This is a genomic window from Amycolatopsis coloradensis, from assembly GCF_037997115.1.
Lineage (GTDB): Bacteria > Actinomycetota > Actinomycetes > Mycobacteriales > Pseudonocardiaceae > Amycolatopsis > Amycolatopsis coloradensis_A.
Map to the genome: position 1 here is coordinate 6,079,218 of NZ_CP150484.1, position 115,343 is coordinate 6,194,560.

General features: G+C 66.3%; 111 protein-coding genes and 1 pseudogene (2 of these 112 cut by a window edge). 62 read left to right on the top strand and 50 right to left on the bottom strand.

Annotation, left to right across the window (positions count from 1 at the left end):
• The 5 genes from LCL61_RS28450 to LCL61_RS28470 all read left to right on the top strand — a co-directional run.
• Nucleotides 1-615: the 3' portion of a universal stress protein gene (locus LCL61_RS28450; RefSeq protein ID WP_340682580.1), read on the top strand. 243 nt of this gene lie to the left of the window's left edge; the window shows 615 of its 858 coding nt (coding positions 244-858); the start codon falls outside the window, past its left edge; the stop codon is at nt 613-615.
• Nucleotides 612-3,356, top strand: coding sequence for a cation-transporting P-type ATPase (locus LCL61_RS28455; protein WP_340682581.1), 2,745 nt, complete (start codon nt 612-614; stop codon nt 3,354-3,356). The genes LCL61_RS28450 and LCL61_RS28455 overlap by 4 nt, the downstream gene beginning before the upstream one ends.
• The gene (locus tag LCL61_RS28460) at nt 3,353-3,589 is read left to right on the top strand and encodes a universal stress protein (RefSeq protein ID WP_340682582.1); all 237 of its coding nucleotides are present in this window, start codon (nt 3,353-3,355) and stop codon (nt 3,587-3,589) included. The genes LCL61_RS28455 and LCL61_RS28460 overlap by 4 nt, the downstream gene beginning before the upstream one ends.
• Nucleotides 3,590-3,591: 2 nt before the next feature.
• Nucleotides 3,592-5,268 (top strand): cation:proton antiporter family protein, encoded by a 1,677-nt coding sequence (locus tag LCL61_RS28465; protein WP_340682583.1) that lies wholly within the window; start codon nt 3,592-3,594, stop codon nt 5,266-5,268.
• A gap of 231 nt (nt 5,269-5,499) precedes the next feature.
• Complete coding sequence (locus LCL61_RS28470; RefSeq protein WP_340682584.1) at nt 5,500-5,763, top strand: universal stress protein; 264 nt, start codon at nt 5,500-5,502, stop codon at nt 5,761-5,763.
• A gap of 63 nt (nt 5,764-5,826) precedes the next feature.
• On the opposite strand, the gene LCL61_RS28475 is transcribed toward LCL61_RS28470, so the two are convergent.
• The 6 genes from LCL61_RS28475 to LCL61_RS28500 all read right to left on the bottom strand — a co-directional run bounded on the left by LCL61_RS28475 (nt 5,827) and on the right by LCL61_RS28500 (nt 11,326).
• The gene (locus LCL61_RS28475) at nt 5,827-6,486 is read right to left on the bottom strand and encodes a response regulator transcription factor (protein ID WP_340682585.1); all 660 of its coding nucleotides are present in this window, start codon (nt 6,484-6,486) and stop codon (nt 5,827-5,829) included.
• Nucleotides 6,483-7,688 (bottom strand): sensor histidine kinase, encoded by a 1,206-nt coding sequence (locus LCL61_RS28480; RefSeq protein ID WP_340682586.1) that lies wholly within the window; start codon nt 7,686-7,688, stop codon nt 6,483-6,485. Before LCL61_RS28480 ends, LCL61_RS28475 begins: the two co-directional genes overlap by 4 nt.
• Nucleotides 7,685-8,140 (bottom strand): hypothetical protein, encoded by a 456-nt coding sequence (locus LCL61_RS28485; RefSeq protein ID WP_340682587.1) that lies wholly within the window; start codon nt 8,138-8,140, stop codon nt 7,685-7,687. The genes LCL61_RS28480 and LCL61_RS28485 overlap by 4 nt, the downstream gene beginning before the upstream one ends.
• On the bottom strand, nt 8,137-8,649 hold the full coding sequence (locus tag LCL61_RS28490; protein ID WP_340682588.1) for an anthrone oxygenase family protein: 513 nt from the start codon (nt 8,647-8,649) through the stop codon (nt 8,137-8,139). The genes LCL61_RS28485 and LCL61_RS28490 overlap by 4 nt, the downstream gene beginning before the upstream one ends.
• Before the next feature lie 125 nt (nt 8,650-8,774).
• Nucleotides 8,775-10,421 (bottom strand): polyketide antibiotic transporter, encoded by a 1,647-nt coding sequence (locus tag LCL61_RS28495; RefSeq protein WP_340682589.1) that lies wholly within the window; start codon nt 10,419-10,421, stop codon nt 8,775-8,777.
• Nucleotides 10,418-11,326, bottom strand: a complete 909-nt coding sequence (locus LCL61_RS28500) for an ABC transporter ATP-binding protein (protein ID WP_340682590.1) — start codon at nt 11,324-11,326, stop codon at nt 10,418-10,420. Before LCL61_RS28500 ends, LCL61_RS28495 begins: the two co-directional genes overlap by 4 nt.
• Before the next feature lie 257 nt (nt 11,327-11,583).
• Here LCL61_RS28500 and LCL61_RS28505 point away from each other — a divergent pair, with 257 nt between their 5' ends.
• Entirely contained in the window at nt 11,584-12,795 is a 1,212-nt protein-coding gene (locus LCL61_RS28505) for a cation:proton antiporter (RefSeq protein WP_340682591.1), read from the top strand.
• Entirely contained in the window at nt 12,795-13,037 is a 243-nt protein-coding gene (locus LCL61_RS28510) for a hypothetical protein (protein ID WP_340682592.1), read from the top strand. Before LCL61_RS28505 ends, LCL61_RS28510 begins: the two co-directional genes overlap by 1 nt.
• An 8-nt stretch (nt 13,038-13,045) precedes the next feature.
• Here LCL61_RS28510 and LCL61_RS28515 read toward each other — a convergent pair whose 3' ends face one another.
• The 4 genes from LCL61_RS28515 to LCL61_RS28530 all read right to left on the bottom strand — a co-directional run bounded on the left by LCL61_RS28515 (nt 13,046) and on the right by LCL61_RS28530 (nt 16,995).
• Nucleotides 13,046-13,900: an SAM-dependent methyltransferase gene (locus tag LCL61_RS28515; protein ID WP_340682593.1), complete on the bottom strand. Its 855-nt coding sequence runs from the start codon at nt 13,898-13,900 to the stop codon at nt 13,046-13,048.
• A 21-nt stretch (nt 13,901-13,921) separates the two neighbouring features.
• Nucleotides 13,922-14,584, bottom strand: a complete 663-nt coding sequence (locus LCL61_RS28520; protein ID WP_340682594.1) for a TrkA family potassium uptake protein — start codon at nt 14,582-14,584, stop codon at nt 13,922-13,924.
• Nucleotides 14,574-15,893, bottom strand: a complete 1,320-nt coding sequence (locus LCL61_RS28525; protein WP_340682595.1) for a TrkH family potassium uptake protein — start codon at nt 15,891-15,893, stop codon at nt 14,574-14,576. Before LCL61_RS28525 ends, LCL61_RS28520 begins: the two co-directional genes overlap by 11 nt.
• 79 nt (nt 15,894-15,972) lie before the next feature.
• Nucleotides 15,973-16,995, bottom strand: coding sequence for an ion channel (locus tag LCL61_RS28530; protein WP_340682596.1), 1,023 nt, complete (start codon nt 16,993-16,995; stop codon nt 15,973-15,975).
• Nucleotides 16,996-17,279: 284 nt separating this feature from the next.
• Between LCL61_RS28530 and LCL61_RS28535 the strand changes: the two genes are divergently transcribed.
• The 4 genes from LCL61_RS28535 to LCL61_RS28550 all read left to right on the top strand — a co-directional run bounded on the left by LCL61_RS28535 (nt 17,280) and on the right by LCL61_RS28550 (nt 23,043).
• Nucleotides 17,280-17,882 carry an NAD(P)-binding protein gene (locus LCL61_RS28535; protein ID WP_340682597.1) on the top strand — a complete coding sequence of 201 codons (603 nt, stop codon included), beginning with the start codon at nt 17,280-17,282 and terminating at the stop codon, nt 17,880-17,882.
• Nucleotides 17,883-17,894: 12 nt separating this feature from the next.
• Nucleotides 17,895-19,916, top strand: coding sequence for an APC family permease (locus LCL61_RS28540; protein ID WP_340682598.1), 2,022 nt, complete (start codon nt 17,895-17,897; stop codon nt 19,914-19,916).
• 165 nt (nt 19,917-20,081) lie between these two features.
• A complete protein-coding gene (locus tag LCL61_RS28545) occupies nt 20,082-20,576 on the top strand; it encodes a helix-turn-helix domain-containing protein (protein ID WP_340682599.1) in 495 nt (164 codons plus the stop codon).
• 25 nt (nt 20,577-20,601) lie between these two features.
• The gene (locus LCL61_RS28550; RefSeq protein WP_340682600.1) at nt 20,602-23,043 is read left to right on the top strand and encodes a PEP/pyruvate-binding domain-containing protein; all 2,442 of its coding nucleotides are present in this window, start codon (nt 20,602-20,604) and stop codon (nt 23,041-23,043) included.
• Between the two features lie 6 nt (nt 23,044-23,049).
• Here LCL61_RS28550 and LCL61_RS28555 read toward each other — a convergent pair whose 3' ends face one another.
• The 5 genes from LCL61_RS28555 to LCL61_RS28575 all read right to left on the bottom strand — a co-directional run bounded on the left by LCL61_RS28555 (nt 23,050) and on the right by LCL61_RS28575 (nt 28,095).
• Nucleotides 23,050-23,535 (bottom strand): DUF6653 family protein, encoded by a 486-nt coding sequence (locus LCL61_RS28555; RefSeq protein ID WP_340682601.1) that lies wholly within the window; start codon nt 23,533-23,535, stop codon nt 23,050-23,052.
• Nucleotides 23,536-23,545: 10 nt separating this feature from the next.
• On the bottom strand, nt 23,546-24,814 hold the full coding sequence (locus LCL61_RS28560; RefSeq protein ID WP_340682602.1) for a glycosyltransferase: 1,269 nt from the start codon (nt 24,812-24,814) through the stop codon (nt 23,546-23,548).
• Nucleotides 24,811-25,422 carry a TetR/AcrR family transcriptional regulator gene (locus tag LCL61_RS28565; RefSeq protein WP_340682603.1) on the bottom strand — a complete coding sequence of 204 codons (612 nt, stop codon included), beginning with the start codon at nt 25,420-25,422 and terminating at the stop codon, nt 24,811-24,813. Before LCL61_RS28565 ends, LCL61_RS28560 begins: the two co-directional genes overlap by 4 nt.
• A 64-nt stretch (nt 25,423-25,486) precedes the next feature.
• Nucleotides 25,487-27,523 (bottom strand): acyltransferase family protein, encoded by a 2,037-nt coding sequence (locus tag LCL61_RS28570; RefSeq protein ID WP_340682604.1) that lies wholly within the window; start codon nt 27,521-27,523, stop codon nt 25,487-25,489.
• Between the two features lie 125 nt (nt 27,524-27,648).
• On the bottom strand, nt 27,649-28,095 hold the full coding sequence (locus LCL61_RS28575) for a CBS domain-containing protein (RefSeq protein WP_340688698.1): 447 nt from the start codon (nt 28,093-28,095) through the stop codon (nt 27,649-27,651).
• Nucleotides 28,096-28,359: 264 nt separating this feature from the next.
• Here LCL61_RS28575 and LCL61_RS28580 point away from each other — a divergent pair, with 264 nt between their 5' ends.
• Together LCL61_RS28580 and LCL61_RS28585 are read left to right on the top strand one after the other, a co-directional pair.
• On the top strand, nt 28,360-29,805 hold the full coding sequence (locus LCL61_RS28580; RefSeq protein WP_340682605.1) for a SulP family inorganic anion transporter: 1,446 nt from the start codon (nt 28,360-28,362) through the stop codon (nt 29,803-29,805).
• Nucleotides 29,802-30,293 carry a carbonic anhydrase gene (locus LCL61_RS28585; protein ID WP_340682606.1) on the top strand — a complete coding sequence of 164 codons (492 nt, stop codon included), beginning with the start codon at nt 29,802-29,804 and terminating at the stop codon, nt 30,291-30,293. The genes LCL61_RS28580 and LCL61_RS28585 overlap by 4 nt, the downstream gene beginning before the upstream one ends.
• Here the strand turns inward: LCL61_RS28585 and LCL61_RS28590 are convergent, their stop codons facing one another.
• Nucleotides 30,294-30,740, bottom strand: coding sequence for a CBS domain-containing protein (locus LCL61_RS28590; protein ID WP_340682607.1), 447 nt, complete (start codon nt 30,738-30,740; stop codon nt 30,294-30,296).
• A 468-nt stretch (nt 30,741-31,208) separates the two neighbouring features.
• Between LCL61_RS28590 and LCL61_RS28595 the strand changes: the two genes are divergently transcribed.
• Nucleotides 31,209-32,501 (top strand): ArsB/NhaD family transporter, encoded by a 1,293-nt coding sequence (locus LCL61_RS28595; protein ID WP_340682608.1) that lies wholly within the window; start codon nt 31,209-31,211, stop codon nt 32,499-32,501.
• A 258-nt stretch (nt 32,502-32,759) separates the two neighbouring features.
• Nucleotides 32,760-33,365 (top strand): hypothetical protein, encoded by a 606-nt coding sequence (locus tag LCL61_RS28600; RefSeq protein WP_340682609.1) that lies wholly within the window; start codon nt 32,760-32,762, stop codon nt 33,363-33,365.
• A gap of 580 nt (nt 33,366-33,945) precedes the next feature.
• Here the strand turns inward: LCL61_RS28600 and LCL61_RS42700 are convergent.
• On the bottom strand, nt 33,946-34,350 hold the full coding sequence (locus LCL61_RS42700) for a DUF6183 family protein (protein ID WP_425341941.1): 405 nt from the start codon (nt 34,348-34,350) through the stop codon (nt 33,946-33,948).
• A 312-nt stretch (nt 34,351-34,662) separates the two neighbouring features.
• Between LCL61_RS42700 and LCL61_RS28605 the strand changes: the two genes are divergently transcribed.
• The gene (locus LCL61_RS28605; RefSeq protein WP_340682610.1) at nt 34,663-35,796 is read left to right on the top strand and encodes a hypothetical protein; all 1,134 of its coding nucleotides are present in this window, start codon (nt 34,663-34,665) and stop codon (nt 35,794-35,796) included.
• Nucleotides 35,797-36,012: 216 nt separating this feature from the next.
• Here the strand turns inward: LCL61_RS28605 and LCL61_RS28610 are convergent, their stop codons facing one another.
• The 3 genes from LCL61_RS28610 to LCL61_RS28620 form a co-directional block, all read right to left on the bottom strand.
• Nucleotides 36,013-36,306 (bottom strand): hypothetical protein, encoded by a 294-nt coding sequence (locus LCL61_RS28610; protein WP_340682611.1) that lies wholly within the window; start codon nt 36,304-36,306, stop codon nt 36,013-36,015.
• Nucleotides 36,307-36,481: 175 nt separating this feature from the next.
• Nucleotides 36,482-36,811, bottom strand: coding sequence for a hypothetical protein (locus LCL61_RS28615; RefSeq protein ID WP_340682612.1), 330 nt, complete (start codon nt 36,809-36,811; stop codon nt 36,482-36,484).
• A gap of 684 nt (nt 36,812-37,495) precedes the next feature.
• A complete protein-coding gene (locus tag LCL61_RS28620; RefSeq protein ID WP_340682613.1) occupies nt 37,496-37,948 on the bottom strand; it encodes a MarR family winged helix-turn-helix transcriptional regulator in 453 nt (150 codons plus the stop codon).
• Nucleotides 37,949-38,029: 81 nt separating this feature from the next.
• On the opposite strand from LCL61_RS28620, the gene LCL61_RS28625 reads away from it, so the two are divergent.
• The 4 genes from LCL61_RS28625 to LCL61_RS28640 all read left to right on the top strand — a co-directional run bounded on the left by LCL61_RS28625 (nt 38,030) and on the right by LCL61_RS28640 (nt 40,513).
• Nucleotides 38,030-38,965 carry a quinone oxidoreductase family protein gene (locus LCL61_RS28625; RefSeq protein ID WP_340682614.1) on the top strand — a complete coding sequence of 312 codons (936 nt, stop codon included), beginning with the start codon at nt 38,030-38,032 and terminating at the stop codon, nt 38,963-38,965.
• A gap of 84 nt (nt 38,966-39,049) precedes the next feature.
• Complete coding sequence (locus LCL61_RS28630; protein ID WP_340682615.1) at nt 39,050-39,313, top strand: hypothetical protein; 264 nt, start codon at nt 39,050-39,052, stop codon at nt 39,311-39,313.
• Nucleotides 39,314-39,467: 154 nt separating this feature from the next.
• Nucleotides 39,468-39,707, top strand: coding sequence for a hypothetical protein (locus LCL61_RS28635; protein ID WP_340682616.1), 240 nt, complete (start codon nt 39,468-39,470; stop codon nt 39,705-39,707).
• Between the two features lie 410 nt (nt 39,708-40,117).
• Nucleotides 40,118-40,513 (top strand): hypothetical protein, encoded by a 396-nt coding sequence (locus LCL61_RS28640; RefSeq protein ID WP_340682617.1) that lies wholly within the window; start codon nt 40,118-40,120, stop codon nt 40,511-40,513.
• Nucleotides 40,514-40,588: 75 nt separating this feature from the next.
• Here the strand turns inward: LCL61_RS28640 and LCL61_RS28645 are convergent, their stop codons facing one another.
• On the bottom strand, nt 40,589-41,254 hold the full coding sequence (locus LCL61_RS28645; protein WP_340688699.1) for a hypothetical protein: 666 nt from the start codon (nt 41,252-41,254) through the stop codon (nt 40,589-40,591).
• A 230-nt stretch (nt 41,255-41,484) separates the two neighbouring features.
• Here LCL61_RS28645 and LCL61_RS28650 point away from each other — a divergent pair, with 230 nt between their 5' ends.
• The 4 genes from LCL61_RS28650 to LCL61_RS28665 all read left to right on the top strand — a co-directional run bounded on the left by LCL61_RS28650 (nt 41,485) and on the right by LCL61_RS28665 (nt 46,243).
• Nucleotides 41,485-41,868 (top strand): hypothetical protein, encoded by a 384-nt coding sequence (locus LCL61_RS28650; protein ID WP_340682618.1) that lies wholly within the window; start codon nt 41,485-41,487, stop codon nt 41,866-41,868.
• Nucleotides 41,869-42,520: 652 nt separating this feature from the next.
• Complete coding sequence (locus LCL61_RS28655) at nt 42,521-43,873, top strand: IS110 family transposase (RefSeq protein ID WP_340682619.1); 1,353 nt, start codon at nt 42,521-42,523, stop codon at nt 43,871-43,873.
• Nucleotides 43,874-44,538: 665 nt separating this feature from the next.
• A complete protein-coding gene (locus LCL61_RS28660; protein ID WP_340682620.1) occupies nt 44,539-45,432 on the top strand; it encodes an aminoglycoside phosphotransferase family protein in 894 nt (297 codons plus the stop codon).
• Between the two features lie 283 nt (nt 45,433-45,715).
• Complete coding sequence (locus LCL61_RS28665) at nt 45,716-46,243, top strand: hypothetical protein (protein WP_340682621.1); 528 nt, start codon at nt 45,716-45,718, stop codon at nt 46,241-46,243.
• Between the two features lie 159 nt (nt 46,244-46,402).
• Here LCL61_RS28665 and LCL61_RS28670 read toward each other — a convergent pair whose 3' ends face one another.
• Nucleotides 46,403-48,346, bottom strand: coding sequence for a HEAT repeat domain-containing protein (locus LCL61_RS28670; protein ID WP_340682622.1), 1,944 nt, complete (start codon nt 48,344-48,346; stop codon nt 46,403-46,405).
• Between the two features lie 568 nt (nt 48,347-48,914).
• Here LCL61_RS28670 and LCL61_RS28675 point away from each other — a divergent pair.
• Entirely contained in the window at nt 48,915-49,901 is a 987-nt protein-coding gene (locus LCL61_RS28675; RefSeq protein WP_340682623.1) for a hypothetical protein, read from the top strand.
• 150 nt (nt 49,902-50,051) lie between these two features.
• The gene (locus LCL61_RS28680; RefSeq protein ID WP_340682619.1) at nt 50,052-51,404 is read left to right on the top strand and encodes an IS110 family transposase; all 1,353 of its coding nucleotides are present in this window, start codon (nt 50,052-50,054) and stop codon (nt 51,402-51,404) included.
• Nucleotides 51,405-51,758: 354 nt separating this feature from the next.
• Here the strand turns inward: LCL61_RS28680 and LCL61_RS28685 are convergent, their stop codons facing one another.
• On the bottom strand, nt 51,759-53,009 hold the full coding sequence (locus tag LCL61_RS28685; RefSeq protein WP_340682624.1) for an exonuclease domain-containing protein: 1,251 nt from the start codon (nt 53,007-53,009) through the stop codon (nt 51,759-51,761).
• Nucleotides 53,006-53,707, bottom strand: coding sequence for a DUF6218 family protein (locus LCL61_RS28690; protein ID WP_340682625.1), 702 nt, complete (start codon nt 53,705-53,707; stop codon nt 53,006-53,008). Before LCL61_RS28690 ends, LCL61_RS28685 begins: the two co-directional genes overlap by 4 nt.
• 185 nt (nt 53,708-53,892) lie before the next feature.
• Here LCL61_RS28690 and LCL61_RS28695 point away from each other — a divergent pair, with 185 nt between their 5' ends.
• The 6 genes from LCL61_RS28695 (at nt 53,893) to LCL61_RS28720 (ending at nt 58,593) form a co-directional block, all read left to right on the top strand.
• A complete protein-coding gene (locus LCL61_RS28695; protein WP_340682626.1) occupies nt 53,893-54,117 on the top strand; it encodes a hypothetical protein in 225 nt (74 codons plus the stop codon).
• Between the two features lie 202 nt (nt 54,118-54,319).
• The gene (locus LCL61_RS28700) at nt 54,320-55,468 is read left to right on the top strand and encodes a DUF3644 domain-containing protein (protein WP_340682627.1); all 1,149 of its coding nucleotides are present in this window, start codon (nt 54,320-54,322) and stop codon (nt 55,466-55,468) included.
• Nucleotides 55,469-55,615: 147 nt separating this feature from the next.
• Nucleotides 55,616-55,903, top strand: coding sequence for a hypothetical protein (locus LCL61_RS28705; RefSeq protein ID WP_340682628.1), 288 nt, complete (start codon nt 55,616-55,618; stop codon nt 55,901-55,903).
• Between the two features lie 417 nt (nt 55,904-56,320).
• A complete protein-coding gene (locus tag LCL61_RS28710; protein WP_340682629.1) occupies nt 56,321-57,700 on the top strand; it encodes a hypothetical protein in 1,380 nt (459 codons plus the stop codon).
• Entirely contained in the window at nt 57,666-58,184 is a 519-nt protein-coding gene (locus LCL61_RS28715) for a hypothetical protein (RefSeq protein WP_340682630.1), read from the top strand. The genes LCL61_RS28710 and LCL61_RS28715 overlap by 35 nt, the downstream gene beginning before the upstream one ends.
• A complete protein-coding gene (locus LCL61_RS28720; protein WP_340682631.1) occupies nt 58,162-58,593 on the top strand; it encodes a DUF6527 family protein in 432 nt (143 codons plus the stop codon). The genes LCL61_RS28715 and LCL61_RS28720 overlap by 23 nt, the downstream gene beginning before the upstream one ends.
• Nucleotides 58,594-59,087: 494 nt before the next feature.
• Here LCL61_RS28720 and LCL61_RS28725 read toward each other — a convergent pair whose 3' ends face one another.
• The 3 genes from LCL61_RS28725 to LCL61_RS28735 form a co-directional block, all read right to left on the bottom strand.
• Nucleotides 59,088-60,047 carry a recombinase family protein gene (locus tag LCL61_RS28725; protein WP_340682632.1) on the bottom strand — a complete coding sequence of 320 codons (960 nt, stop codon included), beginning with the start codon at nt 60,045-60,047 and terminating at the stop codon, nt 59,088-59,090.
• Nucleotides 60,048-60,272: 225 nt separating this feature from the next.
• Nucleotides 60,273-60,536 carry a hypothetical protein gene (locus tag LCL61_RS28730; RefSeq protein WP_340682633.1) on the bottom strand — a complete coding sequence of 88 codons (264 nt, stop codon included), beginning with the start codon at nt 60,534-60,536 and terminating at the stop codon, nt 60,273-60,275.
• A gap of 232 nt (nt 60,537-60,768) precedes the next feature.
• Nucleotides 60,769-61,173 carry a plasmid pRiA4b ORF-3 family protein gene (locus LCL61_RS28735; protein WP_340682634.1) on the bottom strand — a complete coding sequence of 135 codons (405 nt, stop codon included), beginning with the start codon at nt 61,171-61,173 and terminating at the stop codon, nt 60,769-60,771.
• Between the two features lie 253 nt (nt 61,174-61,426).
• Between LCL61_RS28735 and LCL61_RS28740 the strand changes: the two genes are divergently transcribed.
• The gene (locus tag LCL61_RS28740) at nt 61,427-62,266 is read left to right on the top strand and encodes a nucleotidyltransferase domain-containing protein (protein WP_340682635.1); all 840 of its coding nucleotides are present in this window, start codon (nt 61,427-61,429) and stop codon (nt 62,264-62,266) included.
• 30 nt (nt 62,267-62,296) lie between these two features.
• On the opposite strand, the gene LCL61_RS28745 is transcribed toward LCL61_RS28740, so the two are convergent.
• Complete coding sequence (locus tag LCL61_RS28745) at nt 62,297-63,319, bottom strand: helix-turn-helix domain-containing protein (RefSeq protein ID WP_340682636.1); 1,023 nt, start codon at nt 63,317-63,319, stop codon at nt 62,297-62,299.
• Between the two features lie 907 nt (nt 63,320-64,226).
• Here LCL61_RS28745 and LCL61_RS28750 point away from each other — a divergent pair.
• The 15 genes from LCL61_RS28750 (at nt 64,227) to LCL61_RS28820 (ending at nt 78,698) form a co-directional block, all read left to right on the top strand.
• Nucleotides 64,227-65,066, top strand: a complete 840-nt coding sequence (locus LCL61_RS28750) for a 2-keto-4-pentenoate hydratase (RefSeq protein ID WP_340682637.1) — start codon at nt 64,227-64,229, stop codon at nt 65,064-65,066.
• Nucleotides 65,067-65,141: 75 nt separating this feature from the next.
• On the top strand, nt 65,142-66,041 hold the full coding sequence (locus LCL61_RS28755; RefSeq protein WP_340682638.1) for a hypothetical protein: 900 nt from the start codon (nt 65,142-65,144) through the stop codon (nt 66,039-66,041).
• Nucleotides 66,042-66,118: 77 nt separating this feature from the next.
• Nucleotides 66,119-67,132, top strand: a complete 1,014-nt coding sequence (gene dmpG, locus LCL61_RS28760) for a 4-hydroxy-2-oxovalerate aldolase (RefSeq protein ID WP_340682639.1) — start codon at nt 66,119-66,121, stop codon at nt 67,130-67,132.
• 32 nt (nt 67,133-67,164) lie between these two features.
• The gene (locus LCL61_RS28765; protein WP_340682640.1) at nt 67,165-68,025 is read left to right on the top strand and encodes a CoA ester lyase; all 861 of its coding nucleotides are present in this window, start codon (nt 67,165-67,167) and stop codon (nt 68,023-68,025) included.
• Nucleotides 68,022-68,567, top strand: a complete 546-nt coding sequence (locus LCL61_RS28770; protein WP_340682641.1) for a MaoC family dehydratase — start codon at nt 68,022-68,024, stop codon at nt 68,565-68,567. Before LCL61_RS28765 ends, LCL61_RS28770 begins: the two co-directional genes overlap by 4 nt.
• 16 nt (nt 68,568-68,583) lie before the next feature.
• Nucleotides 68,584-69,759: a GNAT family N-acetyltransferase gene (locus LCL61_RS28775; RefSeq protein ID WP_340682642.1), complete on the top strand. Its 1,176-nt coding sequence runs from the start codon at nt 68,584-68,586 to the stop codon at nt 69,757-69,759.
• Nucleotides 69,760-69,807: 48 nt separating this feature from the next.
• Nucleotides 69,808-70,812, top strand: coding sequence for an ABC transporter ATP-binding protein (locus tag LCL61_RS28780; protein ID WP_340682643.1), 1,005 nt, complete (start codon nt 69,808-69,810; stop codon nt 70,810-70,812).
• Complete coding sequence (locus LCL61_RS28785; protein WP_340682644.1) at nt 70,748-71,413, top strand: ABC transporter permease; 666 nt, start codon at nt 70,748-70,750, stop codon at nt 71,411-71,413. Before LCL61_RS28780 ends, LCL61_RS28785 begins: the two co-directional genes overlap by 65 nt.
• A 67-nt stretch (nt 71,414-71,480) precedes the next feature.
• Complete coding sequence (locus LCL61_RS28790; RefSeq protein ID WP_340682645.1) at nt 71,481-73,004, top strand: Gfo/Idh/MocA family oxidoreductase; 1,524 nt, start codon at nt 71,481-71,483, stop codon at nt 73,002-73,004.
• Entirely contained in the window at nt 73,001-74,011 is a 1,011-nt protein-coding gene (locus LCL61_RS28795; RefSeq protein WP_340682646.1) for a phosphotransferase family protein, read from the top strand. The genes LCL61_RS28790 and LCL61_RS28795 overlap by 4 nt, the downstream gene beginning before the upstream one ends.
• The gene (locus tag LCL61_RS28800; protein ID WP_340682647.1) at nt 74,012-75,307 is read left to right on the top strand and encodes a hypothetical protein; all 1,296 of its coding nucleotides are present in this window, start codon (nt 74,012-74,014) and stop codon (nt 75,305-75,307) included.
• Between the two features lie 43 nt (nt 75,308-75,350).
• Nucleotides 75,351-76,019 (top strand): PIG-L family deacetylase, encoded by a 669-nt coding sequence (locus LCL61_RS28805; RefSeq protein WP_340682648.1) that lies wholly within the window; start codon nt 75,351-75,353, stop codon nt 76,017-76,019.
• Nucleotides 76,013-77,005, top strand: coding sequence for an Ldh family oxidoreductase (locus LCL61_RS28810; protein WP_340682649.1), 993 nt, complete (start codon nt 76,013-76,015; stop codon nt 77,003-77,005). The genes LCL61_RS28805 and LCL61_RS28810 overlap by 7 nt, the downstream gene beginning before the upstream one ends.
• A 14-nt stretch (nt 77,006-77,019) precedes the next feature.
• Nucleotides 77,020-78,189, top strand: coding sequence for an LLM class flavin-dependent oxidoreductase (locus tag LCL61_RS28815; protein ID WP_340682650.1), 1,170 nt, complete (start codon nt 77,020-77,022; stop codon nt 78,187-78,189).
• A complete protein-coding gene (locus LCL61_RS28820; protein WP_340682651.1) occupies nt 78,186-78,698 on the top strand; it encodes a flavin reductase family protein in 513 nt (170 codons plus the stop codon). Before LCL61_RS28815 ends, LCL61_RS28820 begins: the two co-directional genes overlap by 4 nt.
• A 36-nt stretch (nt 78,699-78,734) precedes the next feature.
• Here the strand turns inward: LCL61_RS28820 and LCL61_RS28825 are convergent, their stop codons facing one another.
• Nucleotides 78,735-79,316: a tetratricopeptide repeat protein gene (locus tag LCL61_RS28825; RefSeq protein WP_340682652.1), complete on the bottom strand. Its 582-nt coding sequence runs from the start codon at nt 79,314-79,316 to the stop codon at nt 78,735-78,737.
• A 144-nt stretch (nt 79,317-79,460) separates the two neighbouring features.
• On the opposite strand from LCL61_RS28825, the pseudogene LCL61_RS28830 reads away from it, so the two are divergent.
• The 3 genes and pseudogenes from LCL61_RS28830 to LCL61_RS28840 form a co-directional block, all read left to right on the top strand.
• Nucleotides 79,461-79,897 (top strand): annotated as a pseudogene (locus tag LCL61_RS28830) (transposase); the annotation flags it as partial.
• A gap of 231 nt (nt 79,898-80,128) precedes the next feature.
• On the top strand, nt 80,129-80,263 hold the full coding sequence (locus LCL61_RS28835; RefSeq protein WP_340682653.1) for a hypothetical protein: 135 nt from the start codon (nt 80,129-80,131) through the stop codon (nt 80,261-80,263).
• Nucleotides 80,264-80,328: 65 nt separating this feature from the next.
• Nucleotides 80,329-81,891, top strand: coding sequence for a tetratricopeptide repeat protein (locus LCL61_RS28840; protein ID WP_340682654.1), 1,563 nt, complete (start codon nt 80,329-80,331; stop codon nt 81,889-81,891).
• A 115-nt stretch (nt 81,892-82,006) separates the two neighbouring features.
• Here the strand turns inward: LCL61_RS28840 and LCL61_RS28845 are convergent, their stop codons facing one another.
• From LCL61_RS28845 to LCL61_RS28855, 3 genes are read right to left on the bottom strand one after another with little or no spacing between them, the layout of a single operon-like run.
• Nucleotides 82,007-82,597 (bottom strand): hypothetical protein, encoded by a 591-nt coding sequence (locus tag LCL61_RS28845; RefSeq protein ID WP_340682655.1) that lies wholly within the window; start codon nt 82,595-82,597, stop codon nt 82,007-82,009.
• Complete coding sequence (locus LCL61_RS28850; protein ID WP_340682656.1) at nt 82,594-82,989, bottom strand: hypothetical protein; 396 nt, start codon at nt 82,987-82,989, stop codon at nt 82,594-82,596. The genes LCL61_RS28845 and LCL61_RS28850 overlap by 4 nt, the downstream gene beginning before the upstream one ends.
• On the bottom strand, nt 82,982-84,286 hold the full coding sequence (locus tag LCL61_RS28855) for a pre-toxin TG domain-containing protein (RefSeq protein ID WP_340682657.1): 1,305 nt from the start codon (nt 84,284-84,286) through the stop codon (nt 82,982-82,984). The genes LCL61_RS28850 and LCL61_RS28855 overlap by 8 nt, the downstream gene beginning before the upstream one ends.
• A gap of 329 nt (nt 84,287-84,615) precedes the next feature.
• On the opposite strand from LCL61_RS28855, the gene LCL61_RS28860 reads away from it, so the two are divergent.
• The gene (locus LCL61_RS28860; protein WP_340682658.1) at nt 84,616-84,819 is read left to right on the top strand and encodes a hypothetical protein; all 204 of its coding nucleotides are present in this window, start codon (nt 84,616-84,618) and stop codon (nt 84,817-84,819) included.
• Nucleotides 84,820-85,176: 357 nt separating this feature from the next.
• Here the strand turns inward: LCL61_RS28860 and LCL61_RS28865 are convergent, their stop codons facing one another.
• Entirely contained in the window at nt 85,177-85,593 is a 417-nt protein-coding gene (locus LCL61_RS28865) for a hypothetical protein (RefSeq protein WP_340682659.1), read from the bottom strand.
• A 48-nt stretch (nt 85,594-85,641) separates the two neighbouring features.
• Between LCL61_RS28865 and LCL61_RS28870 the strand changes: the two genes are divergently transcribed.
• Nucleotides 85,642-85,953 carry a hypothetical protein gene (locus tag LCL61_RS28870; protein WP_340682660.1) on the top strand — a complete coding sequence of 104 codons (312 nt, stop codon included), beginning with the start codon at nt 85,642-85,644 and terminating at the stop codon, nt 85,951-85,953.
• Between the two features lie 118 nt (nt 85,954-86,071).
• Here the strand turns inward: LCL61_RS28870 and LCL61_RS28875 are convergent, their stop codons facing one another.
• Nucleotides 86,072-86,830 (bottom strand): TetR/AcrR family transcriptional regulator, encoded by a 759-nt coding sequence (locus tag LCL61_RS28875; RefSeq protein WP_340682661.1) that lies wholly within the window; start codon nt 86,828-86,830, stop codon nt 86,072-86,074.
• 604 nt (nt 86,831-87,434) lie between these two features.
• On the opposite strand from LCL61_RS28875, the gene LCL61_RS28880 reads away from it, so the two are divergent.
• Complete coding sequence (locus tag LCL61_RS28880) at nt 87,435-89,306, top strand: AfsR/SARP family transcriptional regulator (protein WP_340682662.1); 1,872 nt, start codon at nt 87,435-87,437, stop codon at nt 89,304-89,306.
• Nucleotides 89,307-89,325: 19 nt separating this feature from the next.
• On the opposite strand, the gene LCL61_RS28885 is transcribed toward LCL61_RS28880, so the two are convergent.
• Nucleotides 89,326-91,176, bottom strand: coding sequence for an AfsR/SARP family transcriptional regulator (locus LCL61_RS28885; RefSeq protein ID WP_340688700.1), 1,851 nt, complete (start codon nt 91,174-91,176; stop codon nt 89,326-89,328).
• Nucleotides 91,177-91,663: 487 nt separating this feature from the next.
• Between LCL61_RS28885 and LCL61_RS28890 the strand changes: the two genes are divergently transcribed.
• Nucleotides 91,664-92,947, top strand: a complete 1,284-nt coding sequence (locus LCL61_RS28890) for a hypothetical protein (RefSeq protein WP_340688701.1) — start codon at nt 91,664-91,666, stop codon at nt 92,945-92,947.
• A 19-nt stretch (nt 92,948-92,966) separates the two neighbouring features.
• Here LCL61_RS28890 and LCL61_RS28895 read toward each other — a convergent pair whose 3' ends face one another.
• Genes LCL61_RS28895 through LCL61_RS28905 form a run of 3 tightly spaced genes read right to left on the bottom strand, consistent with a single transcriptional unit; the run spans nt 92,967 to nt 95,741 of the window.
• A complete protein-coding gene (locus LCL61_RS28895) occupies nt 92,967-93,824 on the bottom strand; it encodes an LLM class flavin-dependent oxidoreductase (RefSeq protein ID WP_340682663.1) in 858 nt (285 codons plus the stop codon).
• Between the two features lie 4 nt (nt 93,825-93,828).
• Entirely contained in the window at nt 93,829-94,845 is a 1,017-nt protein-coding gene (locus LCL61_RS28900) for a methyltransferase (protein WP_340682664.1), read from the bottom strand.
• Entirely contained in the window at nt 94,842-95,741 is a 900-nt protein-coding gene (locus LCL61_RS28905; protein ID WP_340682665.1) for an NAD(P)-dependent oxidoreductase, read from the bottom strand. The genes LCL61_RS28900 and LCL61_RS28905 overlap by 4 nt, the downstream gene beginning before the upstream one ends.
• Nucleotides 95,742-96,012: 271 nt before the next feature.
• On the opposite strand from LCL61_RS28905, the gene LCL61_RS28910 reads away from it, so the two are divergent.
• Both LCL61_RS28910 and LCL61_RS28915 read left to right on the top strand, forming a co-directional pair.
• A complete protein-coding gene (locus LCL61_RS28910) occupies nt 96,013-97,209 on the top strand; it encodes a cytochrome P450 (protein WP_340682666.1) in 1,197 nt (398 codons plus the stop codon).
• 98 nt (nt 97,210-97,307) lie between these two features.
• A complete protein-coding gene (locus tag LCL61_RS28915; RefSeq protein WP_340682667.1) occupies nt 97,308-98,039 on the top strand; it encodes an SDR family NAD(P)-dependent oxidoreductase in 732 nt (243 codons plus the stop codon).
• A 45-nt stretch (nt 98,040-98,084) separates the two neighbouring features.
• Here the strand turns inward: LCL61_RS28915 and LCL61_RS28920 are convergent, their stop codons facing one another.
• The 5 genes from LCL61_RS28920 to LCL61_RS28940 all read right to left on the bottom strand — a co-directional run bounded on the left by LCL61_RS28920 (nt 98,085) and on the right by LCL61_RS28940 (nt 103,705).
• Nucleotides 98,085-99,221, bottom strand: coding sequence for a nucleotide disphospho-sugar-binding domain-containing protein (locus LCL61_RS28920; RefSeq protein WP_340682668.1), 1,137 nt, complete (start codon nt 99,219-99,221; stop codon nt 98,085-98,087).
• Between the two features lie 4 nt (nt 99,222-99,225).
• Nucleotides 99,226-100,290 carry a methyltransferase gene (locus LCL61_RS28925; RefSeq protein ID WP_340682669.1) on the bottom strand — a complete coding sequence of 355 codons (1,065 nt, stop codon included), beginning with the start codon at nt 100,288-100,290 and terminating at the stop codon, nt 99,226-99,228.
• A 5-nt stretch (nt 100,291-100,295) separates the two neighbouring features.
• Nucleotides 100,296-101,783 carry an MFS transporter gene (locus LCL61_RS28930; RefSeq protein ID WP_340682670.1) on the bottom strand — a complete coding sequence of 496 codons (1,488 nt, stop codon included), beginning with the start codon at nt 101,781-101,783 and terminating at the stop codon, nt 100,296-100,298.
• A 90-nt stretch (nt 101,784-101,873) separates the two neighbouring features.
• Complete coding sequence (locus tag LCL61_RS28935) at nt 101,874-102,524, bottom strand: response regulator transcription factor (RefSeq protein WP_340682671.1); 651 nt, start codon at nt 102,522-102,524, stop codon at nt 101,874-101,876.
• Nucleotides 102,521-103,705 (bottom strand): sensor histidine kinase, encoded by a 1,185-nt coding sequence (locus LCL61_RS28940; RefSeq protein WP_340682672.1) that lies wholly within the window; start codon nt 103,703-103,705, stop codon nt 102,521-102,523. The genes LCL61_RS28935 and LCL61_RS28940 overlap by 4 nt, the downstream gene beginning before the upstream one ends.
• Before the next feature lie 175 nt (nt 103,706-103,880).
• Between LCL61_RS28940 and LCL61_RS28945 the strand changes: the two genes are divergently transcribed.
• From LCL61_RS28945 to LCL61_RS28965, 5 genes are all read left to right on the top strand, one after another.
• Nucleotides 103,881-105,113 carry a glycosyltransferase 87 family protein gene (locus tag LCL61_RS28945; RefSeq protein ID WP_340682673.1) on the top strand — a complete coding sequence of 411 codons (1,233 nt, stop codon included), beginning with the start codon at nt 103,881-103,883 and terminating at the stop codon, nt 105,111-105,113.
• Nucleotides 105,114-105,264: 151 nt separating this feature from the next.
• The gene (locus tag LCL61_RS28950) at nt 105,265-106,257 is read left to right on the top strand and encodes a hypothetical protein (protein WP_340682674.1); all 993 of its coding nucleotides are present in this window, start codon (nt 105,265-105,267) and stop codon (nt 106,255-106,257) included.
• Nucleotides 106,257-107,045 carry an ABC transporter ATP-binding protein gene (locus tag LCL61_RS28955; RefSeq protein ID WP_340682675.1) on the top strand — a complete coding sequence of 263 codons (789 nt, stop codon included), beginning with the start codon at nt 106,257-106,259 and terminating at the stop codon, nt 107,043-107,045. Before LCL61_RS28950 ends, LCL61_RS28955 begins: the two co-directional genes overlap by 1 nt.
• Nucleotides 107,046-107,047: 2 nt before the next feature.
• Nucleotides 107,048-109,573 (top strand): FtsX-like permease family protein, encoded by a 2,526-nt coding sequence (locus LCL61_RS28960; protein WP_340682676.1) that lies wholly within the window; start codon nt 107,048-107,050, stop codon nt 109,571-109,573.
• 151 nt (nt 109,574-109,724) lie between these two features.
• Nucleotides 109,725-109,949 (top strand): 4Fe-4S dicluster domain-containing protein, encoded by a 225-nt coding sequence (locus LCL61_RS28965; protein WP_425341942.1) that lies wholly within the window; start codon nt 109,725-109,727, stop codon nt 109,947-109,949.
• 25 nt (nt 109,950-109,974) lie between these two features.
• On the opposite strand, the gene LCL61_RS28970 is transcribed toward LCL61_RS28965, so the two are convergent.
• The 7 genes from LCL61_RS28970 to LCL61_RS29000 form a co-directional block, all read right to left on the bottom strand.
• Nucleotides 109,975-110,298, bottom strand: coding sequence for a hypothetical protein (locus tag LCL61_RS28970; protein ID WP_340682678.1), 324 nt, complete (start codon nt 110,296-110,298; stop codon nt 109,975-109,977).
• A 243-nt stretch (nt 110,299-110,541) separates the two neighbouring features.
• Nucleotides 110,542-111,744 carry a cytochrome P450 gene (locus LCL61_RS28975; protein ID WP_340682679.1) on the bottom strand — a complete coding sequence of 401 codons (1,203 nt, stop codon included), beginning with the start codon at nt 111,742-111,744 and terminating at the stop codon, nt 110,542-110,544.
• A 23-nt stretch (nt 111,745-111,767) separates the two neighbouring features.
• Nucleotides 111,768-112,793 carry an LLM class flavin-dependent oxidoreductase gene (locus tag LCL61_RS28980; protein ID WP_340682680.1) on the bottom strand — a complete coding sequence of 342 codons (1,026 nt, stop codon included), beginning with the start codon at nt 112,791-112,793 and terminating at the stop codon, nt 111,768-111,770.
• A gap of 28 nt (nt 112,794-112,821) precedes the next feature.
• On the bottom strand, nt 112,822-113,286 hold the full coding sequence (locus tag LCL61_RS28985; RefSeq protein WP_340682681.1) for a DUF1772 domain-containing protein: 465 nt from the start codon (nt 113,284-113,286) through the stop codon (nt 112,822-112,824).
• On the bottom strand, nt 113,286-113,663 hold the full coding sequence (locus LCL61_RS28990; RefSeq protein WP_340682682.1) for a SchA/CurD-like domain-containing protein: 378 nt from the start codon (nt 113,661-113,663) through the stop codon (nt 113,286-113,288). Before LCL61_RS28990 ends, LCL61_RS28985 begins: the two co-directional genes overlap by 1 nt.
• A 21-nt stretch (nt 113,664-113,684) precedes the next feature.
• Nucleotides 113,685-115,094 (bottom strand): acetyl-CoA carboxylase biotin carboxylase subunit, encoded by a 1,410-nt coding sequence (locus tag LCL61_RS28995; RefSeq protein ID WP_340682683.1) that lies wholly within the window; start codon nt 115,092-115,094, stop codon nt 113,685-113,687.
• Nucleotides 115,091-115,343 carry the end of an acetyl-CoA carboxylase biotin carboxyl carrier protein gene (locus LCL61_RS29000; protein ID WP_340682684.1) on the bottom strand. Its footprint extends 272 nt past the window's final position, so 253 of the gene's 525 nt are visible here — the last part of the coding sequence; the start codon falls outside the window, past its right edge — the gene reads right to left on this strand; the stop codon is at nt 115,091-115,093. Before LCL61_RS29000 ends, LCL61_RS28995 begins: the two co-directional genes overlap by 4 nt.

The following is a 115,343-nucleotide window of genomic DNA, read 5'->3' on the forward strand; positions in this document are numbered from 1 at the left end:
GTCGCCGCAGGGGTCGACGCCGACTTGCTGGTGGTCGGATCGCACGGCCGTGGTCGTCTGGCGGCGCTGATGCTGGGTTCGGTCAGTCGGGCCTGTCTCGCGCACGCGCCCTGTCCGGTCGTCGTGGTGGGACCTCACACCGAGCACGCCACCGCGCGGGGACGGGTGATCGTGGGTGTGGACGGTTCCGCGCCCTCCCGCCAGGCCTTGCTCGCCGCGGCCGGGGAGGCCACGCTGCGCGGCGCGACTCTCGACATCGTCCACGTCGTGCACTGGGATCGTGTCGGCACCGAACTGCTGACCCCGACGGTCGAGGAACTCCTCGAGTGGGGCCGGAAGCTCGTCTCCGCCGAGCTCGCCGCGACCAGGGTGGAAGGCAAGACCGTGGTCGTCCACGGTGACGTCTCCGAACTGCTGGTGCGGTACAGCGCGGACGCCGACCTGCTCGTGCTGGGCTCCCGCGGACGCAACCCGGCCGTCGGCCTGCTGCTGGGGTCGACCAGCGAGCACTGCGCACGAGCCGCGCGGTGCCCCGTCATGGTCACCCATGCCACCGGGGAACACCAGGCCGACGGGCAGGCTCAGGCTGTCGGGCACGACGAGCTGATGTCATGACCCCGGCGGTGTCCCCCTCGCTGGCCTCGTCGGCACCCGTGCACCACGGCTTGGCGGCGCATGAGGTGGTGCTGCTGCTGGAGACCGATCCGCACCGCGGCCTGACCGGTCAGGACGCCGCCGAACGGCGGGCACGGTTCGGACCGAACGCCCTGCCCGCCCCCAAGGGTGCGGGTTTGGTGCTGCGGATTCTGCGCCAGTTCCATCACCCGTTGGTCTACGTGCTGCTCGCCGCCGGGGCGATCACCGCGGTACTGGGTGAGTACGTCGACTGCGCGGTGATCTTCGGCGTGGTGGCGATCAACGCGGTCGTCGGGTTCATCCAGGAGTCCAAGGCCGAAGCCGCGCTCGAAGGCCTGCGGTCGCTGGTGCGCACGCACGCCAAGGTGGTGCGGGACGGCCATGAACGGACGGTGCCGTCCGACGACCTGGTGCCCGGCGATCTCGTCCTGTTCGACGCGGGCGACAAGGTCCCCGCCGACGTGCGGCTGACCCGGGTGGCGGAGTTGCGGGTGAACGAGTCCGCGCTGACCGGTGAGTCGGTTCCGGTGGCCAAGGACGAGGTGGTGCTGCCGGAGGAGATCCCGGTGGCCGACCGGCGCAACATGGCCTACTCGGGCACCCTGGTCACCACCGGCAGCGGTGCGGGGGTCGTGGTCGCGACCGGCGCCGAGACCGAGTTGGGTGAGATCCACCGGCTGGTCGGCGCCGCGGAAACCCTGGCGACACCGCTGACGCGGAAGCTCGCCGGGTTCAGCAAGATCCTCACCGTGGGCATTCTCGCCCTGGCCGCGGTCACCTTCGGCGTGGGGCTGCTGCGGGGGCAGGACGCGGTGGAGACATTCACCGCCGCGATCGCCCTCGCGGTCGGCGCCATCCCGGAAGGACTGCCGGCGGCGGTCACCATCACCCTGGCCATCGGGGTGGCCCGGATGGCCAGGCGGCGTGCGGTGATCCGCCGGTTGCCGGCGGTGGAGACGCTGGGCAGTACCACGGTGATCTGCTCGGACAAGACCGGCACCCTCACCGAGAACCAGATGACCGTACGCACCGTGTGGACCCCCGACGGTCGGTTCGAGGTCACCGGAGCGGGCTACGCCCCCGACGGGACACTCCACGACAGCCACGGCACGCCGCCGATACTCGACGCCCGCGCGGCGCTGCGCTGGTCACTGCTGGCCGGTGCCGCCTGCAACGACGCCGCCCTCACCGAACGAGATGGGCGATGGGACATCGTCGGCGACCCCACTGAAGGCGCGATGCTGGTCGTCGCCGCCAAAGCGGGCCTGGACGCCCATCGTGTCAAGGACCTGCTTCCCCGCCTGGCGACGATCCCGTTCAGCTCCGAACGCCAGTACATGGCCACCCTCCACCACGACCGCACAGCGGGCCAGGTAGTGCTGGTCAAGGGAGCCGTGGAACGGGTACTCGACCTGTGCGGCGCCCAGATGGACGCCGAAGGCACGGTCCGGCCTGTGGACCGTGCCGCCGCGCTCGACGCTGCCGGCGACCTGGCAGGCCGGGGACTGAGGGTCCTGGCGACGGCGATGCGCCCGGCCACCGGCCAGGACGAGTCCGATCCGAAGGGGTTCGGCGAGGAGACGCTCTCCGGTGGCATGGTGCTGACCGGGCTCCAGGCCATGATCGATCCGCCCCGCGCCGCCGCGACCGCCGCGGTGTCCGCCTGTCACACCGCGGGTATCGCGGTGAAGATGATCACCGGTGACCACGCCGCCACCGCCACCGCGATCGCCGGTCAGGTCGGCCTATTCGGCCACGACAGCCAGGCCCGCGACCGGGGCACCGTGCTGACCGGCACCGACCTGGCCGCGCTGCCCGCCGAGGAGTTCCCCGAGGCGGTGGACCACGCGACCGTGTTCGCCCGGGTCTCGCCAGAGCAGAAGTTGCGGCTGGTCGAGGCACTGCAGGCCCGCGGTCACGTGGTGGCCATGACCGGTGACGGCGTCAACGACGCTCCCGCGCTGCGGCAGGCCGGGATCGGTGTCGCCATGGGAGAAAGCGGAACCGAGGTGGCCAAGGACGCCGCCGACATGATCCTCACCGACGACGACTTCGCCACCATCGAAGCCGCGGTCGAGGAGGGCCGCGGCGTGTTCGACAACCTCACCAAGTTCATCACCTGGACACTGCCGACGAACATCGGCGAGGGCTTGGTCATCCTCGCCGCGATCGTGTTCGGCGCCGCACTGCCGATCCTGCCCACCCAGATCCTGTGGATCAACATGACCACCGCCGTCGCGCTCGGCCTGATGCTCGCCTTCGAGCCCAAGGAAACAGGCATCATGAACCGCCCGCCTCGCGACCCGGAGCAGCCCCTGCTGACCCGTGCGCTGATGGTGCGGATCCTGCTGGTGTCCACGCTGCTGGTCTCCGGTTCGTGGTGGCTGTTCGAATGGGAACTCGCCAACGGCGCCGGCCTGGCCGAAGCCCGCACCGCCGCGCTGAACCTGTTCGTCGTGGTCGAAGCGTTCTATCTCTTCAGCTGCCGCTCGCTCACCCACTCCGCGTGGCGGATCGGGATGTTCTCCAATCGGTGGCTCATTGTCGGTGTCACGGTCCAGGCGCTCGGGCAACTCGCCATCACCTACCTGCCGGCCATGAACACGATCTTCGGCACGGCCCCGCTCGGCGGGGAAGTGTGGCTGCGGATCCTGGCCATCGCCGTGGCGGCAGGCCTGGTGGTCGCGGTCGACAAGCGGCTGCGGCGAGGACGCGAATGAGGATCACGGAGGACTGCTCGCCGCGTGCCCTGCCCGACAGCGAATGGCTGCTCACCTACCTCGACGACGACGGGGCTGCGGAGCTGAGCCGCGACCACGGCGCTGACCCGATCGGCGTGGGCACCGGAGGCCGCTCGTCGCTGGGTTACGCCCTGCTCGGCAGCGTTGCCCAGCACGTGCCGCGGGAGGCACCATCGGACGTCCTCGTCGTACCGGCCGCAGGAGAGAACTGATCGTGGAATTGCACGCGTTCCCGCTCGTCGCGATCATCCTGACCATCGCCGCCGCGGCAGGGCTGCTGGCCGTGCGGCTGCGGCAGCCGCTGATCGTCGCGTTCATCGGCGTCGGCATCCTGGTCGGCCCGGTCGGCACCGGCTGGGTCGACGCCGACAGCACCATCGAACTACTGGCCCGGCTGGGCATCGCGATCCTGCTGTACCTCGTCGGACTGCGGCTGGACCTGCACCTGATCCGCAGCACCGGCCCGGTCGCACTGGCCACCGGTCTCGGCCAGGTCGTGTTCACCTCGGTCCTCGGCTACCTGATCGCGATCGCGTTCGGCATGGACGGCGTCACCGCGCTCTACGTCGCGGTCGCCCTCACCTTCTCCTCCACGATCATCATCGTCAAACTGCTGTCCGACAAACGCGAACTCGACCAGCTCCACGGACGCATCGCCGTCGGCTTCCTGATCGTCCAGGACATCATCGTCATCCTGGTGATGATCGCGCTCATCGCGTTCGGGCAACCCACCGGCGACAACCTCCCCCTCGGCATCGCCGCGATGCTCGGCAAAGGACTCGGCCTGCTCGCCGGCGTCGGCCTGCTCATGCGTTATGTCCTGCCTTCGCTGCTGCACCACATCGCACGATCCCAGGAGCTGCTCGTCCTCTTCGGCGTCGCCTACGCCGTCGCGATCGCCGCCCTGAGCGAATGGCTCGGCTTCAGCTCGGAGGTCGGTGCCTTCCTGGCCGGGATCTCCCTCGCTCAAACCACCTACCGCGACGCCATCGGCGCCCGGCTGGTCAGCCTCCGCGACTTCCTACTGCTGTTCTTCTTCCTCGACCTGGGCGCCAAACTGGAGTTCACCGACGTCGCACGGCAGATCACCGAAGCCGCCGTCTTCTCCGTCTTCGTGCTCGTCGGCCACCCCGTGATCGTCATCGCGATCATGTCCGCCCTGCGCTACCCGGTCCGCGTCGGCTTCCTCACCGGACTCACCTCCGCCCAGATCTCCGAGTTCTCCCTCATTTTGGCCGCACTCGGGCTCAGCCTCGGGCACATCACCAACGCCACCGTCAGCCTGATCACCGTCGTCGGCCTGATCACCATCGGCGCCTCCACCTACCTGATCATGTACTCCCACCAGATCTACCGGCGCCTCCAACGCCGGCTCACCATGTTCGAGCGCGCCCACACCAAATCCGACCAGTCGTCCGACAAGGACGACGACATCGACGTGATCCTCTACGGACTCGGCCGGTTCGGCGGCCACCTGGCCGACCGGCTCGGCCAGACCGGGAACCGGGTCCTCGCGATCGACTTCGACCCCCACACCATCGCCACCACCCGCCGAGACGGCGTCACCGCAGTGTTCGGCAGCGCCGAGGACATCCACTTCCTGGAGTCCCTCCCCCTGTCCCGCGCTCGAGCCGTTGTCAGCGCCATCCCCACCCGAGAGACCAATCTGACGCTGCTGCACAACCTGCGCCACCACAACTACGACGGCACGGTCGTGCTCACCGCACACACCAGCCACGACGCCGACCGACTCCGCACCGCCGGTGCCGACGCCGTCCTCGAACCCTTCTCCGCAGCCGCGACCACGACCTCCGATGCCCTGAGTGACCTGCTCGGCACAGGCCACGACCCAGATCACGGGGCCTGCCCCGGCGGTCGCGCATCGTCCTGAGCAGCCTGATGAGCAGAGAATGACGGCGGGCCAGCCAACGCCGAGCGGGCGGCGTCCCGTGACCGGGAGCCAAAAGACCCGCCAGTCGAAGACCATCGGTCCTGCTGTGGGCCGGCACCGGACACCCATAATCAGGACGAGTCCGGCGAACCGGCGCAGAGGTCCGCGATCGACGTGGCAGACCTCCCGCGAACGCGCCACCACGGACAGACCGACGTGAGGAAAGATCTGATGGTGGTTGAAGCGAGTCGGCCGGTTGTGGTCGGGGTGGACGGATCGACCTCGGCGACACAGGCCGTGCGCTGGGCCGCACGCGAAGCTGTCCGGCGTACTACGCCGCTGGTGATCGTGCACGGGTGCGCGCTGGTTCCCGCCGCGGTACCGCACGCGGTGGCACTGGGCCCCTATCGGGATGCGCTGGAGAAGCAGGGCCGGGAGTGGGCTGGCGGAGGCGGCCACTCCCGGCCGAGGAGGCAGCGTCCGACGTGGTGGTGAGCACGGAGCTGAGCGGCGGCCGGGCGGCCGAACATCTGGTCACGCGAGCGATGCGATCGCGTGTCAGTGATCGCCTGGGGTGATCAACCCTGTCTCGTAAGCGATCGCGACGAGCCGTGCGCGGTCACGGGCTCCGAGCTTGCCGAGCAGGCGGCCGACGTGGGTGCGCGCGGTGGCCGGGCTCATATGCAGGCTTCGCCCGATCTCGGTGTTCGACTGGCCCGCCCCGACCTTGGCGAGGACCTCACGTTCCCGTGCGGTGAGCGAGTCGAGCGGTTCGGCCGAGGCCAGATTCGGGCTCGCTGCCGCGGCTCGCATCACCCGGCGGGTCACGGAAGGTGAGAGCAACGCGTCGCCGCGGGCTACGGTCCGTACGGCTCCGCGCAGGTCGTCCGGGCTGGTGTCCTTCACGAGGAATCCGGCCGCACCCGCCCTGATCGCGTCGAGGATGTGTTCATCGGTGTCGAACGTGGTGAGCACGACGACCTGCACCTGCCGTAGCTCCGGATCCGCGACGATCCGGCGGGTCGCCGCGATGCCGTTTTCGCCCGGCATCCGGATGTCCATCAGCACGACATCGGGACGCTCCCGCGCGGCGAGCACGACGCCTCCGGCCGCGTCGCCCGCTTCTCCGACGACGGTGATGTCGTCGGCACGTTCCAGCAGAGACCGGAGCCCTTCCCGGACCAACGGCTGGTCGTCCACGAGCACCACGCGGATCACGCGCGCCCTCGCACGGGGATCCGGGCCTGGACCACGAACGACTCTCCTGGTCGGGACCGGACGTCCAAGTCGCCGCCGAGCAGTACCAACCGTTCGCGCATGCCGACGATGCCCCAGCCCGCCGAGGTGTCAGCGGTCGCTTCGCTTCCGCGGCCGTTGTCGGTCACGCTGATCACCACGGTGTCCTTGTCGTAGTCCAGTCCGATGAGCACAGTACTGGCATCGGCGTGTCTCAGTACGTTGCTCAGTGCCTCCTGGATCATCCGGTAGGCGGTCACGTCCGCGATCGCGGGCAGCGAGACCGGGGTGCCGGCGGTGCGTACCCGTACATCGAGTCCGGCGTCGGTGGCGGTGCCGACGAGGACGTCCAACCGGTCGAGCCCGGGTGCCGGGGATTCGTGGGTCCCTTCGGGTGCGCGCAGGGCGTGCAGCGTTGCCCGCAGCTCCTCGCCCACGTTCCGGCACGCCGCCCGAGCCGCCGCGAGCGAACGTATCGCCGTCTCGGGGTCGTCGGCCAGTGCTTCCCTCGCCACATCGGTGTGCAGTGAGATCACCGATACCGTATGCGCCATGAGATCGTGCAGGTCCCGCGCGATCCGCACACGCTCTTGCTCGACCCGGGCCGCCGCCTCGCGCTCTCGCTCCAGCTGGGCGGCCTGGGCTTGTTTGACCAGTTCGGCCCGCCAGCCACGCCGGGAACGAAGACTGTCGCCCAACGCGATGACCGTCGCCATCAGCGCCGCCGACGTCGGCACCTCCAGGCCGAGCACGAAACCGAGGTTGTCGCCCTGTCCGATCCGCACCCCGGTGGAGATGGCCAGCAACCCCGCGGCAGTGCCGACGGCCCAGTACAGGCGGCCGTACTCGGTAGCCGAGAACAGCGCGGCGGCCACCGGCACGGCGAGACCGATCGGCGGGTAGGACAGCATGTAGTAGCCCAGCAGCGCGACGGCCGTGACGAGCAGCGTCGCGACCGGCCAGCGTCGACGCACCAACATCAACGAGCCGAACAACGCTCCGAACAAATAGGCGGCGAGACCCGGCGAGGACGGGCCGCCCACATTCGCGGCGACAGCCGTGCCGACCGCGACCAGCACGAGCATGCCGAGACCCAGATCGACGAGGAACCGCCGTCCGCCGCCGGGGCCAGCCTCCCCTGTGGACTGTCCGATGGCCACGATCGTGTCCCCCTTCCGGTTCACTTCCGCTGGCGTAGGCCTGGAACCATCTTGGCCAACAGCCAGGCGACGGCTCCGCTCGCCGCGCCGGTGAGCAGTCCGGTGAACAGACTGCTGCCGAACGCGAAGATCCGCAGCACCACTGCCTCCGAGGAGGGCGGCAGCATGCCGGTCAGGTTGCCGCCAAGACTCGGTGGCCCACCGGGGAATGCCTCGGTCCACAACAGCTGATGGGTGACGCCGAGCAGGACACCGTAGACCAAGCCCACCATGAGCAAGGTGAGGAATGGATTCGGCACCCTGTGCCACAGAACGATCGCGAGCCAGATGGCGAGCGGCACGAACACCAGCAGCGCGTTGCCCACCGGTCCCACCAGGCCGAGGTCGTGCGCGACCACCCTGGGTACGCCGAGAGCGGCGAGGCCGAGGATTCCCGGCCGGGAGATGCCGAGAGAGGGACGAACCCTGCCCTTCACGCCAGACCTCCCGAAAGTGTGCGTGCCCGGTGGTAGCGCAGGAAACCGATGAAGGCCGCCGTCGCGGTGACCGCGCTGAACGTGAGCCGGAACCAGTGACCGGTCTCGAACTCGACCGCCGTCTGACGGAGGAACTCCACGGAATGCACAGCGAGCCCCTCCTCGAACATGATGTCGTTGCGTGGCCAGAAAAAGAGCACAGAGAACAGGAATTCGCCGACCAGCAGGGTGGCGAGGCTCCCTGCGATCCACCACCGTGCCTGACGTGCCCGGCGCAGTAGCAGCAGGGTGACCGCGGCCGCCACCACGGTGACCGCGCCCATCGGCGGGAAGAAGTCGGCCGGTCCGGTGATCACGAAGAATTCCATCGACTTGGCCAAGGACGCAGGGGCGTCGTGGAAGACATTCGGATAGATGACTATGGTTTCGACCGCGATACCTCCGAAAGCCACCATGGCTATCCAGACGTAGGCGCCCGAAACGGCAAGGGAATTGCCGTTGTGTCGCACGTACTTCTCCGCTCGACGAGGAAGGAACCACTACCTCGTCGAAGGTATGTCCCTCCTCGGCTCCTCACATCCGCACGCGGTCTCCATCCGAGTACGTAAATCGACGTAGTGATACCGGGCGGAGTTCAGGTATTCAGGTCACGGCGGCGGTAGCCGAGGACACCGAGCGCAGCGAGCGATGCGGCGATCGTGATCAGGACGGCGATCGCGCCCCAATCAGGCGGAGTGCCGGGAACCGCGGCGAGATGTCCGAACGGTGTGAGGTAGGTCAGCCAGACAGGCGCTTCGGTGCTCTGCAGAATGACGTTGAGGAGGAAGCCGCCGACGACCGGGACCGCGCCGATCAGTGCGACCGCGCGAGGCGCCCAGCCGAGCGCGAAAAGGGCAGCGCCGAGCGCGAGCAGCGCGATCGGCATAGTGTTCCAGGCGCCGCCGACCGCGGACGCGATGTCGAGCGGCGCGTCGGCGATACTCGCGCCGATCCACAGTGTCAGGCCAGCCGTGGTGAGAAGGGCGAACACCCCAGCAGCGGTGACGGCTAGTTCGGTGACCGCGAACCTCTCGCGCCGAATGGGCAAGGCGAACAACGATGTCGACCGGCGGGCGCTTTCGTCGGCGGCGAAAGCGGCGATACGGGTGACGGCGTAGAGGCCGACGGGAATGGCGACGAGGCCGAATATCGCCGCAGCGAAGCCCTCAGCGGTTCCGAGGCTACCGAAGCCGGCCGCGGCGGCGAGCTCGGCGAACTTCGGATTCTCTTGCATGAACTGGAGAACCGAAGCTAGGAGAGCTCCGATGAGGAGAAAGTAGGCCGCGATTCCGGCAGCCCAGCCCGCGGTGGCGCGGAGTGCGCGGCGGACGGCGAATCCGGTGATCGAGTGCAGCAGCCATGTCTTGGGGCGGCGGTGGCCGGACGGGTTCAGCAGCCCGCGGCCGACATCCCGCCGGGAGGCGACGATCACCGCGGCCGCGCCCAACAGGATCGGGAACATGGCCAAGACGAGCAGCGGGAGGAGCCGGTTGCAAGCATAGGGCGCCGTTTGAGCCGTGAGACCGAATGGGGTGACCCACGCGGCCCATGAGAGCATGCCGATGCCATCAGCGAGCATGCGCAGCAGCAGGCTCACGCCGAGTGCGGCCACCGCGAGCCCGGTGGCGGCGGCGCGGGTGGGCATGATCTGCGCCGAGAGCGCACCCGCGGCGGCGAAAGTCACGGTCCCCCCGAGGATCCCGCCGGCGTGGACGAGTGCTCCGGTGGGCTGGGTGCCGGTCACCAGCATGGCCAGGGCGAGGGCCGCGGCGATCACGACCGCCGCCGCGCCCAGCGCGGTCAGGCAACGGGTGAGCAAGTCGACCGCGCGGAGGCGGCCGCCGAGCAGCAGGTCGGCGTGACCGGCATCCTCTTCTCCCCGGGTGAGCCGGGTAGCGGTCAGCAGAGCCCACACACCGGTCAAGACCTCGACGGGTGTGCCGGTGCGCCAGACGGTGAATCCGCCTGGGTCATCGAGTGCGATCGGTGGTCCGAACAGGATCCGGATGGCCGGATTCTCCGCCAACGCCCGTAACGCCGATCCATCGAGGGCGCCGGCGAAGGTGGATTGGTACTGGCCTGCCACCACCGCGGACATACCGGCCACGGCGAGAGCGACGATCAGCGCGCCGCGCCGGATTAGCCGGGCGAGGTGGCGGGTGACGGCGAGCCCGGCGCTCCCCTGCGTCGGGAAGGCCGGCCCCGCCGGGGTCCCGACGGCCTCGGCGGGTGTCGTGGTCAACGCGCGTTCTCCCCGTAGTAGTCGAGGAAGATCTCCTGGAGGGTCGGTTCGCGCATCGACACCGTGGTGATGTCGGCACGGGCGAGTACCCGTAAGGCCGGCCCCGGCGGACCCGACAGGGTGATCCGCAGACGGGAGCGATCCAGCCGCTCGACCTCGACCACCCCGGGTACGTCCACAAAGGACGGTTCCTCGCCGTGATAGCCCACCTCGACCGTGGTGCGGTGCAGGCGACGCAGCTCGGGGATCCCCGCGATCTCGACCAGTCGCCCGGCGCGCAGGATCCCGACCCGGTCGCAGACGGCCTCGACCTCGGTGAGCTGGTGCGAGGAGAGGAACACCGTCTGGCCTCGTTCGCGTGCCTCGGCTACACAACGCCGGAATTCCTGCTCCATCAAGGGATCCAGACCACTGGTCGGCTCGTCGAGTACGAGCAGCTCCGCCCTGGTCGCGAATGCCGCGACCAGGGCGACCTTCTGCCGGTTGCCGGTCGAGTAGGTCTTCGCAGGCTTGTCCAGATCGAGCATGAACCGCCGGACGAGCTCCGTGCGATAGCGCGCGTCGACGCCGGGGCCGGTCCGGGCCAGCAGTTCCAGGATTTCAGCGCCGGTCAGGTCCGGCCACAGCGCGACGTCGCCGGGCACATACGCCAGCAGGCGGTGTGCCCGTCGCACGTCCGACGCGGGCACGCCGAACACCGTCGCCGTCCCGGAGGAGGGAAGGATCAGGCCGAGCAGAAGCCGGATGGTCGTGGACTTACCCGCGCCGTTCGGTCCGAGAAAACCGAACACCTCACCGGCGGGGATCGCCAGGGAGAGGTCGTCGACAGCGAGCGTGCGACCGAACCGTTTGGTCAGCCCATCGACACGAATGGCGGCATGCGGTGACACGGTGGTGCTGGACATGGTGGCCCTTTCCCGTCGGCGAATCGACTGCCGACCAGGCTTCCCGGCGCACCTGGGAGGAATGTACTCCCGTCACCGCCGCCGCACCAGGAGAAGACTCCGGACGCCTCATACCTGACGCCCTTGCAGACATGTGCCACGGGTAGCGGTTTGCGCCTGACGCCCCCATACGGCATCTTTACGCGCGGAGCGCCGGGAAGTCTGGTCGGCACGACCCATCCACGAGGGATGGGTCGTTCGACGTGGACGGAGTTTCCGTGACACTTGCCTTGGCCTTCGGTCTGGTGCTGTTGATCAGCGTGTCCTTGTCTGGACTCGCGGCACGCACCGTGCTGTCGACCGCGCTGCTGTTCCTAGTGGCGGGAGCACTGATCGGGCAAGGCGGATTCGGCCTCGTCGACATCCCCTCCAACGGCGCCTTCGTGACCGGCCTTGCCGATCTGGCCTTGTTCACCGTGCTGTTCACCGACGGCCAGCGCGCCAGCCTGCCCTCTCTGAAGGAAGGCTGGAGACTCTCCGGCCGCGCGCTGGGCTTGGCGATGCCCTTGACCATGGTGGGCATCGCGGTGCCGACGCACTACCTCACCGGCCTGGACTGGACGACGTCGTTCCTGATCGGCGCGATCCTGTCGCCGACCGACCCGGTATTCGCCTCCGCCATCGTCGGCCGCACGGATGTGCCGCTACGCCTTCGTAGGTTGCTCAACGTCGAATCCGGGCTGAACGACGGCCTCGCGCTCCCCTTCGTGCTGATCTTCCTCGCGACCGTCGCGAACCGGGACACCGACTTCGGCGGCATCGCCATCGAACTCGTCGCCGGCCTCGCGCTCGGCGTCGCCATCCCCGCCGCCATCGCGCTCGCCTGGCGGCTGAAAGTCCTCACCGCGGAACCACGACTACAGGCCTTGGGTCCGTTGGCGGTCGCGGTGATCCTGTACGCGACCTGCCACCTCACCCACGCCAATCCTTACCTCGCCGCGTTCGCGGCCGGCGCCACACTGGCCACAATGGACCGGGTATCGGCTGAGCACTTCGAGCATTTCGGCGACCTGCTGTCCGAAACGACGAAATTCGCCGCACTTCTGGTATTCGGCGCACTCATCACCCCGGAACGGCTATCTCACCTCAGCATCGGCGACTGGGCGGTCGCGGTGATCGCGATCGTGCTGGTGCGGCCCGCCGCGATGATGCTCTCCCTGATCCGCACCCCGCTGCCCGCACGGGAACGTTCGGTCGCGGCCTGGTTCGGCCCCAAGGGCTTCGCCTCCGTCGTCTACGGACTCCTCGCCCTACAAGCGGGGATCCCAGCGGGAGAGCATGTCTTCGACCTTGTCGCGATCACCATCGCACTGTCGATCGTGCTGCACTCCTCCACCGACGTCCCCGTCGCCAAAGCACTGCGCATCGAACCACCGGACAATCTGCCCACCGGACAACCGGAAAAGCTTCCGCAGAAGGAGAGTTCCTGATGGGAGGCATCACACCCGCCCTGGTATTCGCATTGCTGTTCATGGTCCTGCTCGGCGTCATCCCCAGGCGCTACTGGTACCTGCAGCTGCCCGCCGTGCTCGGCTGGGTCCTGGTCTGGATCGACAGCGCGTTCACCGGTCACTGGACCGATTCGCTGGGCGTGACGATCACCGTCTTCAGCCTGCTCTGGCTTGCCTTGACTTGGAAGCGTGCCCGCTCCGGCACCGAGCCGGACAGGTGAGGAGTTCGTCAAAGCTTCTCTGCGTGAACGGTTCGTTCCAGGTCCGAGACCGGTGTGGACCGTCCCGACGGGCGGACATATCGGGCTGTGAGTTCATCGGAGCCCATTTGCTCGAGTTCACGCCAGCCGTGCTCGCCGAGGAACCGGTCGACGTCGTCCGGATTCAGCCCGAACCGCCAGATCCGGTCCTTCTCGACGAACTGCCGGTGCAGGGCCTCCGCGCCGTACATCGCGGTTCCGTCAAGGAAGTCCTTGCACACGTAGGTGAACAGCAGCCGACTTCCCGAACCGGCCTTGGCCAAGACATCGAGCGTCTTGCGGACACCGGCCTCGGTCAAATACTGGGTCACTCCCTCCCAGACGAACACCGTTACACCGTCCGGCCGGTATCCGTGTCCACTGAGGACGGTCTCCAGGTCGTCGCTCTCGAAGTCGATCGGGACCAGCGTCACCGCGTCCGGCACCCGGATCCGTTCGCGCTTGTCCTCGATGTTGCCCGGGAGATCCACTTCGAACACCCGGACCCCCGCGGGCACAGCCAGGCGATAGGCACGCGTGTCGAGACCGGCACCCAGCACGACCACGGCACCGACTCCTTCGCGCACGTCCTCGGCGAACATCTCGTCCAGATAGCGCTTGCGGCAGGCGATGCCACCCCAGATCCCGGGCGCCTTCTTCTCCGACGCCGCGACCAGCAGATCCCGGATCACCCGCCACCTGGCCAACCCGGCCAGAAACCTCACGGCCGCGGGGAGAACCTGGATCGCCATCTCGTCCTGTACCAGCCGCCGCGCGGGATGGTGCTGTTCCACGGCTGCGATCACCATCGGCCCGACCGCGGTCCCGGCCACTGTTCCCGTCATCGTCACGCCCCCATTTCCTGGTCAGGTCAGATCCGCCACTCGTTCGACCTCGGCTGTCCGTCCGGCCACGATCAGCACGTCGCCCCGGTTCACCACGGTGTCCGCGGTCGCGTAGGTGAAGCCCTCACCCGGTCGTTTGACCCCGACCACGGTGACGCCGTACTTGGCCCGCAGCCGGCTGTCACCCAGCTGACGCCCGACCGCCTCTTCCGGCGCGCGGGTCTTGACCATCGCGTAGTCGTCTTCGAATTCGATGTAGTCCAGCATCCGTCCGGTCACGAGATGGGCCACGCGTTCGCCCATCTCGTGTTCGGGGAGCACGACGTGGTGCGCGCCGATCCGTTCGAGGATGCGGCCGTGCTGGCGGCTGATCGCTTTGGCCCAGATGTTCGGGATGTCGAAGTCGACCAGCAGTGCGGTGGTGAGGATGCTGGCTTCCAGGTCGGTGCCGATACCCACGACGGCGCGGAAGAACTGGTGCACCCCGAGCTGCCGCATCACGTCCGGATCGGTGGTGTCGGCGACGACGGCGTGGGTGAGGTCGTCGGCGTGCCGCTGGACGATCTTCGGGTCCGAGTCGATCCCGAGCACCTCCGATCCGCGGGCGACGAGTTCCGACGCCAGCGAGCTGCCGAACCGGCCGAGACCGATCACAACGACACGGGAGATCTGCTTATCCGACAATGGGTCGCTCCTCGGGATACTCGTAGCGCCGCGCGCGTTCGCGGAGCGCCAGTGCGGTGGCGAGCGTGATCGGGCCGAGTCTGCCGAGGAACATCAGCACCATCAGCACGATCTGGCCCGTGACGGGAAGCTGTGCGGTGATACCGGTCGACAGGCCGACCGTGCCGAACGCGGACGTGACCTCGAACAGCACATCGTCCAAGGCGAACGAGGTGATCGAGAGCAACACCACGGTGCCTGCCACAACAGCGCCCACACCGAGCAGAGCGATACTCAAAGCCTGGCGCTGCACCTGATCGGTCAGCCTGCGCCCCATCACATGCACGGTCGGTTCGCCCCGGATCTCGGCGTAGATCACGTACCCGAGCAACGCGAACGTGGTGACCTTGATGCCGCCGGCGGTGCCCGCACTGCCGCCTCCGATGAACATGAGGATGTCGCTGATGAACAACGTCGACGGTTGCAGCTGACCGACATCGAGGCTGTTGAACCCGGCGGTGCGGGGCATGACACCGTGGAAGAAGCCGACCAGCAGCTTGTGGTGGACGTCGAGCTTGCCGAGGGTGTTTCCCCACTCGAACAGCAGCACCGCCACGGTCCCGACGAACAACAGTCCGAAGTAGACAGGGACCGTGATCTTCGTGTGCAGCGACCAGCGCCTCCGGCGACGTCTCCTGAGCACCTCGAACAGCACCGGAAAGCCGAGCCCACCGGCGATCACCGCGAACATGATCGGCACACAGATCCAGGGGTCGGTCGCGAACCCGATCAGGCTGTCGGTGTAAAGGGCGAAACCCGCGTTGTTGAACGCCGACACCGCGTGAAAGACCCCGAGATATATCGCGCGCCCGAACGGTTCGCCGTATCCGGTGGCGAACCGGATGGTCAGCGCGGTGGCGATGACCGCCTCGATGCCGAGGCTGACGAGGATGACACCGCGGATGACCGTGCGGACGTCACCGAGCCCGAGCGTTTTCGTCTCGGCCTGTGCGGTGAGCTGCATCCGCAGCCCGATCCGTCTCGACACCAGCAGCGTCAGCAGCGACGCCAGCGTCATGATGCCGAACCCACCGACCTGGATGAGGCCGAGCACGACGAGCTCGCCGAACGTCGACCAGTAGGTCGGGGTGTCCACCACGACGAGGCCGGTCACGCAGATCGCCGACACGGCGGTGAACAACGCGCTCACCAGGCCGGTGGCCTCGCCGGACTCGGTGGCGACAGGCAGGGCGAGCAGCAGCGTGCCGGCCAGGGTCGCCATCCCGAAGCCGAACACGACCACACGAGCCGGGTGCCGCCAGCTCGGCATCAGCCGACGCCACCACGGCGAAGCACTGAGGAACGAGGTCACCACGGCCCGCCACGAAGCTCGATCGGTTTCCGGATGCTCACGAAGCCGCCATCGCGGCAGTGAGCTGACCAGGCGTGATCGGCCGGTGCCCGACGTAGTAGAGCACGGTCCCGACGGGGAGAGTGGTCTTCCACGGTGGGCTGATCAGCAGCTGGTCAGCGGTCCGGACGGCGAGCACGGTCGCACTGTGTCTCCATCCGAACGCCGCCTGGCAATCGCCGAAGGTCGAAGGCTCTGTCAGCCGTAGCGTGTAGGTGTTGCCACCACCGTGGGTCATCAGCTCGGCGTAGACCTCGGTGATTCCCGGTGCCTGGATCTCTTCGGTCACCATATGCGGGCTGTGCCATTGGACGCACCGGATTCCGTCGTTCACATAGCGGAAATGCGCCTCCTTGGCGAGATCGCGGAGGGCGACCACGATATGCGCGCCTACCGCGACATGATCGACGGTGACCGCGACGGCCAAGGCCTCGTTGTCGTCCCGCGCGTCGATCAGCACGCTGTTCGCCCGGTGCACACAGGCGCGCCGCAGGACATCGTCCTCGGCGAGATCACCACGGACGAAGCCGATACCGCGGTCCGCCATCGGGTGGGTGTCGACCTCGTCCCACGTGGCGAGCACGATCGGACGGTCCCCACCCGCGACCAGTTCATCGACGATGCGCTGGGTCCGCCCTGGTGAGTACCCCAGCACGACGACGTGGTCTTCGATGTCCAGAGTGACCGCCCCCTGCATACGGCGCCCTTTCGTCTTCTCGATGATCTCCGCCAGCTGAGCAAACACGGTCGTCAGTGTGACGATTCCACCCACGATGACATACACGCCGATCACGTGCCCCCACGACGACTCCGGATAGAAGTCGCCATATCCCACCGTCGCGGCGGTGACGACGAACCACCACCAGTAGTTCTCCGGTTCCGTGATCGGGTTGCCCGATCGCTCGGCAAGCAGCATCAGCGGCCAGCTCGTCGCGAAGACGAACACGATCACGACCAGCGGCGGCAAGCCGGTCCGCAAGCGTACGAACTTCCGCAGAAGCCGAATAAGGATGATCGGCACGCAACTCTCCCCAGCAGCATGAACTCGCCCATGTCGTCGGCCACCGTAGCTCCTATCCGGACGAGCCGGACATGAGAACACAAAACCGATCACCTCACGGCCGCCCACAGAATCCGTCGGCACTCGCAAGCTCGCCGGGGCAATTTTTGCGATATTTTGACGACCGTCGCGCACTCGACCTGGGGCTATCAAAAACACGTCAGGAACCGTTAGCGCATGCGGACAATTCAGGCGTGTCTCACTAGGGTCCTCGCGGAGGTTCCTGAATGCACGGTCAGACACTGGTGGTCGGGTTCGGTGTCACCGGCTCCAGCGCCGCTAGCCATCTGCTCGCCTGTGGCGCTGATGCCGCTGACCTCGTCGTGCTCGATGCCGACGCGGACGCGGTCCGGTCGGCCACAGAACTGGGCGCCCGTGCGTTGCGTGGCGACGGGACCGATCGCGTCGCGTTCGCGCGGGCGGCCTCCGTAGAGGTCGATCGGATCGTCATCGCCTTGGTACCGGATCACACCGCGGTGATGTCGACGATGCTGGCACGCGAGCTGTGCCCTTCCGCGATGATCGTGACCGCTGTGCGCGAAAACGCTCACGTGACCACTGCCCGCCGCCTTGGCGCCGACCACGCGGTGGTCACCGCCGAAGCCGCCGGCAGTGCCCTGGCCGGAGCTCTGCACCAGCGTCACCGTCCGGCGCGCACACCGTGGGCGATCGCCCAACGACCGGCCCGGGCATCCGAGGTGGGAAGAGAGCTGAGGGACAGCGACCCGACAGCGGTCGGACTGATCCGCGACTGCCGACGTCACTGGGGCACACACGCAGCCGGACTACGTGTGGCGCCTGGGGATCAGATCGTGCTCCTCCGGACACACACCCTCACAGAAAGCTAGGCTGCGCCGTCCATGCCCAGAATTGCCGCCATCACCAAGCGCCTCCTTGTGGGCAGGCCCTTCCGTAGTGATCGCCTGTCCCACACGCTGCTGCCCAAGCGGATCGCGTTGCCGGTGTTCGCGTCCGACCCGATGTCGAGCGTGGCCTACGCACCCGAAGAGATCCTGCTGGTGCTCTCGGTCGCGGGGGCATCGGCGTTCGTGTTCAGTCCCTGGATCGCCCTCCTGGTCGCCGTCGTGATGATCTCGGTCGTCGCCTCCTATCGGCAGAACGTCCGCGTCTACACCTCCGGCGGCGGCGACTACGAAGTCGCCACGGTCAACCACGGTCCCCGATGGGGTCTCGTGGTCGGCAGCGCCCTGCTCGTGGACTACGTGCTGACCGTGGCGGTGTCGATCGCCTCCGCCGCAGCCAACATCGGTTCGGCCGTGCCCTTCGTGGGAGAACACAAGGTCGAGTTCGCCGTCGGAGCGATCCTGGTGCTGACGGCCATGAACCTGCGCGGTGTCCGGGAATCGGGCACCGCGTTCGCGATCCCCACCTACGCCTTCGTGTTCGGCATCCTCGCCATGATCATCTGGGCACTGGTGCGGGTTTTCGTCGTGGGTGACGAGATCCGGGCCGAGAGCGCCGACTTCACTCTGGTCGAAGAAGGCGGGCATCTCGCCGGTCTCGGCTTCGCCTTCCTGATCCTGCGCGCGTTCTCCTCCGGCAGCGCGGCCTTGACCGGGGTCGAAGCGATCAGCAACGGCGTCCCGGCCTTCCGCAAACCCAAGGGCCGCAACGCCGCGACCACGCTGCTGATGATGGGCGTGCTCGCGATCACGATGTTCCTCGGGCTGATCATGCTCGCCCGGCTCACCGGCGCCCAGGTCGCCGAAGACCCCGCACACCAGCTGATCGGCGCTCCGGAGGGCTATGAGCAGAAGACGCTGATCGCCCAGCTCGGCAACGCGGTGTTCGCCGGTTTCCCGCCGGCGAGCTGGTATGTCATCTTCTTCACCGGCCTGATCCTGGTGCTGGCGGCCAACACCGCGTTCAACGGTTTCCCGGTGCTCGGCTCGATCCTCGCCCAGGACCGCTACCTGCCCCGCCAGCTCTACACCCGCGGCGACCGGCTGGTGTTCTCCAACGGCATCGTCTTCCTCGCCGCGGCCGCGATCCTGCTCGTCGTCGCCTTCGACGCCGAGGTCACCCGGCTCATCCAGCTCTACATCGTCGGCGTGTTCATGTCGTTCGTGATCAGCCAGAGCGGAATGATCCGGCACTGGAACCGGCGACTGCGCACCGAAACCGACCCGGTCGTGCGCCGCCGGATGCGCCGCTCCCAGGCGATCAACGCCTTCGGCTTCTCCATGACCGCCCTGGTCCTGATCGTCATCCTCGTCACCAAGTTCACCCAGGGCGCGTGGATCTCCCTGGCCGCCATGGCCGCCATCTACCTGCTGATGACCGCGATCCGCCGCCACTACCAGCGGGTCGGCGACGAGCTCCACGACAGCGACGAGGACGAGCCGATCGTCCTGCCTTCACGCAACCACGCGATCGTCCTGGTCTCGAAGCTGCACCGCCCGACCCGACGCGCCCTGGCCTATGCCAAAGCGGTACGGCCCGACGTGCTCGAGGCGATCACCGTCAACGTCGACAACCAGGAAACCCGGGAACTTCTAGACCGGTGGGCCAAGCAGCCCTTCTCCATCCCGCTCAAGGTCATCGAATCCCCGTACCGGGAAATCACCAAACCGATCCTCGATTACGTCAAACGCATACGCACCAACAATCCGCGCGACGTGGTCACCGTGTTCATCCCCGAATACGTCGTCGGACACTGGTGGGAGAACCTGCTGCACAACCAGAGCGCACTGCGACTGAAAGGGCGCCTCCTGTTCCAGCCCGGCGTCATGGTCACCAGCGTGCCCTGGCAACTCGACTCCTCCACGAAGGTCCGGCACCGGCCCGAACTCGCCCCCGGCTCGATCCGCCGAGGCCTCTACACGAAGGACACCAACGGCGAAGACCGGCACAACCCGTAAGCCTGTGGAGCACAATGCCCAACAGGATTCGCCTGACTGGTCCAACGCCGTAGAGAAAGCATCAAAATACGGCGGTGCGGCAGCACATCGGCCGTGCGCGTCGCGCTTTCACGCTTATCGTGTAATGCCGACTATCTCGACGGCGGGAAAGGGGAACCACGGCCGGTGCCCGACCACCCCACAGCAGAGCTGGCCTGGCTGGTCAGCCAACCCTACGCGGTCGAGATCCTCGACGTCCTCGCCGAAGCGCCTCGCCCGCTCACGGATCTGCACCGGCAGCTGAAGGTTTCTCGCCGGACGATCTCCTCGGCGCTGCGCGTCCTCGCCGCGGCCGGGGTGGTCCGTCGCCGCGACCACTGTGGCAGCTGGGATAGCCTGCCTCCTCCGTCGACCCGCTTTGAGCTCACCCCTACCGGTCGCGAATTCACTCGGCAGCTGAATCGGGTCGAGGTCTGGACGACGCTCTACGAGCAGTACCTCGGTACTCCGACCATCAGGAAAAGGACGAAGGCCATGTGGGCACCGATCTCCATCGTGCTTCTCCTCGCCTGCCTCGGAAACATGATGCTCGGCCATGCCGGGCACGCGATCGTGTTCGGCATCGCTTGGCTGGGGCTCGTCGCCGCGGTGACGTATCGGGCACAGCACCGGACCACCTGATCACCCACGCGGCGAGGAGAATGAGATGAAACTCCTTCAGCTGTCCGAGATCGATGCTTCGATGATCGATTTGGTGGGTGGGAAGGCCGCCGGGCTCGGTCAGATGATCAAGGCGGGCGAGCGTGTGCCGGATGGTTTCTGCTTGACCGTCGAGGCCTATACATCGAGAGACCTCCCGGAGAAGGAGTTGCTCGACGCCTACGAGCGGCTCGGCGGCGGCCGGGTCGCGGTGCGTTCCAGCGCCACCGCCGAGGACTTGCCGGACGCCAGCTTCGCCGGTCAGCAGGACACCTTCCTCGATGTCGACGGGGCCGCCGCGCTCGTCGACGCCGTTCGCAAGTGCTGGGACTCCCTGCATTCGGATCGGGCGGTGGTTTATCGGGCCACCGTCGGTATCGACGACGCCGCGATGGCGGTGGTGATCCAGCGGATGATCGACCCGACCGCGGCCGGCGTTCTGTTCACCGCCAATCCGATCACCGGTTGCCGCACCGAGATGATCGTCGACGCCGCCCCCGGGCTGGGGACAGCGATCGTCGACGGCACCGTCGTTCCCGATCACTACGTCTTCGACCACCGTGCGCGGGCCATGCCGCACCAGGCCGAGGGATGCCTCGATACGCGACAGCTGGAACAGCTCCGGGACGCCGGTCTGCGCCTGCAACGGCATTTCGGTTCGCCGCAGGACATCGAATGGGCGATCGATTCCGGCGGCGTGCTGTGGCTGTTGCAGTCCCGGCCGATCACCACCCTGTTCCCGCTGCCGCCGGACACCGGCGAGGCCCGGCTGTACCTCGAGTTCGGCCACATCCAGGGAATGCTCCGCCCGTGCACGCCCATGGGGATCTCCTTGCTCAAGACCGGATCGGCGATGTGGTTCCAAGCGAACGGCGTCCGAGGCGGTCCACGAGACCCGCTGCCCCGGCTGGTGCCGATCGGCGGGCGTCTCTACTTCGACCTGACCGACTTCGTCCGCAGCAAGGCCATGCGCAAGCGGCTACCGACGTCCCTGCAGGTATACGGACCGCGAGTGCAGGGCGCCGTCGAGCGCATCATGACCGATCCCCGGTTCGCCCCGCGGCGAGGCTTTCCGCTCCGGACGGGCAACATACTCAGAGCCACGGCGAAAGTGCTGCCGAACGTGGTCTCGGGATTCGTGTCGAGCCTGGCGCGCCCGGACGCGGCGCGTGCCCGCGCTTACCGGGCGGCGGAGGAGATCCGGCGCCTGACCGTCCCGCCTCCGGGCTCGGCGACCACGGCGGAGCGGCTGAGATGGGTCATCGAGGACTCGCATCGAGCGATCATGAGCCACGGCATGCTGGGGCTCACTGGGCCGTTGATGGCCGGGATCGTCCTCGGGGTAGCGCCCTCCGGTCTGCTCAAGGGAATCGCCACGGACGAGGAACTGGACATCGTCCTGGGCGGAATGCCCCACAACGTGACCACCGAGATGGATCTGGCCCTCTGGGAGCTCGCGGTGAACGCGCGAGAGCACCGCGAGGTATTCCTCTCCACCCCACCCGGCGAACTGGCCGCGGCGTACCGCGCCGGGAGACTTCCCGACATCGGAATGGCCGGATTCCTGGACAAGTACGGCATGCGCGCCGCGGCCGAGATCGACGTCGGCATGCCCCGCTGGGACGAGGACCCGGCGCCACTGTTCGCTACGATCGCCAACTACCTCCGCGTCGACGACCCCGAGCAGGCCCCCGACCGGCGATTCCAGAGAGCCGCGGAGAAGGCCGAGGCGATGATCGAGACGCTGTCCCGCCGGGCGCGGCGACTGCGTCCGGTCCGCGGCCGGGTCGCGACTTTCCTCATGCGCCGTTCGCGCAAGCTCACCGGCCTGCGGGAGATCGGGAAATTCGCGTGGCTGCCCGCGATTCAAGCGGCTCGCCGGCAACTTCTCGTCGTCGGTGACGACCTGGTGTCGCGTGGCCTGCTGGAACGCGGCGACGACATCATGTTCCTGACTCTCGACGAAGCACGCGCGGCCGTTGACGAGGCGACCGACCACCGTCCCCTGATAGCGGCGCGCCGTGCGGACCATCGGCGAGAGTTACGACGGCACACCGTCCCCGGCGCCTTGCTCTCCGACGGGACCGACGTGGAAGCACTTGCCCCACCCAGGTCCGCCGAAGACGGCGTACTGGTCGGGATGGCCGGCGCGGCGGGCCAGGCGACCGGAAGGGCGCGCGTGATCCGCGATCCAGTCGGCGCGTACATCGAGCCGGGCGAGATCCTCGTGGCGCCGACCACCGATCCCGGGTGGACCCCGCTGTTCCTGACGACGGCAGGCCTGGTCACCGAGACCGGCTCGCCGGTCGCGCACGGCCCCACGGTCGCCCGGGAATACGGCATCCCGGCCGTCATCTGCGTCCGCGACGCCACCCGCGAGATCACCACTGGCCGGCTGATCGCCATCGACGGAACCGCGGGCACGGTACGGATGGTCGACGACGACTGACACCCATCACGCGGCCGACTGCTCCTCGGCCCGTTCCCAGAGCCAGCCGAACCGGTCGATCCGCCACAGCTGGGCCATCACGACCACCGTCGCGCCGAACAGGGTCGGCCAGAACTCGAGCGCGATCAGGCCCCAGGTGACGAGGCCGAAACCGGCGAGACCGAGTACGACCAGGACACGCAGCACCGCGCGGTGGTCCGGCGGGACCGACGATTTGTCGTGCGCCCAGACACGTTCGCCGTAGATGCCGCGTGCGGCCCAGCTGCGTGGTTCGACCGGCGGGAAAGCCGAGGGATTGAGGAACAGCCACACCACGACCGCCGCGATCGGCGCGAGGCACCACCAGCCGATCCAGGCCCGGCTCCAGATCGCGAGCAGCATCAACGGGATCGCGGCGAAGCGGGTCCACACGCTCCAGGGATTCGCGTGGCGGCGCCAGGCTTCGTCGTCCATCCGGAAGGTCTTCGTCACCGCGTTGGTGAGCTCCATCATGATCTCCTTATCAGGTCAGCTTTTCGAGCAGGGCGACCGCTGCGGCCACGCCGTTCTCCGCGCGGATTTCCCGGCCGAGCCGTTCGGCCCGTTCGCGCATCCCGACGTCATCAGTGGCTTGCCGCAGCGCCGCGGTGAGCCGATCGACCGTGAGGTGCTGCTGGCGTATCGGCGGCGGCGCGACGCCGACGGCGTGCATGCGGTTCGCCCAGTACGGCTGGTCGGCGACGAACGGGCACACCACTTGCGGCTTGCCCGCGGCCAGCGCGGCACCGGTCGTACCGCCGCCCCCGTGGTGCACGACCGCGCTCGTCCGCGGGAACAGCCAGTCGTGCGGCGCGTGGTCGAGCACGAACAGATCGCCGGTTCCGGCGTCCGCGGCGATGCCGCCCCAGCCGGTGGCGAGCACCGCACGCACCCCGGCCCGGCGGACCGCTTCCTCGACCACCGCACGGGTGCGGCGTGAATCCCTGCCCGCCATGCTGCCGAATCCGATGTAGACCGGAGCCGGGCCGGCGTCGAGAAAGTCCCGCAACGCCGCAGGCGGTTCCCATCCCGCCGCCGCAGGGAGATACCAGAAACCGGTGGTGTGCACCGAATCCGGCCAATCCGAAGCCGTGAGGGTGACCTGGCGGCTGAACGCCTGCAGGACCAGCCGGTCGCGGCCCTCCGCGTCGTGCAGGATGTCGTGGCTCCCCCGGCGGCGCGGCAGCCCGAGTTCGGTCGTGCGCCAGGTGGAGGTGATCCCGGTGAAAGCGCGCAAGATCGCGGCCACCGCGAGATACGTGGCGCGGTTCACCACCTTCGGCAGACGGGGCAAGGGAATCATCGGGCACGGGAACTCGCCCGTGGGGATCCAGCCGGGCTGCAACGCGACGACCACCGCGGGCACGCCGAGCATCTCTGCCGCGTGGTGGGCGGGCACCCCGGTCGTGTGCACGACGACATCCGTGCGAGAGGTCTTCGCGGCCACACCGACGTGGTGCAGGACCTCGGCCATCATCGGTTTGACCCGCTGGGCCGTCCGCAGGGCGGTGATCTTGCCCCGGATGCCCCGGTACCCGCCCTCGATGGCCTCCTTCACCACCGGGTCGTCCATCAGCCGGTTCGCTCCCTCCCCGAGCGGGGCGAACTCGATGTCGTACTCCCCCGCGGCATCGGCGAACGAGTCCGGCGCGGCCAGCACCGCCTCATGCCCGCGATCGCGCAGGGCGACCGCGAGAGCCAGCATCGGCTGCACGTCACCGCGGGTTCCGTGGGTGGCCAGCAGCACCCTCACTTCGACCGCTTCTGGTCGTTGATGGTGGTGTATACGGTCAGCCAGCGGTCATCGGTGAACAGACCGTTGGTCAGGATCTCCAGCCCCGCCCGGGCACCCCGGACCGCGGTCGCGGTCTCCGCCGCGTCCCCGCCGAGCAATCGCCCGACGTGGTCACCGAGCACGAGCGGTGCCAGCAGCCAGGACACATAGACGACCACGCGCGCACGCGAGTCGTCCGACGGGTGCACCCAGCCCTCCCGCTCGCCGTCGGCGAGCCACGCTTCGGTGCGGTCCACGATCTCGGTGAACAACGCCGACGCCCCGCTCGATCCGTCCAGGAACGCCCGGGCCAGATAGCGCCGCACCGGCGTGGCCGCCTGCAGCACCTCCGCCAGCGCATCATCGCCGGCCTCGCCTCCGCCCCGGATCGAGTCGAGCACATGCTCGTCACAGGCCTGCCGCAGCCCGTCCTTCGAACCGAAGTGGTGCAGCACCAAGCCCGGCGACACCCCGGCATCGGACGCGACCGCACGCACCGAGGTCCCGGCGATGCCGTCGGCGCCGAACCTGGCCAGCGCCGCATCGCGGATACGGGCCCGGGCCGTCAGATCAGAGATTGAACTCATGTTCAGAGTATTGAACACTTGTTCAGTCCCGTCAAGTGGCGAGAGTGTTCGCGTTCTGTCTGGATCACCCGCCGGCCGGCGGTTCCTCCGCGTGGTCGTCCGTCCAGCCGAGCGCGGCGGTGATGGCCTTCTCGGCGATGGCCGACATGGTCGACATGTAGGTGCCGCTGACGTGGTTGTCGTCGAGGTAGACGAGCACGTTGCCGATCACCGGCGGGCAGACCTCGGCCGTGCAGAAGTAGTCGCTGAAGTCGACGAACCGCACGTTCGGCGGGAGATCCGGAAGTGTTTCGTACGGCGGCTGGGCAGCGTAGAGCTCTGACCGTGGAGTCGCGCATTCAGGCGCCGTGACACCGCGGGCTTCGACACACGCTGACGGCGACTGGCCGAAGCGCGGGTTGTCCCGCACCGCGAGCACCGGGATGCCCGCGTCGTCCACCTTGCGCCACTGCGCGACGTAGCCGGACGGCACTCGTTCCTCGACGCCGGGTTTCACGTCCCTGGTGCCGATCGTCATCACCGCGTCGGGGCGGGTGGTGACGATCTCGTCCACCACGGCGGCGTTCCAGTCGATGCAGGACTGGTCCCCCGGCACGGTGTCGGAGTCGGTGGAGAACGGGCAGCCGCCGCGGAGGATCGACGTGACCTCCCAGTTCTTCTTTTCGGCGACCGGGAGCAGAGCGCCGAGAAGTTGGCCGGCGTGGGAGTCGCCGGTGACCACGATCCGCCGCGCTGGGTGCGCTGTCGTCTCGGAGGTACAGATCTCGAGCCCCGAATCGCGAGGGGACGGGGCGCACCGTGCCGGGTCGATCCCGGCCCAGTCTTCGGACACGGCGACGAAGGAAGGGACCGGCTGTACGTCGGTGGCTCCCCAGTAGCTGAAACCTGTTGAGTGCGCGAGGGCGCCGGGGTGGTTGGGGTCGTTGACCGCGATCGCGTAGTTCTCCGCCTGCCGCACACTGGTCCACTGCCAGGCACCCGAGGCCGCCAGCACCACGGCCATCGCGAGGACGCCGAATCGGTAAGCGCCCCAACGGTTCACGGTCCCGATCGCGGACACGCGGACCGGTTTTGCGACCAGGTGATGGGTGAGCACGGCGAGCACGAACGACAGCGCGATGATCACCGCGCCGCCACGGAGGCCGACCTCTTCCCGATCGCGGGAAACGAGGTAGAACACCAGGACCGGCCAATGCCAGAGGTAGAGCGCGTAACTCAGGTCGCCCAGATACGTCAACGGACGGCTGGACAGGAAACGATCCGCGCCGCCGGCGAACGCGGTGTCCCCCGCGAGGATCACCAGCGCGGCCGAAAGAGTCGGCCAGAGCGCGAGATAGCCCGGGAAGACCGTGCCGACCTGGAGCACCAGTCCGCAGGAAACGAGCCCGGCGACCCCGGCCCAGCCGAACACGACACGCGCCTGCTGGGGCACCTGGATCCGGTCGATGAGCAAGGCGAGCAGGCCACCGAGTGCGAATTCCCAGACCCGCGTCAGCGAATCGAAGTACGCCAGCGGCTGATCGACCGCGGTCAGCCACACCGAATACGCCAGCGAAGCCGCGAACACCGTGCCGAGTACGCCGAGGAGCATCGGCCGGACGTCGTGGCGTGTTCGCCGGGCGACCAGCAGCACCAGGCCGACCAGCAACGGCCAGACCACGTAGAACTGCCCCTGGATCGACAACGACCAGAAATGCTGGACGACACTGGCCGAGTCGTGCTGCGCGAAGTAGTCGGCAGAATCCGCCGCCAGCCGCCAGTTCTCGACGTAGAGGGCGGAGGCGACGACCTCCTTGATCGTCTGGAACCAGCGATTCTGCGGCAACAGCACCGTGCTCACCGCGACGACCAGCAGCAGCACGGTGAGCGCGGCCGGGAACAACCGCTTGATCATCCGGCCCCACATCGGCCGGTACTCGATCCTCCCGCGCACCGCCGCCCGGTGGAGCTGGCCGGTGACGAGGAAGCCGGAGATCAGGAAGAACGCGTCGACGCCGCCGGAGATCCGGCCGAGCCACACGTGATAGACGACCACCAGAACGCACGCGAGTGCCCGCAGCCCCTGAATTTCCGGGCGGAACCGCCGCTCCGTCTCCCGCACACAACCACCACCAAGATCACGGTCGCCGACAGGCGAGGACCCTACGGCAGGAAGCTGTGAGCGAGCCTAGATTCCGGACGTCCCGCTACCTGCCACCACCCCGAGACGTCAGGCACGGAGTGGGATCAGTGGGGCGCGAGCACCAGTTCGAGCAGCCGGGACGCGGTGATCACGCCGATCATCGTGCCGTTACGCAAGACTGCGGTCAGCGGGCAGCGCAGCCGGGCCATCATCGCGGCGACTTCCACGATGTTGTCGTCATGTTCGACAACAGCCAGATCAGAAGGCCGAGCGGAAAGGACTTCGCGGACAGTCTTTCCGCCCAGTTTGTCCGCGGCCCGGTCGGCCATCGATTCCGAGAGCACCGCGGCCAGCGTGGGTGCCTCCTGAACATAGGCGGGCACCAGGAATTTCACCACGTCCGAGGCGGGCAAGACCGTGTAGGGCCGTCCGTCGGCCGTGGCGACGACGAGCCCGGGTAGCCGGTTCTCGGCGAGAAGCCGAGCCGCCTGCAGCGCGAGCGAATCGAGAAGCACTACCGGGAACTTCTCGGCCATGACGGCGGCGTGCATATCCGCAGAGTACGGCAAATCGGTCATTTCAACCATGACATGAGCGGCCGGGCATCCGTTAGGCCGTCGGCGTGACGATCTCGACCACAAGTCTCCTTTACTGGACCTTTACACTCTTTTGGGGCATCTTTACGCCCAGGAGTGCCGGGAAGTCTGGTCGGCGGCTTGGCCCACCGAGGGCCGGGTTAGACGCATGCCGACGAGCGGGGACCGATGCTCCAGCGTTTCGCCAGAGAACTTCTTGCCGGACTGACTGTGGCCATCGTGGCGCTGCCACTGGCGATCGCCTTCGGCATCACCGCGACCGGCACGTCCGAGGGCGCGCTCGTCGGCCTGTACGGAGCGATCTTCGCCGGGTTCTTCGCCGCGGTCTTCGGAGGAACACCCGCGCAGGTGACCGGTCCGACCGGCCCGATCACCGTGGTCGCCACCGGTGTCATCGCTGCGCACGGACTTGAAGGCGCGTTCCTCGCGTTCATCATGGCGGGCGCGCTTCAGATCCTGTTCGGCGCGTGCCGCCTCGGATCACTCATCCGCTACATCCCGCACCCTGTGGTGTCGGGATTCATGGGCGGGATCGCGCTGATCATCATCCTGGGCGAGCTCGACCAGGTGCAGAAGAGCTTTTTGGTGGTGGCGGCCACGATCGTGCTGATGCTCGTATCGGCGCGAGTGGTCAAGTCAATCCCGGCGAGCCTGATCGCGCTCGTGATCATCACCGGCATTTTGTCGTTCGCGGAACCCGTCCTGCAGAACCTTCGGATCGGGCCGGTTTCCCTCAACGGCACGGTCGACTACATCGGCCAGATCCCCGAATCGATTCCCTCCATCACCTTCCCGGAGTTCAGCGGTTCGCTGATCCTCACCCTCGTGCTGCCCGCCTTGAGCATCGCGCTGCTCGGCTCGATCGACTCGCTGCTGACCTCGGTCGTGATGGACAACATCACGGGTCGTCGGCACCGCAGCAATCGTGAACTGGTCGGCCAGGGGCTCGGCAACATGGCCAGCGGGCTGTTCGGCGGATTGGCCAGCGCGGGGGCGACCGTCAGGTCCGTGGTCAACGTCCGAAGCGGGGGTAAAACCGCGCTGTCGGCCGCGACCCATAGCGTTATCCTGCTGGCGCTGGTGGCCGGTCTCGGCGCGGTCGTGCAGTACATCCCGCTCGCCGTGCTGTCGGGGATCTTGATCCTGACCGCGATCGGCATGTTCGACTGGGAAAGCCTCCGCAAGACCCATGTCGCACCCCGGGGCGACGTCGTCGTGATGTTCGCGACGATGATCATCACCGTTCTCGTCGATCTGACCGTGGCGGTCGCGGTCGGCGTGGCTGTCGCGCTCGTCGTGCACCTCGTGCAATCGCGCCGAAGCAGGGCGTCGGTCGTCTACGACGAGACCGGCACCTACCACATCGAGGGACCGCTGTCGTTCCTCTCCATCGACCGCGTCTTGACCAGACTGCGCGACGACGAGCCGAAACTGTCGCTCAGCCTGCAGAAGGTGAGCTACATGGACATGTCTGGCGCCAAGGGACTGCTGACCTTCATCGACCACTCCCACAGATCCGACGTGGAACTCGACTTCAGGGACCTGCCGCCACACGTCGAGCACAAACTGACCGCACTCGCGAACGACGAACAACGCGACAAACTCACCACCGTCATCAGGAACGCGCCCAGTGCCGCGAACCGGCCGAACGATGGGAAGTCATGACCGCGATCGACGTACTGCTCAAACGCAACGACGAACTCGGCGACGCGGTGCCAGGCGATCGGCGCTCGCCCCGTCCTTCCCTGCAGGTGACCATCCTGACCTGCATGGACGCGCGCGTGCGGGTGTTCGAGATCTTCGGTCTCATCCAGGGCGAATCACATGTGCTGCGCAACGCCGGCGGCGTCGTCACCGATGACGTGATCCGCTCGCTCGCGTTGAGCCAGCGGAAGCTGGGCACCCGTGAGGTCCTGATCGTGCAGCACACCGACTGCGGGTTGTCGCTGGTGACCGAAGACGACTTCAAGGACGAACTGGAAGCCGACACCGGGCTACGACCTATGTGGTCTGTCGAGGCGTTCCGCGATGTTTCCGACAGCGTCCGCCGTTCGATGCAGCGCGTGAAGCGGTCGGATTTTCTCCTGCACACCGACAATGTCCGCGGCTTCGTCTACGACGTGAAGGCCGGAGCGCTGACCGAGGTCAGCTGATCACCGTGGGGCGAGCGCCAGCTCCAGGAGGCGGGACGCGGAGATCACGCCGAGCAGCGTCCTGTCCTGCATGACCGCGACCAGTGGGCAATGCAGTCTCGCCATGATCGCGGCGACCTCGATGATCGTGTCGTCGGAATTCACCCGAGGCAGCTCGGCGGGTTCCTCCGGAAGCAACGAACGCACCTTGCGGCCGCCCAGTTTGTCGGCGACACGATCGGCCATCGACTCGTTGAGGACACCGGCGAGCGACGGGTCGTCCTGCACATAGGTCGGCACCAGGAAACGGACCACTTCCGAAGCGGGCAGGACCGACTGAGGGCAGCCACTCCGGTCGGTCACGACGATGCCGGGCAAGCGGTGCTCCGCGAGAAGCCGCGCCGCGTCGAGCGCGTCGGAATCCATATCCACGACCGGGAATTCCTCGGCCATCTCGCTGGCTTGCATGACGCAAGACTACGACCGTCCGGGCAGGTGCGCCCGGGTCAGCCGTCGTTACTGTCCGATTCTTTACGGCCCGGCGAGATTCCGGTGCTGTTCGGCGATTCTCCGCGCTCCTGTCGCAGGTGCATTACGCGGAGGCCGGCCATCAAGAGGACGAACACGGCGATCAACGCGAGAGGACCGAGCAGTCCGGACATAAGCCCCCACCTCACACCACTGTGATCACCGGCACAGTCCAGGGTACAGGGTGACCCCAGCACCTAATCCACTGGACGGGTCGCAATTGTCCGAGTTGCCTCTGCGTCTCGTTTACGGCATCTTGACGCGTGGAGCGCCGGGAAGTCTGGTCGGCATACCCCGTCCCTGACCGGGCCGGGGCGGTCGGTGCGGACAGGAATCGGTGAGAGCACAAGTGATCTGGCAGCGTCTTCGGCCGGTATTCGCCCTTGATTCCGTTCCCGGGGACGTGGCATGAGCGCCGCCGTCGCGATCGTCGTTTTCGTGGTGGCGTACCTGTTCATCGCCACCGAGAAGATCCCGAAGATGGTCACCGCCCTCGCCGGCGCGGGCATCGTCCTCGGCCTCGGCGTGCTCGACTCTGAGGACGCCTTCTACTCCCACGACACCGGTGTCGACTGGGACGTCATCTTCCTCCTGCTCGGCATGATGATCATCGTCGGAGTCCTCCGGAAGACCGGCGTCTTCGAGTTCACCGCGATCTGGGCGGCGAAACGCGCCAAGGGATCGCCGCTGCGTATCATGCTCCTGCTGGTCCTCATCACCGCGGTCGCTTCGGCGTTCCTGGACAACGTCACCACGGTGCTGCTAATGGCACCCGTGACCCTGCTCGTCTGCGATCGGCTGGACATCAAGCCGGTGCCCTTCCTGATCGCGGAGGTCATGGCCTCGAACATCGGCGGCGCCGCGACCCTGATCGGCGACCCGCCCAACATCATCATCGGCAGCCGCGCCGGCCTGACCTTCAACGACTTCCTCGTCAACATGGCACCGATCGTGGCGATCGAGCTGGTCGTCTTCTGCCTTGTCCTGCCGAGACTGTTCCGCGGTTCCTTCACCGTCGCCCCGGAACGGGTTGCCGACGTCATGGCCCTCAACGAACGCGAAGCCATCCACGACAAGAAACTCCTCATCAAATGCGGCGTCGTGCTCCTGGCCGTCTTCACCGCGTTCATCGGCCACTCGATCTTCCACATCGAACCCTCGGTCGTCGCCCTCCTCGGCGCCGGAGTGCTCGTCCTGCTGTCCCAGACCAAACCGAAGGAATACCTCGCCAGCGTCGAATGGGAAACCCTGCTGTTCTTCGCCGGCCTGTTCATCATGATCGGCGCCCTCGTCAAGACCGGCGTCATCGGTGACCTCGCGAAACTCGCCGCCGACGCCACTGGAGGCAACGCGCTGCTCGCCGTCATGCTCATCCTCGGCGTATCAGCACTTTTGTCCGGCGTGGTCGACAACATCCCCTACGTCGCCACCATGAGCCCGCTGGTCCTCGGCCTCACCAACGACATCGCCGACCCCACCCACTCCGAAGCCCTCTGGTGGTCCCTCGCCCTAGGAGCCGACTTCGGCGGCAACGCCACCGCCATCGGCGCCAGCGCCAACGTCGTCGTCCTCGGCATCGCCGCCCGCGCCGGAAGCCCCATCTCCTTCTGGGAATTCACCAAGAAAGGCGTCATCGTCACCCTGATCACCGTCCTCGTCGCCGCGCCCTACCTCTGGCTCCGCTACTTCGTCCTGGCATAGAGCGATCCAGCCGTCCGTGCTACGGAGAGTCGGGACGATGCCAGGCATGCCGTTCCACGTTTGTTCGGAGCTGGTCTTGCGAGTCGTTCTCTACGAATTCGCAACCAGTAGTCGTGCAGCGCTGCTGTAACCGAAGCCGGACGCTACGCTGCCTCGCAGAAGGTCCCGCGCCTCCGGGACCTTCTCGTCCGATGCGCTGTCCTGCCTGAGCGAGACGCTGAATACATCGACCGGATCAACCCGTGGCTGCGCGATCTGATGGCCGACGCGCCACCGCACCACCGGCACGTTCTCGGCCCCTTCACCCGCTGGTATCTCGTGCCGAAAGCACGCCGCACGGCGCACCGACGTGGAGTCGACCAGAGCGCCCCGACAACCATTCCTTCTACCGTCTTGGCCGCATCCCGCTTCCTGCACTGGCTCGACAGCCAGCAGCCCGCGCTCGCCGATCTTTCACAGTCGCATGTGGATGAATGGTTCGACAGCGGCCGTGGGCACTACCGATACCTGCATCCCTTCATCACCTGGGCCCGGACCCACAGCTTGATCCCCACGGTGATCCGGGCACCATTCCCGCAATACCCGCAACGGCTGACACTGCTCAACGACGACGAACGCCTGCACCAGCTTCGCCGATGTCTCGACGAGGAAGACATCCCGCTCACAGTTCGCGTTGCAGGCGTTCTCCAGGCCGGGCTCGATGTCGTCGGCGGTGAACATCGGGTCGCCGATGGTCAGCCTATCGCCAGGTGGACGGAACAGGTTCCCGTAGAAGGCCATGGTCACGTCGGCGGCGGTGGCTGCACCAACATGGCCAGCGCGGGAGAGCCCGTCCAGGAGAGCGGGCGTCCAGTCACGCAGTAGCGACTGCTCCCCAGAGACTTGCTGCCCGACGCCGTGTACGCAGACGATCCGCCCCACTACGCCTCCCAACGCGAGAGCGCACGAGTCTACGACGCGCTACGGCTAGTGATCACTGACCACTCCGACTACCTTCCAGTGTCGCCTATCAGCAACCCGTTCGGCGTAGCAGCCGCGGCGACCAGACACTGGCAACCGCGCGGAACTGGAGTTCGAACACGTGAGCGTCGGCGGGAATATCGCACGCTCGAATATGAGCACCCCACCGGTACAACGAGCCGAGTTGCCTCACTCACAGGGGCTGCACGTACAGTGTTTCTGCAGATCACAAAGTTGCCACCGACCAGACAGCGTTAAGCCGAGGCCTGAGACGGACCTGCGGACGCCACTGCCGCGTGGGTCAACGGAGGCCTTGACCGTTAGCTAGAACGAGTGAAGCAGACACACGAATGATCGCGGCCGCCATGAAGACGAATCAGCGCGCGGTACACGATTGGACCTCAGATCTCGCCACTCGCCTCCTCCACGAGCCCGGCGTCTGAGCTCACTCCCAAGCCACACCGACACTGCGATACCGACATGCTCAGTCGGTGTCCGTCGCGGCCAGCACGGCCAGCCGTCTGTGGTCGGGAGCAACGCCGGCCACGCCGATGTCCCAGGCCATCCGGTAGAACCACTGCGTGTCTGCGTTGAAGACGTGCCAGATGCACTCCCCTACGCGCGCTTCGACCTCGCGGAAGGAGGCGCCGTTCGGAGTGCTGGTGAGGCCGGCCAGGGACTGCCACGCCGGCGAGTGTCCGCGCGGTGGCCAGCCAGCCGGGGGGCGTGCCGACCGGCCACCGCAACACTCACCACGAGGCCGCACGCCGGACGCTATGACGTCCCGGACTGGAGACCACCGGATCGGGTGAGAGCGCCAGGCCGTCGAGCCGGGCTGAGCACAAGGCGGAGTCAGAGCCCGGCCGGCATGGCACGCGGGCGCGGACACCGGTCACGCTTCGCGTTGCCTGGATGTCGTACCGACGTGATAGACGGAGGGCATGGATGTCGATCTGGACGAGTCAAGGCTCGTGGCATTGGGCGCTGTCCGCGGCGAACTGCGCGGCCACAGCAGGCCGGGCGCGGCCAACCCCTTGCCGATGCCCAACTCGAAAGCCATGCTGCCGCGGACCGGGTCGCGTGATCGACGATCGGCGTCCACCAGGGCTGCGGCGACGGCGGCGACACCAGCCGGCACCGTGCCCTCGGCACCGGCGCGACACGACGGCTATGCCGCCAGTCATTGCAGGCAGGTGATCAGGTGTCCCTGACCAGTGAACTCGCCAGTCCCCGAAGCACGCTCGCCGCGTGGTGCGAGCGAACGTTCACCGGGACGGCGTCGGTGGTCGAGCAGATCGCGACCGCGGCGCGGGACGTCCGTCCCATCCGGCCATCCGGACAGGTCCCGGCACGATGGTGGGCCGAAGTCGGCGGAGCGTTCGGGCAGAGGCTCGCGGACCTCGTGCAGCCCGCGCCGCCGTACTACGCGCTGCTCGGGCTGATCCACGCCAAGTGGGTGTCCCCGGCGTGGGCGCACGATCAGGCCGCGCGCTACCCCAGCCACCGGGGCCTCACCGGCGAGTACCGCGCCCGCGCGCTGCACCTCCGCCCCGCTGCCTCATCCTGGCTCGACCTCAGCGGGCCTGGCGAACCGCGCTTGCCAGGAAACCCGGCCGCCGAGGCGGCATGGGCGGACTTCCTCGAGCGCGGCCGTACCTACCTGGCCCGCCACGCCCCGGCCGGGTCTCTGGGCTCCCCCGGCGCCGAAGCCGGACTGGCTCGCCTGTGCTGGCTGCTGACCGTGTGCGAGGACGTGTACCGCAGCGGGTTCATCGACGACCGCCTGGCCAGACTCTTCGACGCCGGACGCCCGACCGTCGACCAGCTGCGCGGCCTGGTCGAACAGCGCCAGGTCGACGAACTCGTCGCCCTCGCGCGGCGGCTGTATGACCGCGGAACCCTGTGGGAGCTCCGAAAACTCGCCGGCAACCCCGCCCCCGGCACACCACTCGGGATCGCCGGGCCGACCATCGTGCCCCACTGGGCCGACGCCGACCTCCTCCTCGGCACGAACGACCCCGACCACGGCATCGACGCCCACGGCGCGACACTGCTCGACGTCAAGACCGTCGTCAGCGTCCGCGACACCAGCAAAGTCGGACGCTGGCTCTGGCAAATCCTGCTGTACGCGTGGCTGGACACCGCCGACCTGTACCAGATCCGGCAAGTCGGCCTGCTGCTCGCCCGCCACAGCCAGCTGGTCACCTGGCCCATCGACGAACTCGCCGAACGCCTCCTCGGCCGCCGCGTCACCGGCGACCACGCCCGCGACGCCTTCCACGACCTCGCCGGACAGATCATCACCGGCCACGGCCTCCCCTGGCCGGTTCTTTGACCATGCTCGCGGTTAACGAGCCGTTTCCGCTCGCGACGACCAGCCGTCCGCCGGGCCCCGGGCGCCGGCGGACAGTGGTGTCCCGCCCCCGTGACCTGCACCATCACATGCCACACCCAGCTGCCTCTATGGCTCGTTCGATGATCGGTGCGCAGACCGGAAAGGGGAAGCACCATCCAGGAGAGTGACGTCGGTGTGCGGCATCGTTGATCGACATCAGCCCTCCCAGGCCATCCTGTCGACCTCCTCCGCATCGCGCAGTTCCCGGTTCGACGCGTGAAGCTTCCTACCGAGATCATGCAGCAGATCGCGTGCCTGCTCAGGACTGACCTCCCTGTCTACGACGAGATCCAGCAGGTGCTGCATCGCAGCCAACTCGATGGCGATTCCGGACTCAGCACCGGGAAAATGCATCCGCACGTCGGGGACGGCGATGACGTTGAGCGACACCGTGACGTCGGCGAGGGGATGGTCGCCGACCTGCGCCGTGAAGGTCCTGTCATGCGGCATAAGACATCTCTTTCCGGTTGAGGTGACCGTGGCTGCGAGAAACCGGCACGGTAGCGCCGCAGCCGCTCCCCGATCGAGAACCCTATCCGTCCGATGGGCCAGATCGGCCAACCCGTTCGCCTGGCTCGTCCGCTAAGCGCAGCATGAGCTCAGGCTCCCGCAACGCCTCGCCGAATCAGCACGCTCCCCGACGGTCCGCCAGGCTGAGACTCCAAGTTTGACGGAGCCAGCTTCCAAGGGGAAACAGCCGTTTCGACACAACAACGTTCGACAAGGAGGCAAGTTTCATCAGCACAACGTTCGCGTCTGGCCCCATCTTCGCAGGAGCGACCTTCACCCGCTCGACATAATTCGACCACGCGGAATTCCAGCGGCATGCGCCGTCCTTCGCCGGTTCTGCATTTCTGGACACAACCAGCTGCAACGACACAGCCTTCTTTCGGACGCCTGACTTCAGCGGCGCGAACTTCAGCAAGGGATGGCCCAGCGAGATCCAGGAGTTCACGCGCAACAGCAAGGGCGCTGGCATCAGGTGAAGTGATAACCGAGGAGGGCAGGTCACCCTGCGACTGCGTGGCGTCGATGAGCCGGCTCAGAGCCCACGTGATGCGGGCCTCCACGTCCCGCGTGTCGGGTGGGCGGCGTGGTCCGCACAGCGCCTGAGCGGCCGCCTTCACCGCGTGATTGTGCGCGACGGTGTCGATCAGGCGGGTGAGGAAACCGGAGAGCTCCGCCATGGCAGGCGCGGCGTCTTCGGCGCGCCGCAGGGATTCCTCGGCGCGGTCGGCGACCGGCTCGAACGACGCGGCGACGACGGCGGCGACCAGATCGGTCTTGTTCGGGAAGTGCTTGTAGCAGGGTACAGCCGAACCAAGGAGGAACTGGATACAGCGAAGGCGAACGCCTGTGGGCGCCCGCGCGAGGGCGGGGATATCGGGAGCCTTTCTCGGAACTGGAATGGGCTGTGCGGCGAAGACGAGCTCGGCAACAACTGGGGAGTGAGCGCTCCTCGGCTGACTCGTCCACGTCGTTCCCAGCTATCGTTCAGCACGACTCCCCCAACAGCACCAGCGTGCGATGTTTTGACTTCGCGACGAACGTTATTTGGTCAGACTCCACCGTTGTTTGGCTCAGACCAGGACTCTCTACTCTTCGGTGCTGTCGAGCCGTCAAGCGACACTTGACCGCGCTATGACGACGGTTGCACCGGGGAGACGATGCGGAACAGCAGGTCGACGAGTTGGTCACGCTCTGCCGGCGTGAGCGCAGCGGTCAGTTCGTCGTTGGCTTCGTCACCCAGCTTTTCGGTACGGCGCAGGCGTCGGCTCCCGGCGGTCGAGATGGATATGGCGTTCTTGCGCCGGTCGGCTGGATCGGGGGTGCGGGCAATCAATCCCTCTCGGTGCAGATCGTTGACGATCGCGACCATGTCTTTGGGATCGACGCGCAGGGTTCGGCCAAGATCCGCCTGAGACACTGGCCCCAGCTCGGCGACGGAGGCCAGCACCGCGTGGTGCATCATTCGCAGGCCTTCGCGAGCCAGCGCCTCTGCCACCAGTCGATGACCGCGGGCCGCGGCGCGGCCGAGGAGCCAACTCGGGAGAGCGCGGATGCGGGCAGGGGCGTACGGGCCGTCGACCATCCCGTCAGGCTACCGAAACTCATTGGGTGTACCCAACCAAATCCACTATCGTTGGGACTACCCAACAACCTGGAGGTAGCCATGCGCCGAGTCCGCTTCTACGAGTACGGCGGTCCGGAGGTACTCCGCCTCGAACAGGCCCCGACACCCGAACCGGGGCCCGGGGAGCTCCTGGTCCGGACCGAAGCCATCGGCGTGACCTTGCCGTCGGTGCGCAAAGTCCGCGGCGAAGGTGACCGCGCGCCGCTACCGGGTGTGCTCGGCGGGGAGATCGCCGGGCACATCGTCGCTGTCGGCCCGCAGGCGACCGGCTTCACGGTCGGGGACCGGGTCACGTCTCTGACCTTCACCGGCTCCTACGCCGATATGGTCCTCGCTCCCACCCCCATGGCGAGCCGCATCCCCGACGACGCGAGCTGCGTACAGGCTGTAGCGCTGGTACGCAGCGGACACGTCGCGCTCGGCGCGCTGTCGACCGCCAAGGTCACCGCAGCCGAATCCATACTCATCACCGGCGCGGCTAGCGGCGTGGGACACCTCGCGGTCCAACTGGCGAAAATCCAAGGAATCAAACGGGTCGTGGCAGCCGTCAGCTCACCTGACAAGGCGGACTTCCTGCGCGGACTCGGAGCCGACGAAGTCGTCATCTACGACAGCGACCACTGGGGCGATCCGGTCGACGTGGTGCTCGACGGCGTCGGTGGCAAGCTGCTCACCCGCGCTGTCGAAGCGCTGCGGCCCGGCGGACGGCTGATCTTCTTCAACTCCGGCGGCGGCACAGTGCCCGCATTCGATCTGCTCTCCGGCTCCAAGACCATCACCGGCCTCACCATGGCCCGGTTCGCCAGCACCCAACGCGCACTCTACGACCGTCACCACGAGCAACTATGGCAACTCCACCGGACCGGACAGCTACGAGCCGTCGTACACGCCGAAATCCCCTTGTCCAACGCCGCGGCAGCACACGAAATCATCGAGGCCCGCGCCAACATCGGCAAAGTGGTTCTCCGCCCCTGATCTGCGCGCTGCGGGTCGCCCCATCGGCGGAAACGGGCGTTCGTGGCGAGAGGGGACTGAGGCACGGGCACAGTTGTCGAGAACGTGTTCTTACAACGGACCGCCGTCGCCGATCCCGAGTTCCGCGCGATCTACCTCGGCTACGACGCCGCGTTCGACTGGTCGCCGGACGACTCTCGGCTGCCCGTGGTAGCCGAGCGGGCCCGACTCTGGTTCGCCGCACAGGACGGCGACACCGAGGCCGGACCACCACCCGATCCCACCGTCACCCGGCTCGCCGCCATGACGACCGCCGCCTCCTCGCCCGCCTGGGCCCGGATCGCCGAACTGGCCAGGCGCCAGACCTGACCGAACCCTCCGCGAAGTAGAGGTCGCAGGCGCATCGGACTGGTGTGCACGAGGCAGCCGACAATCGGACTCTGAACCGGCCGACAGTGAGACGGACCCGGCGGAACTCCGACTCCTTGAGCGGGCAGACGGCAGGGCGATGCGCTGCGACATCATGTTGCACATCTTCGTCAGCGACCTCGCTGGTCGACCTGTGCTGGGCAAACTGGCGCAGCGTATTGCGAAACGAACCCAGGGCTGGGCGTTCGTCGAGTTCCAGGCTCTACCTTCAGCGAGCCTGCTCGGCCAGTTGGAGACTGCGGGCCGTTGCATCCGCGTCAACGACTACGTCTACCTTGACTCATCGGCGATGGCAGCGTGGAACGCCCACCCGGACTTCCACGTCCTTAAGTAGACACCGGTCTCACCTCCGCTTCATAAATGAAGTGGAGATGAAGTGACCGATGAGAATATGAAATGAGTTTTGAGACCCCTACACATGTAGGGTCTCACCGCTCATGACGTATCGGTCTTGCGCGACCTGGGGACTCGCGGTTGTCTCACGGTGACGTCACCATGATCAATCTCAAGCTTTTGGCATTTCCTCAGCTGGGGTGAGCCTGACGGCTGCGGTGACCGGGCCTCGTGGGCTGGCACAGCCGCCTGCCCGGTCGACCTCATCGCGGCAGAAGCGGATGTTCGGCGGCGGTCCCCACGCGATCGTGTGACCGCACTATGCAGACCGTTGATCTGTGCGGAAGCTGCTCACCGTGCGACACATGCGACATACTCTGCGCCGTGGACCTCTTCGTACTCTTCCCGGTCGTGACCGTGGTCGTCCTTCTCGGCCTGATGCTGCTGGTGGCGTTCACCAGAAAAGGCTCGGTGGCCACCATCGCGATGACCGCTCGGCGAATCAAGCTGCACACGGCAGCACCGCCGGACATGGTCTATACCTGGCTCACCCAGCACTGCCCGACCGGGTACTCGGTCGATGATCACGATGCCGCCCGCGGCATCGTGATCCTGTCGTCCCGACCGACGGTCTCCACATGGGGCTTCTTCTACCCGGCTGTCATCCACGCGGAGGGCGCCGGGACGCGCGTGGACCTCGGGATCACGTCGAAGCTGTTCCAGTACGGGCCGTTGGTAACGCGAGCGCACGGGAAACTCGCGCACGCACTGGCCAGTCTGACCCAAGGCCACATCGAAGGCGACTGACCCACACGATGCAGAGATTCGGTGGCTCTGCCCGCAGATTCCCGAAGCGGCCTTGCACACCTTGAGTTCTCGACTTCAAGTCAAGCGGGTGTCGGTGCGCGCTTCGAGGTTCCTGGCCGACACGTCGGCGGGTATGGGAAGGTCCAGTGCGCAGGCGAGGGCTGCAATCACCGGAACAGCGTGGCGGGGCAGGTTCTGGTCGGCCCAGACGGCTGCCAGCAGGAGGAAAGCGGCGAGATCGTGCTCGGCTCCGGCAAGGAGGCGCCGTAGATCAGCGTCAGGCAACTCGATCATCGGGCTGTCGTTCAGCTCAGCGTCGACGGTCAGCCGGACAGTCTCGCCGTGGCGTTCGGCGCAAGGATCGGGATCGTGCCCGAACCCGACCTGCCCGTTGCCATCGAGGACCGCATGCCAGTCGCGCCAATCCTCCAGACCGTTGCAGCAGCCTGGCAGAAACTCCACGCCCGTGACGCTGTCTGTCACCCGCAAGCCGCCGGCCGCGAAGAGCGTGTCACAGGTGAGCAGGCCGTGCAGGAACGACCCCAGCGGGTCGGCGGGGCGGGGCGGGCGGCCGTCGTCCTCAGGTTCGATGTCGTTGCAGTCGGCGATGCGCATCACCGCTGTGCCGACCTCCAGGGGTGTGAGATCGCCGCTTAGCGCCAGATAGCCGAACGATTCGACCTCCGCGACAGGCCAGAGGGCAAAGCCATCTGTCGCGTGGACCTCCAAGACAGGCTGCATCGTGATCACCCAGGAAGTGTCGCGCAACCCGACCCGTCCTGCCTCCCAATTACGTTATGCGCCTCGCTTCCTGTCATGCCTGAACTGACCCCCGCAGGTGCGCGCCTCGCTCGGAACGCGCGCCTCGCGGCACGAGAGGGCGTTGCTGACATTGCGGCCGGGGCTAGGCGCCGTGCTGGTGTTCGAGCCAACGGCGCCACGTCGTCCGCGTGATCCTGTGAGGGGGGGTGGTGAACGAGGTTCAGGATGAATGGGGCCCGGAGCTGGACGAGCGGGTCGTGGGCGCGGGTAAGAGCCGCGACACGGTCGCCGAACCCCACATCAGCGACGTGCCGGACCAAAAGCGCATACATCCAGTCCTTGCATCGATACGGGCGCTGGATCGCGGTGGCGATCAGATCAGCGGCGTCCGGCCCCACCTCTTCGGGCACTCAGCGCGCGCTGACGAACGTGATCGTCCCGGGCGACAAGATCGAACACCCACGCGCCGGCATCAGGCCCCACAAGTTCCATCCACCGAGTTTTTCACGGTCATCGGCATGTCAGTGCGTCAGCTGCGGCCCGGCTATGCCTCGTTCTCGCGCTCGAACCTTGCGCGCGATCAGCGATCGTGATGCCCGTGAGGGGATTGAGCCGTCGGGAGAGTCGAACGCAGTGATCGCGCGACTGCCCGCACAACGGGCGCGGGTAGCCCCAAGGTCGGCATCGATTGCAGTTCCACTTCGAGCTCAAGATCGACCTCCACACAGCCGCAATCCAGGTACTCCTCCGCGGCTAAGCAACGGTTGACCAAGTCCGAGTCGAAATCCGACCCCGAACGGGGCCATGAGGCGAATCATCGGCGCGGTGACCACGGCCGGCCGAGCACGGAGGTCGTCCGCCATCAACCGGGCGACAAGATCGGCTGACTCATCCTGGCCGGGAAGTGAGACCTCGTACCGCTCACACGCGGCGGCCACCAGCGGTTCAGTGTCCCACCCGTTCACCCGGCGACTCAGGCCCGTTAGCTCAGCGATTTTAGGATCGTCAATGCCCTCCGGAAGCAGGCTGACCGCCACATCCGGCCAGTCGCCCGGCTGCAGGACACCATGGGACTCCGCCACCTTCGCCACCAAGAGCGCCGTTCGCACTGAGACATCGTCCACCCGTCGACTTTAACGTCCTCTCATCGGCATAGACAGATGTTCTGCGTGTCGGTGCTCGACGAAGGAACGTCCCCCTGATGCGCTGTCGGGCTTGGTGTCCCATCGCACGAGGAGGACGTTCATGGGTAACAGTAGTGGGATCTCCCGAGGTGACCGCAACCGCAACACCCGACTGGCCCGGCTCCGCGCGCTGGTCCCCGCCCAGAACGCGATCGTGGGCATCGACCTCGCCGACACCAAACAGATGGTCGTCGTCACCGACCACGACTCGAAAGTACTGGCACGTAAAACATTCCGCTGCCGCGCTTGGGATCTCGGGACTGCTTTGGACTGGGCAGCCCAGCGGGCGAGCACGGCCGGGCACACCGGAATCACCGTGGCATGCGAACCGACCGGACACCGGTGGCGGGTACTGGGCCAACTCGCCGCCGACCGTGGCATGCCGTTCGTCTGTGTCCAACCAGCGATGACCTCCTGGTCGCGGCGCGCCGAAGACCTCACCCACGACAAGACCGACGAGAAGGACGCCGTGCTGATCGCTCGACTGACCGCGCAACTTCGCTGCTATATCCCCGAACCTGTCGACGAGGTCTGGGGCAGGCTGCGCCACCTCGGCGCCCGTCGCGAGCAGCTGATCGTCGACATGGTCAGCCAGATCCAGCAGATCCGTGCCCTGCTCGAATGCGTGTGGCCCGCCGCCCTGGACACTGCCCGCCGGCCCTTCCGATCCCGCACCTGGGTGGCAGCCATCAGCGTGATCTGCGGCCGTGACCACGGCGAGCTGACCCGAACCCGCCGACTGGGCCCGGCCCGCTTCGAACAGGTCGTCCGCCGCGAGATCACCCGCCGCGGCGGCCAGAAACCATCGTTGCGGATCGTGCGTGAGCTGTTCGCCGCGCTCGAGGATCCGCGCGGTGTGATCGCCCACCGCGCAGGCGCGCTGGAACGGGTGCACCTGCTGCTGGCCGACTGGGCCGAGGACCAGCGTCGACTGGCCGACACCGAGACCCGCATGCTCACGGTGCTCGACAAGCTGCGGCTGACCGACCTGGTCACCTCCATCGTCGGCCTCTCCGCGATCGGCGCCGCGGCGATCCTGGCCGAGACCGGTGACCTCACACGATTCACCTCGGCTCGCGCCGTGGTCAAACACGCCGGCCTCGCGCCCCGCGAGAAGACCTCCGGCACCTTCACCGGACGGACCAAACTCACCGGTCAGGGCCGACCCAGTCTGCGCTTGGCCGCGTGGCGCGCAGTCTGGGGCGCCCAGCGCGCCAATCCCGTCTACGCCGCCCGCTACCAGCACCTGACCAGCCGCACCGAGAACAAGCTCACCCCCACCCAGGCGCAAGCCGCGATCGCCGCGAGCATCCTGCGCCACCTGCACGCCGTCATCACCACCGGTTGCCGGTGGGATCCCCAGACCGCAACACACGGCACCCGAATCTCGACACCATCGGCTATCGCCGCCTGAGCGAGGCGGCCACCAAGCAGACGGTCGGGGCGAGCCCCACGCGGCATTGAGACACCTCGTGATCTCGACGCTCATCATGGGCAGCCCGTCCGTCGTCGAATCAACCCGATTACACGCTGCTGGGATCACCCCCATGACCGCTATGCAGGGACCGACGACGGACGAGGCACCGACCATCCGCTTGACACAGAACGCCTTACGCTGATGAGCGGACGTGCTGGTTCGTTTGTGCCACCGCATCTTCGACCGGTGGCGGCTGCAGCGCTCGACGAGCTCCACGACCTTGGTGCTCCACACCAGCACGTGAGGGCGCGACGACGACCGGCGAGTCGCCAAGGCCCAGTCAGATGGCCCAGCGATGATCAATCTCAATCCAATGGCATATTTGCCAATATTGGCCAAGATCAATGAGGTTTAGCCACCGGAAATGAGACTCTACAGGCGGCGTGTAGGGTCTCACCGCGCGTGACATGTTGATCTCCCGCGACCTGCGGTTTTGCTTGTTGTCTCACGGGGATGTCATCAAGATCAGTCTCAAACCCGTGACATTTCCTTGACCGCGATCGCGCATCCGTGCCGCACCAGGCACGCCTGGGTTCAGATTTCCGGATCCGTCGCGACGGGGTACTTCCTGTCTGTGTGATATCTCGGTTGACGGCTCGTTGATGATCGTCGGTGTGAGGATGCACGCGGACGAGGCGGATATCGACGAGGAGCTTGTGCGCCGGCTGGTGGCTGGGCAGTTCCCGGCGTGGGCGGACCTACCGATCGAGGCGGTGGCGTCGTCGGGCACGGACAACGCGATGTACCGCTTAGGCACTGATCTCGCCGTGCGGTTGCCCCGCATTCCGGGTGCGGCGACGGACGTCGCCGCGGAACAGAAGTGGGTGCCGCTGCTGGCGCCGCACCTGCCGGTCGTGGTGCCGATGCCGGTCGCGTGCGGCGGGCCGGCGCTGGGCTACCCGTACCCGTGGACGGTGTGTCGATGGCTGCCGGGCACCAACCCGGCCGTGGACGACCTCGCGGCACCCGAGCAACTGGCGGCGGACCTCGCGTCGTTTATCACCGCGCTGCGGCGGGTGGCCCCGGACTGCGCGCCGTCTGGGGGCCGTGGCGTGCCGCTGGCCATGCGGGACAAGCCGACCAGGACGGCCATCGCGGCGTTGGACGGGCTCGTCGACACCGCCGCGGTGACCGCGGTGTGGCAGGACGCGCTGCGTATCCCGGCCTGGTCTGATCCGCCCGCTTGGGCGCATGCGGACCTCTCGCCCGGTAATCTGCTGGTTCGCGACGGCCGTCTGACAGCCGTGATCGACTGGAGCATTGCCGGTGTCGGCGACCCCACAGTGGACCTCATCGTCGCGTGGAACCTGCTGCCAGCCTCTGCCCGGTTGACATTCCGCGAGGCACTGGATGTCGATGACGACACCTGGCGCCGCGGCCGAGGCTGGGCACTGTCGATCTCGCTGATCCAGCTGCCGTACTACGAGCACACGAACCCAGCACTGGCAGCCAACTCCCGCCACGTGATCGCCGAGGTCCTCGCCGACACCGCGTGAACTCACCTACGCCAGAAAGAATCTCACCACGATGTCGTACACGACGACCACACGACATCGCCCGTGAGATTACGACGCCAACCGTGAGACCCTACAGTGCGCCTGTAGGGTCTCACCGCTCGTGACATGTCGATCATGCGCGACCTGCGCGTTCTCTCGCTGTCTCACGACAGCAGCACAATGGTCAGTCTCAGTTGCCGTGTCACTTCCACAGGCAGCCCTCCGTGCGCGACGGCTCACCGAGCAGCACTGGCGGTCATTGCCGCGGCACTATGCTGCGACGATGATCGCAGCACGGCACGGCGTTCTGTTCGCCGAATACGGGCAGTTCTACGTCCAGGACGTTGACGCTCACGACCGCGCGATGCGCGGCGGCGCGGCCATGGACCCCGATCGGCCCGCGGGCGGCTGGACCGAGGACGCCGTCCAGCTGCACCGGATCGGGTTGGAACCGCATTCGATCTCAGTGGGGACAGCACGTGAGGACCTTGTCGAAACGGTCCTGGCAGTCCACACCAGCCCGCCGCAACTGACCATCAACGCTGAACATGTCGTGGAAGCCGACCTCGACGTTCCGACCGGGTACGTATCGATCGTCGGCTGTACCCAGCCGCCGCAGCCCGAGCACGCGTTGACCGTGACTCCTGGCCGATACCGCGCGCGAGTCTGCTACATACCGTCAGTTCCACCCGCCGACTCCGATCCAGACGCCCCTGGAGACCACTTCAGCTATCAGATCGACATCTGGCCGGCCAGCGAATCCAGTGCCCTCGCCATCGTCAGTCAGGGACCGTCTCCCTGGGCAGGTTGATCCCACATCACGTCTCCGGCCACATATGAGCCGGCGAGTCACTGAAACCCGTTCGGATGGCTCGGCGATGATCAATCTCAACCCAATGGCAGCCGCAGCCACTCTGGCGGCGATTAACGCCGTCGACGAGGTTGCTCTTTGCATCTCAAGGGCCGGTGATTAGCCGACCAGCAGTGCGGACGCTGCGGTGTAGACCTGTTCGTCCTCGGTGAAGGTGTGCCATCCGCCGAAATAGGCGATCCGCCGTTCACTGTCGATGACCGCCTGTGCCAGCTCGCGCACTCGATCACCGGTCGCTTCGAGGTCGGCGAGGTGGCGCAGCGCGGCGATTCGGACAGGCAGGCAGTCGCCGTGCGCGAGTGGGTAGGCCAAGTCGGTCAAGATGGATACAGACTCGGTCAGATCGCCGGTAATTCGCGCCAAGGCGTAGGCGGCTTCGACGCGAGTCCAGTCGTCGGCGGAACGACTCAAGGAACGGAGTTCGTCAACGCATGACGCGGCTTGTGGCCCCAGGTCGGACAAGAGGGCGATCGCCGTGTGCCGGAGGCCGGGCCGGGCGACATGATCTGTCAGCACGGCGACTGCCTTATCGGGATCGGCGCCGGTGCGCCACAGTGCCCATGCCGCGGCCGGTTCGCTTGCGTGGCTACGCAAGGCGGCTGCCGCACCGACAGCGGCGGGCCCCATGGCCCCGATCGCTTTTGCGGCCGCGGGCCGGACCTTGTCGTCGTTAAGGAATCGGATGACGACGGGTAAGGCGGCTGCCGCGCTCGGGCCCCAGGCCTCGATCACCTGGCACAGGTTCAACGCGAGTATGGCGTCGCGGCGGGCTTTGGCCAGCCGGGCGATGACCGCATCCAGAAGGGCAACGACGTGTCCACGCAATGGGGTCAGTACCTCGCCGATCCCCGGCTGCTCCAATATCGGCAAAGTCCTGTCGTGGTAGAAGCCCGCGTAGCTGAATCCGAGGTTACTGCCGGACAGCCGTTTCACCAGACCCGGTACACAGCCTGGATGATGCTGCCTTGCCAGTGCCCACACCGCGGCGTCGCCCACTGTCGTCGCAGTACGGGAGTCCCGCACCGCGTGATCGGTGGTGCGGGCAATCAACTGCTCGGCGTACGATGCTCCCCTCTCGCCCACGCAGGCGAGCAGGGCAGCCGCCCGGTAACGCGCCTCCGGTGATTCGTCGTCGAGGTGCGCAGCCAGCAGCGGCAGCAGCTCTTCGGTGGTGGTGCGCCACTGGGACAGCACCTGCTGCACGTGTCTGAGCGCGCCGGCTCGCTTGGCCGCGTCACCGGAACGAGCGACACCGCGAGCGAACGCGGTGGCCGCAAGTGGGTCGCCGAGCAACAAGCTCCCGGTCTCGTGGACGAGGGCCGCCGGGCTATGGCCGACCCACTCGGAATCCCGATACTGCGCGGTATCGGCGTTCAGCACCCCCGATATGAGCAGGTCGACCTTGTCCGTCGCGACAGCAGGGTCGGACGCGGCCAGAGCGCGCACGGCGGCCAGCCCGGTCACTGGGTCATCATCAGTCAACAGCGCACGCAGACAATCGCCTAAGACCTCGTCCTGCGACCAAGCGAACACGGCACCCAAAGCGCACACGAGATCGATCCAGATCGTGCGATCGGTCTCCACCGTCCACCGACGGCGCAGCATCGCGACCGACTCGGGATGACGGATACCGTCCGCGACGAGCGAGATGGCCGACCGCCGCACAGCCGGATCCGCGTCGTCCAGCAAAGCAAGCAGTCGTGGTCTCACCCTGTCCAGCGCGGGCCACCAACCAGGGTCAACGAGCCGCTCGGAAAGCTCGGCCGCTTCACCAGCCAGCCAGCTGATCAGCTCAACCACCTCGCGCCGCCCATGGACGGCCGGATCATCGGCGAGATCAACCAGACCAGGCAGCGCGGCCGACGCCGCCGAGCACACCCATCCCCCTTGATGGAAAAGCTTGTTCGACAGGTCGGCAAGCGAGTCCGAGGCAGTCTTCACGTCCGGGCTCGCGCAGCCTCGGAGCAACCCCGGGACGTCCGACGCATCGCCGTAATTGTGTTCGAGCCGTGACCAGTTCACCTCGTCCAACGTCTCCCCCATACTTCAACTCTAGCCAAACGGAGATTGCCGGATCGGCTGGCATTCCTTGGGGGCACGCACGGTGAGGGGCGTGACGACGATTGCGATCCGCCCCGCCCGTCCTGCCGAGTTCGAAGCCGTCGCCGGGCTGCGGTGGCGCTGGTCACCGAGCGGGGCGATCCGGATGGCACCGGCTGCGACGGGCGAGCTCGGGCAGGACGTGGGCGTAGGTGTCTGCGGTGACCGCGATGGAGGAGTGACCATCCCGTGCCTCGGCAACACCTTCGCCTATTTGCACCACAACGGCGATATCCAGGCAACTGCCCCCACAAGCGCCGACAGGTCGTCACCCGACACACGGTCACCCTTCTCCAACTGCCAGTCGACTGAGGCTACGCCTGCCACCGGGTCGACCGAGCCCGCTGAACCTACGCGCTGAGCCCCTCCATACGCAGCTCCCTATCCGCTCATCGACATGTACGGTCCACGTGTGTCCGAAAACCCGTTTCCGCCACAAGACATCGGTCGTACTCTGACCTGTTCCGCGCCAGGCAGGTCCGCGATGGCGGCGACCGGACCGGAGTGCAGAGTGGACGAACGAACCCGAGACATCGTGCTCGGCCTGACGGCGAACCCGGCTTTGCCCGATCACCTGCGTGCCCGCATACCCACCCGACCTGCGGTGCCACCGCGCGACACCACCTGGCACATCGACAAGGACATCGAACGCGCAGCTGATCCGACCACCTCACTGGACGAGGTGACAGCCCTGCTGGACCACGACAACATGGCGATTCGATGGACACTCGCCGACCGGCCGGATCTGCCTCGCGAGGCCCAACACCGGCTGGCGGCCGATCACATCCCCGGTGTCCGGGCGAACCTGGCCGCCAACCCCGTGGTGGTGGAGCCGATCCTGCGCGAGCTGGCGAACGACGCATCTGCGGACGTACGGCGAGGCGTGGCGCACAACCCGTCGGTCCCGCTGGACGTGCTCACATACCTGGTCGAGTCGACCAGAATTGGGCCGGTCGGGTTGCCCCGCGTCATGGCGGCGACCGATGAGGAGCTGCGTCTTCTCGCGGCATCACCGTCTCCCCGAGCCCGGATGCTGGTCGTCCAGCGCACTGCGCTGCCCGCGGATGTCTTCGAACTTCTCGTGGCAGACGACAACATCGATGTCGTCAAAGGGATCGCCCCGCATCCCGCTCTGCCAGCGAACCGGCTACGGGCACTCGCCGCGCGGCATGGACCGAGCCTGTTCCGGAGGCTGGCGACGAACCCCAACTGTGATCCTGAGCTGCTGCACCACATGGCGTGCAACGCCACCGCACGGCGGGTGTACCGGGCGGTGGCCGAACACCCGAACGCCCACGCTGAGACCCTGCTGCTGTGCCTCGGAGACGACGTCGCGCGACGGTGGGCCGCGGAACACCCGAACCTGCCGACCGACATCCTGGTCGAACTCGTGAACGACCCGGACTTGGCCCGGCACGCGGCCGCCAACCCGGCACTACCCATCAAAGTGATGGAGTCGTTGATCGCTACGAACCACGGGAATCTTCCGGACAGCTGATTCCCCGAACGCTCATCGGCATGAGCGCGCCTGCTCGTCTGTCGACCCACCTGCGGCATAGACAGATGTTCTGCGTGTCGGTGCTCGACGAAGGAACGTCCCCCTGATGCGCTGTCGGGCTTGGTGTCCCATCGCACGAGGAGGACGTTCATGGGTAACAGTAGTGGGATCTCCCGAGGTGACCGCAACCGCAACACCCGACTGGCCCGGCTCCGCGCGCTGGTCCCCGCCCAGAACGCGATCGTGGGCATCGACCTCGCCGACACCAAACAGATGGTCGTCGTCACCGACCACGACTCGAAAGTACTGGCACGTAAAACATTCCGCTGCCGCGCTTGGGATCTCGGGACTGCTTTGGACTGGGCAGCCCAGCGGGCGAGCACGGCCGGGCACACCGGAATCACCGTGGCATGCGAACCGACCGGACACCGGTGGCGGGTACTGGGCCAACTCGCCGCCGACCGTGGCATGCCGTTCGTCTGTGTCCAACCAGCGATGACCTCCTGGTCGCGGCGCGCCGAAGACCTCACCCACGACAAGACCGACGAGAAGGACGCCGTGCTGATCGCTCGACTGACCGCGCAACTTCGCTGCTATATCCCCGAACCTGTCGACGAGGTCTGGGGCAGGCTGCGCCACCTCGGCGCCCGTCGCGAGCAGCTGATCGTCGACATGGTCAGCCAGATCCAGCAGATCCGTGCCCTGCTCGAATGCGTGTGGCCCGCCGCCCTGGACACTGCCCGCCGGCCCTTCCGATCCCGCACCTGGGTGGCAGCCATCAGCGTGATCTGCGGCCGTGACCACGGCGAGCTGACCCGAACCCGCCGACTGGGCCCGGCCCGCTTCGAACAGGTCGTCCGCCGCGAGATCACCCGCCGCGGCGGCCAGAAACCATCGTTGCGGATCGTGCGTGAGCTGTTCGCCGCGCTCGAGGATCCGCGCGGTGTGATCGCCCACCGCGCAGGCGCGCTGGAACGGGTGCACCTGCTGCTGGCCGACTGGGCCGAGGACCAGCGTCGACTGGCCGACACCGAGACCCGCATGCTCACGGTGCTCGACAAGCTGCGGCTGACCGACCTGGTCACCTCCATCGTCGGCCTCTCCGCGATCGGCGCCGCGGCGATCCTGGCCGAGACCGGTGACCTCACACGATTCACCTCGGCTCGCGCCGTGGTCAAACACGCCGGCCTCGCGCCCCGCGAGAAGACCTCCGGCACCTTCACCGGACGGACCAAACTCACCGGTCAGGGCCGACCCAGTCTGCGCTTGGCCGCGTGGCGCGCAGTCTGGGGCGCCCAGCGCGCCAATCCCGTCTACGCCGCCCGCTACCAGCACCTGACCAGCCGCACCGAGAACAAGCTCACCCCCACCCAGGCGCAAGCCGCGATCGCCGCGAGCATCCTGCGCCACCTGCACGCCGTCATCACCACCGGTTGCCGGTGGGATCCCCAGACCGCAACACACGGCACCCGAATCTCGACACCATCGGCTATCGCCGCCTGAGCGAGGCGGCCACCAAGCAGACGGTCGGGGCGAGCCCCACGCGGCATTGAGACACCTCGTGATCTCGACGCTCATCATGGGCAGCCCGTCCGTCGTCGAATCAACCCGATTACACGCTGCTGGGATCACCCCCATGACCGCTATGCAGGGACCGACGACGGACGAGGCACCGACCATCCGCTTGACACAGAACGCCTTACGCTGATGAGCGGACGCTTCTGGTTCGTCCGATTTACGGCACCTTCGAACGACGGCACGCTCGACGAGCGCCACAGGCTTGGTGCTCGTGCGCCCATCCCAGCAAGAACGCAGTCTCGCTTCTCTTCTCATACGCGGCTGGCCGAGTCGATCCATTCACCTCTTCATCGCGTCGAGCGCACGCACGAAGGCATCTTCGGTAACGACGGGAACTCCTAGAGCCCGTGCGTCCTTCGCTTTGCCGGATAACGAATCCGGGTCCGCGGCGGCAACGACTCGGGTCTTCCTGCTCACCGAGCTGATCACCTGAAGGCCGAGGGCCAGCGCTTCTGCTGTGAGTTCGCTGCGGTGACGGCGCATCGTTCCTGTCAGAACGATCCGGTCACCAGGGCGCAGCACAAGCCCTCCGATACTGACCTCCACGACCTGGGACCGAGGCCGCTCCACCCGCGTGGACTGTTCCTCACGAAGAACGAGATCGACCTCATCGGCATCAAGGCCGAGAAGGGCAGCTACCGCTTCCAGATCTCGTCGCTCTCCCACGGCCACGTGCCCGTCCGCCCAAGCGGCTTGCGCGAGGCTGCGTAAGTAGCCGTGGTGCAACTGGATGACCTCCGCCTTGTGCAGGCCGAGGTCATGAGCGACGTCGATCAACGCGTCGGCTTCCGAAGCCGAGATCTGCCGATCAAGCAAGGCTCTATCCAGGACGGCGAGGTACGCGTCGACCTCGGGCTTCCTCTCACGAGGGACACGATCCACCAACCGGGCAAGGAAGTGCGACCCGGCATGACCGGCCGCCTGCCGGTGTACTGGCTTGACCAGACCTTGAGGCATGGAGGGCAGATCCCCATGCACGTCCGGCAAGCCCCGAAGCCGAAATGAGGCCAACTCTGGGGCGCCTTCTACCAGCCGACCGAACAACTGGGCGGTGGCAAGGGCGTCACCGAGCGCAGTATGGAACCGCACGCCGTCCACGCCGACAGCCTTGCAGCACTCGGCGAGCGACCTTCGCATCCCAGGGAAAACGTCGCCTGCGAACCTCATGGTGCACACGCCGCCGGACAGGTACCGAGACAGATCCACATCCAAGCGGGCGAACTCGGCACGCAGGTGCATGGCATCGAACGGCAGGTTGTGCGCGACAGGAACACGACCTCGGAAGAGCTCGAGCAAGTCGCCGGCGAACTGCTCGAACTTCGGAGCACGACGCACCTCGGCGGCGCGGATGCCATGGATGGCCTGAGGGCCGAGATCACGGTCCGGGTTCACCAGGGTCGACCACTCGCCGGTGACCTCACCGGAGAAATCGACATGGACGACCGCGATCTCGGCAATTCGATGTCGGAAGCCGGGTCGTATCCCCGTCGTCTCGGTGTCGACGACAGCAAACCCACGAAGCGACGTCATAACGGCAGCCGGGTAGCCATGCCTGCCCGCACCGACGCAAGCCAGGACGGCGGCAACGGCTCGGCTTCCCCGTGCGCGTCACGAACGTAGCTTCGCCTCTTCACGCCTTCGGTCTCGACCCATTGCCGGACCAGCCATCGCAGTACCCCGACCGCCGTCAACGCGGCGGAACCGACCTCTGTCGATCCCACGACGGCAGACACCTTCGACAAGGACCGTAGGTCATCGAATCCGACGACCTGCTCGACTGTGAGGTCGCGGCTCCATTCCAGGTCGGCCACGTTCTTAAGCTCACGCTTTGCCGCCGAGACGGTGCTGTCGTACGCCACCCGACGGCTAACGATATCCGCGAAACACTGAAGCGGTGAAAACAACTGCGCTGTCCACCACTTCTCCGCATCGACACCAGCAGCCTTGGTGACTCTGTCGAGCACCTCATCCAGCTCTCCCGGAACGACCGCAGCGACCGACCGTCGCTCGACCAAGGTCAACAAGCGACGCGCCTCGTCCCGCGACACCAGCAAACGATCGAGCTGGTAGATCCACGCTCCGACCGGCATCCCTTGCGGACTCACATGCCAGACCGCGACTGACTCCTCTCCTGCCACTCCAGGACCGACCACCACCACAGCGCTCGCAGGAGCCGACAAGGCGACCGAGCCCCCTACCACGCCTTCCATCCCGTCAACGTCGCTCACGCGCCACCCACCCTCGAATCAGTCGAACGACTCAACAAGTCGTAGAGCGGGTCAACCTGTTACGCGAACTTCTCCGACCGAAACAAAACTGTGGCCGTAGGTCCAGCACCTAGTGGGCAGCGACCCGGCGCTTCGTCCGCGCCGAGTCCCTGCCCGGACACACCCTCGGCACACTCGGACTCCACGTGCGGTTGCCCGACGGCAAGCAGATCGTCCTCAGCAGCGACGCCGCCCACCTGCGCAGCAACATCGACCAGACCACCGGCATGCCTCTGGACGTCTCCAACCCCGACAAGGAGACCAGCCTGCGCAAACTGAAAATCGCCAGCCGACCGGACACCACGATCTGGGTCAACCACGACCCCGACGACTGGAAACTCAACCGACCCAACGGACGTCAGATCGCCTGATCCCGTCGGCTCAGCAGTACGCTCAGGCGTTCGGCTTGAGCCACTTCAAACGATCCCACCCACGGTTGTCCCGTCCAGCGTCGTCTCGAGACCGTGGTCTCGCCCCACCGTTCGGCATCTGCCCCGAGCAGGGCAGGCCAGTAACAGTCGGTGACAAGATCCCGACCTTCATCTCATGCCACCGCGACCACGATTTATGCACATGGTCGGCGCTTCTCGCGATGAAGCGCAGCTTGCCGTGCGCTTGTACAACGACTCGTCGGAGGTTCGTTCCTTCGAGGGCTTCGTAGTCCACATGCACCTTGCCTGGCTTTACCTCCTGCACGCCGAACTCACTCGGGACAGCATCGACTTCCGGTACTGGCGCACTCGGGGACGAGCACGGCGGCTGGAACGGGTCGACGGTGAACCGAAGCGCTGGGATCTAGCCACTTGCGTGCGGCATCGCTGGCCCGACAAGGCCGCCGCGGTGCGGGCCAATCTCGAGTTCTTCGTTGCGCTGCGCAACAAGATCGAGCACCGGTACGCCCGCGAGCAGCAAGCACTCGCCGTCGCCGTAAGCGGCCAGAGCCAGGCGCTCCTGCTCAACTACGAGCAGGAACTCACTGGCCAATTCGGAACCGGATCGTCCCTCGCCACCCGTCTGCGATTCCCGGTCTTCGTCGGAAGCTTCACCGACGAGGGCGAACGCACCCTGCGACGGCTGCGCTCACAGCTACCCGTACCGCTGCGGACCTTCATCGCCGACTACGACGCCGGCCTCGACGCATCCGTCGCCCGGGACCCTCGGTACGACTTCCGGCTGCGAGTGCTCCAGGAACTCGCGCCCAAGGACCCGGACGCGCTCGCGGTCCAGTTCACCCGCTATGACGACCTGACCGACGAACAGCGGGCCGCCGTCGAGGCGATCGGCAGAAAAGGCTACGTAGTCGTCCGCGAACAGAAACGCCCGGTCGTCGGACACGGGTTGCTCCGGCCGACACAGGCCGCGCAAGCAGTTCAAGACCGGATCCCGTTCGTATTCAACACCAACCACTTCACAACCGCCTGGAAAAAGATCGGTGTGCGGCCGAAGGTGGGAGATCCGCATCCCGAGAGGACCGAAGAAAAGTACTGCCTCTACGACGAGCCACACCACGATTACGGCTACACCGAGGCCTACATCGCCAAGCTTGCCCGCGAGTGCGCCACCGAAGCAGGCTTCCGCGCCTTACTGGGGACCGCCCCGAGAGACAAAGTGACCGGAGGCTGGGTGGGATCGCCACCACTCAACGCGACACCTCCCTGGAGACGATCAGCCCCGTCTGCAGCACAAGAACCTCCGGACATGGACACGATGCGCTCAGCCTGACATCTCCGAAGACAAAGATCGCGCTGCACCGTCACAGACGGGTGATTCAGAGATCGCAGGGGTTGCGCGGACCGAACCAGGCGAGACCATGGCATGGTGGGACGACGCGTCCCCGGGACCGCACGGGCCGTCCGGCCTCGGGAGCAGTTGATCGCGGCACTGGCGCCCGACAGCATCCAGCGCCACTCCCAACCTGCCCGGCTACCGGCGTTGCCCGAGCCGAGCCTGCCGGTGGAATCAGGCCCCGAATTGTTGATCGGCGCCGTACGCATTGACCGGACCGGCCGCGTCAACGAACGCCTCCTCTTACGCGCGCTCGGCTGGCACCCAGGCCGCCGGCTCTCACTGGACACGCTGCGCGGGCTGATCGTGATCGCACCCGACAAATCCAGCCAGCACGTGGGTTCTCTCGCGATCAAACGACAGGCTCCGTAGACGGTCTGGCCGTGGTCGGTCACCACCTTCATCCCCCAGGCAGCGGTCGAACCTCGGCCGCCGGCGGACGGCGACCTGTCGGAACGCGAGTTCGTAGCTGGATTCACCTGCTCGTGGCCGCTCGACGGACACGTCGGCGACAAGGCCCTGATGACGATGAACGTGGCCATGCCCACTACGAGAACCGCGCAGAACGCGATGACGATCACCAGTTTTCGCTTCCGGACCCGAGACGGAGGCTCAGTCCGGCACGGCGGTTGGGCAAGGTTCAAACTCTGGTCGTCGACTACACCCCAAGATCATCGACATACCTCACTCCTTGAGCGGAACCATGCCCGTGATCGAGAACGTATCGTTGTGTGTCGGTGTTGATCACGCGTAGTGCGACCAGGTCGACGTAGAGGGCGCATAAGGAAAATGATGTTGAAGCCCGCGAGGCACGTGCTGAGGGATCTAGCGCAACGCTCGAACGTCTCCCTCCATTCGGATCCCGTTTTGGTTGGCGCTGTGGCCGCCGCAGCAGCTGACGACGACGAAAGGCGCGCAAAGAAGCGGGAGGATGAGAGCAGCATCAAAGACGACGACGAAGTTCTACGGCGGAAGCCCGAACTCCATCCGATACGCGCGTGGGGAGACAAATCCTCGCAGCTGACACCGTGGGACGTGCTGCATGTACTCGGCAGAGCCATCGCATTGGCCAGACGAGGCGCCGCGCGCGGACTCGCCGAGCACTGGGGCGCGCTGAAGTACAGCCAGGCGCTGACCGGCGACACAGGTTCCTTCCTGAAGCTATCCGCTGAGGGCAAGGACACGGCGGACTACTACAAGGCCGTCCAGTCGAGCGAGCTCGGTGTCGGCTTCGCACTGGTACTGGCTAGGCGGATCCTGGCGCAACGATATCCGGATCGCGTCGTCTCCATCGTGCCCGCGGACACGGCGCTGCGCGCAGGCTGGGCCTTGACCAGCAGAGACAAGGGACAACGACAGAACTACCGGTACCGCCCGCAGTTCTTCGCCGAGCTGTGGAAGCCGGGAGCGCCTTCTCTAGTACTGCCGATCGCCTGTAAGGGCAACCACAGCAACGCCGCACACTCCCACGTCCAACTCGCGTCTGCATCGGCTCACGTCGAGGCGGTGCACGTCGGACCATGGAATGAGACCCCCTGCCTGATCTTCAGCACTGAGCTGCCCCTGGATGGCCACGTCACCGTGCACGCCCTCTGCGCTGAGGGAAGCGGCGGCTGGCTGGCCAATCCCAGCGCTGAGGGTAGCGACCTGGATGCCGAGCTCAGCGACGTCAACCATTTCCCCCAAATCCACCTGCCTTCCAACGGTGACGAAGCCCGTATCTCGATCCCCGGCTTCCATATCACACCGGATCACTACGAATGGTTCGGGCGCGTGCTCGCACGAACGGCCGCCGCGGGACTGACAGCCTTCGCCGGCAATGGCGAAAAGACCACCCAGTACCTGACCGAGCGCCAAGGACGGAAGCACTTCATCGGCTTCACGCACGCGGCCACCGGTAGCGTGCAGGACGCGAATCACACTCTCCTCGGCAAACGCTTCGTCGGCACCGACCACGTCTTCCGACTGAACGGCACCCGCGTTGAAGCCTTCTCTGGCGTAGATGCCGCACTATTCGATCTCCTGGCTCACGGACGAGTGACGCAGTACCGCCACAAGATCTACGAGCACCGCTCCGCCTGGCCCAGCGGTTCCTGGGACAACTCATGGGGAGGCCCGGTATCAATTCACCCGGATGGAACCGTACTCGCCATACGCCTGCTCCCCTGACGTGACAATCCGTTGCAGGGACGCAAGGCCGACCGCATCAACTTCTTGGCCGATCGAGACCAACGTCGACGAACTCACCGACATGGACTTCGTGTTCCTCACCTTGACCGACGGCACCGCAAAGAAGGCGATCGTCGCCGCGCTCGAAGCGACCGAAATTCCCTTCACCGACTGCGGCGTCGGCCTCTACCGAGTCGACGACGCTCTGGCCGGCCAGGTCAGGACCACGACCAGCTCTCCCGATCATCGAGACATCGCCCGCCAAAACATTCCGTTCTCCGACGGCGAACTGGACGAGTACGACCAGAACGTCCAAATCGCCGAGGTGAACTGCCTCAACGCCGTGATGGCCGTACTCAAGTGGAAGAAGCTCAACGGGATCTACCTCGATCTGGACCGCGAGTTCAACAGCGTATACGTGCTGGACGGCAACACCATGATCAACGACACCGGGAAAGCCGATGCGGACCACGATCACACATAAGTTCGTCGAGACGGTCCCCGACCATGTCGAGGACGGCATCGTCTACGTCAGCCTCACGTACGCCACCGCGGTCCACCGCTGCTGTTGCGGATGCGGCCACGAAGTCGTCACCCCCCTGCACCCCAAGCAATGGTCAATCACCTTCAACGGCGAGGCGATCTCACTATCGCCATCCATCGGCAACTGGAGCTTCGCCTGCAGGTCCCACTACTGGATACGCGCTGGACACATCCATACCGCCCGCACGTACACCCGCGCAGAGATCACACACCTACGCGCTGATGACCAAGTCCTGCTCGATCAGCACTACGCTCACCGACCGCAGAGGCCACCCGACGACCCGACCGAGTCCAGTCCTAAATGGCGGGGCGGCATCAAGGCGTGGTTCCAACGCCTGCGCCGCCCGTGACACTGTGTCCACACGTAGCTAGGTGGTTCGGACGCGGGCCGGGATCGATGTCCGAAGTGAGTGCTCAGATTACCGGTCCATCAAGCGAAGGTCGTGATGAGAACCGGCGGGAACTTCCTGGTCTACACATGTCGACCGCTTCAAGACGCCATTCGAACAACCTCTGAGCATTCCCGCAGTACCTAGAAAGTCCATACCGCCCGCGCTGTTCACCAGCAGAGCATCCAGCCCGCGCGCCGTCGCGCGAAGATGCCGAGGACGCATTAGATCTCTGCGAGGCCCTATTGGACTACATGTTTGAGCTGACCGCGAAATTCACTGCGTTTCGACAACGACGCAAGACGCCCATGGCCACCGAAGACAAGCAGTGATAGGCCCTCCGCGGCTGCTGAGTGGCGCAACGGTCTCGAGGTCATGTATCGTCCACACATGACCTCCCAGAAATTAGGAGATCTGCCAAGGATTTGTGACCGCGTCCCCCCTCGGACACTCTTTTACCCCACGGATCTTCGGGTCCGTGGGGTAATTCTCGACGGGCACGGAACACCGCGGTCGTTCAGCTCCCGCGCCAGTGACGCTACCGATCGACCGCGAGCCCGCTCGGCGAACATCCATCGCACCCACTGCACGGCCCCCGGATCCGGCTCCAGCACATGCAGGCGCCGGCCCCATCGCGCGTGGATGGCGTTCGGATGGGGCCCGCCGTCGGCCAACCGATACCCATACGGCGGACGACCACCAAGAAAACGCCCCTGCAACCGCGTCTGCGCACGCATGGCTGCCATCACCCGGTGCCGAGCCCTCACCACCTCACGCTGCGCCTGCGCACCCAGCAACGTCATCAACGCCAAATGAACCGGACTGTCCAACTCGACCGGTCCACCGGCCTCGGGCAACCACACTTGCACACCGAAGGCATTCAGCCGTGCGACCACCTCGCGGAACTGGTCGCCGTGGAAGGCCCGCTCGTATTCCCCCACTACCACGGCATCGAACTCACGGTCCCGATCCTCCGCGGCCGCCAGCAACGCAGACGCTGCCGGGCGCTCCCCCCACGACCACCGCCGCGACCGGCCCTCATCGAAAAACTCGACCACGACCTCACCGACGCCCTCGACCAACTCGTCCGACACCGCGCGCTGCCAGGCACGCGACGTCTGCGGGTCCTGGAATTCGCTGGTCGACATCCGACCGTAGAACGCAAACCGCACACCCCCTACCACCCGACCAGGAGCCCGCGGCGAACCACGACGACGAGTCGCGACAGCCTCCACAAACCCCGCACCAGCCAACCCGCCCATCCCGGCCCCTTCCATCGACCCGAAGCCGAGACCGCGCGAGCACTGACCGATGACGAGAGACGACCAAGCATCGCCCGAACAGATCAACGACCGAAACTGCCCGATCCCTCGGACGTGTAAGACCACCTCCGGCGGCTCGATGCCCTCGATCATTCACGTCCGAAATGATGCGCGCCGGCATGCCTGACGCACCGTTGGCCCAATGGCCGGAGACGACCTGCGCTTTCCTGACCATTCCGAGCACCCTGACGCTGCCCGGCGCGGTTGTCGAAACGCGCGGGACGAGAGCGGGGATCTGAGCGGCATGGCAAGAGGGCGCCTGCTGCGTCAAGCACCGAAGAATGTTCAATTTCGGGTACGTGCTACGTCTCCGGCGCTTCACTCACTTGAAAACAGATCGTTTCCTCGCGGTGGTTTCGGAATGCTCCGCGCCGCAGCCGAAACGGGCAGGACCGCTGAGGCTGTCAAGTCATCGACCGTGATGAGCGGACCAGCAGCGATTCGGTCCAGCAGCTCCCGCTGCGCGGGTTCAAGTTCGAGCTGAAAGAACGACGAACGCGGGACAAGCTTGCCGTCGCGCAGTCCCGCCATGAGCCCGACGCACCGCTGGACGGGGTCGAGTCCGGCGTTGATGGCGGGCACGATCCCGCCTCGGACCACGAGCACGTCCTGGCGACTCAGTCCGGGCTCGCGGCTAAGGCCGACATACCGGCTGGGCGTATCTTTGACGTCGGGGCGTCCGTTTCGACGTGTTCAGAAGTAAGGCGAGTTAGTAGCACCGGACATGTCAAGTGCTCGATAATGTCTTGTTGCACCAACAAGTGGACATTATCGAGCACTTTCCGTGGCTGGCCGCTACGCCCGATCTTCGACCTCACTGGCCGTCGTCCGGAGCTTCGCCTCGGCCCGCCACGCGGACCGGATACCTGATCGCCGGGTCGCGGCGGAGGACCCTCACCAGGGTGATCTCGTGGCACCAGGCATCGCCGACGTCGTAGAGGTACCGGACGGGCACACCGACGGTGAACACGTCGGCCACCGTGACGACCGCTTCGTCCGCCCCCACGGCGAGCCGCGAACCGTCGGACCGGTCGTCACCCAACGCGAACAGGTGCAAGTGGTCGTCGCGCCAGCCCATGACCATCTGGATGACTTCGTGCAGGCCTCCCAGCGTGATGGACGCCAGGACCTGCACTCGCCGCCAACACTCCGGTACGACGTCGATGACCCGGATCTCAAGCTGGAAGACCTCGTCGTCCGCGACCGGCCGACCGTTCATACGCCCTTTTCTCCCGCCCTGATCATTCCTTCATGCTAGCGGCGACGACAACGGGAGGAAGTGATTACCTTGCACAGCAACGGAACTGGAGTTCACAACACTCGACGGCCCGATCTCGCAGACAACAAGGTCGATTATACTGCGGAAATCGTAACCATCTCCCCTTCGGCGCCCGGACAACCGTCATCACTCATAGGGCATACTGAGCGGGTCCCTTCGAAGGAGTCCCTCACCACGATGCAAGACTGGGCGGATGTTCCCTCAAGACGCCGCGCGCAACGCAGCGCGTTACCTCGGAATCGCGGATAGATTGCTGCCGGGGAAGATCACCGGATTCTACGTCGTCGGCTCAGTCGCCCTCGGCGCCTGGCGACCGAAGCGCAGTGACATCGATTTCGTCGCCTTCGTGCACGGCGATCTCGATGACCGGCAGCTCCGCCGACTGCGCGCCCTGCACGTTCTGGGCAATGCGGCGACGGTCGGCCGATCGTTGCTCAGGGCCGATTCCAGCCTTCCCGGCACCATGAACGGCACGTTCGTTTCGATGGCGGACGTCCAAGAACCGGTGACGAAGATCCACGCCCTGGCTTCACACAGCGGATGGACTTTCACCCGAGGAGGCGGCTTCGACGTCAACCCCGTCTCGTGGAAGCTGCTGCAGCAAGGAGGAATCGCCCTACGGGGCCCGGATCCGGCCGATCTCCGACTGGACCCCGAACCGGAGCGGTTGCGCGCGTGGAACCTGGAGCAGCTCAAAGTCCATTGGAAGAACTGGGCCGAGCGGCTCCTGTCCGGTAACGCACCTAGGAAGCCGCTCGTACCCGCCCACCGCCTCGCCGTCTCCCGCGTCCTCGGTCCGCCACGTCTGCACCACACCCTCGTCACCGGCGATCTGATCTCCAAGGAATCCGCCGCCGAGTACGCGCTCGACACCTTCGGACAGCGCTGGCTGCCTCTCGTCCGGGCAGCGCTGGCGCAGCGCGAGGGCGAGCCGTTCCCCGTTTCCCCGCAACCCCGGGAACTCGTCCGCATGGCGGGTGAATTCACCCTCGAAGTGGTCGCCAGCGCCGAAGACCACCCAATGCCGGGGTGAATCGCCGGTGGAACTCGATCCAGGAAGAGGTCAAGCCCTGGATTCTCGCAAATCCTGGAACCACTCTTCACGGAACTTTCCCGGCGGGTTTCCGTACTCCGACCGAAACGCCCGGCTGAATTCCGACGGCTGCACGAACCCGTTCCGGAGCCCGATCTCCCGGACCGGTAACGACCGCAACGCCGCATCGCGCAGATCGCGCCGGGCGTTCTCGAGCCTGCGCCGACGAATCCACCTCGACGGGGTGCTCCCGTTGTTTTCGAACAACCGCTGCAGGTAGCGAACCGAGATGTGGTGGCTCTCCGCGATCCGACGCGGGGTGAGCCCGGAGCTGCCGAGATTGCGGTCGATATGCGCACTGATCCGGGTGAACAACCGATGTTGCCGCCTCAGGGAGCCGGCTTGCGCGGTCACCTGACGGTGTCGTTCGACCACGGCGGTGGCCAGGTACAGCGCGGCCTCTCCGGTCCGATCGGCCTCCGACGCACTCAGTCCTCGCGCTTGTGTCGTCGCCTCGACGAGGAAATCGCGAAGCAGCACACCGGGACCGGCCACGTCACACACCTCCAGCCGGGGAACCAGGGGGCGCGACGGAGCCGATGAGGCGATCGAATCCGGTATGGCCAGAACGAGTCCCGCGGCCTCGACATCGGCCGACTGCGCGCTCACGGCCAGCGGCCCCGGAGTGGTGCAGAGCGCGAGTTCCGCGGCACCCAGCCGCGCGGCGTCGCCGCCCGTGGCGATCGTGAACACGCCGGACGTGGGCATGAACAGCGCGAAGTGTTCCTCGTCGACCTTCAGTTCGTGCGCCTTCACCACTGGCTCACGAAAAATGATCTCCTGAACGGTGACACAGCCCAGTTCGGTCCTCCGTACCCAGTGATCGTCATGACCGGCTTGTGTCGCGCGCACACCACCCCGGGGAACGGGCACCCGAGTCCCAGCGCTCGCCGGCCGTCCACTGCCCCGCCGGCCACCGCGTCTCGCCGTCTTCTCCCCAGTTTCGCAGACCATCAGTGTTAATCCCCCACTCGTTCCTGTCATCGACAACATGTCCGGACAAGGCCGCCGTCGGTCCACGACGAGCCACCCCAGCAAGTGGCCGGCTTACGACGACACCGATGACATCCGGTCGAAGCCACTACGAAAACGTCACGTGCGGAAGCCCGGTGCACGCCGGCAAGTCGGTCCTGGTGGCCCTTGGCCGTGGACGACAACCGCCTCGACGCGCGACACTGACGACCGACCACCCTCTCCGCCGACGCCGGATCCCAGAAAATGGACGTACGACGGCAAAAGCATGACTCGGCCCCGCCTCGACCCCAGACGCCATTCCGCGGCGACGTTCTACCCACGTATGACGTTTATCGTGCGCCACGGGAGCGGCTACGACGAATTCTCCACTTTCGCGACCTTCATCAGAAACCCCAGAATGATCAGCCAACGAGGAAACTTTTCGAATCGCGAATGGTAACTCAGCCCTCCCGCATCAGTCAACGCTAGCAGGAGGAACTCTCACCGTCAGTGGCCCATTCAGGTGAATAGCGACCGGCGCCACAAGAAGGCACCTGCCGCAAATGGCCACGGGCACCGACTCCGTTTCCCGGCGAGCCGACCGAACGCGCCCGAACACGGACTTGGGACCCGCTTCCCTCGTACACCGAGTGGAATTGCCTTGACACAGCAACAAGATCGCATCCATCGGGCACCATGCCGATCCGGCCGCGCCAAGTGCGTCTTACGTCAACTTTCGGGTCGCTCGTCGCCAATGACACGAGCAATGAACCGTGTGAGACTTGGTCATCCGGACGCGAATCGAAGCACTCGGAGACAATTCAGGGGACACGACCAACAAGACGAAGCCCGGCGCGTGCGGCAATTCTGCTCGCCGGATCTACCGGCCGAAATACCGCGAGCAACGAATGTCAGTGCCGACACTCATGAAGGATACGAATCGCTTATGAAGTTACTTTCGACACCGGCCTTCAAACGAACATTCGACGAGCGAGCGGCTCTCCTGCCGCAGATCACCGAGGCCGCGGACCTCCTGTACGCCGCCGGGCGTGACAACACCCAGGTCGCCGCCGGGGACCTGGCCAAGTTCGCCTCCGGCGAGCTCGACGACGCTTACGCCGTCCAGCACCTGAACATCCGCCGAGCGCTCGATTCGGGTGCCAACGTCATCGGTCACAAAGTAGGCCTCACCTCGGAGGCCATGCAGCGTCAGCTCGGCGTGACCGAGCCGGACTCGGGCATCCTGCTCGACCGGATGATGCTGGCGAACGACTCGGTGGTGGCCGCCGGCACGTTCTTCCAGCCACGCGTCGAAGCCGAGTTCGGTGTGGTGATCTTGGCCGACTTCCCCGCCGGGCCGAGCCCGGACGAAGCGGCCGTCCGAGACGGCATCTCGGGGACGTTCCTCGCGCTGGAGATCCTCGAGACACGCTATCCGAGCTGGCTCATTTCCCTGTGGCAGAGCATCGCCGACAACGCGTCCTGTGGCGCTGCCGTGGCCGGGCCGGTGACCCAAGCGGTCCCCGTCGACCGCCTGAAGGACCAGCGGATCGACATATTCGTCGACGGTTTCAAGGCGGACACCGGTTTCGGACACGCCGTTCTCGGCGATCCCGTCAAGTCGGTGCTTTGGCTCGCTGAGCGACTGCATCGAGCAGGGCTCGGCCTGCACGAAGGCGATCTGGTCATCACCGGCTCGGTCCACGCCAGTATCGGCCTCGACGGGGTGTCCGAGGTCCGCGCCGTTTCGAGTGAGTACGAGGACGTCCGATTGAGGTTCGAATAGGCGCCTTCGGCCACAGGAGTGACGAATCCGTGCCAGCGCCGACACGTGCGGCCTGCCGAAACCCAGGAGATATCAATGCCAGCATTGCGCGCTGCGATCGTCGGTGCCGGACTCATCGGCATGGACCTGTTCCACCGTATCCGCGAGGTGGACGACATCGAGGTGGCCATGATCATCGGGCGATCGCGCACCCGGAGGCTCGGCCAGCTCGGTGAACAGGGGTACGCCGTCTCCTATCGGGGCCTCGTCGAGGAGCTCGACGACGGCGCCGACTTCGACGTGATCTTCGATGCCACGGACGCCCGTACTCACCCCGGTCACTGGGAACGGGCGCGGACGACACGCTCGCTCATGGTCGACCTCACGCCGAGCCACGTAGGCGTTCCGGTCGTCCCGGTGGTCAACATCGACCACGTCCGGCACAGTATGAACATCAGCATGGTGAGCTGCGCCGGGCAGGCCTCGATCCCGATCCTCGCGAAACTGGTGGCGCATCTGGCACCCGGCTACGTCGAAGTGACCGCCACCGCGGCCAGTTCCAGCTTCGGACCGGGCACCAGGCGTAACGCCAACGAATTCATCGAAAGCACCAGGGACGCGATTCTGGAGCTGACCGGCTCGCCGTCCGCGAAGTTCATGGCCAGCGTGAGCCCCGCCAGGCCGGCGCCGGACTTCCGGCTGAGCGTGTCGCTGGCGGACTGCGGCAGGCAGGTGCCCGACGCCGACCTCGAATCCCTCGTCCAGTCCGTTCAAGACGGCGTCCGCCGGTACTCGCCCGGTTACTCGGCCCGGTTGACGTGCAACACCCCGGAGGTCGTCACGGTCGACGTGGCGGTTCAGGCGGTCGCGGCCACCTTGCCGAGCCACGCGGGAAACCTGGAGATCATCAATGGCGCCGCGGTTCAGGTCGCCCGACTTCACGGCCGTTCGTCCGGCCAACGACAGGGACAGCCTGGCGCGCTGATGACCGCGTAGCACTCATGCGCTCTGCCGGCTTTCGGGATATGGGCGAGACCAAGGCAAGGAGCAACACGATTGTGAACGAGGATCCGGTGAACCCCCCTGAAATCATCCTGTACGACGTCACACTTCGTGATGGGCAGCACGCCATCGCACATCAGCTGAACGAGACGCAGATCCGTCGCTACGCCGAGGCGGCCGACCTCGCCGGCGTCCCGATCGTCGAGGTCGGTCACGGCAACGGGCTCGGTGCCTCATCGTTGCAGATCGGACGCGCGCTGACCTCGGACAGGGTGATGCTGGAGACCGTCCGAGGTGCGCTGAAGTCCGCGAAACTCGCCGCGTTCCTCTGCCCCGGCCTCGGCACCTTCACCGATATCGAACTGGCGAAGGAGTGCGGCGCCGACATCCTGCGGCTGGGCGTCCACTCCACCTTGGCGGACTTCTGCGAGAGCTACGTCGAGAAGACTCTCGAGGAAGGGTTCGAATGCCACGTGGTGATGCTTCTGAGTCATATGGCGAGTGCCGAGAAGCTTGCCCGGAGCGCGACGCTCCTGGCGGGCTACGGTTGCACGGCGATCGGGCTCATGGACAGTGCCGGGTATCTGCTTCCCGACGAGGTGCGCGAACGGATCACCGCGATGGCGGACGCCGTCCCCGGAGTGGCGCTGTCGTTCCATGCCCACAACAACCTGGGGCTGGCGACGGCGAACTCCATCGCCGCGCTCGAAGCCGGTGCGACCATCATCGACGCGAGTTCCAGGGGATTCGGCGCCGGCGCCGGTAACGCCCAGCTCGAGGTGATCTGCGCCGTGGCCCAACGGCTCGGCAAACGAACCGGTGTGGACCTCAACCGGTGCCTCGACGCCGCCGAGCTCGCCGCGGCCGAGTTGGTGCGGTCGTTCCCGCTGATCGACTCGGCCAGCCTGGTGAGCGGGCTCGCCGGGGTGTTCTCCGGGTTCAAGCGGAAGGTTCTGAAGGCGGCGGCCGACTACGGGGTCAGTCCCTGGGACATCTTCGTCGAACTGGGACGCATGCAGGCGATCGCGGGCCAAGAGGATCTGATCCCGGAGGCCGCCGGCCGGGTGCGCCAAGCCGTGTCCTGACCCGACTACTCGAACGAGGTGGAAATCAGCTCATGTCGACAGCAAGCCCGACAACCGCCATCCGAGACCGGCGTAGCTGCCTGCTGACCCCGGCGCTGCGAACCGATCGCTACATGGGTGCGCTGACCTGTGGCGCGACCGTCGCTCTCGTCGATCTCGAAGACTCGGTCATCCCCGCGATGAAGGAAGAGGGGCGTCACGCCGCGCGTGACTTCTTCTCGATGACCGTCGACACGAAGACCCTCCGCGGGGTTCGCATCAACTCGCTCACGACCGCGTATGGCCTTCAAGACGTCGTGGACATCGCCACTTGGCCCTGCCGGCCTCAGGGAATCCTGCTCCCCAAGGCGGACTCGCCGCGGGACTTCGACATCCTCGCCGAGGTGCTGGACACCGACACCTACCGGCCGGAGCTGTACGCGCTGATCGAATCGGCGCGTGCCGTCGAGGAGGTTTCGGAAATCGCGGCCCATCCCCGTGTGGCCGGGGTCGCGTTCGGTGCCGCGGACTACGCCGTGACCATCGGGGCCGACGTCCGCGCGTCCTCGATGCTCACCGTCCGGCAGCTGATCGCCAACTCCGCGCGAAGACACGGCAAGATCGCGATCGACTCCCCTTGCTTCGCCCTCGACGGCGACGCGTCCCTGCTCGACGAATGCGCGACCGCGAAGGCCGCGGGCTTCGAGGGCAAGGGCGCGATCCACCCCCACCACGTGAAGGCGATCAACGAAGCTTTCGCCCCGACCGAAAAAGAACTGGAGTTCGCGCGCGCGATCGTCGACAGCGACGCGCGAGAGGTGGCCGTTCTGGAACTGAACGGCCGCATGATCGGCCCCCCGTTCGTCGAGGCCGCCGTACGTCTCGTCGAACGCTTCGGACAGGAGGACTCGTGACAGAAACACCGCTGAGCATCGAGGCGCTTCCGCAAGGCTTCCGCCGCTTGGAGGCGAACCGCTACCGGGAAGTGGTCGGACTCGGTTTCGACGACCTGCAGGAAGGGATGGTGATCGAACACCGCCCCGGACGCACCGTCACCGAATACGACAACGTGCTCTTCTGCGCGGTGACCGGAAACGTGGCCCCGATCCACACCGACGCCGAGTTCGCCCGGCAGACCCCCTGGCAGCGCCCGCTGGTGTGCGGCACGATCACGCTCGGCATCGCCGTCGGGATGACGACGAGGACGTTCAGCGGCATGACGGTGGCGAATCTTTCGCTGGACAACGCCAAGTTCACCTCGCCGGTGTTCGCCGGGGACACGCTCTACACCGTCAGCACCGTGACCGGCCTTCGCCGCTCCAGGTCGAAGCCCGACATGGGGATCGTTTCCCTCAGCACCAAGGGCTTCGTGGCGGATCGGGAAGTACTGGGTTTCGACCGGTCCTTCGTGCTCCCGGTGAACATCACTTCGCAGCGCGACCTGTTCTCGTATTGACCGACGTGAGGCTGTGATGAGCGATCTCCTGATCAAGGAAGCGTCCGACGAAGAGTGGAACGAATTCCTCGTACTGGCACGGCGGAGCTACGGCTACGCCATCGAAGACGCGGACTATCTGCGGAATGTGGCCGACCGCCGGGTGGCGATTCAGTCCGGTACCGTGGTGGGCGGGGGTCTCGGAATGGTCGTCGGCCAGTTCTTCGGTGGCCAGGAGGTACCCTGCGCATTGCTGGCCGCGGGGTGCCTGGCGCCTGAGCTTCGCGGCAAGCGACTGGCCGTCCACGCACTCGGCGAGCGGCTGAAGTCACTCTACGACGCGGGTGCCGTAGCGGCGTGCGCCTGGACCCGGTCGAACGAGTACGGCCGGGCCCTCGGCTGGGAAGCGCCGTGCAGCGTCTATTCGTGGACTGTGCGAGCGGACGACCTCCGCCGGGCCTTTCCCCGGTACGACCACGACGTCACCTTCGGCCGGTCCTCGGACGGGGACAAGCTGATCAGCACGGTGACACGGCGATGGAACGGGGCGCTCGCCCGTCCGGACTGGTGGCCGGACTGGAAGACCGGACGTTTCGCGTTGAACACCTACGAGTTCCGAGATGGCGCAGGCGAGGTACGGGGTGTGCTGACGGTCTCGGGTGTGTCGAGAACCGGACGGACCGAACTCCACGTGCACGACTTCTTCGCGGAGGACGCGCACGTCGCGTCGAGCATGTTCGAGTTCCTCAGCCGGCACAACAGTCGTGCCGAATGGGTGGCGTTCAGACGAGCCTGCCTGCCTCCCACGCCGTTCCTCCTGCACAACCTCAGCCGGTACCGTGCCGAGGCCGAGGCCCACAACCCCTGGATGTTCCGGCTGCTGGACGTGCCTGCCGCGATCGGCAGGCGCGGATGGCCCACCTTCGTCAAGAAGGATCTCGTGCTCGAGATCGAAGGACTCGGAAACGAACCTCCGACCAGGTATCTCGTGGAGTTCGACCACGGCGAGGCGATGGCCTCCGTCACCCGGCATCCCGCCGACTTCACCCTGAGCTGGCGGCAGCTGTCCTGCTGGTTCGCCGGTGGGTACCGCTCGGCCGAGTCGGCCTTCCTCGACGGGGTCTCACCGGACGGGGCACGCTCCCGGGAAGCGATGGAGCAGTTCGTCGCGCTGACCAACACCCAAGAAGTCTGGCTACCTGATCAGTTCTGAGACTCGAAGAACCGATCCATGACAACGACCGAGATTCGGCTGGTTCGCATGAACGAAGTGCTCTACTCCGTACGAAACCTCACCAAGTCCTATCAGAAGCGCGTGGCGAACGACGGCCTGAGTTTCGATATCGTCCGAAGCGAGATCTTCGGCGTACTCGGCGACAACGGGGCGGGTAAATCGACCCTGGTGCGCCAGATGGCCGGGTTGACCACGCCGGATTCCGGTTCCATCGAACTCTTCGGCCGGGACATCCGCCGCAACCTGCCACAGCTACGCGAGACGGTCAGCTTCATGCCGCAGTCCAGTGAAGCCATGAACCGCCTCACCGTGAAGGAGGCGATCTACTACATCTCCCGGCTGAGGGGAGCCGGGAGAGCCGCGGCGCGCGCGGAGACGGGGTCCCAGATCGACGCGTGGAATCTGAGCGGATCGGCGGCCAAAGAGGCCGTGAAGCTCAGCGGAGGGCAACGACGGCTGCTTCAGCTGGCCATCGCCACCACCGGCAGGCTTCCCGTGCTCCTGCTGGACGAGCCGACGAACGATCTGGACCCGATCAACCGGGAACACGTCTGGGACCGGCTGAGCGCCATCAACCGCGAACTCGGGACCACGATCTTCTTCATCACGCACGACGCGCAGGAAGCCGAGAAGATCATCGACCGTGTCGCGATCATGCGTGACGGCCGGTTCCTCGCCATCGGCACGCCCGCGGAACTGAAGCGGGCACAAGAACGGCACGTCAAGGTCGAGTACCGCACCCGGTCGGCCGGCGGCGAACCGGTGTGGAAACGCTATACGACGACGGTCGACGACCTCCACGGCATCGTGGACTCGCTCGCCGACGAAGACGTGACAGATCTACTCGTGCGCACCGAAACGATCGAGGACTTGTACAAAGACTATGTACGGAATTCAGCGGTACGTGAACCAGTTGTCGATTCTCTTCCAGATGCAGCTGCGCAACTGGAGATGGACGTGGAAACCCATGCTCGTCATGGGGATCGCGACCCCCGCCTTGATCATCTTCGCGCTCAGCGCCATCTCGAATGACAAAGGCGGCAGCGGCGCGGTCTACATCGCGGGTGGCGCGATCACGCTCACACTGATGTTCCAGAACACCAATCGTGTCGCCCAGAACTTCGCCTACATGAAGGCGATGGGCACGCTCGACCTCTTCCGGACGATGCCGGTGGGCTTGAACGCGCTGACCTACGCCACGGTGACCGCGTTCTTCTTCCTGTCCCTGCCCGGCGTGGTCGCCACGGTGGTCGTGGCCCGGCTGTTCCTCGGCGTCGACCTGCACCTGAGCCTCGCGGCCGTTCCCGTGCTGTTGTTGTCCTCCTGGGCGTTGGCCGGCCTGGGTGCCGCCATCGGTGCGCTTTGCAGGACTCCTGAGACATCCAGTTCCGTCTCGCTCGCCATGTCGATGGCCCTGTTGTTCCTGGGCCCCGTCTACGTTCCGGCCGACCGCCTTCCCGAGTGGTTGAACGTGCTCGGTTACGCGAGCCCGTCGACCTACGCGACTTCGGCGATCCGTGCTTCTTTTTTCGGCTATCCGGCGGGAAGCATCTGGCTCGACATGGCGATGCTCTTCGTGTTCGGAGCCGTGTTCTCGGCATTCTCGAGGCGTGTCATGGCGAACCTCGGGTGACACGAAGACGCTGACGTGCCGGGGAGCACGTCGTCCGAAGTACGGCATTGACACTGGGGAGGCGCAGTTGAAGAACATCCTGCTGATCGGAGTCGGACCGCACGCGCGGCGCAACCACCTTCCTACGCTCCTGTCGGCCCGCGGTGCCGGTCTCGTGTCCACGGTGATCGGTGTGGACGTACACGAGGCGAGATCCACCATCGAATCTCATCGCGGCTTCACCGCGGACAACGCGGTCACCATGTACTACGTCGATTCGTTCCGCGCGTCAGAGGAGACGCTTCCACCCGCCGTTCGCACGGTGCTGGACCGGATCGTCCGAGAGCACGACATCGACGCGGTGTTCGTCTCGACCGAACCCTCGTTCCACATGGCGTACAGCAAATGGGCGCTCGATCACCCGCTGAGCGTCCTCCTCGACAAACCGCTCAGCGTGCGCCCCGGCAGTTCGACAGACCCCGCGAGCGCCGCGTTGATCCATACCGACTTCGACGACCTCTCGGACAGATACGCGCTGGCGCAGCGAGACAACGCGGACCTCATCGTGTCCGTGCAGTGCCAGCGGCGGTACCACCCCGCTTTCCTCCGCATCAAGGAACTCGTCTCCGAGGTGGCGGCGTTCACCAACTGCCCGGTGACGTCGGTGCAGTCTTTCCACAGCGACGGGCAGTGGCGGCTTCCCGACGAACTCCTGGACATCGGCTACCACTCGTTCGACCGCGGGTACGGGAAGATCGCCCACTCCGGCTACCACTTCTTCGACATAGTCCCGTGGCTGCTCGAAGCAGGTGAACGACCGGGGAAGACGATCGACCAGGTCGAGGTCCACGTCAACACGACGCGTCCCGCCGATCTGCTGGCACAGCTGACACATTCCGACTATCGACGGCTCTTTCCCGGCTTCGCCGACACGAGCCGTTACCCGGAGGACGAACTCCACCGTTCCATCGCCGATTTCGGCGAAGTGGACGCCTTCGTCTCACTCTGCTTCAAGACACAGGGGCGGGTCATGACGCTCGGGAGTATCAACCTCCTGCACAACGGCTTTTCGCAACGGGGCAACCTCGTCGCCAACAACAGCGACCTCTACAAGGGAAACGGCCGGGTGCGCCACGAGACGCACATCGTCGAACAGGGACCGTTCCAGGCGATCCACTTCCATTCCCTCCAATCGCTCGACGACGACCTCGCTCAGACGGGCACACACAGCATCGGCGAGAAGGGGCATGTCGCCGTGCATGTGTTCAGGAACAACACCTTCAATCCCCGGTGGCGAAGTCACCAGGCGTACGACTACGACGCGCTGAAAACGGCCGGCGACGGCGACCACTGCGGGGAGCCGTCCCAGTCCGCGAGCCGTCGGCGCGCAATCTACGAATTCCTCGAGTTCCTCAACGGCAAGCGCGAGCGCGCGACCATGGCCTCCGAACTGACCTCTCACCGGCGGAGCTCGGCTCTCATGGCGGCGACCTACCTCTCGGCCGCGCAGCAGTGGGCAGGCCGTTCGAACCTGGCCAGGGCCGACTTCCGGCGCACCCGCGATCAGCCGCCCGCCGCCGCCCACAGCCGCTTCCGCGAGGCACAGTTGTGAGCGGCGCGGACGTCGCGTCCGCCTCGTGGTCGCCGGTCGCGCGGGTCTCCCCCGCGATACCGGCGAGACTGGCGCCCGTATGCGCGGCCCACGTAGGCCAGGTCGAGGCGGTGCAGGAGTTGACCAGCGGCAATGTCAGCCACGTCTTCCGCGTCTCGGGCACGCGGGGCACGGTCGTGCTGAAGGCACGGACAGACCGGTTCGCCCGGATTCCCCACCTCGAGACCGATCCGGCCTTGATCGGGCTCGAGCGCCGCGCGATCGCTCTGCTGGGCTCCGCCGTCGCCGACGTCTTTCCCCGGATCCTGCACTACGATCCGGCGGTCCACGCGATGGTCCTGACCGACATCTTCCCTGACCGGCGGACCTACGAAGATCACCTGCTCGAGCGGCCCGCGACAGTGAGCGAAATGCGGTTGCTGGGCGACGCGCTGCGGCGCGTCCACCGGGCGACGCGGGTCATGACCGCTCCTCTGCGCGCAGACGGTGACACCGAGTTTCGCAACCTCACCTTCGCACTGTGCCTCGAGCAGCACGGGCACCCGGTACTCGGAGACCTCGCCGCCCGGCTCCGTGCCACTGCCGACCGACAGCTGATCCTCGGGGACCCGGCCCCGAAGAACATGAGCCTGACCGGCGGGCGAGTGGCGATCTGCGACCTCGACAACGTGCATCTCGGCTCCCCGTTGTACGACCTCGGTTATCTCACCGGCCACGTGGTCCTCCACCACGTTCAGCACACCGGGCGGACCGGTCACCTCGTCCGCTCGTTGCTGGACGCCTATCAAGGATCTGATCACTGGAGCGAGACGGAGGAGGAGACCGTGTCCGCCGTGGCGGGCGCGACGATCCTTTACCGCCTGTGGGACAAGAACGTCCCGTACCGCCTCACCCTGACGACGTGCGAACGGTCCGCTGTCGCCGAAGCGGTGTGGGACGTCCTGTCGTCTCCTTCCCTCGGACTCGCCGAGCTGATCGGCCGGACCGAGACCTCGTTGCGGAGATAGGTGACTGCCGTGCTGACAGTGGAGAAGTACGCCGAGCAGACCGCGGAACAGATTCTGCGTCTGCACGGCTACGCGGTGGACGACGTCCAAGCACTGGCGAGGAGCCAGGAGTGCTTCGCGGTCCGTACTCAAAGCCGGCGGATCGCGCTCGCGGACGGCCTCGAGTATCGCTCGTGGTGCGTCGAGCTGGGGCAGGATTCCTTCACCAACGTGTTCCAGCTCGCGGTCGACCTACGCGCGAACGACGTTCAGGCGATCAGCTCGGACCGAGGTTTCCCCCTGCGTGCGCGGCTGGACGGCGCGCGGCGGCTCGCGGCGGTGAGCGGGTCGTTCTCGTTCAGCTCCGATGACAAGGGCTATCAGCCCATCGAGCCGTGCCTGGACCTGTGCTGTCGCGAGGGCCGCCTCGTCAGCCTGTCGACGGCGACCAAGCCCGGGCTGATCGACCTCGCCGACGGCCTGTTCCTCGGACCGGTGCCCGCCGTGGGAACCCTGACCGTCGACGGGCGGCCGTTCACCTGGAGCGGTTCGAAGGACGGCCATCGGCAAGGGACGGTACCGGCGAACACTCTGACCGTGTTCGGCCCGGCCAACTGCCGTGTCGACTACGCGGCCGCGGCAAGGACCGGGTTCGTCCGCTATGTGGACCGCGCCGGCAATGTCACGCCGCTGAGGCACGCGGCGGTGGACTACACCGTGGGGTGGCGAGACGGCGACCTGGTCATCACGGGAAGGCGGCAGGGCGGCGGGGCCGACCTGTTCGGCAGCGCCTTCGTCTTGCGAGCGGGACTCGCCAGCGATCCACGGTTCCGGGTCGGCGCTCGCGTGCTCGTGCGGTCCGTCGGAGGCCACTCGGTGAAGGCGATGAGGTCGGCGGTCTCCATCGGGCCGAACGCCTACGACGCGACGCGGGAAGGAGCCCACGGCTACGACGAATCCCTCGGGGTGTCCCCGTTCCGGCCCGTGCGCTACGCGCGCACTCTCGTCCATCAGGACGGCGGCCGTCTGTGTTTCCGGGTCTTCGACGGCGCGCCGCTGACCCACGTCTTCCGCGGAGTGACCCCCGCGGAAGTCGTCGGACTGTACGAACGGGACGGTATCGACCCCGCGCGGGTCTATCACCTCGACGGCGGCCAATCGTCCAAAATGGTCTTCAACCGGGCAGGCGCGATCACCGTCGCCGGAAGCCTGCACTACCTCCGGTGGCCGCGCCACGCGTCCCAGCCGTTCACCTGGCACGGAATCGACGGCCGCGAGCTGAACAGCTGTTTCTTGGTCAGCGCAAGGCCGGCGTAACTCACCCGCAGGCGCAGACAATCGATCCCGCAGGAGGATCCCGATGAAGAAAGTCCTAGTGATCGTCGCCCATCCCGACGACGCAGAGATCGGTATGGGGATGAGGATCCACTGGTACTCGGCGAACGGTGCCGACGTCGACGTCCATTGCCTGTCCCGTGGGTCCGCGTCCCCCGGCGGCCCGTCACCCAGGGGCGACGAGTGTCTGCGGGCCGGAAAAGTCCTCGGTGTCAGGTCGTACACGTTCTCGGACATCCCCGACTCTCGCTTCACCGGCAACCGGGGAGCGATCAACGCCGAACTGTTTCGGGTGATCAGGGAATCACGCCCTGATGTGGTGTACACCCACTACCCGGACGACCAGCACCTGGATCACTCGGTGGCCGGTGCGGAAGTCACCGCCGTCGCACAACGGGAAGTGTACGAGCTGAGCTACTTCCGCTCCCCCTACAGCGTGCGATTCGAACCGAACCTCTTCTTCCTCGCCAGCCGCGAATCACTGGACGCGAAACAGGAGGCTCTCACCTGCTTCGGCTCGCAGAAGCAACTCGACATGGAGCTGTTCGCACGGCTTTCGCGATGTGCGCACAGGCAACATCTCCACCATCGCGTGGTTGAACGCTTCACGCCCGAGGCGATTGCGGCGGAGCAGTTCGTCATCCAGCGCCGCATCGAGTTCGGGCTCGCCGAGGAAGGAGATGCGCGGTGCTGATCGAGCTGGACGAGATCAGATCGCTGATGATCCGCACCTGTGAAAGGTCCGGTGTCCCCGCCTCTCAGGTGGAATTGGTCGTGGGCCACTACCTCGACGGAGAGCTGCGAGGGAAGAAGACCCACGGGCTGGCGAAGTTCTGCTTCGAATCGCAGTACTTCCACGAACGCCAAGGGCCGCCGGAGATCACCCACGACCGGAAAGCGATCACCGTCGTGAACGCACGGCGGGAAGTGGGCCCGATCAGCGCCGCGTTCGCAACCGACATCGCCGTGCGCAAAGCTCGCCGGTTCGGTGTCGGGATGGTCGGTGTCGTCAACTCGCAGAGGTACGGGATCCTGGCCACCTGGACCGAAAGGATGGCAGGCGAAGGTTGCGTCGGCGTCGCGATGAACACCTCCACCGCCGACGTCACGCTCCCGGGAGCGGGTGAGGGTTTCCTTGGCGTCAACCCGCTGAGTTTCGCCGTTCCCACCGCGGACGAGCCACTCGTGGCGGACATGTCGACGACCAAGGCACCCATGGGACTGCTGTGGGAGGCCCGGCGCGGCGGGCAGGCTCTCCCGCCCGGATGCTTCGTCGACCGCGACGGCCACTACACCCTCGACCCGGACGACGCGGTCTCGGCGGTGATGTTCGGTGAGCACAAGGGATTCGCCATCTCCCTGCTCGTCCAGTTGCTGACCGGGTCGATCTTCGGATTCCCTATGGGCACCGAAGTCGACTCGATATGGCGGACCGGGTATACCTTTCTGGCTCTCGATCCCGCTTTCGGCGGCGCGGCCGCGGATTTCGTCTCCGCCAACTCACGACTGGTCGAATCGATCGAAAACGTACGGACGACGAACGGTTCGGGGCTTCGCCTGTTCTCCCGCAACGGGCTCAAGGCGAGGAACGACGCCATCCGCGTCGGCCTGCTGGAAGTCTCTGATTCGGTGCTGGAGCGACTTCGCTCGTGTGCATCCGGAGACCACAGGGAACACTGATTCGAGGAGAAAGAATGGGATTGCGTTTCCACTGGTTTCTTCCCACCGCGGCCGACGGGAGGTCACTCGCCGTCGGAACGCGGGGAACACAGGGGCCGGACGGCCGTGACTCCACCTCGCCCTCGTGCGGGGCCGACCGCTTCCGCGCCCCTGACATCGACTACATGACGCAGGTCGCGCAGGCCGCGGAACGTCAGGGGTTCGATGCGATCCTGACACCGACCGGCACCTGGTGCGAGGACGCGTGGCTGATCACCGCGGCCTTGCTGCGAGCCACCGAGCGCCTGAAATTCCTGGTCGCTTTCCGGCCCGGCCTCATGTCGCCGACCTTGCTGGCCCAGATGGCCGCTACCTACCAACGGATTTCGCGTGGACGGCTTCTGCTGAACGTGGTGACCGGGGGCGAGCAGGACGAGCAAGCACGCTTCGGTGACCATCTCTCGAAGAACGAGCGCTACGCCAGGACAGACGAGTTCCTGACCGTGGTCCGGGGCGCGTGGAGCGGCACGCCGTTCGACTTCAAAGGCAAGTACTACGACGTCCACGGAGCGACGGTGTCCCAGCCACCCTCGCCGCTTCCCGAGTTCTACTTCGGCGGCTCGTCGGACGGTGCGGGCCCGGTGGCGGCGCGCCACGTCCAGACTTATCTGACCTGGGGTGAATCCCCTTCCGCCGTGGCGCACAAACTGTCGTGGATCCGGAAGCTGGCAGCGGCGGAAGGACGCCGGATCCGGTTCGGGATCAGATTTCACGTGATCACCCGAGACACCTCGGCCGAGGCCTGGGCGGCGGCGGAACGCCTCATCGACGGTCTGAACGGCAACGAGATCGACCGCGTCCAGCGAATGCTCAGCCGGAGCCAGTCCACGAGCCAGGCCCGGATGTCCGAGCTCCACGCCTCGTTCCGCGGCTCGGGAAACCACCGGGAACTCGAAATCCATCCCAACGTCTGGGCAGGCGTCGGCCTGATGCGCGGCGGTGCGGGGACCGCGCTCGTCGGAAGCCACACCGAAGTCGCCGATCGGATCGAGGAGTACGCCGCACTCGGCATCGAGGAGTTCATCGTCTCCGGTTTCCCCCACTTGGAGGAGGCGTACTGGTTCGGTGAGGGCGTGCTTCCGGAGCTCCGGCGGCGGAAGCCGGCGCCGGCACACCACGAACTCGGACGGCCGGCGATGGCATGACGACAGCGGCGGACCTCCTGCCTGTCGAGCACATCGACGGCAGCGGCTTACGAACCACGTTCGGGTGTTTCCCGACCGGTGTCACCGTCTTGTGCGCGCTGGGAGAGAGTGGTCCCGACGGTATGGCGGTGAGCGCGTTCACCCCTGCTTCGCTGGAACCTCCTTTGGCTTCGGTCTGTGTACAGCAGTCCTCCGCCACTTGGCCCCGGATCCGGCGGCAAGCGCATCGCGGCGTCAGTATCCTCGCGGACGGTCAGGAAAACGTGTGCCGCTCTCTGGCGGCCAGGGCGGCGGATCGGTTCGCCGGCGTCGCCTGGGTGTCATCGGATACCGGCGCCGTCTTCGTGGAGGGGGCGGTCTCGTGGCTGGATTGCGTGGTGCACGACGAGGTCGAGGCCGGTGACCATATCATCGCCCTGCTTCGGATCCGGCGGCTCCGGTCGACACACGACGCACCTCCGCTCGTGTTCCACCGGAGCCGGTTCCGAAGCCTGACCGATCAGCGGTAGGCACTCCGGACACGGCACACTTGGCCCTGGGATCGTTCACAGCCGGGTCGCCGGAAGGTGGCTGGATCGTTCCCAAGCGTCGTCGGCCTTCGTGGGTTCGCCCATCACCTGGCAGGAGTCGCCCAGCTCGCGGAAGAGTTCGGGCCCCAGTCCCACACTGGCGGGCCGGTCCCGGCGCACGGTCGCCACGAGCACCGCCAGCGCACGTTCGAACTCGGCGCCGGGGCAGACGAACCGGAACAGCGCGCCGACCGCCATCGAACCGGTCGGCTCGGGACCGCGGTCCTTCGCCAGCCGCAGGGCTTCGTCGAGCAGGGATGGGGCGCGCACGTCACCCTGGCGGGTGTAACCGCAGGCGAGGTGGACGAGCGTCATCGCCTGGGGCGCCCGGTGGCCGAGAGCGCGGAACAGCGCCAATGCCCGTTCGAACGCGGCGACCGCGTCGCCGGTCCTGTCTTGGGTGCTGAGCACCGAGCCTTCGAGCAGCCAGGCGAAGGCCTCGCTCGGCTCGTCCCCGAGCCGCCGGGCCAGTTCCCTTGCCCGGTGCGGGCACGGTGCGACCTCGTCGAGCCTTCCGGCGTCACTGTGGATGAGCGCCATCAGGATCAACGCGCTCACGGTGCTCACCCATGCTTTCGCCACCCGCTGCCTCGACCGCCTCCCGCAAGCACTCCATCGCTTCGTCCGATCGCTCGGCGAGCCGGGGTGCGGCGCCGCGCAGCCGCGGCGCCGGCCGGCGAGCAGGAGCGGCTGGTGGCGGCGATGGTCGCTCAGGCGCAAGAGCAGGGCATGGCGTTGACCAGCCCGGACGGGCTGCTCAAGCAGCTGACGAAGGCTGTGCTGAAGACCGCGCTGAACGCGGAGATGACCGAGCACCTCGGCCACGCCAACTTGCCGATCAGCCGGGCCGGGATGGCACCAATGTGCGTAATGGGTCCCGGACGAAGACGGTGGTGTCGGACGCGGTCGGTGAGGTTGAGGTTGTGGTGCCGCGGGATCGGGAAGGTAGTTATGAGCCGGTCATCATGAAGAAGCGGCAGCGGCGGCCGGGCAGTGTCGATGAGATCGTGTTGTCGTTGTATGCGAAGGGTTTGACGACCGGCGAGATTTCGGCACATTTTGCCGAGCTTTACGGTGCTGAGCTTCCCCTCGGAGCGTGGAGTCCTCCATGCTCCAGGGGGAAGCTCACGGCATGGCAAGAGGGCGACTGCTGCGTCAAGCACCGAAGACATTCAATTTCGGGCACCTGCTACGTCTCCGGCGCTTCACTCACTTGAAAACAGATCGTTCCCTCGCGATGGTTTCGGAATGCTCCGCGCCGCAGCCGAAACGGGCAGGACACGTCGGCCGGGGATGAGAGCGACACTGTGGGGCGGCGTGAGCTCACCGCTGCGCTGGCCGCGGCCGGCGCTGGGGACGATGAGGAGCTGGTGGCGACGGCGCTGAAGGTGCTGGAGCTGACCGATCCCGACGGGGCCCAGGCGGGTAAGTACCGGGTCTTGTTGCATGGCAACAAGGGTGTGCAGGTGGGTGACCACAACACCCAGACCAACACGTTCCACTGACCCGGCCCTCGATGCCCACCCACCAGTCGTCCCCGCATCCGGAACCTCCCGATCCCGTCGGCTTGGTGCCGCCTGTGCATGCGGTGGACAACAGCCGGGGCGTGCAGGCCGGCGACAACAATATCCAGCACAACTACACCACCGTCACGCACGCTCCGCTGCCCGCGATCGAGTCGGTGCCCGCGGTGCCGAGCCTGTCCCGGATCCCTCTCGACACAGCCCTGTTCGTGGGCCGCTCCGATGAACTGGACCAGCTCGACGAAGTGCTGAACGAATCCGGGCGAGCGACAGTAGTCGCGGTGCACGGTCTGGGCGGGGCGGGCAAGAGCACCCTGGCGGCCCGGTTCGCACACCAGCATGCAGGCCGTTTCGGATTTCGGTGGTGGATCACCGCGGATTCCCCTACCGCGATCGACACCGGCCTCGCCGAACTCGCCGAAACCCTCCAGCCCGCCACCAGAGAACTTCCCGTGGAGCAGCGCAGTGCACTGGGGGTGCGGTGGCTGGCAACCCATGAGGACTGGCTGCTGGTGCTGGACAATGTGACCAGTCCGCAGGATGTGGCGGGGTTGCTGGGGCGGGTGCGGACGGGCACGGTGGTGATCACCAGTCGTCAGCGCTCGGGGTGGCGGGCGGTGGAGACGGTGCCGCTGGACGTGCTCACCGACGACGAAGCGGTGCGGTTACTGGCACGGATCGTGCGCTCGGAATGGCCCGAAGCGGACCTGACCGGCGCGGACCAGTTGTGTGGCGAACTGGGGTGTCTGCCACTGGCGGTCGAGCAAGCGGGCGCCTATCTGGCGCAGACCCGGACCAGCCCGGCCGCCTATCTTGACTTGCTGGCGCGGTTTCCGGTCCGGATGTTCACCGCGACGGCGGAGGGCGGTGACGCGCAGCGGACGATGGCGAGGGTCTGGCACGTCACCCTCGACCACCTGACCGACACCCCAGCCGCGGGGCAGGTGCTGCGGCAGCTGGCCTGGTACGCCCCGGACGGCATCCCCCGGAACCTGCTGGCCGGCGTCGTCGAGGAACCGGAGCTGTCCGAGGCGCTGGGCCGCCTGGCCGCCTACAGCATGATCACCCTGACCGCCGATACCGTGGCCGTGCATCGCGTGGTTCAGGCGGTTACCCGCACACCCGACCCGGCCGACCCGCACCGGCAGCCCGCCGACATCGCCACCGCCCGCGACAGCACCGCGACCCTTCTCGCCTCCACCATCGACGGCCTGGATCCACTCACCCCCGCGGACTGGCCTGCCTATCGGACGGTCCTGCCCCACGCACGGGCTCTGCTGGAACGCACCACCCCTGACACCGACACTACGCAGACCAGCTTCCTGCTCAACGAGCTGGGTCGCTACCTTGCAGGGCAGGGCGATGTCGGCACCGCCATTGGCTACGACACCCGCGCCTGCGACAGCTTCCAACGCCTCAACGGCCCCGACCACCCCGACACACTGAGCTCACTCAACAACCTGGCGGCCGCCTACGACTCGGCGGGTGAGCTGGCCCAGGCGATCCCCTTGTACAAGGCCACCCTCATCGACAGCGAGCGAGTGCTAGGCCCCGACCACCCGATAACCAGGACCATCCGATCGAACCTCGATAGGGCGCGATCGACCTGACCGACACCGCGCGTCGTTCCGCAAGCCGCCGGTCGTGGTGCCACGTCCGCTCATCGGCATGAGCGCGCCTTCGCGCAGGCGCCCGGCAGCGGCAGACGAGTGCGTTCACCCTCGTTTAGTGAAGACCAGCAACGTTTCGAACGGGGCTACCAGCACCGGGTCGAGGTCGCCACCGACCGACTTCGACCTTGGCGCACGCCTCAGCCGCGGCCTTCACCTGGTCCCGCGCCACCTCGTGCCGCGTGCCCTTCCCGGCCATCAGCCCGCCGGGCTCCCCGAACGCGCTGCCGAGTTCCCGGCCGGCCTGTTCCATCGCCTCTTTCGCCGACGTGTCCTCCCGCTCCAGATAGTTCGCGGCGGCGATCAGGTACTCCCCCACCTCCACCACCTGGTTCGCGGTCGTATCGAGGATGCCGACCAGATCGTCACGGACCAGGCTCCAGTTCGGCCACGACCCGGTCGTGCTGAAACCGATCCCCCTGCCCCCGTTCAGCTCCGGGCGTTCCCATGTCGAACTCGTGGAATAGACGTCGCGCACTCCGCGGGAGGCGGCGCGCAGTTCCTCCACGAGTTCGTCCGCGAACATCTTCCCCGCGTCGCGAAGGCGCTCGAACTCGACGCTGATGTCGACGTCTCCGGGCTCTTCCGGGTGGGCTCTGGTCAGGCCCGGTTGCGCCAGACCCGGTTGCGCGCACATGACGCTCATTGGGCCCGCTGGTCTCCTTTCGGGGTGTTCGACAGCCAGCACAGGCTCCCCTGAGGTGACCAATCGACTGCCTGGCAGTCGCGGATGACCCGCTCCACAGTGTCCTCGATGGACGACGTCCACGGCTCAAACCCCGTGTCGCCGATGTCTCCCACGATCATCAGGCCTTCGCGGAGCAGGTAGTCGAGCACGGTGGCGAAGAATCCCGCGAAGCGGTCGCTGTCCTCGGGGACGACCTGGATGGCGTTCCAGATCAGGGTGTCGACCGGGACCCAGTCGTCGAGCCCGTCGTCAAGGGTCGGTGCCACGGCTCGTTCGATCTCGAACAGTTCCGGGGTGGGGGCCACGGCCAGTTCGATCTCACGCAGTTCCCGCGCCCGCGCGTCATCCATCGAGATGCACCCTCAATGCATTCTTACCGCTTGGGAAGATGTCGATTGTCTCGCCACCCGTCTTGGACGTCTGGCGCCACTGCATCGTGGTGCCGTCTTGCAGCGTGAACACGTCGGGAATCTTATCTCCCCGGCCCGGAAGCCGCTGCGCGCCTGCGGTCCAGTGGTCGAACAGTGTCCGCAGGTCGGCGACGGCCGACACAGTTTTGACGCCGCTGTTCTTGCCTTGGGGCAGCGCATCGAACGAAGCACGCCAATCTTTGGCACCGTTTTTCGCCGCGAGTTCGATCGCGCGCGAGACCTTGGTCGCTCGTTCTGCGGCGAGGAGCTTCTTGAGTGCGCCACCGGCCACCGGGACAGCGGCCATGCCATAGAGGGCGCGTTCGAACCCATCGAGTTCCTGCTGGGTGAACGCGTCCTTCCCTACGATTGCCTCGACCGCGCTCTTCATGCTGCCGACCCCGGGAATGAAGTCCGTCACCGTCGACAGGACCGCCGCGACGTCCGGGTTGAGCGAGCCCGACTGAGTCGGGTGGCCGAAGGCCTCGTCGAAGTCGAACTTGATGCCCTTCAGTGACAACCCACCCACCGGCATCCACGGCGTGGACGTGAACTTGTCCAGGGTCCGGTTCGCCTCGGCGAGGATCTTGCTCGCCGACTCCAGATCACGCTTGGCTCCGGCGAAATCGCGGTCGGCTTTGGCCATGCCGGCGCGGATCTGGACGGCGCTCTCGTTCAGCTGAGCTGCGGCCAGCGCGATACCGGCCGCGGTGGCTTCCAAGCCGCGGTTGTTGGCTTCCAGCGCGGCCACGTCGACGTGGATGTCCAGCTCCGGGAATGCTTTGACCTGCGCAATGGCGTCTTTGGCGATCGCGACCAGTTTGGGCAGCGACTTCACCACCACCGTCGTCGCGACCACCGTGTCGCGCACCTGCTGCAGTGACTCGTCGAGCTGGTCGAGGGCCTGATCCACCTGGGCGGCGTCTCCGGAGTCGATAGCCTTACCGACCGTCTCCAAGGTCTGGGTGGCCTGCTCGAGCGCGTGCCCGGCGACCTGGTCGATGCCCTGGCGCAGGTGCCCGAGCACCAGGGCGCCCAGTTCGGTGCGGGCGAGCGACTTGCCCACGGCAAGCGCCGCCTTGGCCCGGTCGGCGGCCTTGCACACCGACAGCTCCGGATGCCGGTCGCAGATGCCGGCGGCCTGGGCAGGGGCGGGTATCGCCACTAGCATCGTGACGATCGCGGCGATGAGGCCGACGATGCCCCCTCGATGCCTGGCCTGAGCACGAAAACGCACTGTTCTCCTTTGATTCCTGATCAGCGGAGAAGACGGTAAGACACGTCCACGGAAGCCCGGCGGCCAACTGGACGATTTGTGTCGGCGGGCACAAGTATGTAACGGAAAGCCAAGCGGCGGGCGTTGTGAATGAAATGCAACAAATCTCGCTTGAAGAGCGCTGGACCTGAGCTCGTTTCCCCGCAATGCAAGCAGTTGGAGAAGTTCCGGGCACATTCGCTGCCGGGGTTCAGGCTGCTTTCGTTGGCGAGTCTGAGACAAGAGAAGGACGACGGGAGCTGGAGGCGGGCGACCTGGCCGAGGCCGCTTCGCAAGGGCGAGTAGCCCCGGTGATCGACAACACGGACACCGCCGAATCCCTCGCCCAAGTGGGCGAGGAACCGGTGATGCTGCTCCTGATCGAGCTGTATCTGCGGATGAACCGGCCGAACCTGGCCCTGGCCTGTGCGTCATCGCCGCCGAAGGATGGACGATCGAGCAAACCGGCCCCCTTGGACCGTGTCCGGAAGATGCTCAGCTCCGAACACGGCTGATGAGCAACATCGTCCGCGCCACCCTCCGGCGACTCCCACATTCCGGCGGACAGAACAAGGTGTCGCGTACCCGAAGTCGAAACCGGACCGACGCCGACAAGTCGTTCGAATCAGCTGTCATGTTGCTCCCTGCCGCAGGTGAGCTGCTCGACGACCTTCAGAGCTACACCTCAGCGTCAACTCGCCGCTTGCTCATTGACGGCGCGTCGCGGACTCCCACTCGAACGGCCCAGCGGGCGTGGAAGAATGGTCAATCCCAGTTTCATGGCACTAGCTAGTGCCACTTCAGTGCCGAGATCTTCGGGAAAGTGTCATCGATTTTGAGACCCTACAGACAAGTCCGATACTGGGCGTCGGCTATCGGAAGTCACGCGATGTTGTGGCGAGTCCGCGGAGGTCGAGGGGTTCGAAGTGGTCAGCGGAGAGGCTGGTGACGCCGTGGTGGAATCGGACGAACTCCGTGGGCCAGGAGTGCGGGTGAGCTGCGCACGGTCTTGTCTCGCGGTCCCAGAGGCGTTGCGTGACGACGGTGTTGAGCATGCCGGTTTCGTCTTCGAGGTTGAGGAAGGTGATGCCGCCGGCGGTGGCGGGGCGTTGGCGGTGGGTGACGGCTCCGGCGACCGAGGTCGTGGCGCCGTTCCCCGCGCCGGTCACAGCGGCGGTGGTGAGCGCGTTGCGGCCGTTGAGATACTCGCGCAGGTAGTGCATGGGGTGTTCGTCCGGGGAGATGCCGATTGCCCAGAGGTCGGCGGCGGTGATCTCGAGCGCGGTCATGCCGGGTAGGGCGGGGGCGTCGAGGCCGCCGCTCTCGCAGGCGCTCTGATGCTTGCTTCCATCCTCGGCATCATCGCCGGAAGCGTCCCCGCAGGAGACACGGGGAGAGCTGTCGCGGCACCCATCTCCGCGACAGCTCCGCCTGGCACCACCTGCTCGCTCGTCGAACGCATCGGACTCGGCCTGGATCGAGGCCTCCCGTTGGCCAGCAGCGGAATCCGCACTCGCTGCGACCTGGACACTTACACGTTCGCAGGGCAATTCTTCACCGCGATCTTATGGCTGATCCAGTTCGTCATCTGGGGTCTGGCAACGCTCGCCATCGCTGGCTACACCGGTCTGATCCGACGACTCTCATGACCCCTGCCAGGCCAGCGTCGACCTCGACCCGGTACATCTGCCGCGCGCACGGTCACCCCGTCGCTCGCGGGCGCCGTAGGCTGCATTTGAACGCTCACGAGGTCTGCGCGCTACATCCCTACGTGTTCGGCGACCGGTCCGACTTCTGGAGGTTCAGGTATTCGACCAGCTTGGCGAGTTGGTCGGCGTAGCGCTCGACGAACTCAGGGGACTCCGGATCGATCTCTAATAGCCCCTCGATGATGCGCGGCAACGTCACGGGTGCCATCGCGGCGGCCATCACCATTACCGTCAGGCACCCCGAATCGACCCAATCCGGCAACTTCCCGGACTCCCGCAGCTGGGTAACGTGCTCCACCGTCCCATCCAAACGCCTCATCCAGGACGTATGGCCTGGGTCGCTCTGTGGGCCGTCGTACTCCAACCCTGACCAAACCAGCAGCCGCATGTCATCTCGACTGGAAAGGGCCTCCAGTACGTAGCGGTGCAACTGCTCCGACAACGGCACCCCCGGCGGCATCAACTCACTCTGTCGCCGCCCCAATCTCTCCGACATCGCCTGATACAGGCCCTCTTTGCCCCCGAAGTAATACGAAATCAGCTGCTGGTTAACGCCGGCACGTGCCGAAATCGCAGCGATCCGCGCACCCGCGTACCCGTGCGCCGCGAACTCCACCACAGCCGCATCCAGGATCGACCGGCGCGTGCGGTCCGCATCCCGCCGCCGCTCTTGTGGCTTCGGCGACCGGCGAGGCTTCGAATCGGTCACAACCGCGACTATACATGCGCAAAAAGACTTGCCAAATCGATCGGCGAAATAGATCAGAAGGTTGACACAGTCGGTCATTGCTCCGTCGACCACGACCAGAAACGCCACTGGCCTCGCACCGCCCATCGACGACATGCCGACGCACTCCGAACCACGAAAGATCCCCCGAACACACCGCCGTCCAGGTAACAGCCGTGAGAAGAAGCGCCTTCGCTCCGCCGACGCACATGCGAGTATATGCGCACACAACCCGTCCTTGGCCGCCTTCGCGAGAGGGCATGGTGACAGAAGAACACGAACGAGACCGAATGCCGACCTTAATCAGAATTCACGAATTCACCGAGTGGCGTCAGCCGTACGGACAACCCGCGCGCGTCCGACAGTCCACAGCCGGACGTGCCGCGCTGTCACAGAACCATAACCTCACGGAAACATCGATGACAGACGGGTGAAGCTGCGGATTCGACTACGCGACGGCTGCGCCGCCAGGGAAAACATTGTGATCAACGCACGTACCACGCTTTTCCGGATCCGCCAATCACTGAGGAAACCGAAGGCCGGCCACACCTTATCGGCTTCCTTGACACAGTGATCCTTTCCACTATATTATCCAGCCACGGCATGATATGCGTGGAACACGCAAACTGCTACCCTTTATCGTGCCACTGGGGAGGATCAGTCGGTGGATTTACACTGTAAAATTCTGGGTTCTTTGGCGGTCGAAATCAATGGGCAAGATGTCACGCCGAGCGCACCAAAAATGCGAAGAATTCTGGCGCTTCTGATACTTCGACGAAGCACGCCGGTCAACATGGGTGATCTCGTTCTCGAACTCTGGGGCAACCATCCTCCACCCAGCGCGCGTACGACGGTCCACACATATATACACAAACTTCGCTGTCGACTTTTCCCTGCACATCTATCGAAGCACGGTTTCGCGTTGCACACCAAACAGCAGAGCTATTTCCTCGAGATGCCACCACAGTGTCTCGATCTGCACCGGTTCGAGTACTTGGTCCAGCGCGGAGAAAGCGCGCTGGAGCGCGGCGAACCACGTCTGGCCGTGGAATCGCTACGTGAAGCCCTGGGCTTGTGGCGAGAACCGATGATGAGCGCCATGGAGACCGGCCCCCTGCTGGCCGCGCATGTCACCGGCCTCGAGGAGAGCAGGCTCCGCGCCCTTGAACTCCGCATCGGAGCGGACCTGCAGCTGGGCCGGCACCGGGAACTGCTGAGCGAACTGAAGGAACTCGTGATCACCCATCCACGCAGCGAAGTGTTTCACGGCCACCTGATGCTCGCACTGCACCGCTGCCATCGGCGTGACGAGGCTTTGGAGGTCTACCAGCGATTTCGTCGCGAAATGGTCGAGGAGATGGGTCTCGAGCCCTCCCAACTTCTGCAACACGCGCATCAGGCCGTGCTGGCGGGCGAACCGTTGCCCGATGCCACGCCCCTGAAAGCACAGGTCACCACCGCGACCGAGCGCCCCGCGCAACTGCCTGGTGACAGTGCGGACTTCATCGGCCGCGGTGGCCTGGTGGAGGACGCTGTCATGTGGCTGACTTCGGCTGGGCTCGCGGACGTCGCACCGAGGGTGCTCTCGGTGCATGGGATGCCGGGAGTCGGCAAGACCGCCTTCGCGGTACGCGTCGCGCAACGTGTGCGATCGCGGTTCGAGGGAGGGCAGTTCTACGCATGCTTGGGTACGAGTGGCGATGGAGCGAGAGATCCAGCGGACGTACTGAACGGCTTTCTCATGGCGGCCGGTTTCCCCGCGGAGCGACTACCTGCCGATCGTGAAGACAAGGCAGCACTCTTTCGCACTTGGACTTCGATGAAGCGGGTCCTCGTCGTGCTCGACGACGTCGGTTCCGCGGAGCAGATACGGCCACTGATGCCCGCGGGGCCGCGTTGTGCGGTAGTAGTTACCACCCGGCGTGGCATCCACCCGGCGACGGGATCCCGCTTGGTCTGTCTCGATCCACTCGAGCCGTCCGAGAGTACCGGGCTGCTGTCCGCGATGATCGGCACGGAACGGATCGCAGGCGAACGCGAGCAGGTGGACCGGATAGTCCAGCTGTGCGGCGGACTGCCTCTGGCCGTTCGCGCGGTCGGTGCCCAGCTCCGTTCCGTGTCCGGATGGCCCATCGGAACCGTGCTCCACCAGCTCGAAAACGGTGCACGCCGGCTCGACGCGTTGTCCTTCCACGATCTGGACGTGCGCGGGCGGATAGCCGGCAGTTACCACGTCATACCGAGACCGGCACAACTCGCGCTCCAGAAGTTCGCCACCCTCGGTAAGACCACGTTGACCCAAGCCGAGGCGACCTCACTGCTCGGCTACGACCGGCTGGAGAGCGGCAGGATTCTGCTCACCCTCGTCGATCACGGACTTCTCCGGATATCCGGAGAAGCGGATTCGACGGTGAGCTACGAGCTTCATCCACTGATCCGCTGCTACGCCGAAGAAATCGTCGCCGACCGGACTCAGCGGCATCCGGTGATTCGGCGGCACCGGCCGCGATTCTGTGCTCGCCGGCCCCGAACCATCATGCGGTCGCGGCGACGTCGGCCCGGCTGAGTGCCGGGCCGACGTCGGTTCAGGCCATCAGGCAGAGTTCCTCCCGCGCGCTCAGCCTACGGCCGATCGCACGTAGGCTGGGAAGGAAACGGTACTGGGTATGACCGATCCGCTCGTCGAACGCCGTCACGTCGATAAGCCACAGTTCGGCCAGATCCTCCAGCAACGACTCGGCATGTTGCTCTTCCACCTCCAGCATCCTGGCCGCAAGAGCCACCGAGACGCTTGGGTTATCGAGCTTCGCCAGCTTGCGAAAGGCGTCCTGCGCGCCCGGACGAGCCAGCGAGTAGCTCCGTTCGACGCTGGCCCGCAGGCCGAGGATGTCGGTATCGACCGAAGGGTCGTCGATCGCGGCACTGAGCCGGTGGACCGATCTGGCGATCGCCCAGTGCTGCCGGACTTGCAACTGGCCGGCGGCCCAATGCAGTGCGAGCGGGAGCCCATCGCACAGCTTCACCAGTTCCCTGGCCGCCCGATCATTTTTGGCAACCCGGTCACTGCCGAGAACTCCGGTCAGCAGCTGAATTCCTTCAGGCTCGGTGAGCGGAAGCAGTTCGACGGTCATACTCGTAGCCGCGACGAAAAGACGGCGCCGAGTGGTCACGAGTACTCCGCATTCCGCGCTCGACGGAAGCAACGGCAGCAACTGCTCGGCACTGACCGCGTCGTCCAGCGCGAGAAGAACCCGGTGTTCCGTGGTCCAGGTACGGAACATCCTGCTGCGCTCGTCCGTCGACGCCGGGATCCGTTCGTCGGTCACCCCGGCCGCGCGCAAGAAGCCGGCGAGCACCTCACCCGGTTCGACCGGGCTCCCGTCGTCGTCGAGCAGCTTGGCGTAGAACTGCCCATCCGGGTACCTGTCCACGACTTGATGCGCGACGTGGTTGCACAGCGCCGTCTTGCCGACCCCGGGAGGACCGACGATGACAACCACCGTCGCCGCCCGGCCACGACCAGTGCACAACGCCTCGAGAGCCGCTGTGCTCTCGGCTCGCCTGCCGATGAGAACCGTACCGTCGGGTGGGAGCTGCCGTGGTGGTCTCGACCGGCGAGTGACAACCGTGCCAGGGCCGGGCGTCGGCGGTGACAGGCTCTGATCCGCACTCAGTACGGCCCGCTGCAAACGTTGCAGTGAATCGGTGGGATCCAAGCCGAGTTCGGTTGCCAAAGCGTCCCTGGTGCGGTGGTACACGTGGAGCGCCTCGGCCTGCCTTCCCGCTCGATAGAGAGCCAGCATCAGTTTCGCCTGGAACCCCTCGTGGGTGGGATACTGTGCCCCCAGCATGGTGAGCTCACCGAGCAGCTCGTTGTGCTTGCCCAGCTGGAGATCCACCTCGATCCGCTGTTCAAGGACGCCTTTGCGGAGTTCTTCCAGGCGTCGTATCTCCGCATCCAGGACCGGTCCCGTGCTGACGTCGGCGAGCGCAGGACCACGCCACAGCCGTAGCGCTTCCTCCAGCGTCTTGGACGCGGTCTCGACCGTCCCCGATTCCAGTTCGCCTCGGCTGCGCTTCGCCAGTTGCTCGAACAAGCGCGAGTCAAGCGAATTCGACGGCAGCGCGAGGACATAGCCATTGGCCAGCGTGTGCAACGCGGCGCCGTCGGCACCGGCCGGCCGGGACGAGCGCACGCCTTCGGCCGGTGACAGTTGTAGCAACTTACGCAGTTGGTAGATGTAGGTTTGCAGTGTCGTGGCGGCGCTCGCTGTCGGCCTGTCCTCCCAGAGCTCGTCGATGATCTGATTGGTCCGGACGAGATTGTTGGCCTGTAGTGCCAGAAGACTGAACATCCGCCGAAGTTTCGGCGCGGACGGAGTGATCACCACTCCCTCGCGGAAGACTTCGAGCGGGCCCAGCAGATTGACCTCCATCGTCAGCACGCTCCCCCAGTTGTCAGTGACTCGATGGCCCGTACCCGAAGCACGGATACCGATTCTTTCAAGCGTCCTTGTGAGTCCCTTCAATCTATCGGGCGGTACGACTCCCGCCCTTGAAGATCGGTGGTGGCTTACTAAAGCGATCCTGATGCGGTTAACAGCCCACCAAAGCCGCGTTCAAAGCTGCCGCCGACCATGGCAGACGACGCGTTGACCTGGACTTATCGGCCGGACGACACAGACCGCGACGACTCTTCCGGAGTCAGCCGGAGCCGATCTGTGCAAGCAAGGGTCATCCGATCGATGTAGCCAGGTTCTCGCGCCACAAGACTTTCTGTAGTGAATCGGACGACCGAAGGCCGATGTCCGTACCTGGAGACGCGCCTAGCGTTGACGGCACGAGACACGTCGGAGGAGGGGAATCGTTGTGTCGTCAGCCCGCACACCACGAATAGCGGTCGTCGGTTCTGGGCCCGCGGGGGTGTTCACCGCGGAGGCCCTGCTGAAATCGGACTACAGTCCGGCTGTCGATGTGTTCGATCGGCTGCCCACTCCGTACGGCCTGGTCCGGTACGGTGTGGCGCCCGACCATCCGAGGATCAAATCGGTGAGCACCGTTCTGCGGCGAGTGCTGGAAAATCCCGCCGTCCGGTTCTTCGGCAACGTGACGTTCGGCCTGGACATCGGCCTCGACGACCTGCTCGCCCACTACGAGGCCGTGATCTTCGCGACCGGCGCCCCCGGGCATCGCGAACTCGGAGTGCCCGGTGAGGACCTGCGTGGCAGCTGGCCGGCCGGCGAGTTCGTCTCTTGGTACAACGGCCATCCGGACGCGCTCAACGACTTTCCCCTGCATGCGAGGAAGGTCGCCGTACTCGGAGCGGGCAACGTCGCGCTGGACGTGACCAGACTGCTGGTGAAAGATCCCCGCGAGCTGGTCGATACCGACGTACCGGACCACGTCCTCGACGGATTGCGGTGCAGCAGCGTCGCCGACGTGTACCTGGTGGCCAGGCGCGGGCCCGCCCAGGCCAAGTTCACCACCGTCGAACTCAGGGAACTCGGCCTGTTGCGCGGGGTCGACGTTCTGGTGCGGTCCGAGGACTTGCGCTTGGACGAGCCGGACGAGCAACTACTCGAAGCCAGCAGGCAGACGCGAGCCAACGTCGACCTCCTGCGGGAGTGGGCGCGACGCCCCATGACCGACGCCACCCGGCGGATCCATCTGGTGTTCTGGCGGAGCGCGGCGGCGATCGAAGGTGACGGCGAGGTGCGCGAACTTCGCTTGTCCCGTACCCGGCCGGGTGAACACGGCCCTGGCGAGGTGCTTCCGGTCCAGAGTGTCCTCCGTGCCGTGGGCTATCGAGCCGACCCGTTGCCAGGGCTGCCTTTCGAATCACGAACCGGAACCCTGCCTCACCGCAAGGGACGGATTGTCGATGGCGGCGCACGGCCGGTCGCCGGGTGCTACGTGGCGGGTTGGCTCAAGCGCGGCCCGACCGGAGTGATCGGCACCAACAAGGCGGATGCGGCGGAGACGGCGCGCAGCGTTGTCGAGGACCTCGCGGAAGCAACCCGTTCCCGGTCGTCGGACCCGAACTCCGTGCCGCGACTGTTACGCCGCCGTGGCACGGAGTTCGTGACCTGGTCGGACTGGCTACGCCTCGACTGTTACGAGATCAACCGGGGTCAGGCACAGGGCCGGGACCGCAGCAAGGTGTCGGATCTCGATGCCATGCTGGCCATCAGCAGACGAGGTCTTTGAGTGGTACGGCGCAAGACCTTCAGTGCACCGCTCCGTCGAGCAGTTCAAGCTGGGACAGTTCGGCCGAGCACGGCATGAGGATCAGTTCGGTACAGCCCGCGTCGGCGTAGGCCGCCACGGCTTCGCGCACTCGCACCGGGTCCGTGAGCACGCCCTTGGTGATCCGGTCGGTCGCCCTCTCCCCGAGAAACGCGTAGTACTCGCCGACGTAACGCCGGGCCAGTTCTGTGCCTTGAGGGCCGAGTGCGAAGTAAGCCAGCGCCAGCAGCCGTGGCTGATCCAGCCGTCCTTCGGCGGCCCAGCCGCGCCGGGCGCGCTCGGCAAGCTCCCGGTATCCGCTGGCCGAGCTGCCGCCGGAGATCCAGCCCTGCCCATAGCGCGCGGCTCGCCGGATAGCGATGTCGGTATGCCCGCCGAAGATCAAGGGCGGGCTCCCTCGATACGGTGACGGGCCGATGCGGCCGTCGGGCTCCGCGCCCGACCAGATGGACACCATTCGCTCCACCGCGCTGTCGAGAGTGCGACCTCGCCGCGCGTAGGGCAGGTCAGCGGCGATGAAGTCGTCCTCCCGGCCTCCGGCGGCGAGACCGGCCACCAAGCGCCCCTCACTGATTCGGTCGAGGGTGGAGAGCTGCTTTGCGAGCAGTGCCGGGTTGCCTCGATACGGCGCGAGCAGGACCGTCGCGGCAAGGCGTATACGCCGCGTGACACCGGCCGAGGCGGCCAAGGCGATCAACGATTCGCAGTTGCCGTACACGAGCCGGTCCAGCGTAGCCAGTGAGCTGAACTCAGCCTGGTCTGCATACCGTGCCCAGTCCAAGAGCTGATCGCCCACCACGCCGCATACCGCCGCGGGGAGGCCGACTCCGATCTCCACTCGATCATCCCGCCTTGTGGCCGATCACGACGGTGTCGTTCTCGCCGAGCGGAGCGACCTCTGTCGAGCCGAAGCCGGCTTCCGTGAGCCATCCCTGGTACTCCGACGGCGGGTACTCCGCTCCACCCGGCGTGGTCAGCATCATGTCGAGGCTGATGATCAGGTTGGTCAGATCGGTGCCTTCCTCGTCCACCATCCGGTCGTACACGACGAGCTTGCCGCCGGGCCGTACCGCGTCGAACGCCTTACGCACCAATGCCCTGCATTCATCCGGTGACCAGTCGTGGAGGACGTGGCCGATGACCACCACGTCGGCGGACGGGATCGGATCGGTGAAGAAGTCACCCGCCTGGAAGGTGGTCTTCTCCTCGAGACCGAGCGCGCGCATGTGCTCGTCGAACGGTGTCCGCATCTCCGGCAGGTCGAACACGGTGCCCGAGAGATGTGGATGCGCCTTGATCAGCCCACCCGTGAGATTGCCGCGCGCGCCCCCGACGTCCACCATCGAACGGTAGGCGGTCCATTCGATGGCCCTGGCCAGTTCAGGCACGATCAAGGTGGTGAGCGCGTCCATCATGCCGAGGAAGCTGCGAAGCCGGTTCGGCTCCTTGATCATCTCCATGTAGTCGGCTTCGGCTGTGGGCTTTCCGGTCCGCAACATCTCGCCGAAGCGGCCCCACGCCGGATAAAGCATGTGATTCGCCCGCTCGAGAAAGCCACCGATGTACCCGTCGCCGGTCCGCACCAGGTGGCGCCCGGCAAGTGCACTGTTGCGGTATCGCCCGTCGTTCTTCTCGAGAAGGTCGAGCGCGGCCAGCACATCGAGGAAATCGGGCGTTCCACGCGGGTGCAGGTCCAGCTTCACCCGCAGTTCCTCCGCGGTCATCTCGTCATCGCCGAGTACGGTGAACAAACTCAATTCGAGTGCGGTCAGGAGACATTTGGCGGTGCAGAAGGCGGTACCGAGTTCGAAGACGGCGCTCGGGCCCGCGGCGTCGACACTCGATGCTGATGTGGTCATTGCTGGTGTTCCTCCTTGACTCGAGGGATCGTGTCTTCATGTGCCGCCAGGACCACGGCCGCGTCCTTGTCACCGTCGCCGGCCGCGACGACGCCGGCATAGCGATGGGCGAGAGCGTCCGCCAGGGGGAGAGCCAATCCTGCGTCCTGTGCCTCCGTCAGCAGGAGTCGGACGTCCTTCTCCATCAACCGTGCCCGGAACGCGGCGGGTTCGTAGCGTCCGGTGCGCATGAATTCGGCCCGGAAAGCCAGGACCGGCGATCGGACGCCGCTGTTCAGCACGGCGTCCAACAGCGTCTTGCGGTCCAGCCCGGCGACGGCGGCGAACGAGACCGCCTCGGCCAAGGCGACCGTCTGCGCGCCGAGTATCAGGTTGAAGGCCAGTTTGAGCGCACTGGCCTGACCGGACCGTCCAAGGTGTACAAAGCCGTCGCGGCTCAAGGTATTCAGCACCGCGCGAGCGGACTCGACGTCGTCGTGCTCCCCCGCGGTGAAGACCCGCAGCCCGCCGGACCGGGCCATCCCGGGGTTGCCGATCACACTGGCCTCCACCCGCCGTATCCCCGCGTCCGCCAGCCGCCGCGCGGCCTGACGGGCATATCCCGGCGATACCGCGGACGTGTCGATCACCAGGGTTCCTCGCCGCAGGGCGGGAAACAATTTGCCGAAAAGCACCTCGTCGACCGCGGCCTCGTCACTCAGGCTGAGCAAGATCAGCCCCGTCTCGGCGACGGCTTCGATCGATTCAGCGAGCACCGCTCCAGCGGCGACCAGCGGCGCCGCCTTCTCGGCCGTACGGTTGCAGACCGTCAACGCGAACCCGCCTTCGAGTAGCCGGTGCGCCATCGCGGCACCCATGTTGCCCAGTCCGATGACGGCGATCCCCGTGGGCTTCATGACCGAATCCGCCCGCGGCGGGGAAATGCCACGGAGCGCTGGGTATTTCGTCGGGATCCCTGTCTGCCGAGGACCTTTGACATCGAATGCCTCCGTCCGTCGATCCGGTGCGGCCTCGGAACGAAGGTTCGCGGTCCGTGCTCCAAACGCGCTGGTGCGCCGTTGAACCCCGACCGATCGGTCATGCCCAGCGAGTTTCCATCGGCACTACAACGCATGCGCGCACCGTGGTGCTTCGCCGTCTGTCGCGGATCCCGATGAGGAGAACACCATGCCTGCCGAGCCAGCACCGTCCTTTCCGTTCCGTGCGGCCGATCCGGTACTTCCACCGGCCGAGTACCGGAAACTCCAGGTCGAACGGCCGGTCTGCCGGGTGACGCTGCCGACCGGTGACCTCGCCTGGCTGTTGCTCCGCCACGAAGACGTGCGAGACGTCCTCGCTGACACCAGGTTCAGCCGGGAGGCGATCACCGCACCCGGCGCACCACGGATCCTGCCGATCGCTCGCGGTTCACGGTCGATCTTCGTGATGGATCCGCCGGAGCACAGCAGGCTGCGCAAACTGGTTTCGAAGGCGTTCAGCCCCCGGCGGATCGAAGCGCTGCGCCCTCGGATCGAAGATCTCACGCGCGGATGTCTCGACACGATGGCCGAATCGGGGCCGCCTGCCGACCTGATCACCTGCCTCGCCCAGCCGCTCCCGATCACGGTGATCTGCGAAATGCTGGGGGTCCCCTTGGCCGATGTCGACCAGTTCCGGGCGTGGACCGACATCATGCTCGGCTTCACACCCGAGCGGCAGGCCGAAGTACTGGCCGCGAAAGACAGTCTCTCCGCATACTTGACGGAGCTGATCAAGGACAAACGGCGGACCCCGACCGATGACCTCCTGATGGTGCTGATCTCCGCGCAAGACGAGGGAGATCGGCTCAGCGAGGAAGAACTGGTGGCGTTCGGCTACACGCTGCTCGGCGCCGGGTACCACGCGACGACCGCGAGCATCGTGCATGCCTTGCTGACCTTGTTGCGGAATCCGGCGCGGCTCGACGATCTGCGCCGCGATCGCGGCCTTCTTCCCGGCGCGGTGGAAGAGTTGCTACGCCTTTCCCAGGCAGGCGGCGGCATCGGAGCGCTACGGATCGCAACGGAGGACGTGAAGATCGGTGACGTGGTGATCCGGGCGGGGGAAGCCGTCCTGCCCTCGATCAACGCCGCGAACCGCGACGACTCGGTATTCCCCGGACCCGACGAGGTGCGGCTGTCCCGCCCCCGAAACCCCCATGTCGCCTTCGGACACGGCATTCACCATTGTCTCGGCGCCCAGCTGGGCAGGATCGAACTGGAGGTCGCACTCGGTTCGCTGCTGGCGCGTTTCCCGGACCTTCGCCTCGCGGTCGCGGAAGACGAACTCGACTGGAGCGTCGGGCTGGCGTTCAGCAGGCCGGACGAGCTCCCGCTCGCCTGGTGAAGTCCACAACAGACGGTAAGGGGGGAGCAGGAATGGATCTCGGGCTCGCAGGCAGGTCGGTCCTCATCACCGGCGGCAGTGGTGGTCTCGGCGGAACGATGGCGCAGGTCTTCGCTGCCGAAGGAGCGCGCGTGGCGCTTACCTATCACCGCAACAAGGATGCCGCGTCAGCGGTTGTCGAGACGGTCGAGAAGGGCGGCGGGCAAGCCTTGGCCTTGCCGTACGACCTCGGTGACGAAGAGTCGATCCGATCGGCGACCGACGCCGTGACCTCCGCCTGGGGCGGTATCGATGTCCTGGTCGTCAACGCGTCGCCGGCTCGAGGGCCGGATGAACACCGCGGCCCTTTCGAGACGGTGCCGCCCGAGCAATGGCGAGCGCAGCTGCGCGAAGAGGTCGAAGGCGCTTTCCATACCGTCCAGGCGGTGCTGCCGGGTATGAAGGCCCGTGGCTGGGGCCGGATCGTGCTGATGTCCGCCAGCATCGTCAACCGCGGGATGCGCGGCGAGGAGGCATACGTGGCGAGTAAAGCGGCACTGCATGGGCTGAACCGGACGTTGGCCACCGAACTGGTCGGTCACGGCATTCTCAGTAACGCCGTGGCGCCCGGGCCGACCGTGACGGCCAATCTGCTGCCGAAGGTGCCCCCGGAGATCCGGGCCACTTTGGCCGGGCTGAGCCCGGCGGAGATCCAGAGTGTGCTCAACGAGCGGATCCCGCACCTGCGGTTCGGTCTACCCGAGGACGTGGCGAACGTGGTGGCGTTCTTGGGTTCCGACGCGAACCGCCACGTGACCGGCAGTGTGGTCAACGTCGCGGGCGGCCATTGACGACGGAGGCCGTGTGGCGGTGTCGCCGTCACACGGCCTCCGTCGTCATTCGCGCTCGGCGGCCAGCTTCTCCAGCACGTGTACCACGTCCGCGGGTGGCGGCCGGAGCCGCGACTCGGTGGCGAGCGCCGCAGCCGATTCACGATGACCTGACTCCGCGAGCAGCGCGGTGACCGCCTCACGGACCGACTCCGGCTCGGCGTCCTCCTTCGCGATGACCCGCCCGGCGCCGGTAGCGGCCAGTTGCCTCCCGTGCAGCGCGTGGTCGGGCAATTGCGGAATCACCAGCTGGGGTACGCCGTGGGTCATCGCGGTGAGCGTCGTCCCGGCGCCGCCGTGATGCAGCACCAGATCGCAGGACGGCAGCACCAGGTCCAGTGGTACTCCGGTCAGGACCCGCACGTCGTCGGGTAGCCCGGTGAGGAGCTCCATGTGCTCCTCGGCGATCGCGACGACGATCTCGGCGTCCAGGACAGCCACGGCTTTCGCCATCCGCTCCGCGAGCATTCGCCGCGATTCGAGCTTGGCCATCGTCGTTCCCCACGTCACACAGACCCTCGGTCTCGATCCCCTGTCCGGTATCGAGGACGGAACCGTGCCGGCACCGTTGTACGGGACATAACGGATCTCCTGTGGACGGTATCCGGTGGAGACCTGTAGCCGCGGTGGGCAGGGATCAACGGTCAGCCCGCCGTGGACGTCCACTTCCGGGAGGCCGAGCCGTTCGGCGAGTGGGCCGATCGCGTCCGGCAGGAAGCCGGCCGCCCGCTCCAGAAGATCTACGCCGTAGAGCATGCGCACCGCGGGCACGCCGATGGCGGCGGCCGCGAGCGGACCGGCCCAGGTGGTCAGCTCGTAGACGATCACGTCCGGCCGCCATCGCTCGGCTTGCCCGACCAGATCGTCCACCATCGCATCGGCCAGCTCGACCAGCATGTCCAACGCTCGAGGCCTGCCCTGTGGCCGGCCGCCCGGCCGCAGCACGTAGTCGCGGACGAATCCCGGCACGTCGACGTCGCGTCCGACCGAAACCGCGTCCAGACCCGCTTGGCGGATCACCGGCATCAAGCCGGGCTGGCTCGCGACTCGCACCTGATGCCCGGCCGCGCGGCAGGCCCAGGCGAGCGGGACCATGGGAAAGAGATGGGACTGCCAAGCCCAGGTGCAGAACAAGATCCGCATTCGCTCACTCCCCGACGATCGCTTCGATCAGGCGAAGCGGCGTTCCGGTCTCGGTGACTCCCCGGTACCGCAGTCCGGCCCGTTCGAACAGCTCGGCGTACTCGTGTGCGGTCCGTTCCCTGCCGTCCATGACCAGCAGCATGTGCAGGTCCATCAGAGCGTCCCAGGGGTTGGCGGGCGGATCGGAGATCAGCTGCTCCAGCAGGATGACCCGGCTGCCCGGTTCGGCTGCCTTCGCCACGTTGCTCAACGCCTGCACACACCTCTCGTCCTCCCACATGTGCAGTACCTGACGGAACAGATAGACGTCGGCCTTCGGCACCGTCACCAGGCAGTCCCCCGCCTCGAGGTCGCATCGGTCCGCGAGCGCGCCGGTACTCAGCACCGGATCCGCGTTCTCGATGGTGTGCGCCCGATCGAAAAGGATTCCGCGCAGGGCGGAGTTCGCCTCCAACAGCGCGCGCAACAACGAGCCGTGTCCGCCACCCACGTCGACCACCGTGTGGGTCTCGGAGAGGTCCAGTGCGCCGACCAGCGCGGGGTGCATGGCGACGGACTGCGCGGCGTAACCGCGCAAAGTGGCCGCGCCTGCCTCGTTGTCATCCTCTGCGAAGTAGCTGAAGAGGTCCTTGCCGTAAGTGGCCCGGAACGCGCATTCGCCGGTGCGAACGCTTTCGTCGAGCTTCGCCCACATCTGCCAGCCCCAGTACGAGCCGGTCAGCATCACGTCCCCGATTCGCACCGGCGCGTCGGAGCGCATGGCCCTGGACGCCTCCGTGTGTTCGTAGCGCCCGGGCCCGAGCTGGCGATAGACACCGTAGGCGGAAAGCGCGCGCATCAGCCTCGACAAGGCGCCCGGATCCGCATCGATCTCGTCCGCCAGCCGATCGACGTGCACCGGCTCGTCGCCGACGAAGTCCGCGATCCGCAGCTTCGCCGCGGCCTGGATCACGCCGCTCGCCCACATGCCCCAGGCCAGCTCCATCACATTCTGGACGGCCGGCGGGCCGAGCACCGGAGCACCGTCGAAGGCTGTCGTCCGCACGGTCTTCAGGTCAACGTCACGCATGATCATCACCTCGGAATCGATCGTCGGATTCCGCCGTCCTTCGCGGACGGCGGACGGTCGTCGGCCGCGGTGGCGGGCACCCCACCCGGCGGGAGCAGGAAACTCATCACGAAACTGGCGAAGAACAACGCCACGCAGACCCAGAGGCAGGCCTCGATCGCCTGCCGGTGATCCCCGGTGCCGGTGAGCGAACCGAAGAAGACCGTGCCGAGCACCGCGATGCTGATCGCCGAACCGACCTGCAGAGCTGTGGTCATCAGCCCGGACGCCGCACCGGCGTCCTGGACGGGGACCTTGCTCAGCACGATGTTCACCAGCGTCGCGCTGACCATGGCCATACCTGTCCCGAGGACGATCGCGCCAGGCACGAGCGCCCACGGGGTCAACGCCGGCCCCAGGACATGGATCGGGTAGATCACGCCGACCACCCCGGCGATCTTGACCAGTGCCGCGATCGACACCACCCGCCTGCCCAGTCGCGGGGCCAGCCGGATGGACAGCATCGAGCCCGCGATGATGCCCAGCGAGGAGGGGAACAGCGTGAGCCCGGTACGCCAGGACGAATAGCCGAGGCCTTGTTGCAGGTAAAGCGAAAACACGAAGGTGTGGCCTGTACCCGCGAAGAAGATCAACGCGAGCGGAAGCCCCGCCCGCAGGCTGCGATGACGAGACATCCGTGCCGGGATGAGCGGTGTCCCCCCGCTACGTTCGCGGAATCGCTGATGCCACGAGAAGAACAGAAGAATCGGCATCACCGCGACGAACGAAAGAAATGTCCACAGTGGCCACCCGGTCTCGTGACCTTGTACCAGCGGGTACATCACCGCCACCAGTGCCGCCGTCACCAGCAGCACGCCGACCAGGTCCAGTTTCGGTGCCGTGCCGGATCGCGATTCCGGCATGAGCCGCAGCGCGCCGAGCAGGGCGGCGGCCCCCACCGGAAGATTGATCAGGAAGACTGCACGCCAGCCGAGCCCGGCGATATCGGCCTGGATCAACAGGCCACCGAGCACCGGGCCGGTCATCCCGCCCAATGCCAGCGATATCCCGTACATCGCCAAGGCCCGCGGCCGTTCCGGTGAAGGGAACTCGACCTGGATGAAGCTGAGCACCTGCGGGATCATCATGGCAGCCGCGGCCCCTTGCAGGACACGGGAAACAACCAGCATTTCCGGGTTCCTCGCCAGGCCGCACAACACCGAGGTGAGCAGAAAGACAGCCATCCCAGTGACAAAGGTCCGCTTCCGGCCATAGATGTCCCCGACCCGGCCCCCGGTGATCAGCAGGACGGCGAACGCCAGGGTGTAACCGGCGGAGGTCCATTGCAGCGTGGCCGGGCCCGCTCCGAGGTCTTCTTCGAACGCCGGCAAGGCGACCGTGACGATGGTCGCGTCGAGCAGATCCATGTAGCAGGCGAGCAACGCGGGAACCAAGGCCGCCCAGCGTCGCGGATGGTGGATCCTAGGGGTGGTACGAAGGTCCAAGGGAGTCATCGGCCGACTTTCCTGAGGCGTCAGCGTGCTGACCGATGCTCAGGGGACGGCCTGGGATCGTGCTGGAACCTCGGTGGACCACCCTCGTCTTCAGCCGGCCAGACCCGCACGGTGTGCGAGGATCGCGGCCTGCACCCGGTTGGTCAGCTTCAGCTTGCTCAGGATGCGGCTGACGTGGGTTTTGACGGTCGCCTCGCTGAGATACAGCCTGTTCGCGACGTCGGCGTTGGCCAGCCCCTCCGCCAGTGCGACGAGAACCTCGCGTTCCTTGTCGGTCAGCACGTCCAACTGTTCCAGCGCCTTCGCCTGACGGGACGGCTCACGTTCGGTGAAGGTGTGCAGCAGTCGGCGAGTGATGCTCGGTGCGAGCATGGCATCGCCGGCGGCGACCGCCCGGATCGCGGTGATCATGTCGTCGCCCGCGGAGTCCTTGAGCAGAAAGCCGACGGCGCCGTTGCGGAGTGCGGTCTGCACGTACTCGTCGAGATCGAACGTGGTGAGGACGATGACCCTCGGCGGCCGTGGCAAGGACTGCAGGCGTGCTGTCGCGGCGAGACCGTCGGACTCCGGCATCCGGATGTCGACCAGCGCGACGTCCGGCTGGTGCCGTTCGGCCTCTTCGACGGCCGATATCCCGTCGGACGCCTCGGCCACCACCGACATGTCGCCCGCCGCCTCCAGGATGGTGCGCAGCATGGAGCGCACCATCCATTCGTCGTCGACGACCATCACCCGGATCATGAGCCGGTTCCCGTCGACGGAAGCGGAATGACCGCCTCGACCTCGTACCCGCCGTTGAGGGTCGCCCCGCAACTGAGCGTGCCGCCGATCAGCCTGATCCGTTCTTGCAGGCCGATGATCCCGAAGCCCCCACCAGGGAGAGAGTCCGGAGCAGGCGACGATGGCGGTCTCTGATTGGTGATGATCAGCCGGAACTCCTCCGGACCGTGGATCATGCGGATGCGTGTATCGGCGTTTCTCGCATGCTTGTGCACGTTGGTCAGTGCCTCCTGGGCGACACGGTAGCTTGCCTGTTCGACGATCGAAGGCAGGGGGCGAACCTCTCCGACGGTCTCCACGTCGACCTGGACCCCCGCTGCCCGGGACTGGGCGGCGAGCCCGGCGATGTCCTCGATACGGGGCTGGGGCGACAGTGGCGCGTCACCGACCCGCAACACCTCGAGAACCTGGCGGAGTTCGCTGAGCGCGTCCCGGCCGATGGACCGGATCTTCTTGGTCAGCTGGAGCCTTTCCCGATCCCCCGAGACCTCCGCGGTCGCGGCGTGCAACACGATAAGGCTCACCCGGTGCGCGACCACATCGTGCATGTCGCGGGCGATGCGGGTGCGCTCCTCGGCACGAGCCTGTTCGGCGAGCAGATCGCGTTCGCGTTCGAGCCGGGAAGCGCGTTCGAGCAGGTTGCCGACCAGCTTCCGATGGGTGAAGCTCCACAACCCGAGCAGCGTGGGTGCGAGGCACAGCGCCGTACTGATCGGAACACTCGCATCGAAACCGCCAAGGCGCCAGAACGGGAATCCGACCGCCACCAGTGCGATCGCGGTGATGACGGCCATCATTCGTCGTGACGTCTCGAAAGCCGCCAACGCGTACAGGCCGAAGACCACACCGGCGATCGCCGAGAGCATCGTCCAGCTCGCCAGGCTCACGATCACCAGAAAGACCGGCTTGCGCCTGCGCACCATCGCCGCGGCGCCCGTCAGCAGGGCGAGCGGGATCGAGGCGATCAGCCGGTTGTCGCTGCCGAGGAGAGGAAACCCGAAGTCGGGGGCGAACTGCTGTGGCCCCGACCAGACGAAGGTGCCGATCACGCACGCCAGTGCCACCGCCGAATCGATGATCACGTGACGTCGTTCCGATGGTTTCCACGCCCACCACCGCGGGGTGGAGCTCGGCGAGGTCATTCTCGAAGTCTAGAGGAATGATCAAGTGGAGCCGGAGCATACTGCCCGCTCTCACCTGATCGGTCGCCCTCTGGAGTCAGCTCCCAGTGTTCCGAGATCCCCCAGGAAGACGCTGCGCTGACCCGGCGGCGGTGCGAAGAATCGATCAGGAGGGGACATGTCCGAGGGAGCGCCAGTGGATCCTGCCGGAACGGCGAGGAATCCCACGCTTTGGCAGGCGGGCGTGGTCATCGCGCTGGCCGCGCTGACGATGACCGCCCTCGCCGTCCCGGTGTTGCGGGGAGCACCTCTCTGGATGGCCGACTTCCAGGTTTATCACGAGGTCGCACGAGCGGTATTCGACGGCGTTCCGCTCTACGAGCTACAAGTCGATACCGCGGCTTTGACAGGAGTCGCGTTCACCTATCCCCCTTTCGCCGCGGTGATGTTCACACCCTTGTCGTGGCTGCCTGCAGGCTTGGGAGAGGTTCTCTGGACGTACACCTGCTTACTCAGTCTCGGTGTGCTTCTTTGGGTTTCGCTCGGTCTCGCGGGGGTCAAAGCGCGAAATCGACGGCTCCGGCTGGTGGCGCTGGGAACGGTCGTCGCGCCGCTGCTCACGCCGGTTCTGATGAATCTCATGCTGGGGCAGGTCAACATCTTCATCGTTCTTCTCGTACTACTCGACTTCTCGCCGCTGATGCCCGCGAGGTGGCGGGGTCTGCTGATCGGAATCGCCGCCGGGGTGAAACTCACCCCTTTGATCTTCGTGGGCTATCTGCTGTGCACCGGACGGCGGATGAGCGCCTTACGCGCCACGGCTGCCTTCGCTGGTACGATCGCCGTCGGATTTCTCGTCCTGCCTCGGGAATCAGGCGCGTACTGGCTACAGGGCCTGATACTGGACACCGGCAGGGTGACCGATATCAGCGCAGTGGTGAATCAGTCGTTGCCCGGCCTTTTCGCGCGGTTGGCCGGTACCACGACGGCACCTGGCTGGTGGTTGCCGGTCTGCCTGGTGGTCGTCTTGCTCGGCCTGCTCGCCGCGAGGTGGGCTCATGGCCTTGGCCACGACCTGGCAGGCGTGCTGGTGGCGGCGTTCACCGGACTGGCGGTCGCGCCGATCTCGTGGCCCCATCACGCGATTTGGATCGTGCCTGTGCTGGCGTGGCTCTCGGTGGTCACCTGGCGTACGAAGTCCACGGTGCCGAAGTTCGTCTTGGCTGGGGTGACTCTCTGGTGGCTGGTTCCCGTTTACTGGCTGTTGGCACCCGACAGGGCCACTCCGGACCTGGCCCCCGGTGACCATTTGGTGATCGCGCTGACGGGCTATCTAGCGGTGACCGCGCTCGCGGTGGCACTGCTGCCTGTATGGCTTCCCAGGGTGCAAACTGCGGCGTCCGAGCCAGGGGTCAATCGATCGATGTAGGCGACGGTGGCATTCAAACGACTTCCGGCCCATCGGTGAAATCACTTCGTGCGACGCGGACGGCGCCGACCCGCTCCTAGATTCGAACCCACAGGCCAACGGACCACGAGACGACGTACGCCTGGGACGAGAAACAGGAGAGGTGACCAGCATGGACCCCGCGAACAGGACGAGCGCCGATGTCCCGGCACGGCCGGCGATCGCTCCAAGCGGGCCGGGACTGACCACCCGGCAGACGCGAGCGCAGTGGGCGTTCGCCGTGTTCTCGGTCCTCAACGCCGTGGTGATCTTCCCCGGCGAGAACGCCATCCTCCCGCTCATCCAGAGCCTGGGATTCGCGGGGTATCTCCTCGGCGCCGGGATCACGGCCTATTGCGCACTGTGCTTCGGAACCTCGAGAGCGCGCGGGATCTCCATCGTGTTCCACCTGTTGTTCATCCCGGTGCAGTTCCTGTTCAGCTTCCCCGGCCCGCTTCCGCTCGCCGGGATGGTGTTCTCCGCGGTGATCCTCGGCTTGCTGCGGCCGACTTTCCCGAGGCTGTCACCTGGCAAACGGAAGCTCTGGGTGATGCTGCATGTCGGGCTGTCGGTGAGCTGGCTCGGTATCGCGATTTCCATGGTGGTTCTCAGCACCGTGGGCTACGCCACGGAAAACGCCGAATTGCGCCATGGCGCCTACGAATTGATGCACATCTTTGATCTGTTCATCGTCATTCCGACGATGATGCTGTCCATCATCACCGGTCTGGTGGTCTCGCTGGGCAGTAAATGGGGCCTCGCCAAACACTGGTGGGTGCTGCTCAAGCTCGTGATCGCGCTGGGCATTCCGGCGGTCGCCATCGTGGAAAGCCAGTGGGTCCAGGAACTCGCCGAACGAACCCTCGACCCGGCCGCCGAACCCGGCGCCACAGGACTGACGCTGATGATCTGCATGATCGTCTTCTCCGCCGCGTTGTGGACGGCGACCTACCTGTCCGTCTTCAAACCCGGCGGCAAGACCCGATGGGGGAAGAAGAACATCGAACGCGAACGCGCCATACGGGCGGGCCGGTCGGCGGCCCCGACCGCGGAACGAGCAGCAGGTCAGCGTGTCGGCGGTCCGGAGTACGACGCTGCCGAGCACTATCGAGGAGGAAAGAACTGATGGGGGAACCGAAACCGCCTGCCGCACGAGCCCGCGCGCTCGTGAAGGTCTACGGCCAGGCGAGCGCGAGCGTGACCGCGCTCGACAACGTGAGCCTGGACATCCAGGCCGGGAGATTCACCGCGATCATGGGGCCCTCGGGCTCTGGCAAGTCCACGTTGATGCATTGCCTCGCCGGCCTGGACACCCCTACCAGCGGCCAGGTCTTCGTGGGCGACACCGAGCTGACCGGTCTCGACGACGATCGGCTCACGGTGCTGCGCCGCACAGAGCTGGGGTTCATCTTCCAGGCCTTCAACCTGGTGCCCACCCTGTCCGCGCGCGAGAACATCGTGTTGCCCTTGACGATCGCGGGACGGAAAGCGGATCCCGCTCACTTCGCCGATCTCGTCACAGCCTTCGGACTCACCGAACGGCTCGATCACCGGCCGGGGCAGCTTTCCGGCGGTCAGCAACAACGGGTCGCCTGCGCGCGCGCACTGATCACCCGGCCGAAGGTGATCTTCGCCGACGAGCCCACCGGAAATCTGGATTCCCGCAGCAGCGGGCAGATCCTGCGATTCCTGCGGAGCGCGGTCGACGAGTTCGGGCAGACGGTCGTGATGGTCACGCATGATCCGCTTGCCGCCGCCTATGCCGATCTAGTCGTCTTCCTCGCCGACGGTGTGTTGCTGGATCGGCTGGAGGCACCGACGGCCGAACGTGTCCACGCGCGGATGCTCCAGTTCGATCACGGCGCCGGGGCGGGTGCCGTGTCGTCGGCCGCACGGACCATCAGGGCGTTCTGATCATGTGGCGAACCGTATTGGCGACGTTGCGGGGAAACTGGTCCCGCCTGGTACTCACCTTCATCACCGTGCTCTTGGGTGCGACCTTCGTGTCGGGCGCACTGGTCGTGAGCACGAGCCTGTCCGAGGGGCAGCAACCGTTGAGGGACGGTTTGGACGCCTTGGTCACGCCACTGGGCCGTGGTGTGGGCGAAGACGAGGCGCAGCTCAGCCAAGGTGGGCAGAACCGGGTACTGCTCGACGAGGGCCAGCGCGCGACACTGGCCGGGCTTCCCGGCGTCGCCGCCGCGACCGGGGTCGTGGAGGGTTACGCCGCGGTAGCGGGCGCGGACGGCAAGGTACTGGTGTCCCAAGGCTTCGAAGTCAGGATGACCGGGAGCAACTGGACCGGGACGGACCGGATGTCGCTGGTCACCGGCCGTGCCCCGGCCGGGCCGACCGAGGTGGTTCTCGCGGAGTCCGTCGCCACCGATGGCGGTATCGCCGTCGGTGATACGACGACCGTGCTCTACGGCGGCGGGAAGCTCCAAGCCGCGGTGGTGGGCGTCTACGACTACCAGCCCCATGGCCGGGAAGCCGGCTCCTCCCCCACCGTGGCGTTCGACACCGCGACGGCGCAGCGGTTGTTGCTGCGCCCAGGGAGCTTCACCAGCGTGGAGGTCACCGCGACGCCCGGAACACCGGAAAGCTCGCTGACGATGGCCGTCTCGGCGGCCATGCCCGCCGGTTTCGCCACCGTCGACCGGGCCGAACTCAACGCCACACTGCGCGCGGCGACTTCGGAGATCACCTCGGCGCTGTCCGCCACCGTGCTGGCCTTCACCGGGATCGCACTGGTCGTCGGGATCACGTTGATCGTGAACACCTTCTCGATGCTGGTGGCTCGTCGCGGGCGTGAGCTGGCGCTGCTGCGGGCGGTCGGCGCGACCCGTCGGCAGGTCCGGCGATCGGTGCTCCTGGAAGCCGCCGTGGTGGGAGTACTCGGTTCGATGACCGGCCTGGTCATCGGCAGCCTGCTGGCCCTTCCGGTGGTGACATACGCGGCGGAGCTGAACCCCGCCTTGGACGGCGGCGTGGTGATCGGCCTACCCGCGGTACTGGGGACGCTCCTGGTCGGGACGGGTACCACGGTGGTGGCGGCCTGGCTGCCGGCGCGCCGTGCGGCGTCGGTACCTCCGGTCGCGGCGCTGGGCGGTGAACGGCTCGAGGAGGAGAAAGGCTCTCGGTGGCTGCTGCGGTCCGGGCTCGCGATGGTGGGCCTTTCACTTCTCCTGCTGATCGTCGCCGCGGTCGGCGAGGGCACCGCGAGCCGGGCGTCCGGCATGCTCGGGGCGCTCGGGCTGTTGCTGAGCGCGGTGATCTGTGCCCGCTGGCTGAGCGGACCGGTCATCGGCCTGCTCGGCAAGCCACTGCGACGCGGGACGCTCGGCGGGATGGCGGTCCGCAACACTTTGCGCAGTCCCCGGCGGACGGCCGCGACAGCGACGGCCTTGACGATCGGCGTGGCCATCGCCATCGGCATCACCATCTTCTCCACGACCATCTCGACGATCAGCGAACGCGATCTCGGTGGCGCCTTCGTCGGCAGGACCGTCGTCACCAACGTCGCCGGCGGTCAGATCGGCGAGGACACCCGGCGGCTGGTGGAGGCGGTGCCGTCCGTGACCGCGGTCAGCACGTTGCGCACCGACCAGGTTCTCCTCGACGGCAAGGAAACTCGCGCAGGCAGCACCGACGTCTCCGCGCTCGGTCGCACCGTCGACGTGAAACTCGAGCAAGGCGGCACCGCGGATCTGACGCGGGGTGTGTTCGTCGCCAAGCCGGTCGCCGAAGAGCGGGGCTGGTCGCTGGGACGGCAGGTCACACTGACCTCGCCCGGCGGTGGGAGCACTCCGGTCGAGATCACCGGGATCTTCACCGAAGCGACCGTCCTGGGCCAGGTCGTGTTGCCACCCGCGCTCGCCGACGTGCATTTTCGGCCGGGCGATGGCAACCCCATGGTGGTGGCGACCGCGCCGGGCACCGACGGCGCCGCTGTGGAAGAAGCCTTGCGACAAGCACTCGCCGCCCGCTCCGATCTCGCCGTCATGAGCGCACCGGAGTACGTGCGCAGCCGTATCAGCGAGGTGGACGTGTACCTCGGTGCCGTTACCGGACTGCTGGGACTGTCCGTGTTGATCGCCTTCCTGGGCATCATCAACACCTTGTCGCTCTCGGTACTGGAGCGAGGACGGGAACTGGGCCTGCTCCGCGCGACCGGGATGACCCGGCGGCAGATCCGCGGGCTCATCCGGGTCGAATCCGTGCTGATCGCCGCGCTGGGCGGGTTGATCGGAGTGGTGGTCGGCGTCGTACTCGGCGCGATGATGCAGAACTTCATCTTGTCGCGAGGAGTCTTCGACCTCGTGGTGCCACCTACGATTCTGCTGGCACTGGTCGGGATCTCGCTGGGTGGCTTGCTGGCCGCCGCGTGGCCGGCCCGCCGGGCGGCACGGGTGAACGTGATACGCGCGATCACCGTCGACTGACGGTGCGTCCGGACGAGTTCGCGTCGCGAACCGAAATCAGTTGAGGAGCGGTCCTGTGACCTATGTGATTACCAGTCCGTGCACCGACGTCAAAGACCGGTCGTGCGTGAACGTGTGCCCTGTCGACTGTATCCACGACTCGGGAGCGCAGATGGTGATCGACCCGGTGGAATGCATCGACTGCGGCGCCTGTGTGCCGGAATGCCCAGTGGAGGCGATCTTCTTCGAGGCCGACGTGCCGGACGGTGAGCGGGAATCAGTGGCTCGTGCCGAGTCGTTCTTCGACCAAGGGACCGGCAAGGGTTCGGTGTCGCTCGCCGACATCCACAAGGCGGNCGCGGTGTTCACCTCGCCGATCGAGCTGTTCCAGAGGTAGCGGCCGCCGTCCGGAAGCCGCCGGTTCAATAGCGCTCGGCGGTCACCGTCGTCTCCGAGACCCGCACTATCTGCCCATCGGCGTCCACTGCCGTACCGGTTCCATGCGAGGTGAATGTGTCCCCCGACGTAAGCCTTCCTTCGTGGTCCACGTGCACGTCGAAAGCGAACTCGTTGTCGTCGTCGAAGGCCTGCTCGCGGAAGGTGAACCGGAACCCCTCCCTGGTCCGCCTCCATTTTCCGATCCCGGTGGTCTGACTGCCGGTGTTGGTCTGGATGAGCAGCCCTTCGGCGGTGAAGGCGAACAAGCCGCGTTCGTTCCGCGTCCCATCCGCGAAAGTCACTCGCACCGCCCAGGTCCCTTCCGGACTCTGTGGGCGGGTTCTCAGATCAGTGTCGGCTTCCGCCTCTCTCGCCGGCGCCAGATCCTCTTCCTGAGTGGACATATCCCCTCCGTGATCACTGGTGATAATGGTTCGTGCCCCTGCATGGCTCAATTTAGCAAGGCGCCGAGGACTCGGGCGCACTTTAAGGATTTTTCAGGAACTCGAACCAACCGCCGGAGGAGTGCGTGATTCATTGACGGTTTCGTGTCACCAACGCACCGGCAAACTCGCCAGCGCACGGGCCGTCAGTCCGGTCTTGAGTTCGACCTCCGCAGGCGCCACCGCCAGCCGGAGGGTGCCCGGAATATTGCGCATAAGTGCGTAAAGAGCCTCTTGCATCTCCAGTCTCGCCAGTTGCGCACCGAGGCAGTGATGGATTCCGTAGCCGAAGGCCATATGCGGATTGTGCGACCGAGTCAAATCGACACGGTCCGGCCGGTCGAATACCTCGGTATCGTGGTTGGCCGAGCCGAGCGCGGCCAGCACGGCGTCTCCGGCGCGGATCGTGACGTTGCCCAGCCGAACGTGCTCGAGTGCCACCCTCAGCTGAGTACCGGTCAGCGCGAAAGTGTTGTGCCGCAGCAGTTCTTCTATGGCGCTCGGAACGAGGTCGGGCTGGGCGTACAGTCGCGCCATCTGCTCGGGCAGGCGGAGCAGAGTGAACAGTGCGGTACTCAACGTGCTCGCGGTACTCATATGGCCGACGGTGATCAAGATCAGCGCGAAGCTGACCAACTCGGTTTCGGACAGCTTGTCCTGCTCGTCGCGAGCGGCGATCAGGACGCTGAGCAGGTCGTCGGCCGGGTGAGCGCGCTTTTCCGCGACCAACTCGACGAGGAACCGCTCGATACTCGCTCGCGCCGCCCTCACCTCGTCGCGAGAGTGCGAGGACAGGCTGAAGATCACGTCAGTCCAGCCGTGCAGCGTCCCGAAATCCGAATAGGGCACACCGAGCAGTTCGAAGATGACTTTGCTCGGCAACGCGGCGGTGAACTGCCCGAGCAGGTCGGCGGACCGAGGGCCACTCGCCACCTCGATCATCAGTTCGTTCGCAAGTTCTTCGACCCGGGGCCGCAAAGCCTCGATCCGGCGGGTGGTGAAGGCCGGCGCGACCAGCCGGCGCAGCCTGGTGTGATCGGGCGGGTCCATACCGAGGATGGTTTCCGGGCCAGGACTGGTGTTCCCCATCCGCGGGCCACCTGGCAGTTCGGCGGCCGCGCGGCTGAACCTGGCGTCAGCCAGAACCTTGCGGACGTCTGTGTACCGGGTGACCAGCCAGGCCCGGTCCCCGGACGGCAGGGTCACCTCGGTGACCGGTTGCCGCGCGCGTAACCGGGTGAACTCGGCGGGCAGGGTGAACTCGGGTGGCTGCGGGAACGGGAACGTGAGCCCGGTGAGTTCCGTTGACATGGCGCGCTCCTTTACGAAGGCGGTCAGGCGAGCCCTGCGCGGTCCAGCGCTTCAGCGGCGACACGCAAGATGAACTGTTGTTCCTCGATCGCGCGCGCGAACGGCGACAAGGCCAGTGTGGTCACTCCCGCCTCGGCGTACGCGGTCATCTTTTCCGCGATCCGTTCGCGGGGCCCGAGCAAGGCCGTCGCGTCGATGAACCCGAATGGCACGGCTGCGGCGGCACCTGCGTGATCACCGGCGCCATACCGATCGTGCACCTCATCGGCCTCGTTCGGGTACCCCATGGTTTTCATCAGGCTGTGGTAGAAGCTGTGTTCTTTGCTACCGAGGCTGACGAACCGTGCGATGTAGTGCCGGACGGCGTCCGCCGCCTCGTCCGGCGACCGGCCGACGACGACGGGTACCGAGGGAGCGACCTCGAATCCCTTGTCTCGCAGACCCGCCTTGTCCCGCCCCGATCGGATGTGGGGAAGCGATTCGGTGATCCGGTCCGGTGAGCAGAATACACCGAACCAGCCATCGGCGACCTCGCCCGCCAGTTCGAGGCTGCGCGGTCCGATGGCCGCCAGGTAGATCGGTACGGCCGCAGCGTGCGCCGAGCCGAATTGCCGAAAGGGTTCACCTCGTGCATCCGGAAGCGGCAGTTCGTTGAGTTCGCCTCGATATCGCACGGGCTCGTCGTTCAACGCGAGCCGTACGATCTCGATGTACTCCCTGGTACGGCGGAGCGGGCGATCGAATCGGACACCGTGCCATCCCTCGGAGATATGCGCGTTGGAGATTCCGAGTCCCAGCCGGACACGCCCAGGGGCCAAGGTCTCCAAAGTGGACGCCGTCATCGCGGTCATCACTGCCGAACGCGCGGGAATCTGGAGTACACCGGCTGCGAGACCGATCCGTTCGGTTCGCCCGGCCAGCATCCCGAGCACGCTGATGGCGTCCGTACGGTAGCCCTCGGGAACGAACGCGACGTCGTAGCCGAGCCGTTCCGCGGCCGACGCCACCGCCGGTGCGCCGTTCGGCGCGATGTTCACCCCGAGCTTCATCGGACTTCCTCCAAACGCGTCAGTGTGATCAGGCGATGGTGACAGCGACTGCGGTGCACGCCAGAGCGAGCATCGCCAGCGCGGTGCGCAGGAAATGCCATCGGCGCCACAGGGGTCGCGGATCATGCCAGTCGTCGGGCATCCGATCCGGATCCAGTTCCCTTGTCTGCCGGTTGATCGGCACGTTGCACCAATGGGAGACCACGGACACTCCGAGCAGCGAGACAGCCGCGCCGCCGAAGAGGAGAACCGCGGCCGTTCCCGGCATCAATACAGCGAGCACGATTTCGATCAGGGTCGAGCTCAGCACCAGTACGGGCATGGTGGGGTCCCAATTGCGCCCGAGCATTTTCTGCGCGTAGACGTAGCGGCCGGGCGGCATCGCGATCAACGCGGGCAAGGTACTCAGGGCGACCGCGAACAGCACGCCTGCCACCGTTCCGCTGCCCATCAGGGCAAGCACGCTGAGCAGGTCGGCCACCGTGGCGGTCATCAAGGGACGTCTGGCTTGTCGGCCGAGAGCTGGGATATGCAGCGCATGGTGCTCCTCTCGAAGGTCTTGGTGAATCCTTCGACCGATCCCGTGTCTCTCGGCCGGGCGAGGTAGGGCTTGAGTTTGCGCTCGACCTCGCGCACTCCAGGCTGAGTCGCCATGAATCGCGCGATGTCGGCAAGTTCACCCTCGTATTCGACGAATCGCACCATGATGTCGTTCTCGATGAACACAGCGGTCGACAAGATGCGCCCGACTTCGTTGCCATCGTCGTCGAGCACCACTGGCGAGCCAGTGCGTTTGAAGTCGGCGAAGATCTCGGCGATCTGCTCTTCGCAACCGGCCTTGATACCGTATCTGATCGCTGTGATGGGCATTGTGGACTCCTTTGTTCGGGGTCAACTCGCCGACGTGACGGATACGTCGGCCATTCGTTCCAGCAACGAAGTGTCGTGAGTGCCCTCACGAAAGGACGGGTTCCGGATGATCTCACGAAGCGCGTCCCTCGTCGTGTGGATACCAGGACCACCGATCCGGAACTCGGCCAGCGCGCGGTCCATCCTGGCTAGCGCCTGTGCCCGATCCGGCGCCCACACGATCACCTTGGCCAGCAAGGAATCGTAGTCCGGCGGAACGCGCCAGCCGGGATAGGCATGTGTGTCGACCCGGACGAACGGGCCGGCGGGCGGGGAGAATTCGACGAGCTTGCCGGGGCAGGGGGCGAAGTTCCGGCTGGGGTCCTCCGCGTTGATCCGGCACTCCACCGCGACGCCACGCGGTTTCACGTCTTCTTGCCGAAGGGAGAGCGGCAGGCCCGCCGCGACCAGGATTTGTTCGCGGACGAGATCGATACCGGTCACCATTTCGGTCACCGGATGCTCGACCTGTATACGCGAGTTGACCTCCATGAAGGCCGCCTCTTCACCGGAGACCAGGAACTCGAAGGTGCCCGCGCCGGTGTAGCCGACCGCTCGCGCCCCTCGGGCCGTGGCTTCGGCGAGTATTCCGGACAGCCCTGCGGCCAAGCCGGGTGCGGGGCTCTCTTCGACGAGCTTCTGGTGACGCCGCTGCACGGAGCAGTCCCGCTCGCCGAGGCAAACGACGTTGCCGTGCTCGTCGGCGAGCAGCTGGATCTCGACATGCCTGGCGTTTTGCCAGAAACGTTCCAGGTACACCCGCTCGTCGCCGAACACCGCCCGTGCGGTCGCCCTGGTCGACCGATAGGTCGGCAGCAACTCCGCCCACTCTCGGACGATCGCCATTCCCCGGCCGCCCCCGCCCGCCGATGCCTTGATGATCAACGGCAGGCCGATTCGCCGTGCCTCGGCGAGGACCTCGGCCGACCCGTTCACCGGCTTCGTCGTCCCGGGAAGCAGCGGCAGGCCGGCCTCGCTCATCAGGCGCCTGGCCAAGGACTTGTCCCCCAGCCGGGCCATTACTTCGGGTCGCGGGCCGACGAAGGCGAGCCCGTTACTCACACAGATCTCCGCGAAATCCGGGTCCTCGGACAGAAAACCGTAACCGGGATGAACCGCTTCCGCCCCGGTCCGCAACGCGACCTCGATGAGCGCGGGTGGATACAGATAGCTGTGTTTGGCCGCACCCGGGCCGATCTGGACCGCCTCGTCGGCGGCGAGCACGGCGGCCGACTCCTTGTCGACCGTGGAGTGCGCGACCACCGTGCGGATGCCCATCTCGCGGCAGGTCCGAACCACCCGGAGAGCGATTTCGCCCCGATTGGCCACCAAAAGGGTCTTGAAGACGGGTTCGGTACGCCGATTCCCGATCGGCCGCGGCAGCGAGCTCATTCCGGCACCTCGGGTTCGATGGCGATCAGTGCTTGGTCGTACTCGACAGGCTCGGCGTCGGCGACGAGGATCCGGGTCACCCGCCCCGCTCGGTCCGCGACGATCGGGTTCATCAGCTTCATCGCCTCCACGATCGCCACCTGCCGACCGCGTTCGACCACGTCACCGACGGCCACGAACGGCTTCGCACCGGGTTCCGGCGCGAGGTAGCAGGTGCCGACCACCGGCGTGCGTATCGTCGGAGTTTCG

Bases quoted from the DNA above. Each gene is read 5' to 3' on its own strand.
- LCL61_RS28815 (WP_340682650.1), top strand. From the start codon at position 77,020: ATGGGATTGCGTTTCCACTGGTTTCTTCCCACCGCGGCCGACGGGAGG.
- LCL61_RS28660 (WP_340682620.1), top strand. From the start codon at position 44,539: ATGATCGTCGGTGTGAGGATGCACGCGGACGAGGCGGATATCGACGAG.
- LCL61_RS28750 (WP_340682637.1), top strand. From the start codon at position 64,227: ATGAAGTTACTTTCGACACCGGCCTTCAAACGAACATTCGACGAGCGA.
- LCL61_RS28585 (WP_340682606.1), top strand. From the start codon at position 29,802: ATGACCGCGATCGACGTACTGCTCAAACGCAACGACGAACTCGGCGAC.
- LCL61_RS28885 (WP_340688700.1), bottom strand. From the start codon at position 91,176: ATGGAGGTCAATCTGCTGGGCCCGCTCGAAGTCTTCCGCGAGGGAGTG.
- LCL61_RS28960 (WP_340682676.1), top strand. From the start codon at position 107,048: ATGTGGCGAACCGTATTGGCGACGTTGCGGGGAAACTGGTCCCGCCTG.
- LCL61_RS28635 (WP_340682616.1), top strand. From the start codon at position 39,468: ATGTTGCACATCTTCGTCAGCGACCTCGCTGGTCGACCTGTGCTGGGC.
- LCL61_RS28935 (WP_340682671.1), bottom strand. From the start codon at position 102,524: ATGATCCGGGTGATGGTCGTCGACGACGAATGGATGGTGCGCTCCATG.
- LCL61_RS28865 (WP_340682659.1), bottom strand. From the start codon at position 85,593: ATGACCGCGCTCGAGATCACCGCCGCCGACCTCTGGGCAATCGGCATC.
- LCL61_RS28665 (WP_340682621.1), top strand. From the start codon at position 45,716: ATGATCGCAGCACGGCACGGCGTTCTGTTCGCCGAATACGGGCAGTTC.
- LCL61_RS28680 (WP_340682619.1), top strand. From the start codon at position 50,052: ATGGGTAACAGTAGTGGGATCTCCCGAGGTGACCGCAACCGCAACACC.
- LCL61_RS28920 (WP_340682668.1), bottom strand. From the start codon at position 99,221: ATGCGGATCTTGTTCTGCACCTGGGCTTGGCAGTCCCATCTCTTTCCC.
- LCL61_RS28550 (WP_340682600.1), top strand. From the start codon at position 20,602: ATGAAACTCCTTCAGCTGTCCGAGATCGATGCTTCGATGATCGATTTG.
- LCL61_RS28460 (WP_340682582.1), top strand. From the start codon at position 3,353: ATGAGGATCACGGAGGACTGCTCGCCGCGTGCCCTGCCCGACAGCGAA.
- LCL61_RS28645 (WP_340688699.1), bottom strand. From the start codon at position 41,254: ATGCAGCCTGTCTTGGAGGTCCACGCGACAGATGGCTTTGCCCTCTGG.
- LCL61_RS28540 (WP_340682598.1), top strand. From the start codon at position 17,895: ATGCCCAGAATTGCCGCCATCACCAAGCGCCTCCTTGTGGGCAGGCCC.
- LCL61_RS28500 (WP_340682590.1), bottom strand. From the start codon at position 11,326: ATGTCCAGCACCACCGTGTCACCGCATGCCGCCATTCGTGTCGATGGG.
- LCL61_RS28565 (WP_340682603.1), bottom strand. From the start codon at position 25,422: ATGAGTTCAATCTCTGATCTGACGGCCCGGGCCCGTATCCGCGATGCG.
- LCL61_RS28910 (WP_340682666.1), top strand. From the start codon at position 96,013: ATGCCTGCCGAGCCAGCACCGTCCTTTCCGTTCCGTGCGGCCGATCCG.
- LCL61_RS28820 (WP_340682651.1), top strand. From the start codon at position 78,186: ATGACGACAGCGGCGGACCTCCTGCCTGTCGAGCACATCGACGGCAGC.
- LCL61_RS28670 (WP_340682622.1), bottom strand. From the start codon at position 48,346: ATGGGGGAGACGTTGGACGAGGTGAACTGGTCACGGCTCGAACACAAT.
- LCL61_RS28775 (WP_340682642.1), top strand. From the start codon at position 68,584: ATGAGCGATCTCCTGATCAAGGAAGCGTCCGACGAAGAGTGGAACGAA.
- LCL61_RS28555 (WP_340682601.1), bottom strand. From the start codon at position 23,535: ATGATGGAGCTCACCAACGCGGTGACGAAGACCTTCCGGATGGACGAC.
- LCL61_RS28980 (WP_340682680.1), bottom strand. From the start codon at position 112,793: ATGAAGCTCGGGGTGAACATCGCGCCGAACGGCGCACCGGCGGTGGCG.
- LCL61_RS28470 (WP_340682584.1), top strand. From the start codon at position 5,500: ATGGTGGTTGAAGCGAGTCGGCCGGTTGTGGTCGGGGTGGACGGATCG.
- LCL61_RS28515 (WP_340682593.1), bottom strand. From the start codon at position 13,900: ATGACGGGAACAGTGGCCGGGACCGCGGTCGGGCCGATGGTGATCGCA.
- LCL61_RS28735 (WP_340682634.1), bottom strand. From the start codon at position 61,173: ATGAACGGTCGGCCGGTCGCGGACGACGAGGTCTTCCAGCTTGAGATC.
- LCL61_RS28925 (WP_340682669.1), bottom strand. From the start codon at position 100,290: ATGCGTGACGTTGACCTGAAGACCGTGCGGACGACAGCCTTCGACGGT.
- LCL61_RS28455 (WP_340682581.1), top strand. From the start codon at position 612: ATGACCCCGGCGGTGTCCCCCTCGCTGGCCTCGTCGGCACCCGTGCAC.
- LCL61_RS28745 (WP_340682636.1), bottom strand. From the start codon at position 63,319: ATGTTGTCGATGACAGGAACGAGTGGGGGATTAACACTGATGGTCTGC.
- LCL61_RS28995 (WP_340682683.1), bottom strand. From the start codon at position 115,094: ATGAGCTCGCTGCCGCGGCCGATCGGGAATCGGCGTACCGAACCCGTC.
- LCL61_RS28950 (WP_340682674.1), top strand. From the start codon at position 105,265: ATGGACCCCGCGAACAGGACGAGCGCCGATGTCCCGGCACGGCCGGCG.
- LCL61_RS28915 (WP_340682667.1), top strand. From the start codon at position 97,308: ATGGCGCAGGTCTTCGCTGCCGAAGGAGCGCGCGTGGCGCTTACCTAT.
- LCL61_RS28955 (WP_340682675.1), top strand. From the start codon at position 106,257: ATGGGGGAACCGAAACCGCCTGCCGCACGAGCCCGCGCGCTCGTGAAG.
- LCL61_RS28715 (WP_340682630.1), top strand. From the start codon at position 57,666: ATGGAACCGTACTCGCCATACGCCTGCTCCCCTGACGTGACAATCCGT.
- LCL61_RS28620 (WP_340682613.1), bottom strand. From the start codon at position 37,948: ATGGTCGACGGCCCGTACGCCCCTGCCCGCATCCGCGCTCTCCCGAGT.
- LCL61_RS28725 (WP_340682632.1), bottom strand. From the start codon at position 60,047: ATGATCGAGGGCATCGAGCCGCCGGAGGTGGTCTTACACGTCCGAGGG.
- LCL61_RS28510 (WP_340682592.1), top strand. From the start codon at position 12,795: ATGGGAGGCATCACACCCGCCCTGGTATTCGCATTGCTGTTCATGGTC.
- LCL61_RS28720 (WP_340682631.1), top strand. From the start codon at position 58,162: ATGCGGACCACGATCACACATAAGTTCGTCGAGACGGTCCCCGACCAT.
- LCL61_RS28905 (WP_340682665.1), bottom strand. From the start codon at position 95,741: ATGAAGCCCACGGGGATCGCCGTCATCGGACTGGGCAACATGGGTGCC.
- LCL61_RS28845 (WP_340682655.1), bottom strand. From the start codon at position 82,597: ATGAGCGTCATGTGCGCGCAACCGGGTCTGGCGCAACCGGGCCTGACC.
- LCL61_RS28595 (WP_340682608.1), top strand. From the start codon at position 31,209: ATGAGCGCCGCCGTCGCGATCGTCGTTTTCGTGGTGGCGTACCTGTTC.
- LCL61_RS28985 (WP_340682681.1), bottom strand. From the start codon at position 113,286: ATGACCGCCACGGTGGCCGACCTGCTCAGCGTGCTTGCCCTGATGGGC.
- LCL61_RS28525 (WP_340682595.1), bottom strand. From the start codon at position 15,893: ATGCCGAGCTGGCGGCACCCGGCTCGTGTGGTCGTGTTCGGCTTCGGG.
- LCL61_RS28870 (WP_340682660.1), top strand. From the start codon at position 85,642: ATGCTTGCTTCCATCCTCGGCATCATCGCCGGAAGCGTCCCCGCAGGA.
- LCL61_RS28850 (WP_340682656.1), bottom strand. From the start codon at position 82,989: ATGGATGACGCGCGGGCGCGGGAACTGCGTGAGATCGAACTGGCCGTG.
- LCL61_RS28900 (WP_340682664.1), bottom strand. From the start codon at position 94,845: ATGACCACATCAGCATCGAGTGTCGACGCCGCGGGCCCGAGCGCCGTC.
- LCL61_RS28940 (WP_340682672.1), bottom strand. From the start codon at position 103,705: ATGACCTCGCCGAGCTCCACCCCGCGGTGGTGGGCGTGGAAACCATCG.
- LCL61_RS28610 (WP_340682611.1), bottom strand. From the start codon at position 36,306: ATGCCGCATGACAGGACCTTCACGGCGCAGGTCGGCGACCATCCCCTC.
- LCL61_RS28805 (WP_340682648.1), top strand. From the start codon at position 75,351: ATGAAGAAAGTCCTAGTGATCGTCGCCCATCCCGACGACGCAGAGATC.
- LCL61_RS28685 (WP_340682624.1), bottom strand. From the start codon at position 53,009: ATGACGTCGCTTCGTGGGTTTGCTGTCGTCGACACCGAGACGACGGGG.
- LCL61_RS28600 (WP_340682609.1), top strand. From the start codon at position 32,760: ATGGCCGACGCGCCACCGCACCACCGGCACGTTCTCGGCCCCTTCACC.
- LCL61_RS28625 (WP_340682614.1), top strand. From the start codon at position 38,030: ATGCGCCGAGTCCGCTTCTACGAGTACGGCGGTCCGGAGGTACTCCGC.
- LCL61_RS28990 (WP_340682682.1), bottom strand. From the start codon at position 113,663: ATGCCCATCACAGCGATCAGATACGGTATCAAGGCCGGTTGCGAAGAG.
- LCL61_RS28655 (WP_340682619.1), top strand. From the start codon at position 42,521: ATGGGTAACAGTAGTGGGATCTCCCGAGGTGACCGCAACCGCAACACC.
- LCL61_RS28590 (WP_340682607.1), bottom strand. From the start codon at position 30,740: ATGCAAGCCAGCGAGATGGCCGAGGAATTCCCGGTCGTGGATATGGAT.
- LCL61_RS28575 (WP_340688698.1), bottom strand. From the start codon at position 28,095: ATGCACGCCGCCGTCATGGCCGAGAAGTTCCCGGTAGTGCTTCTCGAT.
- LCL61_RS28780 (WP_340682643.1), top strand. From the start codon at position 69,808: ATGAACGAAGTGCTCTACTCCGTACGAAACCTCACCAAGTCCTATCAG.
- LCL61_RS28765 (WP_340682640.1), top strand. From the start codon at position 67,165: ATGTCGACAGCAAGCCCGACAACCGCCATCCGAGACCGGCGTAGCTGC.
- LCL61_RS28930 (WP_340682670.1), bottom strand. From the start codon at position 101,783: ATGACTCCCTTGGACCTTCGTACCACCCCTAGGATCCACCATCCGCGA.
- LCL61_RS28975 (WP_340682679.1), bottom strand. From the start codon at position 111,744: ATGTCAACGGAACTCACCGGGCTCACGTTCCCGTTCCCGCAGCCACCC.
- LCL61_RS28755 (WP_340682638.1), top strand. From the start codon at position 65,142: ATGCCAGCATTGCGCGCTGCGATCGTCGGTGCCGGACTCATCGGCATG.
- LCL61_RS28710 (WP_340682629.1), top strand. From the start codon at position 56,321: ATGATGTTGAAGCCCGCGAGGCACGTGCTGAGGGATCTAGCGCAACGC.
- LCL61_RS28700 (WP_340682627.1), top strand. From the start codon at position 54,320: ATGGTCGGCGCTTCTCGCGATGAAGCGCAGCTTGCCGTGCGCTTGTAC.
- LCL61_RS28740 (WP_340682635.1), top strand. From the start codon at position 61,427: ATGTTCCCTCAAGACGCCGCGCGCAACGCAGCGCGTTACCTCGGAATC.
- LCL61_RS28785 (WP_340682644.1), top strand. From the start codon at position 70,748: ATGCTCGTCATGGGGATCGCGACCCCCGCCTTGATCATCTTCGCGCTC.